Source organism: Pseudomonas sp. LB3P81 (genome assembly GCF_054897965.1).
Genome location: NZ_JBUBVG010000001.1, coordinates 1,088,388 through 1,200,744, shown reverse-complemented (window position 1 = coordinate 1,200,744; position 112,357 = coordinate 1,088,388). Strand labels below are relative to the sequence as shown.

The 112,357-nt window shown below is 58.9% G+C and carries 107 protein-coding genes and 5 pseudogenes (2 of these 112 only partly in view); 60 read left to right on the top strand and 52 right to left on the bottom strand.

Features of this window, described 5'->3' with window-relative positions:
- Positions 1–1,197 carry the 5' portion of a hypothetical protein gene (locus ACYZTL_RS05440; RefSeq protein ID WP_461950923.1) on the bottom strand. Its footprint begins 150 nt before the window's first position, so only the first 1,197 of its 1,347 coding nucleotides appear in the window; its start codon is at positions 1,195–1,197; its stop codon lies off the left edge, out of view.
- A gap of 270 nt (positions 1,198–1,467) precedes the next feature.
- On the opposite strand from ACYZTL_RS05440, the gene ACYZTL_RS05435 reads away from it, so the two are divergent.
- From ACYZTL_RS05435 to ACYZTL_RS05415, 5 genes are all read left to right on the top strand, one after another.
- The gene (locus tag ACYZTL_RS05435) at positions 1,468–2,913 is read left to right on the top strand and encodes a sensor histidine kinase (protein ID WP_461950922.1); all 1,446 of its coding nucleotides are present in this window, start codon (positions 1,468–1,470) and stop codon (positions 2,911–2,913) included.
- A gap of 184 nt (positions 2,914–3,097) precedes the next feature.
- Positions 3,098–5,905, top strand: coding sequence for a multicopper oxidase domain-containing protein (locus ACYZTL_RS05430; protein ID WP_461950921.1), 2,808 nt, complete (start codon positions 3,098–3,100; stop codon positions 5,903–5,905).
- A 17-nt stretch (positions 5,906–5,922) separates the two neighbouring features.
- A complete protein-coding gene (locus tag ACYZTL_RS05425; protein WP_461950920.1) occupies positions 5,923–6,933 on the top strand; it encodes an SCO family protein in 1,011 nt (336 codons plus the stop codon).
- Positions 6,934–7,035: 102 nt separating this feature from the next.
- Positions 7,036–8,532 (top strand): sensor histidine kinase, encoded by a 1,497-nt coding sequence (locus tag ACYZTL_RS05420; protein WP_461950919.1) that lies wholly within the window; start codon positions 7,036–7,038, stop codon positions 8,530–8,532.
- Positions 8,501–9,931, top strand: coding sequence for a sigma-54-dependent transcriptional regulator (locus tag ACYZTL_RS05415; RefSeq protein WP_461950918.1), 1,431 nt, complete (start codon positions 8,501–8,503; stop codon positions 9,929–9,931). The genes ACYZTL_RS05420 and ACYZTL_RS05415 overlap by 32 nt, the downstream gene beginning before the upstream one ends.
- Here the strand turns inward: ACYZTL_RS05415 and ACYZTL_RS05410 are convergent.
- Complete coding sequence (locus tag ACYZTL_RS05410; RefSeq protein ID WP_461950917.1) at positions 9,922–10,317, bottom strand: hypothetical protein; 396 nt, start codon at positions 10,315–10,317, stop codon at positions 9,922–9,924. The genes ACYZTL_RS05415 and ACYZTL_RS05410 overlap by 10 nt on opposite strands.
- A gap of 171 nt (positions 10,318–10,488) precedes the next feature.
- Between ACYZTL_RS05410 and ACYZTL_RS05405 the strand changes: the two genes are divergently transcribed.
- The 7 genes and pseudogenes from ACYZTL_RS05405 to ACYZTL_RS05375 form a co-directional block, all read left to right on the top strand.
- On the top strand, positions 10,489–11,295 hold the full coding sequence (locus tag ACYZTL_RS05405) for a class I SAM-dependent methyltransferase (RefSeq protein WP_461950916.1): 807 nt from the start codon (positions 10,489–10,491) through the stop codon (positions 11,293–11,295).
- Between the two features lie 393 nt (positions 11,296–11,688).
- A complete protein-coding gene (locus tag ACYZTL_RS05400; RefSeq protein WP_461950915.1) occupies positions 11,689–12,357 on the top strand; it encodes an ABC transporter ATP-binding protein in 669 nt (222 codons plus the stop codon).
- A 1-nt stretch (position 12,358) separates the two neighbouring features.
- Entirely contained in the window at positions 12,359–14,830 is a 2,472-nt protein-coding gene (locus ACYZTL_RS05395; RefSeq protein WP_461954267.1) for an ABC transporter permease, read from the top strand.
- Entirely contained in the window at positions 14,820–15,887 is a 1,068-nt protein-coding gene (locus tag ACYZTL_RS05390; RefSeq protein WP_461950914.1) for a lipocalin-like domain-containing protein, read from the top strand. The genes ACYZTL_RS05395 and ACYZTL_RS05390 overlap by 11 nt, the downstream gene beginning before the upstream one ends.
- 142 nt (positions 15,888–16,029) lie before the next feature.
- Complete coding sequence (locus ACYZTL_RS05385; protein WP_461950913.1) at positions 16,030–16,272, top strand: hypothetical protein; 243 nt, start codon at positions 16,030–16,032, stop codon at positions 16,270–16,272.
- Positions 16,273–16,382: 110 nt separating this feature from the next.
- Positions 16,383–16,967, top strand: coding sequence for a hypothetical protein (locus tag ACYZTL_RS05380; RefSeq protein ID WP_461950912.1), 585 nt, complete (start codon positions 16,383–16,385; stop codon positions 16,965–16,967).
- A 323-nt stretch (positions 16,968–17,290) separates the two neighbouring features.
- Positions 17,291–17,552, top strand: a pseudogene (locus ACYZTL_RS05375) (VanW family protein); the annotation flags it as partial.
- A gap of 351 nt (positions 17,553–17,903) precedes the next feature.
- On the opposite strand, the gene ACYZTL_RS05370 reads toward ACYZTL_RS05375, so the two are convergent.
- From ACYZTL_RS05370 to ACYZTL_RS05355, 4 genes are all read right to left on the bottom strand, one after another.
- Positions 17,904–18,491, bottom strand: coding sequence for a toxin VasX (locus ACYZTL_RS05370; protein ID WP_461950911.1), 588 nt, complete (start codon positions 18,489–18,491; stop codon positions 17,904–17,906).
- Positions 18,488–19,387 carry a DUF4123 domain-containing protein gene (locus ACYZTL_RS05365; RefSeq protein ID WP_461950910.1) on the bottom strand — a complete coding sequence of 300 codons (900 nt, stop codon included), beginning with the start codon at positions 19,385–19,387 and terminating at the stop codon, positions 18,488–18,490. The genes ACYZTL_RS05370 and ACYZTL_RS05365 overlap by 4 nt, the downstream gene beginning before the upstream one ends.
- A complete protein-coding gene (locus ACYZTL_RS05360; protein ID WP_461950909.1) occupies positions 19,380–21,422 on the bottom strand; it encodes a type VI secretion system Vgr family protein in 2,043 nt (680 codons plus the stop codon). The genes ACYZTL_RS05365 and ACYZTL_RS05360 overlap by 8 nt, the downstream gene beginning before the upstream one ends.
- A 132-nt stretch (positions 21,423–21,554) precedes the next feature.
- Positions 21,555–22,070, bottom strand: coding sequence for an Hcp family type VI secretion system effector (locus ACYZTL_RS05355; protein ID WP_461950908.1), 516 nt, complete (start codon positions 22,068–22,070; stop codon positions 21,555–21,557).
- Between the two features lie 411 nt (positions 22,071–22,481).
- Here ACYZTL_RS05355 and ACYZTL_RS05350 point away from each other — a divergent pair, with 411 nt between their 5' ends.
- The gene (locus tag ACYZTL_RS05350; RefSeq protein ID WP_461950907.1) at positions 22,482–23,159 is read left to right on the top strand and encodes a type 1 glutamine amidotransferase domain-containing protein; all 678 of its coding nucleotides are present in this window, start codon (positions 22,482–22,484) and stop codon (positions 23,157–23,159) included.
- Between the two features lie 94 nt (positions 23,160–23,253).
- Here ACYZTL_RS05350 and hglS read toward each other — a convergent pair whose 3' ends face one another.
- The 9 genes and pseudogenes from hglS to ACYZTL_RS05305 all read right to left on the bottom strand — a co-directional run bounded on the left by hglS (position 23,254) and on the right by ACYZTL_RS05305 (position 32,610).
- Entirely contained in the window at positions 23,254–24,633 is a 1,380-nt protein-coding gene (hglS, locus tag ACYZTL_RS05345) for a 2-oxoadipate dioxygenase/decarboxylase HglS (protein ID WP_461950906.1), read from the bottom strand.
- Positions 24,634–24,758: 125 nt separating this feature from the next.
- Positions 24,759–25,700 (bottom strand): alpha/beta fold hydrolase, encoded by a 942-nt coding sequence (locus tag ACYZTL_RS05340; protein ID WP_461950905.1) that lies wholly within the window; start codon positions 25,698–25,700, stop codon positions 24,759–24,761.
- A gap of 22 nt (positions 25,701–25,722) precedes the next feature.
- Entirely contained in the window at positions 25,723–27,177 is a 1,455-nt protein-coding gene (locus ACYZTL_RS05335) for a flavin-containing monooxygenase (RefSeq protein WP_461950904.1), read from the bottom strand.
- 230 nt (positions 27,178–27,407) lie between these two features.
- A complete protein-coding gene (locus tag ACYZTL_RS05330; protein WP_461950903.1) occupies positions 27,408–27,884 on the bottom strand; it encodes a transposase in 477 nt (158 codons plus the stop codon).
- On the bottom strand, positions 27,877–28,047 hold the full coding sequence (locus ACYZTL_RS05325) for a hypothetical protein (protein ID WP_461950902.1): 171 nt from the start codon (positions 28,045–28,047) through the stop codon (positions 27,877–27,879). Before ACYZTL_RS05325 ends, ACYZTL_RS05330 begins: the two co-directional genes overlap by 8 nt.
- Positions 28,044–28,823 (bottom strand): hypothetical protein, encoded by a 780-nt coding sequence (locus ACYZTL_RS05320; protein ID WP_461950901.1) that lies wholly within the window; start codon positions 28,821–28,823, stop codon positions 28,044–28,046. Before ACYZTL_RS05320 ends, ACYZTL_RS05325 begins: the two co-directional genes overlap by 4 nt.
- 653 nt (positions 28,824–29,476) lie before the next feature.
- Positions 29,477–30,346 carry an isocitrate lyase/PEP mutase family protein gene (locus ACYZTL_RS05315; RefSeq protein ID WP_461950900.1) on the bottom strand — a complete coding sequence of 290 codons (870 nt, stop codon included), beginning with the start codon at positions 30,344–30,346 and terminating at the stop codon, positions 29,477–29,479.
- Positions 30,347–30,503: 157 nt separating this feature from the next.
- Positions 30,504–31,538, bottom strand: a complete 1,035-nt coding sequence (gene astA / locus ACYZTL_RS05310) for an arginine N-succinyltransferase (protein ID WP_461950899.1) — start codon at positions 31,536–31,538, stop codon at positions 30,504–30,506.
- A gap of 55 nt (positions 31,539–31,593) precedes the next feature.
- Positions 31,594–32,610: pseudogene (locus tag ACYZTL_RS05305) on the bottom strand (arginine N-succinyltransferase).
- 531 nt (positions 32,611–33,141) lie between these two features.
- On the opposite strand from ACYZTL_RS05305, the gene ACYZTL_RS05300 reads away from it, so the two are divergent.
- Positions 33,142–33,711: a histidine phosphatase family protein gene (locus tag ACYZTL_RS05300; RefSeq protein WP_461950898.1), complete on the top strand. Its 570-nt coding sequence runs from the start codon at positions 33,142–33,144 to the stop codon at positions 33,709–33,711.
- Between the two features lie 2 nt (positions 33,712–33,713).
- Positions 33,714–34,469, top strand: a complete 756-nt coding sequence (gene cobF / locus ACYZTL_RS05295) for a precorrin-6A synthase (deacetylating) (RefSeq protein ID WP_461950897.1) — start codon at positions 33,714–33,716, stop codon at positions 34,467–34,469.
- Positions 34,470–34,577: 108 nt separating this feature from the next.
- On the opposite strand, the gene ftrA is transcribed toward cobF, so the two are convergent.
- Positions 34,578–35,552: a transcriptional regulator FtrA gene (gene ftrA / locus ACYZTL_RS05290; protein WP_461950896.1), complete on the bottom strand. Its 975-nt coding sequence runs from the start codon at positions 35,550–35,552 to the stop codon at positions 34,578–34,580.
- A gap of 101 nt (positions 35,553–35,653) precedes the next feature.
- Here ftrA and ACYZTL_RS05285 point away from each other — a divergent pair, with 101 nt between their 5' ends.
- Positions 35,654–36,088 carry a rhodanese-like domain-containing protein gene (locus ACYZTL_RS05285; RefSeq protein ID WP_461950895.1) on the top strand — a complete coding sequence of 145 codons (435 nt, stop codon included), beginning with the start codon at positions 35,654–35,656 and terminating at the stop codon, positions 36,086–36,088.
- A gap of 156 nt (positions 36,089–36,244) precedes the next feature.
- Here ACYZTL_RS05285 and ACYZTL_RS05280 read toward each other — a convergent pair whose 3' ends face one another.
- Positions 36,245–36,886 (bottom strand): type 1 glutamine amidotransferase, encoded by a 642-nt coding sequence (locus ACYZTL_RS05280; RefSeq protein ID WP_461954266.1) that lies wholly within the window; start codon positions 36,884–36,886, stop codon positions 36,245–36,247.
- A 174-nt stretch (positions 36,887–37,060) separates the two neighbouring features.
- On the opposite strand from ACYZTL_RS05280, the gene ACYZTL_RS05275 reads away from it, so the two are divergent.
- The 3 genes from ACYZTL_RS05275 (at position 37,061) to ACYZTL_RS05265 (ending at position 40,114) form a co-directional block, all read left to right on the top strand.
- Positions 37,061–37,840 carry an ABC transporter substrate-binding protein gene (locus ACYZTL_RS05275; RefSeq protein WP_461950894.1) on the top strand — a complete coding sequence of 260 codons (780 nt, stop codon included), beginning with the start codon at positions 37,061–37,063 and terminating at the stop codon, positions 37,838–37,840.
- A gap of 236 nt (positions 37,841–38,076) precedes the next feature.
- A complete protein-coding gene (locus ACYZTL_RS05270) occupies positions 38,077–39,189 on the top strand; it encodes a M14 family metallopeptidase (RefSeq protein ID WP_461950893.1) in 1,113 nt (370 codons plus the stop codon).
- Between the two features lie 208 nt (positions 39,190–39,397).
- Positions 39,398–40,114 carry an alpha/beta hydrolase gene (locus ACYZTL_RS05265; protein ID WP_461950892.1) on the top strand — a complete coding sequence of 239 codons (717 nt, stop codon included), beginning with the start codon at positions 39,398–39,400 and terminating at the stop codon, positions 40,112–40,114.
- Between the two features lie 3 nt (positions 40,115–40,117).
- Here ACYZTL_RS05265 and ACYZTL_RS05260 read toward each other — a convergent pair whose 3' ends face one another.
- The 3 genes from ACYZTL_RS05260 to ACYZTL_RS05250 form a co-directional block, all read right to left on the bottom strand.
- A complete protein-coding gene (locus ACYZTL_RS05260) occupies positions 40,118–40,690 on the bottom strand; it encodes a DcrB/PsbP domain-containing protein (protein ID WP_461950891.1) in 573 nt (190 codons plus the stop codon).
- A gap of 140 nt (positions 40,691–40,830) precedes the next feature.
- The gene (locus ACYZTL_RS05255; RefSeq protein ID WP_461950890.1) at positions 40,831–41,325 is read right to left on the bottom strand and encodes an RES family NAD+ phosphorylase; all 495 of its coding nucleotides are present in this window, start codon (positions 41,323–41,325) and stop codon (positions 40,831–40,833) included.
- Complete coding sequence (locus tag ACYZTL_RS05250; protein ID WP_461950889.1) at positions 41,322–41,780, bottom strand: antitoxin Xre/MbcA/ParS toxin-binding domain-containing protein; 459 nt, start codon at positions 41,778–41,780, stop codon at positions 41,322–41,324. Before ACYZTL_RS05250 ends, ACYZTL_RS05255 begins: the two co-directional genes overlap by 4 nt.
- A gap of 637 nt (positions 41,781–42,417) precedes the next feature.
- Here ACYZTL_RS05250 and ACYZTL_RS05245 point away from each other — a divergent pair.
- Positions 42,418–42,789: a DUF6124 family protein gene (locus ACYZTL_RS05245; protein ID WP_461950888.1), complete on the top strand. Its 372-nt coding sequence runs from the start codon at positions 42,418–42,420 to the stop codon at positions 42,787–42,789.
- Positions 42,790–42,838: 49 nt separating this feature from the next.
- Here ACYZTL_RS05245 and ACYZTL_RS05240 read toward each other — a convergent pair whose 3' ends face one another.
- The 3 genes from ACYZTL_RS05240 to ACYZTL_RS05230 form a co-directional block, all read right to left on the bottom strand.
- Complete coding sequence (locus tag ACYZTL_RS05240) at positions 42,839–43,165, bottom strand: putative quinol monooxygenase (protein ID WP_461950887.1); 327 nt, start codon at positions 43,163–43,165, stop codon at positions 42,839–42,841.
- A gap of 28 nt (positions 43,166–43,193) precedes the next feature.
- A complete protein-coding gene (locus ACYZTL_RS05235; protein WP_461950886.1) occupies positions 43,194–43,868 on the bottom strand; it encodes a glutathione S-transferase family protein in 675 nt (224 codons plus the stop codon).
- Between the two features lie 85 nt (positions 43,869–43,953).
- A complete protein-coding gene (locus ACYZTL_RS05230; protein WP_461950885.1) occupies positions 43,954–44,745 on the bottom strand; it encodes a hypothetical protein in 792 nt (263 codons plus the stop codon).
- 157 nt (positions 44,746–44,902) lie between these two features.
- On the opposite strand from ACYZTL_RS05230, the gene ACYZTL_RS05225 reads away from it, so the two are divergent.
- Positions 44,903–45,436, top strand: a complete 534-nt coding sequence (locus ACYZTL_RS05225) for a chalcone isomerase family protein (protein ID WP_461950884.1) — start codon at positions 44,903–44,905, stop codon at positions 45,434–45,436.
- A 46-nt stretch (positions 45,437–45,482) separates the two neighbouring features.
- Here the strand turns inward: ACYZTL_RS05225 and ACYZTL_RS05220 are convergent, their stop codons facing one another.
- On the bottom strand, positions 45,483–46,382 hold the full coding sequence (locus tag ACYZTL_RS05220; RefSeq protein ID WP_461950883.1) for a LysR family transcriptional regulator: 900 nt from the start codon (positions 46,380–46,382) through the stop codon (positions 45,483–45,485).
- 111 nt (positions 46,383–46,493) lie between these two features.
- Here ACYZTL_RS05220 and ACYZTL_RS05215 point away from each other — a divergent pair.
- Both ACYZTL_RS05215 and ACYZTL_RS05210 read left to right on the top strand, forming a co-directional pair.
- A pseudogene (locus ACYZTL_RS05215) lies at positions 46,494–46,634 on the top strand (SDR family NAD(P)-dependent oxidoreductase); the annotation flags it as partial.
- 16 nt (positions 46,635–46,650) lie between these two features.
- Positions 46,651–47,253 (top strand): NADPH-dependent F420 reductase, encoded by a 603-nt coding sequence (locus tag ACYZTL_RS05210; RefSeq protein WP_461950882.1) that lies wholly within the window; start codon positions 46,651–46,653, stop codon positions 47,251–47,253.
- 260 nt (positions 47,254–47,513) lie between these two features.
- Here the strand turns inward: ACYZTL_RS05210 and ACYZTL_RS05205 are convergent, their stop codons facing one another.
- Genes ACYZTL_RS05205 through ACYZTL_RS05195 form a run of 3 tightly spaced genes read right to left on the bottom strand, consistent with a single transcriptional unit; the run spans position 47,514 to position 50,107 of the window.
- Positions 47,514–48,695 carry an acetyl-CoA C-acetyltransferase gene (locus ACYZTL_RS05205; protein ID WP_461950881.1) on the bottom strand — a complete coding sequence of 394 codons (1,182 nt, stop codon included), beginning with the start codon at positions 48,693–48,695 and terminating at the stop codon, positions 47,514–47,516.
- A gap of 11 nt (positions 48,696–48,706) precedes the next feature.
- Complete coding sequence (locus ACYZTL_RS05200) at positions 48,707–49,372, bottom strand: CoA transferase subunit B (RefSeq protein WP_057399619.1); 666 nt, start codon at positions 49,370–49,372, stop codon at positions 48,707–48,709.
- A gap of 36 nt (positions 49,373–49,408) precedes the next feature.
- Positions 49,409–50,107, bottom strand: coding sequence for a CoA transferase subunit A (locus tag ACYZTL_RS05195; RefSeq protein ID WP_415769732.1), 699 nt, complete (start codon positions 50,105–50,107; stop codon positions 49,409–49,411).
- Positions 50,108–50,387: 280 nt separating this feature from the next.
- Between ACYZTL_RS05195 and ACYZTL_RS05190 the strand changes: the two genes are divergently transcribed.
- Positions 50,388–51,290, top strand: a complete 903-nt coding sequence (locus ACYZTL_RS05190) for a LysR substrate-binding domain-containing protein (RefSeq protein ID WP_461950880.1) — start codon at positions 50,388–50,390, stop codon at positions 51,288–51,290.
- Positions 51,291–51,410: 120 nt separating this feature from the next.
- Here ACYZTL_RS05190 and ACYZTL_RS05185 read toward each other — a convergent pair whose 3' ends face one another.
- Both ACYZTL_RS05185 and ACYZTL_RS05180 read right to left on the bottom strand, forming a co-directional pair.
- Complete coding sequence (locus ACYZTL_RS05185) at positions 51,411–52,253, bottom strand: NAD-dependent protein deacetylase (RefSeq protein WP_461950879.1); 843 nt, start codon at positions 52,251–52,253, stop codon at positions 51,411–51,413.
- A 162-nt stretch (positions 52,254–52,415) separates the two neighbouring features.
- A complete protein-coding gene (locus tag ACYZTL_RS05180) occupies positions 52,416–53,462 on the bottom strand; it encodes a class I SAM-dependent methyltransferase (RefSeq protein ID WP_461954265.1) in 1,047 nt (348 codons plus the stop codon).
- A 345-nt stretch (positions 53,463–53,807) separates the two neighbouring features.
- Between ACYZTL_RS05180 and ACYZTL_RS05175 the strand changes: the two genes are divergently transcribed.
- The 3 genes from ACYZTL_RS05175 (at position 53,808) to ACYZTL_RS05165 (ending at position 56,876) form a co-directional block, all read left to right on the top strand.
- A complete protein-coding gene (locus ACYZTL_RS05175; RefSeq protein ID WP_461950878.1) occupies positions 53,808–55,142 on the top strand; it encodes an acetamidase/formamidase family protein in 1,335 nt (444 codons plus the stop codon).
- A gap of 143 nt (positions 55,143–55,285) precedes the next feature.
- A complete protein-coding gene (locus ACYZTL_RS05170; RefSeq protein WP_461950877.1) occupies positions 55,286–56,125 on the top strand; it encodes an HvfB family MNIO-type RiPP peptide maturase in 840 nt (279 codons plus the stop codon).
- On the top strand, positions 56,118–56,876 hold the full coding sequence (locus ACYZTL_RS05165) for an HvfC family RiPP maturation protein (RefSeq protein ID WP_461950876.1): 759 nt from the start codon (positions 56,118–56,120) through the stop codon (positions 56,874–56,876). The genes ACYZTL_RS05170 and ACYZTL_RS05165 overlap by 8 nt, the downstream gene beginning before the upstream one ends.
- A gap of 157 nt (positions 56,877–57,033) precedes the next feature.
- Here ACYZTL_RS05165 and ACYZTL_RS05160 read toward each other — a convergent pair whose 3' ends face one another.
- From ACYZTL_RS05160 to ACYZTL_RS05140, 5 genes are all read right to left on the bottom strand, one after another.
- Complete coding sequence (locus tag ACYZTL_RS05160; RefSeq protein WP_461950875.1) at positions 57,034–57,981, bottom strand: phosphatidate cytidylyltransferase; 948 nt, start codon at positions 57,979–57,981, stop codon at positions 57,034–57,036.
- On the bottom strand, positions 57,978–58,577 hold the full coding sequence (locus tag ACYZTL_RS05155; RefSeq protein ID WP_461950874.1) for a lysophospholipid acyltransferase family protein: 600 nt from the start codon (positions 58,575–58,577) through the stop codon (positions 57,978–57,980). The genes ACYZTL_RS05160 and ACYZTL_RS05155 overlap by 4 nt, the downstream gene beginning before the upstream one ends.
- Positions 58,564–59,196, bottom strand: a complete 633-nt coding sequence (locus ACYZTL_RS05150) for a CDP-alcohol phosphatidyltransferase family protein (RefSeq protein ID WP_461950873.1) — start codon at positions 59,194–59,196, stop codon at positions 58,564–58,566. The genes ACYZTL_RS05155 and ACYZTL_RS05150 overlap by 14 nt, the downstream gene beginning before the upstream one ends.
- Before the next feature lie 145 nt (positions 59,197–59,341).
- Positions 59,342–60,649, bottom strand: a complete 1,308-nt coding sequence (locus tag ACYZTL_RS05145) for an ATP-binding protein (RefSeq protein WP_461950872.1) — start codon at positions 60,647–60,649, stop codon at positions 59,342–59,344.
- Entirely contained in the window at positions 60,646–61,386 is a 741-nt protein-coding gene (locus tag ACYZTL_RS05140; protein ID WP_407012909.1) for a response regulator, read from the bottom strand. Before ACYZTL_RS05140 ends, ACYZTL_RS05145 begins: the two co-directional genes overlap by 4 nt.
- A gap of 306 nt (positions 61,387–61,692) precedes the next feature.
- Here ACYZTL_RS05140 and ACYZTL_RS05135 point away from each other — a divergent pair, with 306 nt between their 5' ends.
- The 3 genes from ACYZTL_RS05135 to ACYZTL_RS05125 all read left to right on the top strand — a co-directional run bounded on the left by ACYZTL_RS05135 (position 61,693) and on the right by ACYZTL_RS05125 (position 63,631).
- A complete protein-coding gene (locus ACYZTL_RS05135; RefSeq protein ID WP_461950871.1) occupies positions 61,693–61,953 on the top strand; it encodes a DUF2790 domain-containing protein in 261 nt (86 codons plus the stop codon).
- 48 nt (positions 61,954–62,001) lie between these two features.
- On the top strand, positions 62,002–62,214 hold the full coding sequence (locus tag ACYZTL_RS05130; protein WP_461950870.1) for a hypothetical protein: 213 nt from the start codon (positions 62,002–62,004) through the stop codon (positions 62,212–62,214).
- A 187-nt stretch (positions 62,215–62,401) separates the two neighbouring features.
- Positions 62,402–63,631, top strand: coding sequence for a cytochrome c biogenesis protein DipZ (locus tag ACYZTL_RS05125; protein WP_461950869.1), 1,230 nt, complete (start codon positions 62,402–62,404; stop codon positions 63,629–63,631).
- A gap of 9 nt (positions 63,632–63,640) precedes the next feature.
- On the opposite strand, the gene ACYZTL_RS05120 is transcribed toward ACYZTL_RS05125, so the two are convergent.
- A complete protein-coding gene (locus ACYZTL_RS05120) occupies positions 63,641–64,633 on the bottom strand; it encodes an AraC family transcriptional regulator (RefSeq protein ID WP_461950868.1) in 993 nt (330 codons plus the stop codon).
- Between the two features lie 182 nt (positions 64,634–64,815).
- Here ACYZTL_RS05120 and ACYZTL_RS05115 point away from each other — a divergent pair, with 182 nt between their 5' ends.
- Positions 64,816–65,085: a DUF4242 domain-containing protein gene (locus tag ACYZTL_RS05115; protein WP_461950867.1), complete on the top strand. Its 270-nt coding sequence runs from the start codon at positions 64,816–64,818 to the stop codon at positions 65,083–65,085.
- A 33-nt stretch (positions 65,086–65,118) separates the two neighbouring features.
- Positions 65,119–65,931 carry a class I SAM-dependent methyltransferase gene (locus tag ACYZTL_RS05110; RefSeq protein ID WP_461950866.1) on the top strand — a complete coding sequence of 271 codons (813 nt, stop codon included), beginning with the start codon at positions 65,119–65,121 and terminating at the stop codon, positions 65,929–65,931.
- Between the two features lie 77 nt (positions 65,932–66,008).
- On the opposite strand, the gene ACYZTL_RS05105 is transcribed toward ACYZTL_RS05110, so the two are convergent.
- The 3 genes from ACYZTL_RS05105 to pcsA all read right to left on the bottom strand — a co-directional run bounded on the left by ACYZTL_RS05105 (position 66,009) and on the right by pcsA (position 68,318).
- On the bottom strand, positions 66,009–66,935 hold the full coding sequence (locus ACYZTL_RS05105; RefSeq protein ID WP_461950865.1) for a universal stress protein: 927 nt from the start codon (positions 66,933–66,935) through the stop codon (positions 66,009–66,011).
- Positions 66,936–67,202: 267 nt separating this feature from the next.
- Entirely contained in the window at positions 67,203–67,589 is a 387-nt protein-coding gene (locus ACYZTL_RS05100; protein WP_461950864.1) for a DUF488 domain-containing protein, read from the bottom strand.
- A 6-nt stretch (positions 67,590–67,595) separates the two neighbouring features.
- Positions 67,596–68,318: a phosphatidylcholine synthase gene (gene pcsA / locus ACYZTL_RS05095; protein WP_461950863.1), complete on the bottom strand. Its 723-nt coding sequence runs from the start codon at positions 68,316–68,318 to the stop codon at positions 67,596–67,598.
- Between the two features lie 459 nt (positions 68,319–68,777).
- Between pcsA and ACYZTL_RS05090 the strand changes: the two genes are divergently transcribed.
- On the top strand, positions 68,778–69,035 hold the full coding sequence (locus ACYZTL_RS05090; protein WP_461954264.1) for a DUF533 domain-containing protein: 258 nt from the start codon (positions 68,778–68,780) through the stop codon (positions 69,033–69,035).
- A gap of 9 nt (positions 69,036–69,044) precedes the next feature.
- On the opposite strand, the gene ACYZTL_RS05085 is transcribed toward ACYZTL_RS05090, so the two are convergent.
- Positions 69,045–69,476, bottom strand: coding sequence for a cupin domain-containing protein (locus ACYZTL_RS05085; RefSeq protein ID WP_461950862.1), 432 nt, complete (start codon positions 69,474–69,476; stop codon positions 69,045–69,047).
- Positions 69,477–69,671: 195 nt separating this feature from the next.
- Here ACYZTL_RS05085 and ACYZTL_RS05080 point away from each other — a divergent pair, with 195 nt between their 5' ends.
- Genes ACYZTL_RS05080 through ligD form a run of 3 tightly spaced genes read left to right on the top strand, consistent with a single transcriptional unit; the run spans position 69,672 to position 74,645 of the window.
- Positions 69,672–71,057 (top strand): iron-containing redox enzyme family protein, encoded by a 1,386-nt coding sequence (locus tag ACYZTL_RS05080; protein WP_461950861.1) that lies wholly within the window; start codon positions 69,672–69,674, stop codon positions 71,055–71,057.
- A gap of 9 nt (positions 71,058–71,066) precedes the next feature.
- Positions 71,067–72,059 (top strand): methyltransferase, encoded by a 993-nt coding sequence (locus ACYZTL_RS05075; RefSeq protein ID WP_461950860.1) that lies wholly within the window; start codon positions 71,067–71,069, stop codon positions 72,057–72,059.
- 3 nt (positions 72,060–72,062) lie between these two features.
- The gene (gene ligD / locus ACYZTL_RS05070; protein WP_461950859.1) at positions 72,063–74,645 is read left to right on the top strand and encodes a DNA ligase D; all 2,583 of its coding nucleotides are present in this window, start codon (positions 72,063–72,065) and stop codon (positions 74,643–74,645) included.
- Positions 74,646–74,838: 193 nt separating this feature from the next.
- On the opposite strand, the gene ACYZTL_RS05065 is transcribed toward ligD, so the two are convergent.
- The 3 genes and pseudogenes from ACYZTL_RS05065 to ACYZTL_RS05055 all read right to left on the bottom strand — a co-directional run.
- Positions 74,839–75,120, bottom strand: a complete 282-nt coding sequence (locus ACYZTL_RS05065; protein WP_461950858.1) for a DUF3303 domain-containing protein — start codon at positions 75,118–75,120, stop codon at positions 74,839–74,841.
- Between the two features lie 203 nt (positions 75,121–75,323).
- Positions 75,324–75,725, bottom strand: coding sequence for a hypothetical protein (locus ACYZTL_RS05060; protein WP_461950857.1), 402 nt, complete (start codon positions 75,723–75,725; stop codon positions 75,324–75,326).
- A gap of 229 nt (positions 75,726–75,954) precedes the next feature.
- Positions 75,955–76,041, bottom strand: a pseudogene (locus ACYZTL_RS05055) (AraC family transcriptional regulator); the annotation flags it as partial.
- 363 nt (positions 76,042–76,404) lie between these two features.
- Between ACYZTL_RS05055 and ACYZTL_RS05050 the strand changes: the two are divergent.
- The 6 genes from ACYZTL_RS05050 to ACYZTL_RS05025 all read left to right on the top strand — a co-directional run bounded on the left by ACYZTL_RS05050 (position 76,405) and on the right by ACYZTL_RS05025 (position 81,351).
- On the top strand, positions 76,405–76,899 hold the full coding sequence (locus ACYZTL_RS05050; protein WP_461950856.1) for a hypothetical protein: 495 nt from the start codon (positions 76,405–76,407) through the stop codon (positions 76,897–76,899).
- 153 nt (positions 76,900–77,052) lie between these two features.
- Positions 77,053–77,250 carry a hypothetical protein gene (locus ACYZTL_RS05045; RefSeq protein WP_461950855.1) on the top strand — a complete coding sequence of 66 codons (198 nt, stop codon included), beginning with the start codon at positions 77,053–77,055 and terminating at the stop codon, positions 77,248–77,250.
- Between the two features lie 18 nt (positions 77,251–77,268).
- A complete protein-coding gene (locus tag ACYZTL_RS05040; protein ID WP_461950854.1) occupies positions 77,269–77,826 on the top strand; it encodes a polysaccharide biosynthesis/export family protein in 558 nt (185 codons plus the stop codon).
- 26 nt (positions 77,827–77,852) lie between these two features.
- Complete coding sequence (locus ACYZTL_RS05035; protein ID WP_461954263.1) at positions 77,853–78,968, top strand: hypothetical protein; 1,116 nt, start codon at positions 77,853–77,855, stop codon at positions 78,966–78,968.
- A 23-nt stretch (positions 78,969–78,991) separates the two neighbouring features.
- Positions 78,992–80,557, top strand: a complete 1,566-nt coding sequence (locus ACYZTL_RS05030) for a GumC family protein (RefSeq protein ID WP_461950853.1) — start codon at positions 78,992–78,994, stop codon at positions 80,555–80,557.
- Between the two features lie 62 nt (positions 80,558–80,619).
- Complete coding sequence (locus tag ACYZTL_RS05025) at positions 80,620–81,351, top strand: CpsD/CapB family tyrosine-protein kinase (protein WP_461954262.1); 732 nt, start codon at positions 80,620–80,622, stop codon at positions 81,349–81,351.
- A gap of 43 nt (positions 81,352–81,394) precedes the next feature.
- Here the strand turns inward: ACYZTL_RS05025 and galE are convergent, their stop codons facing one another.
- From galE to ACYZTL_RS05010, 3 genes are read right to left on the bottom strand one after another with little or no spacing between them, the layout of a single operon-like run.
- Positions 81,395–82,372 carry a UDP-glucose 4-epimerase GalE gene (galE, locus tag ACYZTL_RS05020; RefSeq protein WP_461950852.1) on the bottom strand — a complete coding sequence of 326 codons (978 nt, stop codon included), beginning with the start codon at positions 82,370–82,372 and terminating at the stop codon, positions 81,395–81,397.
- A 45-nt stretch (positions 82,373–82,417) separates the two neighbouring features.
- Positions 82,418–85,006 (bottom strand): glycosyl hydrolase family 5, encoded by a 2,589-nt coding sequence (locus tag ACYZTL_RS05015; RefSeq protein WP_461954261.1) that lies wholly within the window; start codon positions 85,004–85,006, stop codon positions 82,418–82,420.
- 32 nt (positions 85,007–85,038) lie between these two features.
- Positions 85,039–86,565, bottom strand: a complete 1,527-nt coding sequence (locus ACYZTL_RS05010; protein ID WP_461950851.1) for an O-antigen ligase family protein — start codon at positions 86,563–86,565, stop codon at positions 85,039–85,041.
- A gap of 96 nt (positions 86,566–86,661) precedes the next feature.
- Here ACYZTL_RS05010 and ACYZTL_RS05005 point away from each other — a divergent pair, with 96 nt between their 5' ends.
- From ACYZTL_RS05005 to ACYZTL_RS04945, 13 genes are all read left to right on the top strand, one after another.
- A complete protein-coding gene (locus tag ACYZTL_RS05005) occupies positions 86,662–88,038 on the top strand; it encodes an oligosaccharide flippase family protein (protein WP_461950850.1) in 1,377 nt (458 codons plus the stop codon).
- A 99-nt stretch (positions 88,039–88,137) separates the two neighbouring features.
- A complete protein-coding gene (locus ACYZTL_RS05000) occupies positions 88,138–88,332 on the top strand; it encodes a hypothetical protein (protein WP_461950849.1) in 195 nt (64 codons plus the stop codon).
- Positions 88,329–89,792, top strand: a complete 1,464-nt coding sequence (locus ACYZTL_RS04995; protein ID WP_461950848.1) for a GMC oxidoreductase — start codon at positions 88,329–88,331, stop codon at positions 89,790–89,792. Before ACYZTL_RS05000 ends, ACYZTL_RS04995 begins: the two co-directional genes overlap by 4 nt.
- A 75-nt stretch (positions 89,793–89,867) precedes the next feature.
- Positions 89,868–90,479 carry an acyltransferase gene (locus ACYZTL_RS04990; RefSeq protein WP_461950847.1) on the top strand — a complete coding sequence of 204 codons (612 nt, stop codon included), beginning with the start codon at positions 89,868–89,870 and terminating at the stop codon, positions 90,477–90,479.
- Positions 90,476–91,432, top strand: a complete 957-nt coding sequence (locus tag ACYZTL_RS04985; protein ID WP_461950846.1) for a glycosyltransferase family 2 protein — start codon at positions 90,476–90,478, stop codon at positions 91,430–91,432. The genes ACYZTL_RS04990 and ACYZTL_RS04985 overlap by 4 nt, the downstream gene beginning before the upstream one ends.
- Before the next feature lie 8 nt (positions 91,433–91,440).
- Positions 91,441–91,992: a serine O-acetyltransferase gene (locus ACYZTL_RS04980; RefSeq protein WP_461950845.1), complete on the top strand. Its 552-nt coding sequence runs from the start codon at positions 91,441–91,443 to the stop codon at positions 91,990–91,992.
- Positions 91,993–91,997: 5 nt separating this feature from the next.
- Entirely contained in the window at positions 91,998–92,975 is a 978-nt protein-coding gene (locus tag ACYZTL_RS04975) for a glycosyltransferase family 2 protein (protein WP_461950844.1), read from the top strand.
- A 7-nt stretch (positions 92,976–92,982) separates the two neighbouring features.
- A complete protein-coding gene (locus ACYZTL_RS04970; RefSeq protein ID WP_461950843.1) occupies positions 92,983–93,972 on the top strand; it encodes a DUF535 family protein in 990 nt (329 codons plus the stop codon).
- Between the two features lie 12 nt (positions 93,973–93,984).
- Positions 93,985–95,187 carry a glycosyltransferase gene (locus ACYZTL_RS04965; RefSeq protein ID WP_461950842.1) on the top strand — a complete coding sequence of 401 codons (1,203 nt, stop codon included), beginning with the start codon at positions 93,985–93,987 and terminating at the stop codon, positions 95,185–95,187.
- On the top strand, positions 95,184–96,371 hold the full coding sequence (locus ACYZTL_RS04960) for a glycosyltransferase family 2 protein (RefSeq protein ID WP_461950841.1): 1,188 nt from the start codon (positions 95,184–95,186) through the stop codon (positions 96,369–96,371). The genes ACYZTL_RS04965 and ACYZTL_RS04960 overlap by 4 nt, the downstream gene beginning before the upstream one ends.
- A complete protein-coding gene (locus ACYZTL_RS04955; protein ID WP_461950840.1) occupies positions 96,371–97,105 on the top strand; it encodes a WecB/TagA/CpsF family glycosyltransferase in 735 nt (244 codons plus the stop codon). Before ACYZTL_RS04960 ends, ACYZTL_RS04955 begins: the two co-directional genes overlap by 1 nt.
- 158 nt (positions 97,106–97,263) lie before the next feature.
- Complete coding sequence (locus ACYZTL_RS04950) at positions 97,264–98,406, top strand: hypothetical protein (RefSeq protein WP_461954260.1); 1,143 nt, start codon at positions 97,264–97,266, stop codon at positions 98,404–98,406.
- A gap of 78 nt (positions 98,407–98,484) precedes the next feature.
- The gene (locus ACYZTL_RS04945; protein WP_461954389.1) at positions 98,485–98,820 is read left to right on the top strand and encodes a hypothetical protein; all 336 of its coding nucleotides are present in this window, start codon (positions 98,485–98,487) and stop codon (positions 98,818–98,820) included.
- Between the two features lie 150 nt (positions 98,821–98,970).
- Here the strand turns inward: ACYZTL_RS04945 and ACYZTL_RS04940 are convergent, their stop codons facing one another.
- The 3 genes from ACYZTL_RS04940 to ACYZTL_RS04930 form a co-directional block, all read right to left on the bottom strand.
- Positions 98,971–100,395, bottom strand: coding sequence for an undecaprenyl-phosphate glucose phosphotransferase (locus ACYZTL_RS04940; RefSeq protein ID WP_461950839.1), 1,425 nt, complete (start codon positions 100,393–100,395; stop codon positions 98,971–98,973).
- A gap of 233 nt (positions 100,396–100,628) precedes the next feature.
- Positions 100,629–103,016 carry a DUF3772 domain-containing protein gene (locus tag ACYZTL_RS04935; protein ID WP_461950838.1) on the bottom strand — a complete coding sequence of 796 codons (2,388 nt, stop codon included), beginning with the start codon at positions 103,014–103,016 and terminating at the stop codon, positions 100,629–100,631.
- A gap of 129 nt (positions 103,017–103,145) precedes the next feature.
- Positions 103,146–104,330, bottom strand: a complete 1,185-nt coding sequence (locus ACYZTL_RS04930; protein WP_461950837.1) for an acetyl-CoA C-acyltransferase family protein — start codon at positions 104,328–104,330, stop codon at positions 103,146–103,148.
- 781 nt (positions 104,331–105,111) lie between these two features.
- Here ACYZTL_RS04930 and ACYZTL_RS04925 point away from each other — a divergent pair.
- Positions 105,112–105,330: a hypothetical protein gene (locus ACYZTL_RS04925; protein WP_461950836.1), complete on the top strand. Its 219-nt coding sequence runs from the start codon at positions 105,112–105,114 to the stop codon at positions 105,328–105,330.
- A gap of 7 nt (positions 105,331–105,337) precedes the next feature.
- Here the strand turns inward: ACYZTL_RS04925 and ACYZTL_RS04920 are convergent, their stop codons facing one another.
- Positions 105,338–106,240 (bottom strand): LysR substrate-binding domain-containing protein, encoded by a 903-nt coding sequence (locus tag ACYZTL_RS04920; RefSeq protein WP_461950835.1) that lies wholly within the window; start codon positions 106,238–106,240, stop codon positions 105,338–105,340.
- Between the two features lie 144 nt (positions 106,241–106,384).
- Between ACYZTL_RS04920 and ACYZTL_RS04915 the strand changes: the two genes are divergently transcribed.
- Together ACYZTL_RS04915 and ACYZTL_RS04910 are read left to right on the top strand one after the other, a co-directional pair.
- Entirely contained in the window at positions 106,385–107,686 is a 1,302-nt protein-coding gene (locus ACYZTL_RS04915; protein ID WP_461950834.1) for an NAD(P)/FAD-dependent oxidoreductase, read from the top strand.
- A 51-nt stretch (positions 107,687–107,737) separates the two neighbouring features.
- Positions 107,738–108,826, top strand: coding sequence for a polyamine ABC transporter substrate-binding protein (locus ACYZTL_RS04910; protein WP_461950833.1), 1,089 nt, complete (start codon positions 107,738–107,740; stop codon positions 108,824–108,826).
- A gap of 3 nt (positions 108,827–108,829) precedes the next feature.
- Here ACYZTL_RS04910 and ACYZTL_RS04905 read toward each other — a convergent pair whose 3' ends face one another.
- From ACYZTL_RS04905 to chrA, 3 genes and pseudogenes are all read right to left on the bottom strand, one after another.
- Positions 108,830–109,342 (bottom strand): DUF6644 family protein, encoded by a 513-nt coding sequence (locus ACYZTL_RS04905; protein WP_461950832.1) that lies wholly within the window; start codon positions 109,340–109,342, stop codon positions 108,830–108,832.
- On the bottom strand, positions 109,342–109,692 hold the full coding sequence (locus ACYZTL_RS04900) for a DUF6152 family protein (RefSeq protein WP_461950831.1): 351 nt from the start codon (positions 109,690–109,692) through the stop codon (positions 109,342–109,344). The genes ACYZTL_RS04905 and ACYZTL_RS04900 overlap by 1 nt, the downstream gene beginning before the upstream one ends.
- Before the next feature lie 161 nt (positions 109,693–109,853).
- Positions 109,854–111,060: pseudogene (gene chrA, locus ACYZTL_RS04895) on the bottom strand (chromate efflux transporter).
- 158 nt (positions 111,061–111,218) lie between these two features.
- Between chrA and ACYZTL_RS04890 the strand changes: the two are divergent.
- On the top strand, positions 111,219–112,190 hold the full coding sequence (locus ACYZTL_RS04890; protein ID WP_461950830.1) for a tripartite tricarboxylate transporter substrate binding protein: 972 nt from the start codon (positions 111,219–111,221) through the stop codon (positions 112,188–112,190).
- Positions 112,187–112,357, top strand: the beginning of a protein-coding gene (locus tag ACYZTL_RS04885) for a tripartite tricarboxylate transporter TctB family protein (RefSeq protein ID WP_461950829.1). 324 nt of this gene lie beyond the right edge of the window; 171 of the gene's 495 nt are visible here — the first part of the coding sequence; it begins with the start codon at positions 112,187–112,189; its stop codon lies off the right edge, out of view. Before ACYZTL_RS04890 ends, ACYZTL_RS04885 begins: the two co-directional genes overlap by 4 nt.

Sequence of the window (112,357 nt, the reverse complement as noted above, 5' to 3'; positions counted from 1 at the left end):
GGTGGCGGTCAGCACCGGCGGCGAAGTTTCGTCGCTGGTCGAGGCCACCACTGTTATTTGCCCGCTGCTCAAGCTGTACTCGGCGCGCTGGATCACCACCAGGTCGGTCAGCGGCATCGGTAAGGTGGTCGGTGTGCTGCTGGGGATGGCCAAGTGGTTGTCAGCCGTCATTTGCAAGGTGCTCGGCAAGCTCGGGTTGGTCGAAGACTGTACGTACCAGTTGCCGGTCGTGTTGGCCTCCCGCAGCTTCAGTACCGGGTTGTTGCTGTCCAGGGTGACGGTGGCGGATGGCGGCGGAGCCAAGACGAACACGTCCTGTTGCGCCACCGGTGCGCTGGCGCCGGCACGTCGCGAGTAGGTGCTGCGCTGGGTGATCATCGGGGTCGGCCGGATCACCTTGGACAACTTGCCGGACACGGCGAACACCGTCGTGCGCAGATCCAGTCCGTTGGGGCCTTCGATGCGGATGAAGTTGGTGTTGAACGGACTGCCGGTGACGGCTTCTTCGAGGTTCGGATCGCCGATGAAGGTTTCCGCCTGGCCAGTCACCGGATTGGTTTCGGTGTAGGGGCCGTTGAGGCTGCGCAGGAAGGGTCCGACGTCACCCTTGAGGGCCCCGTCGTAAGTCTTCGGCGTACCGATGCCGATGTCCCGGGTCATGTTGATTGCGCGCCGTCCGGGTGTGTCGATGTTGAACACATCGACGCCGTAGGGGTGGGTGATGACGTAGGTGCCGGCGGTGGGCACGTCGACACGAATGCGCACCCGGGCGAAGCTGACCTGGTCGCCTTCAATCGGCTCTTCGGCGGCGAAGGCGGCTTCGATCGCCGAACCATAGGCCAGGTCGATGCCCCTGGCCGCGTCTACGATCGTGCCATCGACGGTGAACCAGAACGCTTCATCCGGGAAGTTGGTCGGGAAGTCGATCGGTTGCGCATCGTCGAACACTCCCGGCGTCGGTAGCAGGTTGCACATATAGGTCGGTGCGCCCGGCGCACTGGGCACCCGTGAACTGACGGCCTTGGACAGGCAAAGATCGAGGGTACGACCGTGGGTGTCCTGATACCAGGCAGCGAACGAACCGTTGGCGGGAACATAAGGCCCCGGGTCGACAGCGAACAGCGCTGCCTGGGCGACGCCTTGGGCCAGAGTGGACACGACCAGGGCGATCGCGGTTTTGGACAGTAAAGGGTGCATGAGTATTCCCTCTATCAGAGACCTGCCCCGTGGGGATGGGTCAGTTGAGCGGGAGTTCGGCAACTTCCATACCAATCGCAGGAAACGGCCGTCAGAGGCCAGGAATCAAGGCTTGTCAGGCTCAAGCCGGGTTTGAATACCGGCCGGTAATCAGGGCCGCTGCCCCCAACATTGGGGGTAGATGGAAGTTGGGGAAATGCGGACTCCGGATCGGGCAAACAACCATGAGTGGGCTATAACCAATGGGGGGAATCGCCGAGAAGTACACCCATGAACTTGCCTACGCAAACGCTCCAGTCCGAGGAGGGCGCTCGCCTGAACCCGCGCAAGCAGCCGTTCAACCTGCTGCGCTGGTTTTCGCTCATCAGCATGGCGGTGATCGGCACGGTGGCGGTGGCGTTGGGCGCAGTGTCCACGCGATTCGTGATTACCGAGAGCGTGCAGCGCGATGCGTTGCTGACCTCGCAGTTCATTCAGGCGATCGCCGCGGCCGAGCTGCGTCATGTGTCGATCCCGAATGTGCGGACCCTGGGCGAGCTGCTGGACCCGCGCACGGACAGGGATTTCCCGGACGTCGACCCGATGGCCCGCGCCAATGTCCGGGGCGAATTTCTCGACCATGTCGAGCACCTGCCGGACGTGATCCTGGTCAACATCTATGCGCCCGATCGCATGGTGATCTGGTCGACAAACCCGGCTTTGATGGGGACCACGATTCACTCCAACGAAGACCTGGACCAGGCGTTTGCCTCCAAGACACCTGTGTCGACCAGCTACCACAATGTCGACAAGACACGCATGGAACAGAAGTTCGTGTCGCCACCGGATTTCATCTTCATCGAAAACTACATTCCGCTGTTCGATGCCGATGGCAAGAACGTCACCGCGATGGTGGAGATCTACAAGGAACCGAAGGATTTGATCGAGCGCATGGAACGCGGCCTGGTGCTCATCTGGCTGGCCACCGCGCTGGGCGGCGGGCTGATTTATCTGGGGCTGTACTGGATCGTGCGCCGGGCGGCGATTCTGCTGGAGGCGCAGCAAAAACAACTGATCACCAACGAGACTTTCGTGGTCCTGGGCGAGATGTCGTCGGCGGTGGCCCACAGCTTGCGTAACCCGTTGGCGACCATTCGCTCAAGCGCCGAGCTGGCGCTGGAGTTCGACAGCAGCCCGGCGCACAAAAACATCACCGACATCATCGGTCAGGTGGATCGCATGTCGACTTGGGTCCGGGAATTGCTCCAGTCCTTGCGCCCACTGCATGACGAGCCCGAGCCGGTGAATCTGGTGGCGGCGTTGCACGACAGCCTCATGGCCTTCGAACAGCAGATCGCCAAGGCCGGGGTTCACGTGGTGTTCGAACCGAAGGACACGTCGATGGTCCTGAGCCAGCAAATACAGGTGTCGCAGATCCTCAACAGTTTGCTGGCCAATGCGCTGGAAGCCATGGACAAGGGCGGCACGCTGACCATCACCCTGGAGCCCACTGATGCCCGAGGCGTCAGTATGGTGGTGAGCGACACCGGCAAAGGTATGAACGAGGAACAATGCAGCCTGGCCTTCCGGCCTTTTTTCACCACCAAGCAAGGCGGGCTGGGTGTCGGGCTGGTGCTGGTCAAACGAATCATGGAGCGCTACGGCGGTGCCGTGAGCCTGGAGAGTCGCGAGGGCGAGGGCACGTGTGTCCGCCTGTCGTTCCAGCAGATTCCCTGAAACGGGGATGAACTTTCCCCGGTAGCGGGTGTCATTCCCCAGTCGTTTTTTCTGGCATGGCACATTGATGTTGATAAGCCATTGTTTCGCTAGGTATTAGTGCATTTGCGTAAGGTTGTTACAGATCTGGCGAGCTCCTTGCAAAACCCCCATTACCCCCTTCACGACTTCGAGGCGGCTGGTGATGGACAGAAAAGCGCGGCACCCCTGCAAGTGGTTTGGTCTCCTGACGCCCCTGAGCGTCCTTCTGACAATGACGCTCGGTACAACGAGCCTGCAGGCCGGCCCGATCGACGACGAAGGACAGCCCGGACCGTCCGACCCTTCGGCGTACCACGACGAACCGGCTGACAGACAAGGCGCCTTGAACGCTATTTTGACCATGCCCCCGGCTAACCTGGATTCCTTTGATTTGCCGGGTGGCGTCAAAGGCAGCAAAGACACCACGCGCCAGGAAAACATCCTGCCGCCGGCATTGCAGACCAGCTTCGATTACCCCACCAATGGAAAACCCAGTCCGCTGTACGGTGCTCTGCCGTTCACTCAGCCACTGGCGCTGTTCGAAGAATTCGGCACGGAAAAACTTGATCCCAGCACCCCGGCGGGGCCGTTGCCGTTTCCACCGCCCGCCATTGGCCCGCTGCCGCAACAAGATCCCACCAGCGCCGCTCGCAGCGCTCCGCCGAGTGCGGCGCTCGACGCGTTCTTGCGTCAACCAGGCTTGACTCCGTTCCCCAGCCAGTATTCCAACGTGGTCGACCGCAACCCTTGGCAGAAGCAGATTGAATTTTTCCTTAACCGACGTATCGGCTCGTCGGCTGAAGGCCGTCCGCCAGGAAAAGGCTGGTCGCACCAGCGCTGGAACGAGTTTTACCCGCAGACGGCCTACAAGACTGTGCAAGCCGGCGCACGGTTGAATACCGGTTTGCGTGACAGTCGTCAGATGCATCGCTATGCCATGGGCGAGTTTGGGCCCGGTGGCCTCTATTACAATGTGGCTGGCGTGCCGGCGACCGCAGGCACCGCCAAAGGCGTTGAACCGCGTTTGCACCCGAAAATGCCGGTGCAGAAACACAACTCGGTATGGACCTTCGACGGCACCTTTCCGCCCAAATTGCTCATGGTTCGGTACGGACAACCGGTGTTGATGCGCCATTACAACGGCTTGCCGATCGACCCGTCAGCAAACATGGGGTTTGGTCTGCACACCCTCACCACCCACGAACACAACGGTCACCAACCGGCAGAAAGCGACGGTTATGCCAACGCATTTTTCTTCCCCGGGCAATTCTACGACTATCGCTGGCCGATCCAGTTGGCCGGTTACGACAGCATCAACACTAAGGCTGAGGACCCGCGTGCAGCTTTTCCGTGCGCGCCGGGCGAAACCCTGTGGACCAACGATCTCACTCCCAGCCGCAAGACCTGCGAAAACGGCACGATCAAGATCCGCGGCGACTGGCGCGAAACCATGAGTACCCATTGGTTTCACGACCACATGCTCGATTTCACCGCGCAGAACGTCTACAAGGGCAACGTGGCAATGATGAACTACTACAGCGCCCTGGACCGTGGCAATGAATCGGTGAATGACGGCGTCAACCTGCGTTTTCCCAGTGGCAGCGCCTTGCCTTGGGGTAACCGAGACTACGACGTCAACCTGCAGTTTTCCGACAAGGCGTGGGACAAGAACGGTCAACTGTGGTTCAACCCGTTCAATACCGACGGCTTCCTCGGTGATCAGGTGCTGGTCAACTGGAAGTGGAAACCGGTCCTGGATGTGCGCGCCCGCAGCTATCGGTTCCGCATGCTCAATAGCTCAGTGTCGCGCTACTTCAAATTCGCGCTGGTACGCGAGATCAAGGGCGCCAGCGGCGAGTTCCAAGGGCCTGCCGGGTCGGGCGTGTCGTATGCCCGGGTGCCGTTCCACATGATTGCCAACGATGGCAATGTCATGGAACACAGCGTGCCGTTCGACGGCAGCATGGACCTGGATGCCGACGGTGATAAACAGAACCACAACGCGATCCTGCCAACCCTGGGCATCGCCGAGCGTTTCGACATCATCGTTAACTTCTCGAAAAACGGGGTCAAAGCGGGCGACAAGCTGTTCTTCGTCAACCTGCTGGTGCACGAAGACGGCAAGGGCCCGGAATTACCCGCCTCCCTGGCTGACGTGCTGTCCGAGAAGTACAAGGCCGTCATCAAGCAAACCAGCAAGGGGCCGAAGTGGGAGGACGGTGATCCGGGGGTAGGCAAGGTGTTGCAATTCAACGTCAAGGCTTACACCGGTCAGGACCTGGCCATGGACCCGGCCGCTTATGAACCGGCCAAGCCGGGCAAGGCTGAAGGCCTGGTGATGATCCCGCTGAAAATTCACCGTGATAATGCGGCCGACAAGGCGCTGCTGGCCAAGGCCCGTCACCGCACCTTCACCTTCGGTCGCTCCGACGGCACCGATCTGGCGCCGTGGACAATCAAGACCGACGGCGGTTTCGGTTTCAGCATGGACCCCCGTCGGCTGAGCGTCGGGACCAAACTGGCCTCCGGCCCGACCGATGCCGGCGCCACGGGCTTTGGTACGCTGGAAGTCTGGCACATCAAGTCCGGCGGCCTGGGCTGGAGCCACCCGGTGCACGTGCATTTCGAGGAAGGGATCATCCTCAGCCGTGGCGGCAAGCTACCACCGGAATGGGAAAAATGGGCACGCAAGGACGTATATCGCGTCGGAACGGAAACGGATGCTACGGACAACGTCGAGATTGCGATCAACTTCCGCGAATTTGCCGGGACGTACATGGAGCACTGCCACAACACTCAACATGAGGACAACTCCATGTTGTTGCGTTGGGACGTTGAAAAACCGGGGCAACTGCAGTTGATGCCGACTCCGTTGCCGAGCTGGGATGGTGTGCGCTACGTGAACTCCGCCGCACTGCCAACCTTCCGCACCGGCGATGGCTACGGCCCCCAAGTGGTGGTCAAACCATGATCCGCAGGGGAGCCGACATGACACTGCACACGCCGCGCTCCCGCGCCCTGGGCATGCACCTGATTCTGGTACTGGCGACGTTTCTGCTGGCCAGTCAGGTGCTGCTCGCTCATGACGGTGCACTGTCGCCGACGGAATCGGCGACACCCTGGGGCGGTGATTACTTCCCCAACACCTTGCTGACCGATCAGGACGGTCGGCAGGTGCGTTTTTTCGATGACCTGATCAAGGGCAAAGTGGTGGTGATCAACTTCATTTTCACCACGTGCAGCGACTCCTGTCCGCTGGAAACCGCGCGCCTGCGCCAGGTGCAACAGTTGCTGGGGCCCCGGGTCGGCGAGGACATCTTTTTCTACTCGATCAGCATCGACCCGTTGAGCGATACACCCGAAGTGCTCAAGGCTTACGCGCAGCGCTTCAAGGTCGGGCCAGGCTGGCAGTTTCTCACCGGCGAATTCGACGCCGTTACCGACCTGCGTAAAAAGCTCGGGCTGTTCATCGAAGGCGTCGACAACGGCCGCAACAAGGACCACAACCTGAGCCTGATCGTGGGTAACCAAAGCACCGGTCGCTGGATGAAAGCCTCACCGTTCGAGAATCCGTGGATCCTCGCCGATCAGTTGGCCAATACCTTGCATAACTGGAAGCAACCCAGCGTTGAACAAAGTTATGCCGATGCGCCCGAGATCCGCCCGCCGAGCAACGGCGAAGAGTTGTTTCGCACCCGTTGTGCGTCGTGTCACAGCCTCGGGCCGCAAGACGGGCAGGGCATTGGCATGCGCAACATCGGTCCGGACCTGATCGGCGTGACCCGTCTACGGGATCCCGCCTGGCTCAATCGCTGGATCCGCGAACCGGATCGCATGCTTGCCGAAAAGGACCCGATTGCGCTGGAACTGTTTCAACGCTTTGACAAAGTGCCGATGCCAAACCTGCGTCTGGATGTGAACGCGGCGCAGTCCATCGTCGATTTTCTGGAGGAGGAAACCGATCGTCAGCAACCGTTGCAGGCCGCACAGGCGCCATAGCGGCTAATTACTAGCGTTGAGCCGCCGGGCTCGAACAATGCCACCTACACTGATCCGAAACGCCACTGAAAAGGCTTCATGTCAGTACCCAGGATTCGCCCCATGCAGATACTCGAACAACAAAAAGTACCTGCGCCGCCGAATACGCCGGCAGCAGAAAGCACGGGATGGCGTGGACAGTTCAATCTGCTGCGCTGGTTCTCCTTTGGGAGCTTTTTCATTATTGCCGCCGTGGCGTTGGGGCTGGGCTACATTTCCACGCGTTTCGTGGTCGAGGAGAGCATCGAGCGCGATTCCATGCTGACCGCGCAATTTGTTCAGGCCATCGGTGATGCCGAAATCCGCCACGCCTCGATCAACCCGAACAGAACCATGGGCGAAATGCTCGACCCGCGTCAGGACAACGCCTACCCCGATGTCGATCCGGGTGCCCGTGCCGCCTCGCGCACCGAGTTTCTCGAACATGTGGAGCTTCTGCCGGACATTCTGCTGGCCACGGTGTACGCGCTGGATCGCACCGTGGTCTGGTCGACCAACCCGGAGTTGATCGGCGTGCGAATTGAAGATGATGAGGAACTGGACGAATCTTTCGAGATGAAGGAAGCCGTGTCCACCAGCTACCACGAGATTGATGAGGAACGTCCCGAGCAGAGACTGTTGCGCGAGCCGGAGTATCTGTTCATCGAAAACTACATTCCGATGTTCAATGCCGACAAGAGCAAGGTCATCGCCATGGTCGAGGTCTACAAGGAGCCGGCTGATCTGGTTGCGCGCATCCAGCGCGGTTTCAAGGCGATATGGTTGGCGACCTTGATCGGCGGTGCCGTCATCTACCTTGGACTGTTCTGGATTGTGTGGCGTGCGGCCAAGCTGCTCGAGAGCCAGCAGAAACAGCTGATCGCCAACGAAACGTTCGTTGCCTTGGGTGAAATGTCCTCGGCCGTGGCCCACAGCTTGCGCAATCCGTTGGCGAACATTCGCTCCAGTGCCGAACTGGCTCAAGAGATTGCCAGCCAGAATGCGCAGAAAAACATCGGCGACATCATCAATCAGGTCGATCGCATGTCGCGCTGGGTTCGCGAGCTGCTGGTGTCGTTGCGGCCGATGAATGACGAGTACGAAACGGTGGATCTGGTGCTGGCCATCGACGACACCCTCAGTGCCTTCGACGCACTGATCGACCGCTCCAGTGTCGAGGTTCGTTTCACCCCCAATACCTGCCCACCGGTCGTCAGCCAACAAGTGCTGCTGACGCAAATTCTCAATAGCCTGTTTGCCAACGCCCTGGAAGCCATGCCCAAGGGCGGCGTGCTGACTATCGACATTGAATCGACTCAGCCCGGCCACATGCGCATGACCCTGAGCGATACCGGCGCGGGCATGACCAAACAGCAGCAGCAAATGGTCTTCAAGCCGTTTTTCACCACCAAACAAGGCGGGTTGGGCGTGGGCCTGGCCCTGGTCAAACGAATAATGGAACGCTTCGAGGGCTCGGTCGAACTGACCAGTCAGGAGCAGCAAGGGACCCGCGTCAGCCTTAACTTTAAAGTGGCAACGGGAGGGGAATATGGAGCACAGCATTCTGCTGGTCGAGGATGATGAACTCCTCGCCAGGAATATTCAGACTTTCCTTGAGCTCAAGGACTTCGACGTGACGGTCTGCCACTCGGCTGAAGAGGCGCTGGAGCAAATGCGCACGTTCGCCCCGGACGTGGTACTGACCGACAACTCGCTGCCTGGCATGAGCGGTCACGATCTGATCCAGAAGCTGCGCATCAGCGCGCCGGACCTGAAAGTGATCATGATGACCGGCTACGGCAATGTCGAAGACGCCGTGGTGGCGATGAAAGAGGGAGCGTTCCATTACGTCACCAAACCGGTGGCGCTGCCGGAACTCAAGCTGTTGCTGGACAAGGCCCTGGCCACCGACCGGATGGAGCGCACGCTGTCGTTCTATCAGGAACGCGAAGCGCAGAAGTCGGGGGTGCAGGCCTTGATCGGCGTATCGGGGCCGATGCTCTATCTGAAAAACACGATTGGTCAGTTGCTCGACGCCGAGCGCCGGATGGCCAACACCGATCTGCCGCCCGTGCTGGTGGAAGGCGAGACCGGCACCGGAAAGGAACTGGTGGCCCGCGCGCTGCATTTTGACGGTCCGCGCGCCAAGGGGCCGTTCATTGAGTTCAACTGCGCATCGATTCCTTCCAACCTGGTGGAGTCGGAATTGTTCGGCCATGAGAAGGGCGCGTTCACCGACGCCAAGGACCGTCGCGTTGGCCTGGTAGAAGCGGCCGATGGCGGAACGTTGTTCCTTGATGAAGTGGGTGAAATGGACCTGCTGCTGCAGGTCAAACTGCTGAAGCTGATCGAAGATCGGACCATTCGCCGGGTCGGTTCGGTGAAAGAGCGCAAGGTCAATTTGCGAGTGATCAGCGCCACCAACTGCAACCTCGAACAAATGGTCCAGCAGGGCAAGTTCCGCCGCGATCTGTTCTTCCGCTTGCGCATCATTTCGATCAAGGTGCCGCGCCTGTATGCCCGTGGCGAAGACATCCTGTTGCTGGCCCGGCACTTCCTGGCGATCCACGGCAAGCGTTATGGCAAACCGAACCTGCATTTCAGCGCCCATGCCGAAGAATTACTGCTCAATTACAGCTGGCCGGGCAACGTGCGCGAATTGCGCAACATGCTCGAACAAACCGTGCTGCTGGCCCAGAACGACACTATCGCCGCCCACCAGTTGAACGTCTGCCTGAGTCTGGTGGATGAGCCCCAGGTGATGCCGGAAGCGCAACACCACAGCGAGTCACGTCCGGTCTACAACGGCAACGAGTCGATGAACCTGCCGGAAGTGGAGCGCGACATGGTGCGCAAGATGCTCGACAAGACCGACTGGAACGTTACCAAATCCGCACGTCTGTTGGGCCTGAGCCGCGACATGCTGCGCTACCGGATCGAAAAACTCGGCCTCGCGCGCCCGGACAAACGTCAGTGGTAAACGGGCGTCGCCTGACCCTGACGACTGAGGCAGGCCAGCAGGCAAGTGGGGTCGATGACTTCTTCGTTCACGTAGATGCCGCGTTCCGGATCGTAGGAGCGGATGAACACCCGGACGGTGGCGTCCGCGATCGTCGGCAACCGTGAGTCGGAGAACTCGTGCTGGCTGGCGATCGGGATGAACTCCAGAGGTGGTGTCGGGATGTACGAGCGCGGCGGCACTGTGCTCAGGGTCGGCGGAACGGGGTGGGCGAAGGGCTGGTTTTCCCCGTAATAGTTGAACTCGCTGCTGTACTCGGACGTGGGTGTCAGGCTGTCTTGCGCGTGAACGCCGGTGGCGGCGGTCAGGCAGAGGGCGAACAGCAGCGGCAGATCGGTGTGTTTCATGGCAGCACCTGCGAAATCGGTTTTCCCGCATTTCCCCAAGGTCATTAACTATAGCTGCCGGACGTGGGCGATGCCTGGCTTACAACATTCCAACAAACGCCACATGGGGTTTTCACAAACGCTGATCTAGACTCGGGCCGGTCTGATAAAAACCGAGTTCTGGAGTGTGCAATGGAAATGCCGACAAAAGAAAAGGCCATCGCCAGCAACCGCGATGCCTGGAATGACTCCGCCCGACACCACAAAGATAACCCTGAATGGCAGACTTTATTGGAGGCTGTGACACAGGGCGATTTTTGCTGCATCGACGACACTTTGCGCGGTGTGCTGGAACAGGTCGGCGTCGACGGTAAAGACGTCGTGCAACTGGGCTGCAACAATGGTCGCGAAAGTCTTTCCCTGTTTGCGTTGGGTGCCCGCAGCGTCGTGGGTGTGGACCAGTCCGAGGCTTTTCTTGAGCAGGCGGGGGAACTGGCATCCCGCTCGCCGCACGTGCCTGAATTCATCGAAGCTGACATCCATCAACTGCCGAATGAGTTGCACACCCGGTTCGATGTGGCGCTGATCACCATCGGCGTCTTGAACTGGATGCCGGACATCGGCGAATTCTTCCGCCACGTCGCACAAACCCTGAAGCCCGGTGGCGGGCTGGTGGTGTACGAAACCCACCCGTTTCTAGAGATGCTCGACCCCGAAGCCGATGACCCTGATCGCTTGGCCAGTTCGTACTTTCGCAGCGAGCCGTTCGTGCAGGACCAGCCAATCGTCTACGAAGGCAAGGTCGAGCAGCAGGCCGCGACGTCATACTGGTTCGTCCACACGTTGGGCGCGATCTTCACCGGCGCCATCGAGGCGGGATTGCAGATCAGCCACTTCAAGGAGTACCCGCATTCCAATCGTGAGGAACTCTATGACCGCTATGAGAAGCAAGCGGCGCAGTTGCCGTTGTGTTTTACGTGGGTGGGGGTGAAGCGCTGAGACCGGGTCGGCTCCTACAAAAATCAAGAACACCGCTATACCTGTGGGAGCGTGGCTTGCCCGCGAATAGGCCGGTCCATTCACTGCACATGCAAAGGAGTGTTGGGTGATATTTGTTTGCTCGAAATAGCGACGTTTCGGTTTTACGACATTTCAAACCGGATGACATATTGAGTTGCGGGTGTTTTTTCCCAGACGTTTGTGGGAAGTGTGTCGTAATCGCCGGATGCTAGCCCGGCTTCGCGTCCAAATTGGTTCAACGGCGTACGTAAAATCCTTGTAGCAGCAAGTTGCTTGCGATTAGGTCCTGACCTTCAGCGCAAGTCTGAAATCCGCCCCAACTCAGTTCCGCTACCGCTATTCTTGTCTCACCCTCCACAATCAGGTTCACCCATGCTTCAGGTCCAAGGCGTCTTCAAAAGCTACGCCACGCCGCAAGGTCCGCTGCCGGTGTTGCAAGGTGTCGACCTGACGCTGAAACCCGGCAGCAGCCTGGCGCTGATGGGCGAGTCGGGCAGCGGCAAAAGCACCTTGCTGCACCTGATCGCCGGGCTGGACAAGGTCGATCGCGGCAGCATCCGCAGTGGCGAGCATCAGCTTGAACGGATGAGTGAAGGGCAACTGGCGAACTGGCGGCGGACTGAAATCGGTCTGGTGTTCCAGCAGTTCAACCTGATCGGCAGTTTGCGCGTGGAGGACAATCTGGCGTTTCAGGCGCGACTGGCCGGGCGCCACGATCCGCGCTGGCAGGCGCATCTGGTGCAGCGTCTGGGGTTGGGGGATTTGCTGCGGCGTTATCCGGAACAGCTTTCCGGCGGTCAACAGCAACGGGTCGCTCTGGGTCGGGCGCTGGCGTCGCAACCCAAACTGTTGCTGGCCGACGAACCCACCGGCAGCCTCGATGAAGCCACCAGCGATGACGTGCTGAAGTTGTTGCTGGAGTTGCTCGACGACAGTCCCACGACGTTGTTGATGGTCACCCACAGCCCAAAGGTGGCGGCGCGACTGGCGGAGAAAGTGGTGTTGCACCATGGTCGTCTGGCTGGCGCGGACGATCGCTGAGGTGCGGGTTTTTCGTGAAACATTGCGGGCGCTGCTCAGCCATTGGCGGCAGCACCCGGTGCAGTTTTTCAGTGTGTTGACCGGGCTCTGGCTCGCCACCAGCCTGCTGACTGGCGTGCAGGCGCTGAACAGCCAGGCACGGGAAAGTTACGCGCGGGCCAGTCAGTTGATCGGCGGCGAACCCCAGGCCAGCCTCAGCGCGCCCGGTGGCGGGGCGTTTTCCCAGGCCTTGTTTGTCGAGCTGCGCCGTGCGGGTTGGCCGGTGTCGCCGGTGCTGCAGGGGCGAATAACGCTCAAGGGCCATGAAGACCAGCGTTTGCAGTTGATGGGCATCGAGCCGGTGTCGCTGCCGGCCGGTTCGGCGGTGGCCGGGCGGGCGCTGGCGATCGAGCAGATTGTCGGGTTTTTCAGCCCGCCGGGCAGCACCTGGATTTCGCCGCAGACGTTGCAGGCGTTGGGGTTGCGCGAAGGCGAGCGGCCTTCCAGTTTGAACGGTGTGGCGTTGCCGCCACTGCAGGTGCAAACCGAGATGGCCCCCGGTGTGTTGCTGGTGGACATTGGTTTCGCTCAGCAGATTCTGGGACTGCCGGAGCAACTGTCGCGGCTGCTGTTGCCCAAGGATTTCACCGCGACCTTGCCGGATCGGTTCAAGGGACAACTGCAACTCAAGACCAGCGGCGAAGAAAACAATCTCGCGCGCCTGACCGAAAGCTTTCACCTGAACCTCGATGCCTTGGGTTTTCTCTCCTTTGTCGTTGGTCTGTTCATCGTTCACGCTGCGATCGGGTTGGCACTGGAACAGCGTCGTGGCTTGCTCAGAACCCTGCGCGCCTGTGGTGTTAGCGCACGTATGCTGATCGCCGGTCTCGCGATTGAATTGGGTGCGCTGGCGCTGATCGGTGGTCTCTTCGGCGTCGCCAGCGGCTACCTGCTGGCCAGTGTGCTGCTGCCAGACGTCGCCGCCAGTCTGCGCGGGTTGTACGGCGCCGAAGTGGCGGGGCAATTGAGCCTCAGCCCATGGTGGTGGCTCAGCGGTGTTGGCCTGAGTCTGCTGGGTGCGCTGCTGGCCGGTGCCAACAGCCTGTTGCGGGCGGCGCGTTTGCCGTTGCTGGCCCTGGCCGATCCGCAAGCCTGGCATCAGGCCCACGCGCGCTGGTTGCGGCGTCAGGGTTGGGTTGCGGCGATGGCCGGCCTGATCGCGCTGCTGGCGTTGATCTTTGGCGACAGCCTCGCCAGTGGCTTCGTGCTGATGGCCACGCTGCTGATCGGCGCCGCGCTGGCGCTACCGGTGGTGCTCGATTCGCTGCTGAATCTGGTGCTGCATCGCAGCCGTTCGGTGCTCGGTCAATGGTTTCTTGCCGATTGCCGTCAGCAATTACCGGCCCTGAGCCTGGCGTTGATGGCGCTGTTGTTGGCACTGGCGGCGAACATTGGCGCCGGCAGCATGACCGCCGGTTTTCGCCAGACCTTCAGCAACTGGCTCGAACAACGGCTGACCGCCGAGCTGTACGTGAACCCGCAAAATCCGGCCCAGGCCAGAGAACTGCAGAGCTGGCTCAAACAGCAACCATCACTCACCGCGGTGCTGCCCAATTGGCAGGTGTCGATCCAGTTGCAGGGCTGGCCGGCGGACGTGTTTGGCGTGATCGACCACCCGACTTATCGTCAGCACTGGCCGTTACTGGAATCCTTGGGCGATAACCCGTGGGACCGACTGGCCAAGGACGACGCGCTGATGCTCAGCGAGCAACTGGCGCGGCGACTGAAGGTGCGTCTCGGCGACCACCTCACGCTGCCCACGCCGACCGGCCCGTGGTCGCCGCGAATCGTCGGGATCTACGCCGACTACGGCAATCCCAAAGGCCACATCCTGGTCAACGTCGACCACCTGCTGCGCGGCTGGCCGCAACTGACGCCGAACCGCTTCAACCTGCGCATCGAGCCGCCGTTGATCCCGGCGTTCCTGAAATCGTTGCAAACACGCTTTGCCCTGGACGACAGCCGCATCGTCGATCAGGCCCGGCTCAAAGGCTGGTCCACCCAAGTGTTCGAACGCACTTTCGCCGCCACCGCCGCGCTGAACAGCCTGACCCTTGGCGTCGCGGGCGTGGCGTTGTTCATCAGCCTGCTGACCCAGAGCCAGAGCCGCCTCGGGCAACTCGCGCCACTGTGGGCATTGGGCGTGACGCGCCGGCAATTGATGCTGCTCAACCTCGGACAAACCTGGTTGCTGGCGGTGCTGACGCTGGTGCTGGCGTTGCCGCTGGGCATCGCACTGGCGTGGTGCCTGGACACGGTGATCAACGTTCAGGCGTTCGGCTGGCGTCTGCCGTTGCGGTTGTTCCCGTTGCAACTGGCGCAGTTGATGGGGCTGGCGTTGCTGGCTACCTTGCTGGCGTCGGCGTGGCCGCTGTACTCGCTGTATCGCTCGCAACCGGCGGATCTGTTGAGGACGTTTGCTCATGAGGATTAAGCTCGGCGTGCTGTTGTTGGCGCTTCTTTTGAGCGGCTGCGATGACTCGGCGCCGGTTGAAAAAGGCTTCGCCGGTCTCGGTGGTGAGGCCGCTGCATTTACGCCGGTAGTGCCTGGTCGGGTGTTCAGCTTTCCGGCAGATCACGGACCTCACGACGGTTTTCGCATCGAGTGGTGGTACGTCACCGCCAACCTCAAGGACGATCAGGGTCGTGAGTTCGGTGTGCAATGGACGCTGTTTCGCAGTGCGTTGAAAGCCACGCCCGAGGTGGCGGGTTGGGGTAATCAAACGATCTGGCTGGGCCATGCGGCCGTGACATCGGCGACGGTGCATCACGCGGCTGAACGCTATGCCCGTGGCGGCGTCGGGCAGGCCGGGGTGAGCGTGCAGCCCTTCAATGCATGGATCGACGATTGGCGGTTCAGCGGTCAGGGGGCCGATGCGTTGGCGGATCTTCAACTCAGCGCCCGTGACAAGCTTTTCAGCTACCAACTGCGGCTCACGTCCACGCGTCCGCCGGTGCTGCAAGGCGACAAGGGCTTCAGCCAGAAATCCGAACAGGGCCAGGCCTCGTACTACTACAGTCAGCCGTTTTTTCAGGCCAGCGGTACGTTGGATATCGACGGCAAGACTTATCAGGTCAACGGCCCGGCGTGGCTCGACCGCGAGTGGAGCAGCCAGCCGCTGACCGCCAACCAGAGCGGTTGGGACTGGTTCTCCCTGCACCTGGACAGCGGCGAACAGGTCATGCTGTACCGCATGCGGCAGAAGAACGGCGAACCGTATCTCACCGGCACCTGGATCGACGCCCAGGGTCAGACTCAGTTGCTGCACGCCGCCGATATCCGCCTCACACCGCAAGACACTGCAACCGTCGCCGGGAGCTCAATGCCCGTGAGCTGGTCGATCAACATCCCCCCCAAACACCTCGACATCACCATCAACGCGCTCAACCCCAATGCCTGGATGGATTTGCGCATTCCGTATTGGGAAGGCCCCGTGCGCCTGAGCGGCAGTCACGCGGGGCAGGGCTATCTGGAAATGACCGGTTATTAAGATCAAAGGATCGCAGGCTTCGCGTAGGAGCTGGCGAAGCCTGCGATCTTCTGATCTTGCTCTTGACCTTATGTGTCCAATCCACAGGAACTACGACCGTCGCCCGGCTCTCTACCGTACGAACGCCCAACCGGAGCCCGCCATGAGCGACGACCTCAAACCACCCGACCTTGCCGCGTGGCAGCGCCTGTTCGAAGACAAGGCCTACTGGCAGCAATCCCCCGACGCCCATTACGCCGAGCTGCTGCGAGTGGCCGACGATTTGTTGGGGCAGGGCGCCATCGACCTCGACCAGTGGCAGGCCCTGAAGGCCAAGGCCGCTCAATCCCACAAGGACTCACCTGGCGTGAACGTCGCCCATGAGGTCGATGATCCTGACGTCTGAGGAGAACCATCGTGGCGAATCCACCGAACGTCTATGCTCAGTGGCACGGACGGCGCTGAGCCTTGATTCAGAGCTGTCCGCTGCCAACCATCACAGGGAACGTACCGTTTATGAAACTTCACGCACTGACCAAAGCCATCACCCTCGCCACCGTGCTGTCCGCTGCCAGTTTCAGCGCCGTGGCGGTGGATATCCCGCTGTCCGCCGTCGTGGAAGCCGATCAGGTCACGACCAAAGTCCTGGCCGTTGACGCTGCCAAACATCAAGTTGTCCTTGAAGGTGCCGAAGGCCGTCAGGTTCATGTTCAGCTAAGCGACAAGGCAAAAGACCTGGGCAACCTCAAGGTCGGCGATCAAGTCACCGTCGAAGTGACTCACTCGGTCGCGGCGTTCCTCGACACTGATGTCGACAAAGGGCTGCCTGGCTATACCGAGCGCACCGGCGAAATCCGCGCGACCAAAGACAATCCCAACCCGGGCGGTGAAGCGTTCCGTCAGGTACAGGTGCAGCTGAAAATCACTGGCATCGACCTGAAGAAAAGCCAGGTGACTTTCGAAAACCCGGCAGGCCAGTCGAAAACCGTCAACGTCGAGAAACCTGAAGTTCAGAAAAAACTGAAGGACTTGAAAGTAGGGCAAAGCGTTGTCGTGACTTACACCGATATATTGAAAGTGACCAGTCAACACGAAAGTTGAGTATTAACTCTATATGATGATTATTCTTGTATGATTTTTGTACAAGAATAATCGGCTTTATGGTCGAGCTGGTGAGTTTGGTTGGTGTATGTAAGTCATATTTAGGCTGACATCTAATCATTACTCGATAAATTTCATGTTATATGCGCGGACATATTCAAAGAGTTCTACTAAAATACCTCCCGTTCGCCCAGTGGCAGGGCTCTTTACCAGTGCATGGATTGCCGAGGCCATTACACTGGGCGAACACCTTCTCCGGGTGCGATACGTACTGCAGTCATCCGTTAAGAGGCGCAGCATTTCAGCATCAAAGATGCTACTGGCTGTGCGTATGGCAAAAAGACTGTTCCGCCAACTGGCCTGGCGCTTCTCCCGCAAACGTTACGCCCGCCCGAAAGACGCCTTCGAGCGTTTGCCGTTCCGCTACTTCAAACTGATCCGCAGACTCGTCGACTCCGACCTTGCACTGCAGCGCAACAAAGTCGTGTATCTGAAATTGGCGGTGGCTTCGGTAGACGGTGTCGTTAAAGGTCCGGCGAATACTTTTCCTTTTGCCGCCTGACCGGTCGGCCGACGCGAAAACGCCGGGTTTGTTGGAGTTGTTGGGAAAAAAACAGACTTCTCGGCGTTGACGGTTGAAGCGGATGGGGCGGGCGCGGGATTTGCTTCTGGTGGTGCTGATAATCGCGTATAGGCCAATCAGCGCTGCTCCGGCTCCACACCAGAGCACTAGCGCTAGTCCAAACTCAAAAAAATTGTTGAAGTAAAACCAAAAGCTTCTCCCGAATGAATTTATGAATGATGCGAAGCCCATCAAGGTCGGTAGAACAAAAAGGCAGACGATAACTACGACTGTAGGAAGCGATACAGCTAAATCGTACTTGGAAAGACTTGGTGAGATTGCTGCTACCCAAGTCCAGATAGGTGTCGTTGACTTCAACAAAGCTTCCGCCGAGATCTATTGGAATCTGCCCGGTGGGAACCGGCAGTGGAGAGAGAAACAATGCTTCGCCAGTGGGAAAACGACGAGTTTCCCCAGCGACAGGGTGCTGCTGTCGAATATTCACGCTCGGACTTGTGTTTGATGACCTGCGCGCATTTGGCGGCGGTCCATTGCGCTTCGGAGTAGTTGACGTAGAGCTTGCTCAAACGCGGGAAGACCAGCACGGCTTCGCCCACGTTGCTTTCGCGTTTGTTGGCAGTGATTTCGCCTTTTTCCCACAGCAGTTGGGTCACGATGCCGTTCTGGATTCGGTATTCGTGCATGACGGCTTGAGGTTTCTTGTCGACGATGACGTAGAGCCAGCCGTCGCGGATCAAGCGAATGCCCAGTGGGCGGGAAGTGGTTTTGTACGGCATGGCAAGCGCGCTGGACGGGTCGAGTCGTTCGACCAGGCCGAAGCGCAGAGGGATGAGCTGGATTTTGGCCTTCATCAGGGGGCAGCCGCCCAGGGAGCACTTGCCGTCGTCTTGGCTTTTTGCAACGTTGTTCGGGCTTTTGCCGGCCGATGTTGGCGTGGTCATCCTTGGCTCCTGTGCAGGGTTTCAGCCCGTTCCTGGGCAATATCAGCGACCCGTTCGAGTCGCTGAGCGGGCGTTTGTTCCGACGGGGTCTTGAGTATTGCATCCAGGTCCGGATGCTCCTCCAGCGCTCGCTCGCCGAGGAACCCGTGAATGTTGGCGTAGAGAGTGATGTCGAGTTCGGTGTTGAAGCCGCGATCGTATGAGGTCGATGCCAATGTGTGCAGGTGTTCCCAGCGCTGCAACGGCATCGTTTGTGCCTGATAGGACGGAAAGTACTCGCGCATGTGTTGGTCGAGGCGCAGGACGATGCTGCGGAAATTCACTTCATCCAGTTGGCTGAGTTGCTCGTCGCTCAAGCGGTAGCGTTTGCGGTGGTTGGGCTCGGTTGCTCTGCCCGGCCGCTGGTTGATGTGCCAGCAATCCAATGCCGCGTCTGCGGCGACGATCTGCGAGCAAGGGCCGAACAGAGTAGGGTCTTTGATGCTCTCGGCATGACCGAGCAATACGTGGGCCACGGCAGGGTCGGCGACGCGCAGCAGGACTTCTTCACCCTGAGGGTGCATGACGCTGGTCAGCCAGCGGAAGTGCTCGACCATTTGCGCCCAGGTTTGATCGCTGAACACCAGGTAGCCCCACTCCTGGTGGGGTTCAGCCAGAAACTTCGCGAGGATGGGATTGTTCTGGGTTTTTATCTGGACAAGGCACGGCGAGACGTCGCCCAATTCGGCCCACTGGGTGCCGAGGTAGAGTGGCTCGAAAACCGGATCATCCGACCATTGATAAAGGTGCTGGGGCAGTTTTTCGAGGCTGACGCCATCCAGCAGCAAACCGACGGTGCCATTCCACGGCAGGCCTTGAGGCAACCCGTTTTCCAGTGGCCAGTCTGACTTAAGCATTTTGCGCCTCCAGCTTGGCCTTCTCGCAGATCGCGCAGATCGGCTTCTTCTGCATCAATGCTTGCCGCTGCGCGGGCACCAACAATTGCCCGGCCTTGTCCGCATCCGCCTGCTTCAACGGGCCCGGCAACAACGGCGCCGCCCCCGTCCCGCTACCCGGCCCGCCACCGGAATTCATATTGATCATCGGCCCGCTCAGGGTCACGCCACCCGCATCGATCTTGATGAAGCTGCCGCCACCGATCAGGGTCAATTCACTGCCGGCTTCAAGCACTACTTTCATGCCGCTGCTCAGGTGGATTTCCTGGCCCGCATCGATGAATTGCCCGGTGCCGATCTTGATGTGCTGGTTCACGCCCACGGTCAGGTGGTCGTTGGCGCGCGCTTCGACTTTGCGGTCTTCATAAACGGTGTGGTGTTCTTCCGCCTTGAATTCGCTGTAGCTGTTTTTCTCCACGGTGTCGTGGCGTTCGTTGCCGACGCGGACTTTCTGGTCGTGTTCGACGTTTTCGTCCCAGTCGCGCTGGGCGTGGAGGAAGATTTGTTCCTGGCCTTTCTTGTCTTCGATGCGCAGTTCGTTGAAGCCTGCGCCACCGGGCGAGCTGAGGGTTTTGAAGGTGGTGCGGGTCTTGTTCGCCGGCAGGGCGTAGGGGACGACGTTTTCCTTGTGGTACAGGCAGCCGCTGATCAATGGTTGGTCGAGGTCGCCTTCGAGGAAGGTGACGAGCACTTCCATGCCGATCCGCGGGATGGCGATGCCGCCGTAGTGGGCGCCGGCCCAGGCGGAGGAGACGCGCAGCCAGCAACTGGTCTTGTCGTCGGCCTGACCTTCGCGGTCCCAGTGGAATTGCACTTTGACGCGGCCGTACTGGTCGCAGTGGATCTCTTCACCTTTGGGGCCGGTGACCACGGCGCTCTGGCTGCCGAGGATGCGCGGTTTTTTCTGTGTCAGCGGCGGACGGTTCGGCACGTCCCACGGCGTGGCCTGGAAGCGGTTGCGATAACCCTGATGGAAATCGTCTTTCAGGTGGGTGGTGCTGCTGGTGACCGACTCCTCCAGCACTTGCGGCTGTTTGCCTTCGTGCAGGACTTCGGTCAGTAGCCACAGGTCGTTCCATTTGGCTTTCGGGTGTTGGGTCAGGGCCAGGAAGTGGCCGCTGACCAGCAACGGCTGATCGCTTTTGCCTTCGGCCAGCTGGAAGTCGCTGCGGTGACGTTCGAGGGCGCGTTTGGCCAGGTGCTTGCCGCGTTCGCGGTCGATAAAGCGACCGGGGTAGTCGTAGTCTTCGAGGTCGGGCAGGGCGTCGCCGCGGTTTTCACTTTCGAGGTTGATGCGCGGTTTTTCGAAGTCGTAGTCACGGCGGGTGATGCGGCTGGTGCGGGTTTCCAGGCGCAGGTCAAAGCGCTTGATCACCGGGTCGTTGGCGACCATGCCGGAGTCTTGCTGATAGGCCACTGGCGCGAGTTTCGGGAACACCGTCTGGTCATCGCCGAACACCAGTTTGTGGGCCGTGGCGCTGTGCTGGAAGTGGTAGTGGATACCTTCTTCCTCGCACAGGCGCTGGACGAATTGCAGGTCCGATTCATCGTACTGAACGCAGTAGATGCGCTCGGGATAAATTGCCCCGACCTTGAATTCGTAGGCATTGCTCTGGATGCCGTGTTCTTCGAGGACCAGGCCGATGATTTTCGGCACCGTGAGGTTCTGGAAGATGCGCTGGTTGATGCGGTGCGCCAGGTAGGACAGTTGCGGGCGCAGGGTCACCGCGTAGCGGGTCAGGCGTTTGCCGGAATCACCCTGGGCGGCGCGATAGATCTGGCCATGAATGCCGCTGCCGTCGGGCGAGAGCTGCAAAAAGGCCGGTTTGTGCAGCAGGCTTTCGAGGTCCAGGGACGGCTTTTCGCTGACCAGCTCCACCTCGAACACAAACGGCTGGCTGATGGCTTCCCGACCTTGCAGGGACAGGACCTGGAAGTCGTTGGAAAGACCTTCGATGGTCAGGGCAAAGTGAGTCTGATTGGCCGGCGCGAACATCCCTTGTTCCTCGTGCAGTGCTGCGGCGTTCGCCGGCACCCGGGCGGGGCGCTTGCGGACGCGAAAATTCTGGAAGGGCGTAAACAACATCGACCAGCAGAGCTGGCCGATGCTTTAGACGGTCGACCTGGATCAGGCGACCGGTACGCGCCAGTCATCGGAACCCGAAGTACCGGATACTTCGTGGGTCCAGGTGATTTTGCGGTAGGTGAATTGCACTTCTTCCAGGTGCGTGAAGTGCGAGTTCGACGGATCCTGGCAGTTGTGCATTTTGTTGTTGATGGCGACGATGATCGCGTCTTCCAGTTTGGTGGTGTAGTAGTGCTCCTGGGTACCTTTAGCCGAGGTGCGGTACCACTGGATAACGATTTCGCTCATGCGCTCGCCGGAGGTCAGAGCTGCCTGCAGCAGTGGCGAAGACTTGTCGTAGACCTTGGTGATCACGACTGGCTTGTGCACGCGCTGACCGGTCGGTTGGCCGGACTGCGGGTCACGCGGGATGATCACGTCGTGGCTGAAAGCCTGAACCATGACCTGGTCTTCGTGACCTTCCTGGTAGGTGTTGCCAACCGAGTCGGCGGTGAAGGCGCCGGCGGTGATCAGACCTTGTTTTTCGCCAGTGACGGACATGTACGCTGGTGTTGCCATGGATGCTCTCCTTGCTGAATAAGTGAGGGGGCCCGGGAGGCGATATCGCCCGGTGGGTACATGACTGTTATCAAGGTCTGTGCCAGAAACGCTGAAATCCATATAAATCAGGGCTTTGCAGTGAATTTTTGATCACTGGAAAGATGCCCGGCAACGTTCATCCCGAAATGTGCGCAAGAACTTGCGCAGCACTGCGCAACTTCTTGCGCACTGGGCTGGAAGGCCTGAAAAGTCGGGTGCTCAGCGCAGAAGCAGCGTGTTTCGCCGGATCGATTGCGCAACTTCTTGCGCATCAAGGCAGTTGGCCATCCCGAGAGAGCCCAATTGTTCGAGGTGCAACGAACTGCGCAGCCTGATGGTCAAACTCAGCGCCGAGATGACCGAACATTTTCCGAATTCAAGGAGCGCGACATGAAAATCCTGATGGTTCTGACGTCCCACGATCAATTGGGTGATACAGGTAAGAAAACCGGCTTCTGGCTGGAAGAATTCGCCGCACCGTATTTTGCTTTCAAAGACGCCGGCGCTCAGCTGACGCTGGTTTCGCCCAAGGGCGGACAACCCCCATTGGACCCGAAGAGCGACGAGCCGGACGCGCAAACCGCGGCCACTGATCGCTTCCGCAAAGACTCCGCGGCCCAGTCGGCATTGGCGTCGACCGCGCTGCTGAGCAGTGTGAGGGCCGAAGATTACGATGCGGTTTTTTACCCGGGCGGCCATGGCCCGCTGTGGGACCTGGCCGAAGACAAGAATTCGATCGCGTTGATCGAAGCGCTGCACAAGGCAGGCAAACCGGTTGCGGCGGTCTGTCACGCGCCGGGTGTGTTGCGTCACGTCAAGAGGGCGGACGGTCAGCCGCTGGTCAAGGGCAAGCGGGTGACGGGGTTCACCAACTCCGAGGAAGAGGCGGTGCAACTGACCGACGTTGTGCCGTTTCTGGTGGAGGACATGCTGAAGGAGAAGGGCGGGATTTATTCCAAGGGCGATGATTGGGCAAGTTATGTGGTGACGGATGGATTGCTGCTGACAGGGCAGAATCCGGCGTCATCCGAGGCCACGGCTGAAGCGCTGTTGGCGAAGTTGAAATAAGATCAAAAGATCGCAGCCTGCGGCAGCTCCTACAGGAATCCGCATTCCCATGTAGGAGCTGCCGCAGGCTGCGATCTTTTTGCGGTGTGAACGTTTAATCGCCTAGCGTGGCGAAGCAATCCTCGATCGAACGCCGCTGAGTCTCGGCATACAACCCCAACTCATCAATGGTCGGGCGTCCCAGCGCTTTCTCGAACGCCTGCTGGTTCGAATGCTCGCCATAGTGGGTTTGCGCCGCATCCCCAAGGTTTGACTGAAAAATCCCCGCCGCACTGACCGGCAGGAAATCTTCGTACACCAGCGGCTCAACCCGCAAATAACCACCGCTGAGCAGATCTTCCAGCGACGAAGATTTAAGCGCTTCCGCCCCCTGGCCTTTTTCCGTCACGAAATAGCGAAAGTACGCCAGTTCCTGTCGGCGCATGCCTTCAAGGGTGTCAGGGAATTCGCCAAAGTGCTGCGTCATCAGCGCGTTGTAGCGTGCGGCGTTGGCTTCGTTGGGAAAGTCCTTGAGTTCGTCACGGGCAGCGTTGAGCAAACGGTCATAAAGCGCCCGACCTTTGGGAGTGAGCGCGGCGCCACGCTGCTCGATTTCACCAAAACGGGCGCTGTGGCTGCCGTGACTTTCAGCTTGATCAGTGAAAGCGACAGGTTCGTCCAGCGCCTTGAAACTGGTTTGGCGCAACAGGATCGGACACTGACGGCGGGGCGGGCCTTCGATCACCGCTTTGGGGGTGATGCCGTGGACCGGCATTTGCGCCTGCACAATGTCGATGTCCAGGGTGCGCGGCGTCAGGTGGTTGATGTGCGGGCCCTTGAACGCCACGACATCGGCGATCAGGCGATGCTGGGCGCTGAGTTTCTGGTATTGCTCAGCGGTGACGGTTGCGCTGTGATGCCAGCGGAAAGTTTCCAGCGCCTGCAGAACGAAGTCCTGCGCCTCTTGTTCGGTAAGGCCTCCCTCGGATTCAGCGCGTTCGATGAGGGTCAGCGCAGTCGGCGTGAAGATCGAGCGTTTATCCAGCACCGATTGCGCAAAGGCGCGCAGTTCCGGGTCTTCGATCAGTTCCAGACGCAACAGCGAGGTGAACACGCGAAACGGGCTGACCTGCAACGCGGCCTCATGCACTGCGCGGAATGCCGTGGAATGCACCGGGACGCCGGCCGGGGTCAGGTCGTAATAGCCGACGGGCTGCATGCCCATCACCGCGAACAGCCGGGCGAGGGTCGCCAGTTCAGCTGCAGTGCCGACGCGGATGGCGCCATGGCGTTCCAGATCCAGACGCTGGATTTCGCCCGTGCTGTTCAACTGCCGGGCGATCTGCGGTTCACTGTCCAGCACATGGCGGTTGGTCTGTTCCACCAGTTCCATCAGCGCGCCGTACAGCGGCACTTCTTCGCGGTACATGTCGGACATCGCTTTGGAGAAGCGTTGGCGGATCAGGTCGGGGCTGACAAAGCTTGGGTGGCTCATGAAAAAATTCCAGGCGCGGTGACGTGAAGGATGGGGAGAAAAGATCGCAGCCTTCAGCGGCGCCGACAAACGAAGAATCTTACGGACTTCATTCTGCAAAGGACTGCTGTAGCAGCAGCCATGCGCTACACATGTAGTTGAGTGCGCTGGGATGCCAAAAACTCACGATACAGCCGCGCCGTGCCCGCCGGTGCTTCGACCATCGGCATATGGCCGACACCTTCCCAGATCTCTACCCGCAGGTCTTCGATGCCTTTGCTCCAGATCGCTACGCTGCTGACGTCGATCAAGCGGTCCTTGCGCCCCCACAGCAATAGCGCCGGGCACTTGATGTCGGGCAGTTTCGGCTCCATCGGCGGGCTGGCACGGAAGTCACTGAAGATTTCTTCCAGCTCATCCCGGGACTGTTCGTAACGCTGGGCGATGGCGTCCAGCACCACGCCGGGTACCCACGGTGGCTCGGCCATGGTCATGGCGTAGAAGCGCCGGAATTCTTCACGGGAGTTAATCAGGAACGGGTTGTGGCCTTTAGCCAAGTGGCGCTCCAGGTCACTGACTTCGGGCGCGGTGACACCGGCCGGGTCGATCAGGGCAAGCGACGCAATACGATCCGGGTAAGTCGCCGCGAGCCACGCCGCCATGTAGCCGCCCATCGAGTTGCCGATTACATGCACCTTCTCGACGCCGCAGACATCGAGCAACTGGATCATCCGCTTCGCCTGCAAAGGAATGTCGTAACCGCCGCCGGCCTTGAAGCCGGTTTCGCCATGCCCGGCGATGTCGGGGATGATCACCCGGTACGTGCCGACAAAATGCCGGGCGAAGCGCAGCCAGATGTTCTTGTCGGCGCTGTAGCCGTGAAGCATCAGCACGCTGCTCGACGCTTCGTACGGCCCGCCTTGCCAGGTCGAAACGGTCATTTCGGCAATCGGCACGACAATCTTGTGCAGCCGATACAGCTTGGCTTCGACCGCCATGTTCAAGTCATAGAGCCAGTGACCGATGGCCGGGTAGCTCAACCAGCTCCAGGCCACGAAAACCGCGATTGCGACAACCAACAAAAGCATCAGGCGTCTCCCTTCTCTCTGATCAGGACAAGATGTGATCGGCGGGTTTCAGCGTCCGGGTCAATCGGTGGTAACTGAAACTGAACCCGGGAAACATGGCAATCACATGACCACTCTTGCTTTGATACCAACTATGGCAGCCTCCGGATTTCCACACCGTGCGCTCCATTTCCCGGTGGATCATTTCAGTGTAGGTACGTTCTGCCTCGGGGCGAACTTCGATGCTGCGCAAACCCTGTTCTTTGAGCGTGCGAATGCAATCGAGAATGTAGTTCATCTGGGATTCGATGATGAACAGCGCCGAAGTGTGGCCGATGCCGGTGTTAGGCCCGGTGACGATAAACAGGTTGGGGAAGTCCGGCAGACTGGTGCCGAGGTAGGCGCGTGGGTAGGTCGCCCAGAATTCCCTGAGTTGCTTGCCGTTTTTTCCGCTGACCGGGTAGGAAATCACCCCGTCGGTGGCGTCGTAACCGGTGGACCAGACGATCAGGTCCAGGTCGATGTGCTGCCCGTCCCGCGTGACGATGCCGGTTTCATCAATGGACGCGATGCCCTGTTCGCGGCTGTGCAACGTCACATTGCTGCGACAGAGTGCCGGATACAGGGTGCTCGAAACGATGACCCGTTTGCAGCCGATGGCGTAGTCCGGTGTCAGTTTTCGTCTGAGTTCCGGGTCGGGGACTTGCCGTTTGATGAAGCGCAGGGCGTGTTGCTGGACCATGCGGATCGCCGGTTTAGAGTATTTGAAGGCAATCACCCGGGTTTCGAATTGCCAGTAAATCATCCAGCGCAGCAGTTTGTAGGCCGGTTTGAGGCCGAGCAACCAACGCTGGAAGGGGCCGAAGGCGCGATCGGCCCGTGGCAACACCCAATGGGGCGTGCGCTGGAACACGTGCAAATGCTCGACGTCCGGCGCAATGGCCGGAATCACCTGGGCCGCGCTGGCGCCACTGCCGACGATGGCGACGCGTTTTTGCCGATAGTCGTAGGCGTGATCCCAGTTGTTGGTGTGAAAAGTCTTGCCCTGAAAGCGCTCCTGGCCCTCGAAATGCGGGATGACGGGTTGGCTCAGCGGCCCCGTGGCATTGATCAGGAACCGGGCGTAAAACGTGCCTTTGCTCGCGGTGTGCACCGCCCAGCGTTTGCCATCGTCATCCCATTCGATGCGTTCGACGTTCGCTTCCAGTTCCACTCGGTCGCGCAGGCCGAATTGCTCCACCACGTATTGTGTGTAGCGGTGCAGTTCGGCCTGTTCGGCGTACATTTGTGTCCAGCGGTAGGGGGCGAAGGACAGCGAATAAAGCGGCGAGGGCACATCGACGGCCGCACCGGGGTAAGTGTTCTGGCACCAGGTGCCACCAAAGAAGTCCCGCCGTTCCAGCAGCCGAAAATCATCGATGCCGGCCTTGAGCAAATTGAACGCCGCGCACTGTCCGCCAAAACCGCTGCCGATGATCAACACCTGAAAAGTCTGCATGGGCCTAATGCCTGTCTGTTAAGAGAATTTGTAGGAGCGAGCTTGCTCCGGGCGGCGTTCCGACGATGGACTTCAGGACGATGCGTGCATTCAGAGAATACGCGTTATCGTTGGCGTCCATCGTCGGAACTCCGCCCGGAGCAAGCTCGCTCCTACAAGAGTCACTTTTGCTTAACTGATCGGCATTACTGCACTATGCGAAAATCACCTTTCTACTCGACGCCAGCAGGCTACTCGGCCCCCAGCAATGACAACGTGTGTTCGTAGAACGCTGTTTCTTGCGTCGCGATGCCGGGATACGTGGGCAAGTAGTCCTCGTCAAAACACCAGGCCTGAGCACTGGTCGTTGGCGGCGCATGAATGATCAGGCTTAGTGAAGAAGACATGTCCTGGGGTGGCAGTTGTCGATGCACTTCGTAATAAGGTTGCATGTGCAGCACTTCGCCTTGAACGAGTTTAAAAGTTGTTTCTTCGCCCAGAGGAGGGCGAATGCCGACACGTAATGGCGTCTGATCAAGGATGTTGCGCTTGACGGTGGTGTAGCCGTCGCCGCTGTAGCCCACCGCATAAATTTCGAAATCGTGGGTGTGGTTCAAGTGGTAGATGAACGTTTCGCTTTCGTCCTGGCTCGACACCGGAGCCCAGAAACCGAGGCGGACGGTGTAGGCATCCGAGTAATGCAGCACAAAGGCGTAGGCGTTATACAAACTGTTTTTTGGTGTTGTATCCGTCACGTTGAAGGGTGTTGTAAAGATGCTCGCTCAGCAATGTTCTGTTGGTGGCGAGTTTGCGCAGGTCAGCGATGATGTGTGATTTGTCTTGATGGAGGTCGTACGTGTCCATGCGTTCAACAAAGGTGGCCAATTTCATGCCATCTCACCCACGTGTTGATCCAGTAAGTCATTGAGTCGAGTGTTTTGCAGTTTTCTTAAAAGAGGCACATAACCCAGCGCTGTAGCGGGATTGACCAGATGAATCATCTGGAACGCCTTCCAGGCGACGGCGGGGTGATAGTGATAAATCAGTTCTTCGGCCACTTTGCCGGTTCCGGGATCGTGGGCTGCCTCTAACAATTCCAGGCTGACCAGGTAGCGGGCGGCGCTATCGTGATGGGGGAACCAGGCAATTTTTTGCAATGACGCGCGATCGAATACGTGAATGTCGGCACTCTTGTCAGGAAAGTTGAAACTACCGATAAATGCGGAATGTCCAGTGCCGTTCGGATTGCTGTCAAACAGGGTCTTCGTACCGTCGATGAACAACGGGTTGCTGGCATCTACGATGATCTGCTCCCCGAGAATCAGATGTTCATCTTCAACTTCGTAAAGTTGAATGGAAAAAGCTTCTGTATTGATCGCAAACAAAACACTGTTGCCGGGTACGGAATAGAGTAGTTCAGGCGCCGGTGCGTTGTCAGGAACCTTTAGGCTGATATTGCCATTTTGGTTGTAGTGTAATGTCAATGTTCCAGTGTGGGTGTTTGTAAGCTTCATGATTGCGGCGCGGTAAGATGCTTCGGAAGTGCTGGCTGTTTGTTTGGATAATTGGTCCGCCAGATTTTTTACTTCGGCACTCATATTCAGTGTCTTGATGCTTGTGATAATTTCTGAAGGCGTCAAGTCAGAGTTGAGCAGGGTTTTTATCATATAAGTACGCCTTTGTTTTTTATGGTTTTTTTGATGAGGCGCGGCGGAGGTGGTTGTAAGCAGACGTCAGAGGCTGTTGTTGTGACCGCTAATGTCTGCCATTACGTCTGGAAGACAGTGTTGCTGAGCGCATTCAGCTATCTCGATAAACTGCCAGTATTGCTTGATTGCCTGGAGATTGCCGACATTGAGGCGAGGTGTGTTTAACCAGCAGTTCATGTCCTGAAGCCTTCTGGTTGACGCGGAAATTACGTTTTTTTCCGCGTGAAACAGCGGTGTCCTCGACCAGTTTGTGGTTGTTTTTTGCATCGTGGTCTCATTCTGTCTAATTGAAAGTCCACCGGGCGGTATCCGGGCTTAATCCTTGGTGGGTACGTTCCTCTCGCTCAGGGTGCAAGTAGTAACATTGCTTTAAGGTTGTTGTTTTCAGGGTTAAATATTTTTGTTGTTTAACGGTTTCGAGATTAAAGGGGGCGATATTTAATATCAACTCTTGAGTTGTTATTAAATATTGGTGTTTGTTTTGGGGTGTGTATTTTTTTTGCAGAAACAGATAACAGCCAAACGGCTCAATATCCCTTGCAACCCTGCCGGTGACATTGCGTCTACCGGCCGAATCACACGTCGCTTCAGGAGCAGAAGTCAGAGAGCACTCATTCCTTGACGCTCATGAACTCTTCCGCCCAACGAATATATTCCTCAGGCTGGGTGTAGGTATGCGTCAGTTCAGTCGCGTTCAGATCCGACGCCTGAGTGAAGATCTGCCGCTGTTCCCGCAGGCTGTCGTAAGTCGCCTTGATCGCCGCGAAGTACGCGCCATGCCCGTCGATGGTGACGCGCACGCCCAGTTCGGCCAGGCGATTGTCGTCGCGCAGCAGTGGGTTGCCGTAGGTGACCAGCATCAGCGGCACGCTCAGGTGTTCGGCAATCTGTTCCAGGTGATCGAAGTCACGCACACCCACCATGCAAATCCCGTCAGCACCGGCTTTCTGGTACTGCTGGGTGCGGCTGATGACTTCCTGCACCGGCAGAATCCCTGCGTTGGTGCGAGCAACGATTGCCATCTCCGTATCGACCCGGGCTTCCAGCGCCGCGCGAATCTTGCCGACGCCTTCGGCGACGCCGATCAGGTCGGTGGACTTGCGGCCGAATTGCGCGGGCAACAGCGTGTCTTCGATGGTCAGGGCGGCCACGCCGGCGCGCTCAAGCTCGACGATGGTGCGCATGACGTTGAGCGCGTTGCCGTAGCCGTGATCGGCGTCGGCGATGACCGGCAACTGGGCAACGCGACCGATACGGGTGGCCTGCTCGGCGAACTCGCTGAGGGTGATCAGGGCGAAGTCGGGGGCGCCCAGTACCTGCAACGAGGCAACCGAACCACCCAGAATCCCCACTTCAAAACCCAGGTCCGCCGCGATGCGTGCCGACATCGGGTCGAAGACCGATGCCGTGTGATAGCACTTGTTGGAAGCGAACAGTTCACGGAAGTTGCGGCGCAAATCCTGATGGGAAAGCCTGGACATATGAGTTCCACCAATACAAAGGAATGGAAGGGGCTTGAGCAAGAGTGTCAACGCCGAAGATATAAAAGGCTATCACGCAACAGGGGGGAGAATGATGACGAATTTGCAGGACTGTCCTGATCGAAACCAATCCGGTAGGCCGGGGGGGCAAGTTTTTTCAGGCCGCCACAGCCTGCTGCTGTTGATTGAGCAGTGGCACTGCGCGTACCGAGTTGCCGGGTTGCAGTTGCAGACGTTTGGCGGTGAGCCGGTCGATAATCAGGCTGTTGCCCACCCGCCTGGCCGGGGCGGCGGTGATGCGGCAGTTTTCCAGTCGGCGGTTGTGGATCAGCCAGACCGGAGCCTGATCGTCCGGGGTGCCGATGGCCAGCACCAGCGCCTGGCTGTCGCGCACGGTACGAATTTTCGACAGCGGTGCCTCGATGACCGGGCCGGCGTCGAAGATGTCGATGTAGCCTTTATGGGTGAAACCTTCGGTCGTGAGAATTTTCATCGCCGGCTCGGTGTTGGGGTGAGCCTTGCCGATCACTGCCTGGGCCTGTTCGGTGAGCAGGCAGGTGTAGAGCGGTTGGCGTGGCATCAGTTCGGCGATGAATGCTTTGCTGCCCAGCCCCGACAAATGATCGGCGTGGCTGAAGTCCATTTTGAAAAAGTGCCGGCCCAGGCTGTCCCAGAACGGTGAACAGCCTTGCTCATCGGCGCTGCCACGCAGTTCGGCAATGAGCTTCTCGCCGAACAAGTGGGCAAATTCGGCCACAAACAACAAGCGTCCCAGCGACAGCAATCGGCCATTGCTGCCCTGGCGTTGATCGTGTCGCAGGAACAATGAGCAGATCTCCGATTGCCCGGTCATTTCATTGTTCAGAAACAGCGTTGGAATCTGTCGCTGGATGCCCAGGTCCGGTGACGAACTGACCGTCAGCCCGACCCGATAGTTGTACCAGGGCTCGCGCAGCCCGACGGCCCCCGTCAGGGCACTGACCCCCACCACTTGCTGGTCGTCGTCTTCGAGCACGAAAAGATAGTCGGCGTCGGCCCGCTCGACCTGTTCGGCGAAGGTCCGTTGTGCCCAGCGCAGCCGGTGGGCCAGGCGTTCCTCGTTGGCGGGCAGGGTGGTAAACCCCGGGCCTGCCTGCCGCACCAGTGCCAGCAGGGCGGGCAGGTCGGTGACGTGAACCGGACGGACAATCATGATGCAGTTCCTTCTACGGGCTGGCGCGGTCGTTGGGCCTGGGGCCGGAGGGTGCTCACAGGTCGATCACCCGAACCTGGCTGCCATCGGTCACTTTCAGCGCAGTGCACATCTCGGCGCTCAGGGTCACGGGATGTCCGGCGGTGTAGTCCAGATCGGCGACGATGGCGCGATAGTCCTTCAACGAATCGTTACTCACCAGGTAGCGACCGCAAGCATCGATGACGTCGCCCGGTGTTGCCGTGCCGGTCTGGCTTTGCGCAATGGAGCGGATGCCAGCGAGTCGCGCATGTAAAGTCGGGCCGCCGTCGAACAGGTCGATGTAGCTGTTGGTCTCGAAACCCTCGCGTTCAAGGATATCGAAGGCCTCCTGGCCGTCGGGGTGGATGCGGCCGATGCAGTCCTGCGCCACCTGGGGCAGCATCGGCACTTAGATCGGGTATTGCGGCATCAGTTCGGCCAGGAACGTCCTGCTCTCCAGGCCGCAAAGGCGCTCGGCCTCGGCATAGGGCAGGTCGAAGAAGTGCTTGCCCAGCGCATCCCAGAAGGGTGACCCACCTTCATCGTCGCTGTAGCCGACGATCTCGGTGATCACCGCTTCCGCAAAGCGCTGCGCATGAGCGGCAATGAACATCAGTCGCGCCCGTGACAGCAGTTCGGAGGACGGCGTGCGCACCAGCGCCGCATCGATGTGAAAACCGCGCAGCAAGGTATGGCCGCTGAGGTCATGACACAACGACAGCGCCGGCACGCCGTGCTCGATGTTCAGTTCCCGCGAGGCGCTGGTGAAATGGCGGTTGCGCAGGCTGTAGAACGGTTCGTCGAAACCGGCCGTGGCGAGGATTTCCGAGCAACCCGCCAGGCGCTTGTCCGTCAGATCCTCCAGCACAAAGAAGTAGTTTTCCGGGCCATGACCCAGGACGTCTTTATCGAATGAGGCGCAGGAGTCGAGAATCCGCTCGCGCAAGCGTTCGGTATCGTCCGGCAAGGACGTGACGCCGACCAGGCTTTCGCGCGCCAGTCGCTGCAACTGGGGCAGGTCGGTTAACTCCACTGGGCGTAAGACCAGCATGGATGCACTCCTGTATCAAAGGGTTCGGCGATTGGCACGAACCTGACTATCACTGTCGGTTTCCACGCGTTTAATCGGCGGTCGCTTGATGGCTTGCCAGCGCCGCTCTTTATCTAGTCAGCCGTTATTCGGGACAGCACTGTTTCGGCGTCCCATGTATCGAGAGACCGGTCGGGGTTTTGGTAACGAAGGCGGTGGTTTATGTCGCTGGGAGAGGGCATCCGGGCTCCTGCTGGATGGGGCGTTTTGTTTACATTTCATAATCCGTTACAGCAGTATTTATTTAACCCGAGCCACATGTCTAGTGAATTTTTGCGCGGTCTTGTCCAGCCCCAAAATGGGGGCGAAGTGCCCGTAGGTCGGGGGCTACACGGATGTCGATCAGCTCTGTAGGCCCTCGCTGACAGTGTTGTCAGAGATAGCTGTTTTTTACGGAGGATCGGCGTAATGAAACGCCCTCGATCGCATTTCTTACGGCACAATTGCGCATGGATGCCGTTTTCTCTTCCTTCTTCAACCGAGTGATCTTCTGTGCAGGCAACCCGTTTGACCCTGATGTGCCACGCTCGAACCGTCGCACAGAAATTGGCGCGCTTTCCTACGGATGAGCCTGTGGAGATGGATTGGCAATCGGCACAGGGTTCCCTTCGTTCCCGGTTCAAGGGGACGCCGCTTCTGTTCAGCGGTCCGGAACTGCGAACCCGGCAGACCGCCGGGTTGTTCGGCAGCGATGTGGCGATTGTCGAGGCACTGAGGGATTGCGATTTTGGACGCTGGAGCGGCGCGCATATCGATGATCTGCAGAAATCCGAACCGCAGACGCTGCAGGCCTGGCTCGATGATCCGCATTCGGCGCCTCACGGTGGCGAGTCGGTGGCGCAACTCGGTGTGCGGGTGGCTGCATGGCTCGCGACACTGGAAGCAACGCCGGGGCACATCGTTGCCATCACCCATCCATTTGTCATTCGTGCGGCGTTGACCCAAGTGTTGCAAAGCCCGTCGTTTAATCGGGTCGACGTCGAACCGCTGTCAGCCATCGAGCTGCGGTTCAACGGGTGCTGGCGCTTGCGTCTGTCGGGCACTGGCGTTGAGGGAGCCTGATAATGAAAAAACTGATGGTCATCGGCATCGGTGCCGGCAACCCCGACTACATCACGATGCAGGCCGTGAAGGCGCTGAACCGGGTTGATGTGTTTTTCCTGATGGACAAAGGCCAGAGCAAGGACAAGCTGATCGACCTGCGTCGCGAGATTTGTGAACGCTACATCAGCGGCCACGATTACCGTTTCGTTGAAGCGCACAGCCCGGAGCGTGAGCGCGGTGATGTGGACTACAAGGCCAGTGTGGAAGATCTGAACCTTGCCAAGCAGCTGACCTTCGAGCGGCTGATAAATGAGGAAATGTCCGACGGCCAGTGCGGCGGATTCCTGGTGTGGGGCGATCCGGCGTTGTACGACAGCACCATTCGGATCCTGCAGGCGATTCTCGCGTCGGGCCGATGTACCTTCGAGTTTCACGTGATCCCGGGCATTACCAGCGTTCAGGCGTTGGCGGCGCAGCACAAGGTGCCGCTGAATCGTATTGGTCGTTCGATTGAAATCACCACCGGGCGGCGGTTGGCGGCCGGGCAGGTGAGTGATGCCGACAGCCTGGTGGTGATGCTCGACGCGGAAGATTCCTACCATCAGGTGGAGGATCAGGAGACAGAGATCTACTGGGGCGCTTACCTGGGGACGCCGGATGAAATCCTCATCAGCGGCAAGCTCAAGGACGTGGCGGATGAGATCGAGCGGGTGCGCAAGGCGGCGCGGTTGGCCAATGGGTGGATTATGGATACCTACTTGTTGCGAAAGTCTTGAGTGCATCGGTGTCTGGGCTGACGCCTTCGCGAGCAAGCCCGCTCCCACAGGGGAATGCATTTCAACTGTGGGAGCGGGCTTGCTCGCGAAGGGGCCATCAAATACACCTCAAGAATTCGCTTTGAGCCCCCGCCCAAACCGCTCCCGATACACCGACGGCGGCACGCCAACCACGTTGCGAAACGCCACCCGAAAACTTTCCACCGAGCGATAACCGCAATGTTCGGCAATCCGGTCGGTGTTCTGGCCCGTGCTTTCCAGCAACTCCCGAGCCCGCGCCAGGCGTTCATGCTGCAACCACGCCTTGGGCGGCATGCCAGTGGCTTCCGTAAACCGGCGCAGAAAGGTCCGTTCACTCATGGCCGCCTCGCTGGCCAGGTCGCGAACCTCCAGGGGTTCATGCAAGCGCTCCCGAGCCCACTGCATCACGCGTGAAAGATCGCTGCGCGGCGTAGGACTGACCGGTGTCGGAATGAACTGCGCCTGGCCGCCGGTGCGTTGCGGTGACATCACCAGCCGCCGCGCCACGGAATTGGCGACTTGCGTGCCGAAATCCCGCGCCACCAGGTGCAGGCAGGCGTCGATACCGGCAGCGCTGCCCGCCGAAGTAATCAACTGGCCCGAATCGACGTAAAGCACGTCCGGGTCCACCAGAATGTTCGGGAATCGCTCGGCCAGTTCCGTGGTGTAGCGCCAGTGCGTGGTGGCACCGTGACCGTCGAGCAAACCGGTCGCCGCCAGCACGAACACGCCCGAGCAGATCGACAGCAACCGCGCGCCCCGCGCATGGGCCTGGCGCAGGGCCGCGATCAACACTTCAGGCACCGGGGCGCTGCGATCGCGCCAGCCGGGAATGATGATGGTTCGGGCGTCGCCGAGCAGTTCCATGCCGCCATCGGCCAGCACCTGAATGCCGCCCATGGCACGCATCGGACCCTGATCGACAGCGGCGATCCGGTGTTCGTACCAAGGGAAATCGAACTCCGGTCGCGCGAGGCCAAAGATCTCCACGGCGATGCCGAACTCGAAAGTGCACAGGCCGTCGTAGGCCAGAATCGCGACCAATCCAGGGGTGGGCTGCATTTGGCGGAAAGTTCCCGGTGAGTGTCTTGTGCGCCACTTTAGCCGCTGGCGACTGGCGAATAAAGTCTTCTCACACCCACCGAGACTCTGGAGTACGACCCATGACCAGCCTGGTCCGCAATGTTCCCGCCGCACCATCGGCCATTGCCCTGATGCATTTCAGCAATCGCCTGACCTTTGAAACCGACTGTTCCGACGTCTATGGCAGCCAGCAGGCGGGGGACGTGGATTTTGTCCTGGTGGACGTGCGTGGTCCGCTGGCGTTCGAGCGCGGCCATGTGCCGGGCGCAATCAATTTGCCGGGGCGACTGCTGACCGCTGAAGGGTTGGCGGGTTATGGGAAATCCACGCTGTTCGTGGTCTATTGCGCCGGGCCACACTGCAACGGTGCCAACAAGGCTGCGGTGAAGTTGGCGGCGCTGGGTTACCCGGTCAAGGAAATGATCGGCGGGGTGATCGGGTGGCTGGATGAAGGGCTTGAGTTGAGCACGCAGGTGCAACGGCCTGCCGCGACCGCAATCGGCTGCGAATGCTGAACTTCAGGGAGCGCTGATGACATGTGGCGAGGGCGCTTGCTCCCGCTCGGCTGCGAAGCAGTCGCAATACCTGCAAGAATCGGGTGACAGGTTTTGGGGCCGCTTCGCGACCCAGCGGGAGCAAGCTCCCTCGCCACAAAAGCACCTGCCACAGAGTCAGCGGACGCATGATGCCGTCCACCACTCGTCCAGCGTCACCTGCAACCATTCAAAAACGGCTGCATGGGCGGCGCTGTCCGGTTCACCTCGCGGTAACGGCGACTCATCGGCAAAGTGCGCATTGAGCGTTGCCACCGATTCTGCATTCCACTCCGGATGAAACTGCAAACCCACCCGCGCAGGGCCGACGCTATACATCTGCTGCTCGCACTGATCGCTGCTGGCCAGCAACTGCGCATCGGGCGGCAAGTCGATCGCGTCTTCGTGCCACTCCAGCACCTTGAGTGTCTGCCCATTGGCAAAGCTCACTGCGGTCCAGCCGGTTTCGGTCCGGTCCATCCTCCGCACATTTCCACCCAGCCCCAGCGCCAACAACTGCGCCCCCAGACAGATCGCAAACACCGCCGCGCCCTGATCCAGGCTGCCCGCGAGCCACTGCCGTTCGACCTCCAGCCATGCCGGCCCGGCGTTGGACTCATAAGGCCCGCCCAACAAAATCAGCGGTTGCGCACTCACTGGCGGTAACTGGCCAAGGTCGGCGCGAAAGACATTCAACGCCAATCCCCGCGACTCAGCCCACTCGGCAATCGCGCCCGGACCTTCGGCAGGGTGGTGTTGGATTAGGTTCAACCCGCGCATCTGATCGTTCATTCAGCTCGCCTTTTTTATAAGTATTTGTCGCATATGCACAATTTGCACGCCTGAAGCCGCTCTAGACTGCCCGCCACTTCGGTCGTCTCCAATAAAAAAGCTCTGACCGAAAGCTACCAATCGAACGCTGCCAATAAAAGCCTCCGCACACAGGAGTTATAAATGAAGAAGCTAGTGATGTTCGGTGCCCTGGCACTGTCGATGTTGTCCCTGACCGCTGTGGCCGATGACGCCAAGCCGATCCGCATCGGTATCGAAGCCGGTTACCCGCCATTCTCGATGAAAACCCCTGACGGCAAACTCACCGGTTTCGACGTCGATATCGGCGACGCGCTGTGCGAGCAGATGAAAGTGAAATGTACTTGGGTCGAGCAAGAGTTCGACGGCCTGATCCCGGCCCTGAAGGTCAAGAAAATCGACGCGATCCTGTCGTCCATGACCATCACCGACGACCGTAAGAAAAACGTCGATTTCACCGTCAAGTACTACCACACCCCGGCGCGCTTCGTGATGAAGGAAGGCAGCGACGTGAAAGATCCGCTGACCGAGCTCAAGGGCAAGAAAGTCGGTGTGCTGCGCGCCAGTACCCATGACCGCTTCGCCACTGAAGTGCTGCAACCGGCCGGCATTATTCTGGTGCGTTACGGCTCGCAGCAGGAAGCCAACCTGGACATGGTCTCCGGCCGCCTCGACGCGATGCTGGCGGACTCGGTCAACCTCGATGACGGTTTCCTGAAAACCGACGCCGGTAAAGGCTTCGCGTTTGTCGGCCCGACCTACGAAGACGCCAAGTACTTCGGCGGCGGCGCCGGTATTGCTGTGCGCAAGGGTGATAACGAGCTGGCGGACAAATTCAACACCGCCATCACTGAAATCCGCGCCAACGGCAAGTACAAGCAAGTGCAGGACAAGTACTTCAATTTTGACGTTTACGGCGAGTAATCGAGCCGTACAAAAAAGTGGCAACCGTTGATTCGGTTGCCATTTTTTTATGTGCCGATGATTTAACCTGCCAACACATTTCCCTGTAGGAGCTGCCGCAGGCTGCGATCTTTTGACCTTGATTTTCGTGGGTTTCAGGATCGCCAAGATCAAAAGATCGCAGCCTGCGGCAGCTCCTACATTGGAGCTGTGCGGCCCGAGCGCCGCGCTAGATCCATGTGCCTTCTGGAGATCCCATGCAACGCATCGACCACCCATTGCCCTGGAGCCACCTGGGTACCGAACGCACCCTCAGTGTGTTTCGTTATGGCACGGGCTCGCGCAAGGTCTATATCCAGGCCAGCCTGCACGCTGACGAATTGCCGGGAATGCGCACGGCCTGGGAACTGAAAAAACGCCTGACGGAACTCGAAACCCAGGGCCAGTTGCAAGGCGTGATCGAACTGGTGCCGGTGGCCAATCCCATCGGTCTGGATCAGCACCTGCAAGGCAGCCACATGGGTCGTTTCGAACTCGGCAGCGGCAAGAATTTCAACCGCTCGTTCGTTGAGCTGAGCGCGCCGGTCGGTGAGCTGATCGGCGATCAGTTGGGCGCCGATGCCCAGGCCAACATTGCGTTGATTCGTCAGACCATGGGCCAGGTGCTCGACGATTTACCTGCACCCAAGTCGCAACTGGAAGCCATGCACCGCTTGCTGCTGCGCCATGCTTGTGACGCCGACATCACCCTCGACCTGCATTGCGATTTCGAGGCGGCCATTCATATTTATGCCTTGCCGCAACACTGGCCGCAGTGGCAGCCCCTGGCGGCGCGCTTGAAGGCGGGTGTCGCGCTCTTGTGTGAAGATTCTGGCGGCAGTTCATTCGATGAATCCTGTTCTTCGCCGTGGTTGCGTCTGGCCAGGGTTTTCCCCGGGGCGGCGATTCCACCGGCCAACCTGGCGACAACGCTGGAATTGGGCAGCATGGGGGACACCCGCGTCGATCAGGCCCAGGCCAATTGCGAGGCCATTCTCGGGTTCCTCGCCGAGCAGGGTTTCATCAAAGGCACCTGGCCAGCGGCACCGAGTGAATGTTGTGAAGGCATGCCGTTCGAAGGCACGGAGTATCTGTTTGCGCCGCATCATGGGGTGGTCAGTTTCCTGCGCGAGGCCGGTGAATGGGTGGAGCAGGGTGATGCGTTGTTTGAAGTGGTTGATCCGTTGAATGACCAGGTGACTACGGTGCGTGCCGGGACCAGTGGGGTGTTGTTTGCGATTGATCGTGGGCGTTATACGCAACCGGGGACGTGGCAGGCGAAGGTCGCCGGGCGGGAGCCGATTCGGGTCGGGAAGCTCATCAACGATTAACGTCGGATTGTTCGGTGCCTCATAAGGCCTCATCGCGGGCAAGCCCGCTCCCACAAGGATTTTTGTTGGCCGCAGATCTTGTACACGACGCAAAAACCTGTGGGAGCGGGCTTGCCCGCGATGACGGCATCAGCAGCACCGAAAATCCCCCGGCTGGTTTCACAGTGTTAGGCTCTGCCCCGAATCCTGCACTTGTGAAGGAAGGTTTATGTTGAAGGTTCTCGCTCTGCTGACACTCCTGGCGTCCGCCGTCGTCCACGCTCAAACCCCGCTGCACACCGATCTGCCGCTCAAGTACCTGGAGCAGGTCAACCCCGACTCCGTGAATCAGCCTTTGGTGATTTTTCTTCACGGCTACGGCAGTAACGAACAGGACCTGTTCGGCATCAAAGATGAATTGCCGGCCCAATACAACTACCTGTCGGTGCGCGCACCGATGGTGATGGAAGAGGGCAGTTATCAGTGGTTTCGCAAAAAGGGAGAGGGTGCCTACAACGGCGAGACGGATGATCTGAAGGCCAGCGGCCAGGTGTTGCTGGACTTCGTCGCACAGGCTGCGAAGAAATATCACACAGAACCGAACAAGGTTTTCCTGGTGGGCTTCAGCCAGGGCGCGATCATGTCCTACGAGGTTGCACTGCGTCATCCCGAAGCCGTGGGCGGGATTGCCGCGTTGAGCGGGCGGATTCTGCCGGTGCTCAAATCCGAACTCAAACCGGATGAAAAGCGTCAGCCACTGGCGATTTTCATCGGGCATGGCACGGTGGACAAACGCCTTCCCTTCAATGACGGCACCGAGGCTGACAGCCTGTTGCAGAGCCTGTCACTCAAGCCTGAGTTCCATGCCTACCCAGGCGTCGGTCACAGCATCAGTGCCACCGAAATGCAGGACTTGAGCGCCTGGTTGCAGCGGCTCAACCCCTGAGCCTTACTTGCCGCTGACGATCTGTTTAACCAACGCTTCGTGGCCGGCATTGTCGCTGAGACGGGAAATCACCTGAACCAGCGCCATGCGCGTGCCCGAGGCGGCCATCAGCGTGGTGTCGAGGGTTTTGCCGCCGCCCTGGGTGGCGATGCTGTCGATCTGCCGTAGTCCCAGGCCGGTGCCTTTCTGAGTGATGCTTTTTTCACTGAGCTTGGTGAAATCCGGCAGTGCCTTGGCTTGCTCGGTGGCGAAGTCGGACGCCGTGGCGTCGAGGAACTCACCGTCGTTGTCCTTGGCGTTAACGCCGCCGGGAATGGTGTTTTCAGCAGCGATCACCACGGTTTTGGTAGTTTCGTTGGTGTACATGGTGCCACTCGCGCCGGTCGAGCTCGGTGGTAAAGGGTTGGCGATGAATCCCTTGGGCAGGGTGAAGGTGAATTTGTTGCCCAGCATCGAGACTTTCTGCGTCGACGCCGCCTCCTTGGCCACGACCTTGGCAGCCTGCGCGTTCAAAGCCCCCAGGCTGGCAACCGCAACCAGCAGCAGGACAACGGCTTTTTTACTCAACAGTGACATTCAAAATCTCCAGGGTTCTCGCGGTGGGGGGCGATCATCCCATGGAGGTCGTGACGCATTCCAGCGTGGGCTAACGGACGGTCGGGTTCCGGTGGGCAAACCGGGGATGTACCGTTCTGGTCAAAGATGACAGACGACGCTCACACTAACTTGATTAACCGGGTATCCAGCCCAAAGCGCTCCTGAGAAACAAGCTGGAACATATCCGTCGCCAAGTCACAGCTCACCAGCAGATTCCATGAATGACCGCTCACCGCAGAAGGGATGAGCACGAAGGGATGCTCGGCCAGTAGCTCATCAGCAAACTGCTGTTGATTGGGCGAGGGTTGAGACGGATTGAGCCAATTCGGGTTCGGCACATCTTCAGGCTGAACAATCTTGATAAGGTCCGAATCCAGTACTTCGAAACGCGTCAGTACGTGCGGCACCCTATCGAGCATGTCAAAGCCGGCGTGGGCCGCAACTTCCAGAATGGCAGTGGATGGATCGGCCGAAGCGTAGATAACCCGGCGCCCGGGAGGATTCCATCGGCCACCGGACTGCTGCGCACCGACGCCACTGTCCCATGTGCTTTTAAAGACCTCGCGGTCTAGGCGCCATGCGTGCCATTTCCCATCCCAGGGCAAAGGATTCATTGATAAACCCCGTGTTCAATCCGGGTCAAATAATCCTCGACTACCTGGAAGCCAAGCGAGTTGTCGATCAGTGCCAGCGGGATATTTCCCTCCAGATATTTGCAGGGCTTCTTCAGCCAGTCCTCAGCCAACTGTTGATCGCCAAACACGTTGATGGCGTGCTCCAGGGCATGCGCATACTGGAAGGCGACCGTACTTTGCTGCTGATTCAACCGCACCGGCTTGGTCTCCTTCGCCAAGCGCTGGACCGTTCTGACGGATTTCCCCGTTATGCGCTGAACAAGGCCGTACTCCATGTACAGATTTGACGTGGAAAGCATGTCCCTGACATCGCTCAGGTCGAAGCCTTCCTGTGTGTATCGGATGATCAACATACGCGTATCACCTTTGCGGCCACGTAACAGCACCTCTGTCGGCTTTCTGGCGACGCTCTTTGTCTCGGTCACTGCGGGCATACCGAATACCTCCTTACGACATTTGACGTAATCATAGCGTCAAATGTCGCGTACTGGGCGGTGGAGTTATCGACTAGCGTGTTGCTCCCGCAATGGATCCGTCCTTAAAGCATGAAGCCATGCCTGCCGGGTGCCAGTTGGACCAATCTCACTTGCCTGATTTGGAGCAACCACGCTAACCCTCAAACTTCCGACGGCCAACCCTAAAAACTTGTGGGACAAATCCTCGAATTTTTGATTTTCGTGATCACTTGTGGGACCCCCCGTTTACGGTAAATCCACGCTGTTTCGAAGGCTTGTTTAATAGCGCTTGGTGTTACTTCATGAAAGCTACAACACCTTGCGTCGTTGCCTACAGGTACGTAAGAATCCGCCGGCTTGTGCGCTTTGGGGGTGGGCTCTATCGTTTCCCGGTCGCTGAAAAACAGTGATCGGGTTTGGTAGCCCGTCGCCCACATAACGCATAGCGTCACCTGATGCTGATCCTTTTCCGGGATTTTTTATGGTGGCCATGCGCAGGGCGCCTTCGGGCGCGCCGGGTTTTCCATGTGGGCCGGTCTACCAACCTTCGTATGGCCGCCACCCTTCGTTTGGTAGCGAGGGTGATGGCTCCTGTAACCCATATGGAGTTTCATCTATGCCCAAACCAACACCCAATCCCCCAAACCCGGATCCGTCCTCTCAAGTCCAAAGCACCGATCAAGAGAAACTCGACGAGACCGTCAAACTCGCCCTCGATTTTTACGCCAACCCTGCCGCACACATCGCCCTGATCAACGCGACTCCAAGGCAACTCGACACTATGTTCACCGTTAACCCGGAAATCGACGTCGAGACCCTGCTCGGCCATGCGTGCGAGTCGCTGGCATCGGCCAATGTCATGGTCATGGATCTGGCGGATCATATGGATGGGACCAGTCGTAATTCGCTGTTGGGCATTGCGCAAGTCATCATGCTTGGCGAACTGGCGGTGAACCGGGCGCTGGATCAACTCGACCCCGCCGAGTAACCGGAGTACCCGTGGTGAGAGGCTGGCCCTCACCACGGTATTTGTGCAGTTACACCTCTCGGCGCACCGGATAGCTTGCGATCACATCCAGAAACTCGATCCGGCGTTCGCTGGCCAACAGCTCCGGCAGGCGCTTTTCATACTCCTGGCGATACGGCTTGCTCAGGTGTCGCGTGATGAAATCTTCCTTGCTGCAATTCCAGGTTTCGTAGAGCACCAAGGTGTTTGGATCGTCCTGCAATTGGTGGACCCAGGTGTTGACGAAGTCCGGCTCGGCTGACATCTGGTGCACCACGTCCAGCAGCCGTTCTTTGGTTTCGGCGAAACGTTCCGGTTTGGCCGGCAGATAAACGATAAACGCGACTTGATCACTCATTTCATCACCTTCGCATGCTGGGAATGGATTACTGCGCCTGGTTTTGCGGAAACAGATTGCGGCGGGTTTCTTCGTCGAACTCGGCCTTCAGCACCAGTTTCTCTTTAAGACCCTGGGCGCGCCGGGCGGCCGGGCGGGCGCTGATTTCATCGAACAGACGCTTGATGTTCGGGTACGCCGCCAGGCCGTTTTCGCCAAGAATGTACGGCGCGTAATTGGCCCAACCCCAGAGCGCCATGTCGGCGATGCTGTAGGTGTCGCCGGCCAGATAAGGATGATCGGCCAGACGCTGGTCGAGCACGCGGTAGTGACGTTCGACTTCCTTGAGGTAGCGGTTTTTCGCGTAAGCCAAGTCTTCCGGCGCGTGGTGCAGGAAATGCACAGCCTGGCCGGAAAACGGCGACAGACCGGTGGCGATGAACATCAGCCACGACAGCAATTCGGCTTGCCCGGTGACCGAGGTCGGCAGGAAGCGCTGATGTTTTTGCGCCAGGTGCAGCAGGATTGCCTGAGAGTCGAAGACGGTGGCGTCGCCATCGACCAAGGCTGGCACCTTGGCGTTCGGGTTGATCGCCAGAAAGGCTGGCTGGTGTTGCTCGCCCTTGAAGGTGTCGACGCCGATCAATTCGTACGGCGTTTGCAGTTCTTCAAGCAGCAGGGCGACTTTCATCGGGTTTGGCGAAGGGTGGAAAAAGAACTTCATGGTGTAGGCCTCAGTCAGTGGTGGGGTGAGTAACTGAGGCTGATGGTGGGCGAAACCCGTTCGATTGACGTACGAGGTTATTGTTCTACTCGTTCGAAGCAGTCGAACGTGTTGCTGCGCTAACCCCCGGTTTGGCGAGCAGGCGTTTGGTGACGCCGAGCATGGCCACGGACACTGCGACGCCAACGCCGAACCCGCTCAGTCCCATGACGGGTAACGTCAATGCCAGCACCAGGCAAAACGCTGCAAACGAATACATGCCGGTCGCTGTGGCTCGCAACAATGCCGCGGTAAACGCCGGCCCGCGGGTTTGCTGGGAGAACACCGCCATCACGCTGCCCAACACCGGGAACACCGCGAGCAGGCCGCTCCAGCGTTCGCCGACGGTGCTCGCCAGCAAGGTCACGGCGAGGGTGAGCAGGGCGCCAGCGATCATGCGCAGCAACAATTTATCGGACTTCGGTGCCGGGCCAGAAACGATGGGTTGCACGGCCGGGAACAGATACGGCGCTGCCAGCAGCGCAGTCGCGGCGGCGATGACGGAAATCACCAGGGACGGCGGGATCACCGACAGCACAACGGCTGCCGTCGCCCAGACCAGCAGCGAAACCGACAGTGCCCATGGCCATCCCGCCCGTTGTGCGACCTGGGCGTAGGTGACGCAGAAGGCAATCATCGCAAACATCGCGGACAACGCCGCGGTCGCCGATTGCGCGGCAAACACCTCACCTTGCTCGATGGCGAGGAAAAACAGAATCGGCCCGACTACCACCGGCAACCCCGACAGCCACCCGGCGACGTTCGGGCCCCAGCGTTTGCCTGCCAGGGAAATCAGCAAGAGAAACCCGGGAATGACCAACAATTTGAGCAGCAGCACGCCTGCACCTCCGACCTGTGTGAGTCGGCAACGTTAGCATTGCCACAGGTGGATTGATGCATGGATTGTTGATTTTTGTATACAAAGTTGAAAGGTTGTACCGCAACACATTTTGCGTATAAGTATCAGCATCCATTCGCGCTGAATCGAACCGATCATGAACCGTCCCCTATCACCTTTGCGTCATGGCCTGTGGTTGTTGGTATTGCTTGGCAGCCAAGCGTTGGCCAATTGGCAGGACGCACTTCCCGGCGCCCGGATCATTGGCACGGGCGAATTTCGGATGTTCGGGTTCGATGTTTACAACGCCCGTCTCTGGAGCGCCGCGCAACCGTTCGCGAGCGACCAGCCATTTGCCCTGGAGCTGATTTATCAGCGCAGGATTTCCCGGGAGGATTTGGTCGAGGCCAGCGTCGATGAAATCAAGCGTTTGTCGGGAGCGTCGGTCAGTGCCGGACAACTCGCGGCATGGCAGGCGCAGATGCAGCAGGCGCTTGTCGATGTGCAGGCCGGGACCCGGCTCACCGGGGTTTACTTGCCGGGGCAGGGCGCACGTTTTTTTGTCGGCCAGCAGTTGCAGTACGAGGTGAAGGACCCGGCGTTCGCCCGGGTGTTTTTTGATATCTGGCTCGACCCGCGCACGAGCAATCCCGAGTTGCGGCAGCAGTTGCTGGGCATTGTAAAACCCTGAAGATCGCAGGTGGTGGTTGTTGTAGTAGCGAGCTCGCGAAGGGCGATTACGCGGTCTTCCTTTGAAACGCCTCAACCACAAAATCAATAAACACCCGGGTCTTGGCCGGCATCAGTGTCCGGCTCGGGTAATACAGCGAAATCGGCCCCGCATCGGCGTGCCAGTCCGGCAGCAGTCTCACCAGCTCCCCGCGCTGGATACTCGCCGCCACATCCGGCAGCACCAGCAACGTCACCCCCAAACCCAGTATTGCCGCCTCGCGCATGGCGGCGGGGTCATTGAGCACGATGTTGTCGTTCAGGCTGGCCGCCACTTCATGACCCGCGCCATCCTGCATGACCCACTGCCGAATCCGCCCGGTGCGTACCCCGCGCATCACGATGCCGTTGAACCGGTGCAAGTCCGCCGGGCTGTCGGGCAGTGGGCGTCCCGCCAGATAGGCCGGGGAGGCCACCGCCACCACATACGCCGCCAATGTCCGTGACACCACCCCCGGCGTAAGCTCGAATCCACCACCAATGGCCGCGTCAAAGCCTTCTGCAATCAGGTCTACGGGACGATTTTCGAAGTGCCATTCCGGGCGAATCAACGGGTAGCGCGCCAGAAACGCCGGCAGCAGCGGCAGGATATGACCGATGCCGAAGGTCGGCGCCAGGCTCACCTTGAGCACGCCTGCCGGTTCGCCGCGGTCGGTGGTCACCGTGCTGATCGCCGTCTGCAACGCTTCCAGATTGCCGCCGATGCTGGCCAAAAAACGTTCACCGGCCTCGGTCAGGGACAACTTGCGGGTCGAGCGCTGGAACAGCCTCACGCCGATGTTGCGTTCGAGCATCGCCACGTTGCGACTGACCGCCGCCGGCGTCAAAGCGAGCAAGCGTGCCGCCGCCGAGAAGCTTCCGGTTTCAGCGCTGCGCACGAAGGATTCGAGGTTGGCGAGGGTTTCCACGGTTGGAACCTGCTATCAATGCTTGAAGATCATTCAAGTCATTACCCGCTAATCAGACGCTAATGGCAAGCGCAGTATTCACTCCATCCCCATCCACGGAGTGAGTGATCAATGACAACTTCCCACCTTCCTCTCACAGGCCAAACCGCTCTGGTCACTGGCGGCTCCCGCTCGATAGGCGCAGCGATTGCCAAGCGCCTGGCCGCCGACGGCGCCAACGTCGTGCTGACGTTCAGCGCATCCCCGGCCAAATTTTGAGGAAGACATCATGAGCACTATTGGAATCATCGGCGCCGGCGCCATCGGCGCAGCGTTTGCCCGAGCACTGTCGCGCCAAGGCATTGAAGTGATCATCGCCAACAGCCGTGGACCAGAAACGCTGGCCTCGCTGGTGGCAGAACTCGGCCCGACGGCGCGTGCCGGAACCCGTGGAGAAGCGGCCGCCCAGCCCATCGTTCTGGTGGCGGTCAATTGGTCGAGATTGCCGACTGCATTGGCCGGTTTGCCGGACTTTGGCGGGCGGATCGTGATCGACGCCAACAACTCGATCGAGGCGCCGTCGTTCAAGGCTGTGGATTTGCAGGGCCGCATGTCCACCGACGTGTTTGCCGAATGGGTGCCGGGGGCGCGGGTGGTGAAGGCGTTCAATCACTTGGTGGCGCGCTTGCTGGAGAGTGATCCGGAAGCGGAGGGCGGCAAGCGAGTGTTGTTTCTGTCGGGCGATGATGCCGAGGCGAAAACTCAAGTGGCGTCACTGATCGAGCGCCTGGGTTTCTTCGGTGTCGACCTTGGGGAGCTGAGTATCGGTGCGCGGCTGGTGCAGTTTCCGGGTGGTCCGCTGCCGGCTCTGAACCTGGTGAAATTTGCCTGAAGGCTAGACGAGAAAACCCGGTGTATCTGATGACAGTCAGTTCATATAGACACTGACTAATTGTGGCGAGGGAGCTTGCTCCCGCTCGAGTGCGAAGCGCTCGTAAAATCTTCGACAGTTGCCGAGATTTTGGGGCTGCTTCGCAACCCAGCGGGAGCAAGCTCCCTCGCCACAAAAGCTTGCAAGCCCCTACAGAAACACCGGGGGTGTTGCCAGACGGCGGCGGATCTTCGTGGGTCCCCGCGCCGTCTGTTGAACGCTTACGCTCGTTCGATCGCCAGCGCCACGCCCTGACCACCACCGATGCACAGGGTGGCGAGGCCTTTCTTGGCGTCACGCTTGATCATTTCGTGCAGCAGGGTCACCAGCACCCGGCAACCCGACGCACCAATCGGGTGGCCCAGTGCAATGGCACCGCCGTTGACGTTGACCTTGTTCAAGTCCCATTCCAGGTCCTTGGCCACCGCCAGGGATTGCGCGGCGAAGGCTTCGTTGGCTTCGATCAGGTCCAGTTGGTCGATGGACCAGCCGGCCTTGTCCAGGCAACGACGAGTGGCCGATACCGGACCGATGCCCATGATCGCCGGGTCCACGCCCGCGTTGGCATAGGCTGCGATTTTCGCCAGCACCGGCAAACCCAGGGCCTTGGCTTTTTCCGCGCTCATCAGGATCACGGCGGCGGCACCGTCATTCAGGGACGACGCGTTACCGGCGGTCACCGAACCGTCCTTCTTGAAGGCGGCTTTCAGTTTGCCCAGGGATTCGGCCGTGGTGCCGGCCCGTGGCTGCTCGTCAGTGGCGAAGGACAGCGGATCGCCCTTACGCTGTGGAATCAGGATCGGCGTGATCTCATCGGCAAAACGCCCGGCTTCGATGGCGGCCGTGGCTTTCTGCTGCGAGGCCGCAGCGAAGGCGTCCTGTTGCTCGCGGGTCAGACTGTACTTCTCAGCCAGGTTCTCGGCGGTGATGCCCATGTGGTAATCGTTGAATGCATCCCACAAACCGTCGCTGATCATGGTGTCGACGATTTGCGCGTTACCCATACGCAGACCGGTACGGGCGCCGGGCATGACGTAATTGGACAGGCTCATGTTTTCCTGGCCGCCGGCAATGATTACCTCGGCATCGCCGCAACGAATTGCCTGAGTGGCCAGATGCAGGGCTTTCAGGCCCGAGCCGCAGACCTTGTTCAGGGTCATCGCCGGCACGGTAAACGGCAGGCCGGCCTTAATTGCCGACTGGCGCGCAGGGTTTTGCCCGGCGCCGGCGGTCAACACCTGGCCCATGATGACTTCATCAACCTGCGCAGGGTCCAGACCGGTTTGCGCCAACAACTGACGGATCACCGCGGCGCCGAGGTCAACGGCGGACACATTGGCCAGCGAGCCCTGGAAACTGCCGATGGCGGTACGCGTGGCGGCGACAATGACGACTTCTTGCATGGAATGATTCCTCACTGGGCAGCGAACTGCATTTCCGGAACGTGATCTGGCACGATCAGTTTACCGGCAGTCTTGGCGACGATCTCCTCGACGCTGACGCCCGGTGCACGTTCCTTGAGAATGAACGCGCCGTTTTCGATTTCCAGGTAGGCCAGGTCAGTCAGCACACGCTTGATGCAACCGGCGCCGGTCAGCGGCAGGCTGCACTGGGACAAGAGCTTGGACTCACCGTCCTTGGACGCGTGGGTCATGATGACAATGATGTTGTCCGCGCCGGCCACCAGGTCCATGGCGCCACCCATGCCCTTGACCAGCTTGCCGGGAATCATCCACGAGGCGATGTTGCCTTGTACGTCTACTTCAAAAGCGCCCAGCACGGTCAGGTCGACATGACCACCGCGAATCATCGCGAAGGACTCGGCCGAGGAAAAGATCGAAGCGCCGATACGCGCGGTCACGGTTTGTTTGCCGGCGTTGATCATGTCGGCATCGATGGTTTCTTCAGTAGGAAAAGGACCCATGCCGAGCAGGCCGTTCTCCGACTGCAGCATGACTTCCATGCCTTCAGGGATGTAGTTGGCGACCAGGGTCGGAATGCCGATGCCCAGGTTCACGTAGAAGCCGTCCTGCATTTCGCGGGCGACGCGTTGAGCCATTTGTTCGCGGGAGAGTGCCATTGTTGTTATTCCTTCATTCGGTCCGGGGGCAGGGGATCACTTACGCACGGTGCGCTGTTCGATGCGCTTCTCGAACGTGCCGCAAATGACCCGATCGACGTAGATGCCAGGGGTGTGGATCTGCGCCGGGTCCAGCTCGCCGGGCTCGACGATTTCTTCGACTTCGACCACGGTGATCTTGCCGGCGGTGGCGGCCAGCGGGTTGAAGTTCTGGGCGGTGTGGCGGTAGATGACGTTACCGAAATGGTCGGCTTTCCAGCCTTTGACGATGGCGAAGTCACCGGTGATGGACTCTTCCATCAGGTACTTGCGACCGTGGAATTCGCGCACTTCCTTGCCGTCGGCAACCGGGGTGCCAACGCCGGTGGCGGTGAAGAAGGCCGGGATGCCGGCGCCGCCCGCACGCATTTTTTCGGCGAGGGTGCCTTGAGGGGTCAGGACGACTTCGATTTCGCCTTTCAGCAGTTGGTCTTCGAACAGTTTGTTCTCGCCGACGTAGGAGGCCACTACTTTGCTGATCTGCCGGTCTACCAGCAGCACGCCGAGGCCGAAACCGTCGACGCCGCAATTGTTGGAAACCACGGTGAGGTCACGGGTGCCTTTGCGCTTGATCTCGGCGATCAGGTTTTCCGGGATGCCGCAGAGGCCGAAGCCACCGGCGATCACGGTCATGCCGTCTTCAAGACCTGCCAGAGCTTCCTCGTAGGAACTCACGCGCTTGTCGAAACCTGCCATATGCACCTCTTTTATTCTTTGTGGGCGGCTGGCTAGCCGTATGGGATGAAGTGTCTCGCCGGCGTATTTATTTGTTAAGTTGATTTTTAAGGTTTATTGATAGATAAAACTCACCAATCCGTAGGAGCTGCCGAAGGCTGCGATCTTTTGATTTTTGGACGGCCATCAGATCGCACAAGATCAAGATCAAGATCAAGATCAAGATCAAGATCAAGATCAAGATCAAGATCAAAAGATCGCAGCCTTCGGCAGCTCCTACAATACCTCGGAGATACCGCAGATGACCGTCAAGCAGATCCGCGCCTTTCTGGCAGTAGCCCAGAGTTTGAGCTTTGCCGTGGCGTGCGAGCGGTTGCACCTGTCGCAATCGGCGCTGAGCCTGACCATCAAGGCGCTGGAGGAGGGGCTGGGCGGGCGGCTGTTTACGCGCAACACGCGCAATGTGGCTTTGACCGCTGAAGGTGAGGCGCTGGTTCCGTTGGCCCGCCGACTGATCGCGGACTGGGACAATGCTGAAGATGAACTGCGCCAGCGTTTTACCCTGCAACGCGGGCGGGTGACGCTGGCGGCGATGCCGTCGTTTGCCGGCAACCTGCTGCCGCCGATCCTCAAGACGTTTCGTGCGCGCTACCCGAAAGTCAACGTCACGGTGAATGACGTGATCAACGAACAGGTGCTGGAAATGGTGCGTGATCGGCAGGTCGAGCTGGGGGTTGCGTTTGAGCCGACGCAGAGTTCGTCGTTGCAATTCACGCCGTTGTATATGGACCGGTTTGTGGCCGTCGTGCCGCAGGACTCTCCGTTTGCGGAACGGGCTGACATCGACTGGCAGACCTTGCTTGAGGAACCGTTCATTACCTTGCAGCGACCGTCGACGGTGCGGGTGATGCTGGAAGAGCACTTGCAGGCGCGGGGGATGAAGTTGCCGGTGGAGTTTGAAAGCCATCAGTTGGCGACGGTCGGAAGGATGGTGGCCAGCGGATTGGGGGTGAGCGCGGTGCCAGCGTTGTGCGCCGGGCAGATGCGCGAGCTGGGCGCGCGGTGTATTACCTTGCGCGACCCGGTAGTGGAGCGGGCGATTGGAGTGTTGACCAAACCGGGGGTTGAATTGTCGGCGGCGGCGCAGGCGTTGTTCGATATCCTCAGGGAAGAAAACCTGGGCCAACAGGTTTCCATGGACTGATCACTGTCTACCTAATGTGGGAGCCAGCCTGCTGGCGATAGCGGTGTGTCAGTCACCATGAATGCTGGGTGTGCCGACCCAATCGCCAGCAGGCTGGCTCCCACAGGGATTTGCGGTGGGTCAGGAAGTGAGTCGTTGAGCCAGCAACGGTAACAGCTGTTCGCAGGAGGCTTCTATTTTCATATCCAGCAGGTCATCCGCCCGCGTCTTCCCCAAGTTGATCGCCAGCAACGGCTTGCCCTGATCCGCCACCGCCCGACACAAGCGAAACGCCGAATACGCCATCAACGAAGACCCGACCACCAGCAGCCCCGCGGCTTTTTCGACCGCGGCCATCGCCTTGGCCGCTGTCACCTGCGCCACGTTCTCGCCAAAAAACACCACATCCGGTTTCATCCGTTCACCCGCGCAGTGCGGGCATTGCGGCACTTGAAACCGCGCCTCGAACGCCGAATCGAGCAAGGTATCGCCATCCGGTGCCTGTACCGCGTCGACACCGGCCAGGTAAGGGTTCTGCGCTTCCATCAACTGCTGGATCGAATCGCGCTCGCTGCGTTGCCCGCAGTCCAGGCACAACACCCGGTGCAGGCTGCCATGCAGTTCGATCACATCATGGCTTCCCGCTTGATCATGCAATGTATCGACGTTCTGGGTAATCAATCCCCCGATCCGCCGGGTGCTTTGCAGACTGGCCAGCGCCTCGTGCGCCACATTCGGTTGGGCCAGGCGAACACGCGGCCAGCCGAGCATCGCCCGCGCCCAATAGCGGCGCCGGGATTCCGGGGCGCAGAGAAATTCCTGATACATCATCGGTTGCCGGCCCCGGCGCACGCCTTGATTGTCGCGGTAGTCCGGAATGCCCGACGAGGTGCTGATGCCGGCACCGGTCAGCACCACAAACGGTTGGTCGGCCATGAGCTGCTGGAGCCGGTCGAGTTGTTCGCGGGTGCGGCTGTCGAGCATGTTCAACACTCCGGTGGGCCTGTAGGAGCTGCCGAAGGCTCGGGCCGCGTTCGGACGATCTTTTGATCTTCAGCGATTTCAGCATCGCCAAATCAAGATCAAAAGATCGCAGCCTCCGGCAGCTCCTACAGTAAGCGGTTCGCAGTCAGCGGTCACCGGTGATTATTTACGCGCTTCCAGAATCAGGTTGAACGGCGTTTCCGTGGCCCGTCGGAACGTCTTGAAACCGGCCTCGGTAAACACTTTGCGCAACCGCGCCTCGCCCGCCTGGGCACCGAGCCCGAGACCGACTTCCTGGGACAGGGAGTTCGGCGTACAGATAAAGGTCGAGGCCGCGTAGAACAGCCGGCCAACCGGGGTGACGTTGTCGTCGAGTTTGTCATTGGCGAACGGTTCCACCAGCAGCACTGTGCCGTCCGGTTTCAGCGAGTCATAAGCGTGCTTTGCCGCGCCCACCGGATCGCCCATGTCGTGCAGGCAGTCGAAATAGCAGACCAGATCGTAGTCGTCGCCGGGATAGCTTTTTGCCGTGCCCTGGAAGAACCGCGCCCGGCCGGCTACGCCGCCTTCTTCAGCACGCTGGGTGGCGACGGTGACGGAAGGGGCGTGGTAGTCGAAGCCGACGAACCGTGAATCCGGAAACGCCTGGGCCATGATGACCGTGGAGGCGCCATGGCCGCAGCCGATGTCGGCGACTTTGGCGCCTGCTTCCAGTTTGGCGACGACGCCGTCGAGGGCCGGTAGCCACTCGGCGATCAGGTGCGCTTTGTAGCCGGGGCGAAAGAATCGCTCTGTGCCGCTGAACATGCACGGATGGTGATCGCCCCAAGCCAGGGCGCCGTTGCCGCGCATGGCGTTGACCAGTTTGTCCTTGTCATGGAAAAACGACGCGACCACCCCGATACCCCCGGCGATGTAGACCGGTGAGTCTTCGATGGCCAAGGCCAGGGCTTGTTCTTCGGGCAGGCGGAACTGGCCGTCGGTGTGTTCCATATAGCCGGAGGCGGCGTGTGCGCTGAGCCATTCGCGCAGCAGGCGGGGGTTGCAGCCGGTCTTGTCGGCGAGTGCTTCAGGGGTGATTGGCTGACTGTCGGCCATGGCCCGGTACAGCCCAAGCTCTTCGCCGAGGATGACGTTGGCGAGCATCGCCGCGCCGCCCATGTCGTTCACCAATTTGCCCATGAAATCGTTGAGTCGGGCCTCGTCCATCATGTGTCCTCCTTCAGCAGGATCACGGTCCAGAAGCATTGTTTTCCGAGGCATTCAGCTCTGGGCGGTGGTCGTGGGAATGAACAGGACAATAACCGCGTCCTGGGTGCACTTAGTTTAGTCCGGGGGCTGTGCGCCGCCGTCCGGAGCGACGAAAGCCCGCATTCCCCTGACTCCCACAGGGTTCAGTGGTGACCACAAGGATCGTGTGTATCGCACTGTATCCAACTCCCTGCTCGATACAGTTCCCCGCAACCCCGACCACTGCCGAACACAGTCCAGATACAAACCTGCGATGAACTGCACAGGCCGTTTGGCACCCTATACACCGTGAAGGGGACAACAATGACCACGCTCCTGTCTGAAACCGACCTGAAATCCACACCCGTCAATCGTCTGCGCGTCGACCAATACACCAGCGGCCTCATCGGCCCGAGCCAGCCGATGCTCGGCCCATTGGCCGACGGCGGCACCCTGATCACCGGCACGCCGCCGGGCTGTTGGGGGCCGATGATTACGCCGGCCTTCGAGGGCGGCCATGAAGTCACTCAACCGGTGGCCATCGCCGGTGCCGAAATCGGCGATGCCGTGGCAATCAAGATCAAAAGCATGCGCGTCACTTCGCTGGCCACCTCTTCCGGCGTGATGAGTTTTGTCGAAGGCCGATACAACGGCGACCCGTTCGTCTCCAAGTTCTGCAGCAAATGCGGCACCGAACACCCGGCCAGCCACGTCGAAGGCATCGGCGAGGATTCGATTCGCTGCAACAACTGTGGCGCCGAGGTCAGCGCGTTCCGTTTCAGCCACGGTTATGTGATCGTGTTCGATGCGCAGAACCAGGTCAGCCTGACCGTCAATCAGGACATCGCCAATCAACTGGCTGGCAACGCTTCCGAGATGTCGGCGCTGCCGGAATTCGCCGCCCAGCATTCGATCCTGTCCCTGGCCCGCGCCGACATTCCCGGCGTCGCCGCGCACATGCGACCGTTCCTCGGCAACATCGGCACCACGCCGTCCCGTGATTTGCCGGACTCGCACAACTGCGCCGATTTCGGCCAATACCTGATCGGCGCGCCGCACCGTTTCGGCATGACCCGCGAAGAACTGCACGCGGCCAAGACCGACGGTCACATGGACACCAACTCGATCCGCGAAGGCTGCGTACTGATCTGCCCGGTGAAGGTGCCGGGGGCCGGGGTGTACATGGGCGACATGCATGCCCAGCAGGGCAACGGCGAAATCGCCGGGCACGCCACCGATTGCTCCGGGGAAACCGAAGTGCAAGTGCAAGTCATCAAGCACTTGACCCTGGAAGGCCCGATCCTCCTGCAAAACCTTGATGATCTGCCGCCCATGGCGCGGCCGATGAATGCCGGGCAGCGGCAAAAAGTCCGCGAGCTGGGCGAGCGCTGGGGTCAGCATGAAATCGAAGAAAGCGGCCCGATCACCTTCATCGGCAGTGGTGAAAACCTCAACGTGGCGGTGGAGAACGGTTTGAAGCGCGCCGCCTCGGTCACCGGCCTGCCGTATGACGAAGTGCTCAACCGCGCGACCATCACCGGTTCCATCGACATCAGCCGCTTGCCGGGCACCGTGCGCGTGACGTTCCTTTGCCCGATGAAGGTGCTGGATCGCATCGGCATCGGCCAGTTGGTTCGCGAGAAGTACGACCTGGCGTAACGCCAACCGGCGGGTTTGTACCGAAGTGTGTACAGACCCGCCGACGATACAACCGCTGCGATTTTCTGCCGGAACGGAACACAGGCCCGATACACCGCTTCGGTTAACTGTGATTACGTTCTGACAACCTTGAGATCGACATCATGCAGACTCCCATCACCTCAGCGAAAGCGACCGTCGGACTTGGCCTGCGTCGCGGTTTAATGAAGGATCTTCAGGCCGCCTCGGTGGGCGATTTCGACTTTCTGGAAGTCGCGCCGGAGAACTGGATCGGCATCGGCGGCGCCCTTGGCGCGGCGTTGCGCGCCTTGGCCGAACGGTATCCGTTGTCCTGTCACGGTCTGTCGCTGTCATTGGGCGGACCGGCGCCGCTGGACGTCGGTTTTCTGCAGGAAGTCCGGGTTTTTCTCGATCAATACAACGTACCGCTGTACAGCGAGCACCTGAGCTACTGCAGCGATGACGGTCACCTTTATGACCTGTTGCCGTTGCCCTTTACCGAAGAAGCGGTGCATCACGTCGCCGCGCGCATTCGTCAGTCCCAGGACATTCTTGGCCGGCGTCTGGCGGTGGAAAACGTCTCTTATTACGCGGCGCCACAGCAAGACATGGACGAGTTGACGTTCACCAACGCGGTGCTGCGCGAAGCCGATTGCGACCTGCTGCTGGACGTCAACAATGTGTACGTCAACTCGATCAACCACGGTTTCGATCCGCAGACCTTTCTGGCCGGCATCGACTCGGGCCGGGTGGTGGCGATGCACGTGGCCGGGCATTTCGATGAGTCCGACACCTTGAAAATCGACACCCATGGCGCGTCGGTGAAACCGGTGGTCTGGTCGTTACTGGCCGAGGCTTATGCTCGATTCGGCGCGCAACCGACGCTGCTGGAGCGGGATTTCAATTTCCCTGCGTTCGCTGAACTGGTCGCCGAGCTGCAAACCATCCGCCGCCTGCAAGCCGAGGGGGTGAGCCGTGGATAAATCAGCCTTGTTTCAGCAGCAGAACACCTTTGGTCTTTACCTGCGCGACCCCGATCATTGCGCGCCGCCAGTCGGAATGGATGTGGCGCGGGCACAGGTTTACCGCGACCTGATTTTCAACAACCTGTCGATGTTGCTCAGCGGCACTTTTCCGGTGCTGATCAAGATTCTCGGTGATGAGCACTGGCGTTCGCTGGTGCGAATCTTCCTGCGGGACTACCGCGCGCACACGCCGAAATTCGGTGAGATCGCCCAGGAGTTTGTCGAGTTTCTGGCCGCACAGCCGCCGGCGTTGAATGACGGGCCGTGGCCGCCCTTCATGGTCGAACTGGCGCATTACGAGTGGGTCGAGATGGCGTTGCAGCAGTCCGAGGCCGAGCCGTTGCCGGCGAGCGATGCCGGGGCGCTGCTGGATCGACCGTTGCAGGTTTCGCCGCTGGCCTGGCCGTTGGCGTATGCGTGGCCGGTGCATTTGGTCGGACCGGATTATCGACCCGACGCTGTACCGGCCCAGCCGACGTTGCTGCTGGTGCGTCGGGTTGAAGACTGGAGTGTGAAGTTTTCCGAATTGAGCCCGTTGGCGTGGCGGTTGTTGCAGCGGATTGGAGAGTTTCCCGAGCTGAACGGGCGCCAGCAGCTGGAGGGATTGGCCGTCGAGGCAGGCGCGGCCGGGTCGCAGGATTTCATGGACAGCGGGGCGGCGTTGTTGCGGCAGATGCATGGTGAAGGGGTGGTTGGCGTCGCTGCTTAAGAGCGCGATCTCCAGAACACCTCAGCCCTAATGTGGGAGCGGGCTTGCTCGCGAAAGCGATTTAACATTCAACATTTATGTTGGCTGACACTTCGCTTTCGCGAGCAAGTCGAATCGTCGCACCGCCGCTCCCACAGTAGTTTTGTGTTGCCCTGTCTTATTGGGCGGAGAAAAAGTACCGCGTCAGGTGAAAGAAGATCGGTGCCGCAAAGCAGATCGAGTCCATCCGGTCGAGCATGCCGCCGTGGCCCTTGATCATGGTGCCCCAGTCCTTGGCACTGAGGCTGCGTTTGATCGCCGACATCACCAGCCCGCCCAGGAAGCCCATCACCACGATGACGAACGACATCATCAGCGACTGCCAGAAACTGAACGGCGTCATCCAGAACATGCAGCCGCCAATCAGCGTGGCAGACAAACCGCCACCCACCAGGCCTTCCACGGTCTTCGACGGACTCACCAGCGGCGCAACCTTGTGCTTGCCGAAGAGCTTCCCAAACACGTACTGCAACACATCACTCAACTGGACGACGAACACCAGGTAGAACAGCAGCAGCGCGTTCTGGCCCTGGAAGCCTTGCAGATCCAGCAGCAACAACGCAGGCGCGTGGCTGATGCAATAGATGCAAATCATCACACCCCACTGGATCTTCGCGGTCCTTTCCAGAAAGCCTTCCGTGTCCTGACTCAGCACCGCAATCGCCGGCAGCAGCAGGAAGGCGTACACCGGAATCAGCAGCGTGAACATCGAATACCAGTGGGTTCCGATCAGCACATATTGCAGCGGAATCAGGATGAAAAATGCCGAGAACAGTGCGTTGTGATCGCCCCGGGTGGTGGGAGTCAGGGTGATGAATTCCCGGAGCGCGAACAGCGAAATGAAGCCGAAGAGCACGACCGTTGCATTGCCACCCAACTGATAGGAAACGAAGAAGATGATCACCATCCCCCACCAGGCATTCACGCGCTGGTTGAGGTTTTCGATGGTCGAGATCGAACTTTCCGTTTTGGCGCGCCGGGCCAGCAGTCGACCGGTGAGCGAAGCCACCGCCAGCAGGCAGGCGATTGCAAAAAAGAACCACAGGAACTTTGCTTCAAGACTCATTTCGACAGCCTCACAATGGCGTCACGCGCGCGCTCCAGAAACACCTGTTTTTCCTCGCCGGCCATCCGCTCCAGCGGGTTGCCGATCCGGATCGTGCAGATAATCGGCAGCGGTACGTGCTTGCCTTTGGGCATGGAGCGATGCAGGTTTTCCAGGTAGATGGGCACCAGGTCGACATCGGGGAAAGTCTCGCTTAACCGGTAAAGCCCCGATTTGAACTCACCGGGCAATGCCTGACTGGACCGCGTGCCTTCCGGAAAGATGATGATCGAATGGCCGGCGCGCACCACATCAAAAATGGGCTCCAGCACGTTCACGCCGGGCGCCGGGTTACGTTCGATCAGCACGGCATTCAACCCTTTCTGCGAGATGTACGACAGAAACCGGTTCTTTCCCCAGTAATCGGCAGCGGCCACCGGTTTCACATTCACCCGGGCCTCGGGGGGCAGGGCGGCGATGATTGCGAGGGTGTCCATATGGCTGGTGTGATTGGCGAAATAGATGCGCTGGCGCGTGAGGTCCGGTGGACTTTCCCATCTTGCTGTGACGCCGATGAGGAAGCGAAGAACAGAAATCAGCGCATTACTGATCCACATCGGCGGCACCTTTTAGCTGCTTGGAAATGTCCAGCGTTCGCGTGACACAAGTGGTGACGGAGCCGATGGCGATGATGATCAACGCAATCAACAGCACGTAGTGACTGCCATAAACGCTCGCTTCGACAGCGTTCAGCAAAAGGCCTGCGGTCATCACCGCCATCCGGTGTTGCTTGGCCATCGGGCCGATGAAGCTCTGCTTGAGACCGATCGAACCGCCAAACACCCTGACATACGCCGTCAGTGCCGCGGCCAGCGCCGCAAACCAGCCAAGGTCCGAATAGCCGATGGCATAGCCCAGCCCGACAATCAGCAGGCTGTCGGCAATCCGATCGGGGAATTCGTTGTAGAGGCTGCCGATGTCGGATTTCTTGCCGCCCTCAATTGCCACCATCCCGTCGAAGAGATTGCACAGCAGGCGCAATTGAATGCCGATCGCGCAGAGGATTGATCCGGTAATGCCGTTATCGATATTGAGCGCCACGATGCCGAACAGCGCGAAAGCGATGCTGGCGACGGAGATCTGATTGGGGGAGAGGTCCTTTTTCACCAGGATATCGGTGATGCGTTTGGCCCATCCCGCAGAACGCGTCTTGATGGGTCTTCTGTTTTCATCCATTAGCTAATGTCCATATAAATGATGAGGTCGTGCTTCTGTAGGAGCGAGCTTGCTCGCGATGGAGGATAACGATAACGCGTTCATCCAGACAGCACGCGTTATCGTTAACGTCCATCGCGAGCAATCGAGCGTCGACCGGCTGCTCCTACAGAGGTCGGGCTGGCAACTTCAACTCCGCGCACAACCCACCGCCCTCGCGATTGCTCAACGTCAACGAGCCGCCAATCGCCAGCGCCAATTGCTGGGCAATCGCCAGGCCCAGGCCCGTTCCGCCGGTGCTGCGGTTACGCGAATTCTCCACGCGGTAGAACGGCTCCATCACGTGGGCCAGTTCCTCTTCTGCAATCCCGGGGCCGCGGTCCATTACCTTCACCGACAAACGGCCACCAGGCTTCGATTCCACCTGTAACTCCGCCGCGCCGGCGAATTTGAGCGCGTTGTCCGTCAGGTTCACCAGCACGCGTCGCAATGCGTGCGGCCGGGTGTCGATGACGGCTTCACTTTTACCACTGAGCTGTACGTCCTTGCCCATGTCCTGATAGTCGAACACCAGGCTGTCGAGGAACGAATCCAGATCGGTGCGGCGGCTCTCTTCGGTGGCGCCATGGACGCTGCGGGCGTAGGCCACGCCTTCACGCACCAGGTGCTCCATCTCGCCGAGGTCGTTCCAGAGTTTGTCTTTTTCGCTGGAGTCGTCCATGAATTCAGCGCGCAGTTTCATGCGCGTGATCGGCGTTTGCAGGTCGTGGGAAATCGCCGCCAGCAGTTGCATGCGTTCTTTCAGATAGGCCGCGATGCGCGCCTGCATGGCGTTGAAGGCCATGGCGGCATGGGCGACTTCGGTCGGGCCTTTTTCGTCCAGGTGCACGGCGTGGGTGTTGGGGTCCAGGGTCTCCACTGCCTGCGCGAGGCGGGTGAGGGGGCGGATGGCGATTCTCACGGCCAGCCAGGTGCAGAGAATCATCAGCAACAGTTGGCCCAGCAGAACGATGGGCAACCATGGCGATAACGGCACCATCGACGGGCGCACGTCGATGGTCACCGGGCTGCCATCGGCCAGTTTCAGATGGACCTGAAAGTGTTTTATCGGCCCCGGAATATCGGTCACGGTCATCGGGTAATCCTTGCCAATTGCATCCTTGATCGACGTCATCGCAATCGGCGTGTCGCTCATGGCCGTGCCCGGCGAACCTTCATCCAGCAAGTAGCGGTAATTGCGCCGTTCCAGTTGTTGTAACCAACTCATGCGTTCTGCGGCCGGCAAGCGGTCGAGGATGGCGATGGAGGTCGAAACGTCGGTCTCCAGATTGCCGAGCATGGTGTTTTTCGCACTTTCGTAACGCTCGTAATACTGCGCGCCGAAGGACAGCGCCTGCGCCAGAATCAGGCCGATCAGAAAGATCAGCGAAAGCCGTGAGGCGAGGGTGCGAGGCCAGCGCAACGAGCGTTTCATGAGGGCGCACCGAGGACTTCCACCGGCAGCGAAAACACATAGCCTTCGCTGCGCACGGTTTTGATGTACGCCGGTTCCCGCGCATCGTCGAGCAAGCGCTGACGCAGGCGGCTGACCAGCAAGTCGATGGAGCGGTCGAACAGGTCGGCGTCGCGGCCCTGAGTCAGGTTCAGCAACTGGTCGCGATTGAGCACGCGTTGAGGATGATCGAGGAATACCCGCAGCAACCGATACTCCGCGCCGCTGAGCGCAACCATGGTGCCGTCGTCATCGAGCAAGTGGCGGGCCGACGTGTCAAGGCGCCAGCGCCCGAAGGCCAGCAGGCGTCCGCTTTCGGTGACCACCAGGTTCGGCGGCAGCATCCGCGTGCGGCGCAGCACCGCGTTGATCCGCGCCAGCAGTTCACGGGCGGCGAACGGCTTGACCAGGTAATCGTCGGCGCCCATTTCCAGGCCGATGATGCGGTCGGTTTCATCGTTGCGGGCGGTGAGCATCAATACCGGCGTGGCTTTGTGTTTGCCGGCGCGGATCTCGCGGCACAGCATCAGGCCATCGTCGCCCGGCATCATGATGTCGAGCACGATCAGGTCCACCGGTGTGGTCTCCAGGAACGCGCGCATCTGCCGGCCGTCAGCGACGACGGTGGTGCGCAGGCCATTCTTCTTCAGGTAGTTGCCTACCAGCTCTCGAATCTCGCGGTCATCGTCCACGATGAGAATGTGATCGACGTGTTCCATGGGGCCAGGCCTCTGAAAATGGGGGATGACGCACAGTCTATCGAGCCTTTGCCTGCTCGCCCGCCACCCTTTGTATTGCAGTGTATCTGGTGTGTCGGCGGATACACACGGAGGCAAAAACGCCGGATTTCAGGGGGTTTGTATCGCTGTGTATCCGCAGGCGGTTTTGATACGTACCGATTTACACGCGCCTGTTTTCGACACAGACGAGATACCTCGCAGGCTTCTAATGGGTTCCATCGAGGCAAACCCAACCGCCTCGGCTCAATTGAACGACCTACCCATTGAAGCCTTGAGGAAACCACCATGAACACCAAAGCCGTCTACGCCGCTTGCCTGTTTGCCGCACTGAACATCTGCACCTTGTCAGCCCGCGCCGAGGCAGACGTCACCCCGAAAACCTACACCTATGGCACGCACCTGGACATCAAGAAAGTGGTGTCGATGAAACAGGACGCCACGACTTCCTGCGGGATTGTGGGTGCCCAGATGACCTACCTGGATTCCCAAGGCAAAACCCAGGTCCTGGACTACCGCAAATTTGCTGACTGCAACTCAGACAACTGAGTCCTTCGCTGACCGATTGCCAATCCCCTTTGATACAGGAAGAACACCATGAACAACGTCACCCGCTACCTGACCGCCGCTGCCTTCGCCCTTGCCGGTGCCGCCGCCCACGCCAACGCCGCCGTTGAACAAAGCACCTGCGGCAGCAGCACCTGCTTCCAGCTGACCCCGGTGAACGAGCAGGGTGCCAATGACTTGCTGGTACAGGATGGTTCCAGCCGCACACCGCAGGGGCATGTGCTGGATAACGAGACGGCCTGAAGCCGTACACAGTCTCTGTAATCACCACCGATCCAGTGTGGGAGCGGGCTTGCTCGCGAAGGCGGAGTGTCAGTCGCCATCAATGTTGAATGTACTGGCCCCTTCGCGAGCAAGTCGAATCGTCGCACCGCCGCTCCCACATTGGATCTGTGTGAATCAACACCCTCATTTGCATTAGGTGATCCTCATGTTCCTCATCGCTTTCCTGGGCGGCATATTGACCGTCCTCAGCCCCTGCATCCTCCCGGTCGTGCCGTTTCTGTTCGCCGGCGTTGACCGCACCCGTTCGTCGATCCTGCTCACCCTCGGCGGCATGGTCCTGACCTTCGCCCTGATTTCCAGCCTGGCCGTGGTCAGCAGCGAATGGGTGGTTCAAGCCAATAACACTGGCCGTCACGTGGCGCTGATCGTGATGGGGCTGTTTGCCCTGTCGCTGATTTCCGCGCGGGTCGGTGACTGGCTGGCACGCCCATTCGTACTGCTGGGCAACCGCCTCGACCCGGACACCCGGAAAATGTCCGGCCCATTGGGTTCGGTCATGATCGGTGTCGCCACCGGACTGCTCTGGGCTCCGTGCGCCGGGCCGATCCTCGGTGTGATCCTCACCGGTGCCATGCTGCAAGGCGCCAACGCGCAAACCAGTCTGTTGCTGGTGGCGTACGGTCTGGGCAGCGCGTTGTCGCTGGGCACTTTGATCTTCGCCGGCCGCGGCCTGGTCAATCGCTTGAAAGCGTCGATTTCGGTCACCGGTTGGTTGCGTCGGGGTGCGGGGTTTGCAGTGCTGGCCGCTGCGGTGGTGATTTCCACCGGCGCCGACAAGACCCTGCTGGCCGGCACCTCGTCCGAAGGCGTCAGCACCCTCGAGAAAAGCGTGTTGGAAAGCGTACCGAAAGTGGTTGATTACCTGGTCAGCAAGGTCAAGGCCGACACGACCCTGGACAATGCCCAAGGCGCGATGCCATCGCTGTCCGGCGCCGTCGAATGGCTCAACTCGCCGGCACTGACCAATGACTCGCTCAAAGGCAAAGTGGCGCTGGTGGACTTCTGGACCTACGACTGCATCAACTGCCAGCACACCCTGCCTTATGTGAAGGACTGGGCACAGAAATACGAGAAGGATGGCCTGGTGGTGATCGGCGTCCACACCCCGGAATATGGCTTCGAACGCATCATTGGCAACGTCAAGGATCAGGTGAAGAAACTCGGCATCACCTACCCGGTGGCCATCGACAACAACTACGCGATCTGGCGCAACTTTGAAAACCAGTACTGGCCCGCTCACTACCTGATCGACGCCAAGGGTCAGGTGCGTTTCACCCACTTTGGTGAAGGTCGCTACGAGACTCAGGAGAAGATGATCCAACAGTTGCTGGAAGAGGCCAAGGCAGACGCCAAAGCTCCCGCACCAGCGGCGTAAACCTGCAAATCAATGGCTCACAGGCTCCGCGCCGTGGGCCATTGTTCTTTTCTCCTGACCGCGCCGCCATGCCGCCGGCGGTGCGCCAAACTCACGACGAAACGCCCGGCTGAACGCCGTGTCGGTCTGATAACCCACCTCTTCGGCAATCCGCAGCAATGAGCTGTTACTGCTGCGTAACAGATTGGCCGCCAGCAGCATCCGCCATTGCGTCAGGTACTGCATCGGCGAAATCCCCACCAGTTGTTGAAAACGTTCCGCCAACACCGACCTTGAAGTGCCGGCGGTGCGCGCCAGTTCATCCAGTGTCCAGGTGTGACAGGGTTTTTTGTGCAGCGCATTGAGAGCGGCGCCAACAATCCGGTCGCCCACACCCGCCAGCCAACCGGTCCGACCTTCGCCCTGTTCGTGCATGTACAGGCGCAGCACCTCGATGAACAGCACCTCGGCCAGTTTGGCCAGAACGCCTTCGCCACCGGGCCTTGGCGATCGGGCTTCGGCCAACGCATAACGAACCGACGACTCCAGCCAGATGCCGGCATTCGAGCCACGCACATTGACCCGGACCACGGCCGGCAACCCGGTCAGCAACATGCCGGCCAATCGTGTGTCGCACGCCAGATAGCCGCACACCAGCCGCGTGACCGCGCCACCACCGCCGTAGCTCAACTGCCGCGGACGACGTGACAGCACCACATCCAACCGCGCACCTGTGGCGGGTTTAAGACCGGGAGCCGAGCCCATGCGGTGCGCGTCGCCCTGAGGGAACACCACCACATCGCCGGCCGTTAGAAGAAGGGGCGGATCATCACCGAGCTCGACATAACACTCGCCTTCGGTGATCAAGTGAAAGATCACCACGCGTTCGGCGCCGGGCTCCAGAAACGGTGCTGCCGTGTCGGCGCTCGGCGACTGGTAGCACCAGGGCGCGGTGAACCTGGCGTTGATGAAAATCGCGCCGACCAGGCGGACGACGCGCAGGGTCTGGGACAGGGCGTCCATGGTGGTTTTCCCCTATGGGCGGGCAGCTTTTGATTGTGAGCCTGTCGCGGCGCAACGCGAAACCTCCGGACGATCGGACAAGGTTGGCCGACGATCGGGCAGGACGCCCCCGGCCAGCAGCGCGATAGTGGTCACGCAGGGTCTGCCGACCCTGTCATCAATAACAAGAATGAGAGGTTGCCATGCCGAAGTTCGTCATTGAACGCGAGATTCCGGGTGCTGGAACACTGTCAGAAAGGGATTTGAAAGCGGCTTCGCAAAAGTCCTGCCGGGCGTTGCGCGACTTGCCGGAGGTGCAGTGGCAGCAGAGTTATGTCACCGGCGACAAGCTCTACTGCGTGTACATCTCGCCCAGCGAAGAGTTGATCAGGGAACACGCCAGGCAGAGCGGTTTCCCGGCCAACAGCATTTCCCGGGTCACGACCATCATCGATCCCACCACGGCAGAATAAGCCGGGGATGTAGCCCGTAACGGAGCGGATTTAATGAGTACACCCATTGATCTTACTGCCTTGAAAAACCGTCAGATGGCCTCTTGGGCCAGTGGCGACTACGCCGTGATCGGCACCACCTTGCAGATTGTCGGCGAGCAGCTCGCCGAAGCCTGCGACCTGCTCTGCGATGAACGCGTGCTGGACGTCGCCGCCGGTAACGGCAATGCGACGCTGGCGGCCGCACGCCGTGGCGCTCACGTCACCTCAACCGACTATGTGGCTGCACTGCTTGAGCGTGGCGAAGACCGGACCCGGGCGGAACGCCTGGAGGTCATCTTTCAAGTGGCCGACGCCGAGGCACTGCCTTTCGAGGACGCCAGCTTCGACGCCGTACTTTCAACTTTCGGTGTGATGTTTACACCGGACCAGGCAAAAGCGGCTGCGGAGCTGGCGCGTGTCTGTCGCCCCGGTGGCCGGATCGGCCTGGCCAACTGGACGCCTGAAGGCTTTGTCGGCCAGATGTTCAAAACCCTGGGCCGCCATCTGCCGCCACCGCCGGGGGCTCAACCGCCGTCGAACTGGGGCACCGAGGCCTGGTTGCATTCACACTTCGATGAACGGGATTTTCTGCTCCAGGTGACCCGGCGGTTCTTCAACTTCCGTTACCGCTCGGCGGTGCACTTCATCGACACGTTCCGCACCTGGTACGGCCCGGTCCACAAGGCGTTCGCGGCGCTGCCCCCGGAAGGTGCCAAAGCCTTTGAAGACGACCTGACCGAGCTGATAAACCGCATGAACCGGGCGGGAGACAAGTCGCTGGTGGTGCCGAGTGAATACCTTGAAGTGGTGATCACCCGACGTTGACTTGCCTACACAAAACCCCTTGTGGGAGCGGCGGTGCGACGATTCGACAGGGGGATGGGTGGTGTCTGGGCGATTGATTATTCATCCAGCCGCTCGGTGTACACCACCCAGACACTGCACGGCATTTTGTACAGCAAATGCTCCACCGTGCTGCCGATCAGCCGCCCCAGGCCGCGATGGCCGATCCGGCCCATGACGAGCACATCGACGTCAAAGGCATCGGCATAGCGTGTCAGCACCTTGGCCGGGTGGCCCATGATCATGTGCCGCTGCTCCGGCGCGATGCCGTTGCGTTCGACCAGTTCGTGGAAGGCTTCCTCCTGATAGTCGAACAGGGTTCTGGCCTTGGCCGAAGAGAAAAACGCAGAACCATTGTCGAAGCCGAATTCGTCGGCGCTGATGGATGACAGGTCGTAGGCGTAGACCACATCCAGTTCGGCATTGCAGGCGCTCGCCAGTTTCAACGCTTCGTGGAGGATCCGGTCATTGAAGCTTTTGTACTGATCATCCCGATGAAACGGGTCGACCGCCGCGACAATCCTGCGGGGCAGGGCATGCACGGCATGGCTGACGAAATGCAGCGGCACCGGGCATTCACGCAGCAGATGCACGTCGAGCGGGGTGAACATCAGCCGTGAGAGCATCGAGTGCGGCTCCAGCGCCTTGATCAGCACGTCCATCGGCTGTTCTTTGAGGTGAATCAGGATTTCTTCCAGTGGACGTTCGACCCACGTCACCTCGGTGGTGACCTGCACTCCGATCTTGCGCAACGGCCGGGCCTGTTCCTCAAGCCATTGCCGGTGTCGATCGACATAGCCCAGACGCATTTGCTCCATCGCTTTTTCGTTGACCAGGCTGGCGGTCGCCAGACCTTCCAGATAATCGAACGCCACAATGTGCAGCGCCGCGTCTTCGGCCTTGGCCAGCGCCGCGGCCCGGTCGAAGGCGGGGCTGTGTTCCATCAGGGGCGAGGCGACCAGCATGAAACGTGATTGCTCAGACATGACAAACCTCCCGTGGGTGAACGAGCAGGTGACGGTCCCTTTGCAACAGCCTGGACGTTGCCGCCCGATGTGCGGTCATTCGGCAGGCATTCAGTCCTTCAAGTATTGACCATGATCAACGCAGGCGCAGGAGCAACAGGTTGACGCGGTCCAGGTAGGAGCTGGCGAAGCCTGCGATCTTTTGATCCTCGTAGACCCACTGCTGCCGAGATCAAAAGATCGCAGGCTTCGCCAGCTCCTACAGGGGATGTGTGGTGTTTGATTGATTTAAACGACTTTGGCGCCGCGTGCCTCCAGCAACTCGCGCAATACGGAGCGATGGCAGTGCGCTTCATCCTCGCAATAACACCCGACGGCCATCGAGGTGTGGTGAGACAGCGCCGCCAACAAATCGAGCAGTTGGCTGGCGGCAGGGTGATTCATCTCAGCCTTGAACTTGCGCCGAAAGGCCTCCCAGGCTTTCACATCCTCCGCAGCTTTTGCCTCTGCAACCAGTTCCGCGCTGGGCGACAGCAGCGGCTGCCACACATCATAAAAATCGCGACTGGCGAATTCGGCCTTCGGCACGCCGCGAGGTGGGCGGCGCACCGTGCCTAACCGCAGGCCTTCATCGGGCAGGCGGGGTGAACCGAGTCGTACGATATGAATGGGCATGGCGACTTACCGGTGTCGCGACCCGTCAAACCACTCCAGTGCCGTACGCCAGATGCAAATCCCCAAAAAGTAAGCCGACATCAGCAGCCAAAGCCCCATGACCATCGGGTTGATCACCGGGTGGTTGATCACCAGCGACAAGCTGCACAGCAACCAGATGGCGGTCACGGCGATGTTGATCGGCATGAACCTGCGCACGCGGAACGGATGCAGGAACTTCATCCGGGTCACGGTCAGCAGTGCCAGGCCGATGACGGTGAGCAGAGTGATCCACGGCGACGGGGCGATGATGTAAAGGCACAGCGCAACCACGTTCCACGCGGCGGGGAAACCCTGGAAGTAGTTGTCCTTGCTTTTCATGTTGACGTTGCAGAAGCAAAACAGCGACGAGACCAGAATCAGCGACACGGTCAGCAGCAGCGTGTAGTCCGGCAACGGGATGTAGCGATAGATGAACAGCGCCGGGATGAACACATACGTCAGGTAGTCGATCACCAGATCGAGGATCGAACCGTCGAAACTCGGCAGCACCGATTGGACATTGACCTTGCGTGCCAGCGCGCCGTCCAGCCCGTCGACGATCAGGGCGACACCCAGCCACAGCAGGCAATTGGTGGGCTGGTTTTCCAGCAGGGCGAGGGTCGCGAGGAAGGCAGTGACCACGCCCGTGGCGGTAAAACCATGGGCGCCCCATGCTTTGAGCCTGGCGATGTGTAGAGTCGAAATCACGGGGGCGTTCTCCAAAAAGTGAAGCAAGCCAGTCATCACCCTCGTTGATCGAGGGCGGCGGCAAACAGGGTCGGGTTGCAGGTATCGACCGGAAATCCGGGAATAAGGTTCACCGTCTGTAAATCTTAGCTGGGCCGCCAAAAAATACTCCGGATTAATCCAGATGCTGTTCACTTGGAAGATTCTTGAGTGGGGCTGACATCCTGGACGAAGGGGAATGTCCCGTCGGGCTGCGCTGCCGGCCATTTCGGATATGGGGGCTGATGGCTGACCTGGTCTTGCGGATGTACCCGGAACCCTGTGGGAGCGGGCTTGCTCGCGAAGGCTGTGTGTCAGGCGGCGAGTTTTTTGATGGTGTACATATCCGTTGCTGCGGTAACGGCGGCTTAAGGTTTCGCCCTTACGGCAAGTGACTCGCCGTAAGGGCGAAACCGCCAGCCGCCATCACCAAAACAATGGATAAACACCCAAACGCTTGAACACCAAACCCAGCAATGGCTGGACGATGAAGTCGCCCGGCCGCTTGACGCCGCCGATGTGGCGCAGTCGGCGACGGATCCTGCGATAGCCGCGGAAATGTACCTGGCCAGCGTGATGCTGGTGGACGATCAGCAGGGCGCCGAACGCAGCTACCTCGATGAACTGGCGGCGGCATTGCAGATTGATCCGGATTTGCAGGTGCATCTGGAACAGCAGGCCAAGGGTGGCGTGGCCTGACCGATCGGCTTACACCAGAAACGTCACCCCGTGCGCTTCGGCAATCTCCAGTATCCGCGGCAAATCCTCCGGCACCTTGAGCCCGTCCACCGCCGCAAAGAACTGGCCGCCCCGCGGATCAGACACCACGCCGATCATCTTCGCCGTGGCGCTGATGTTCTTGTAAGCATGGATGGACCCACCGGGAATATGCACGTAACCGCCGGCCGAGACGGTGGTGGATTCGCCTTCGACCGTCACTTCCACCTGCCCGTCAATCACGTAGAACGCCTCGTCCCAAGGATGAAAGTGCGGTGGCGGGCCGCCTCCCTGCACGCCTTCCTGGATATGCATCTCAAAGGGTTTGCTCAAATCACCGCCCGCGAGAATCGTGATCGCCTCGCCAACGACATTGACCGGTCGCGGAGTTTTTCCAGACCCGATGACGTGAACCGTTCGCATGATTGATCTCCCGGGGATGAGTCCACACCCGGTTGAGTATATTCACTCGAGCGCGCACCGGGTGGGGCGGCGCAGGCCCGTCTGTCAGGGCAATTTCAACCCCGATTGAATTTTTATCCGGGCAAATCGCTCTGCTGATGTAGAGACGTGTTGATTCAGCGTCCTGCCACTGGCCACAGACCGAGAGATGCGCCCATGACTGCCCTGACACGACTCGAATCCCGGCCTGCCCATGAGCATGCCATCCCGACTGCCGGCAGCCTGAAGCAGTGCTATGAACAGTTGCTGCTGGGCGACGATGCCGAGCAACGCCGCGCACTGGGCCAAACCTTCCTGGAAGCACAACTGCAACAGGCAAAAGACCTGCCCGCAGAGATGCCGGAGGACGTGTCGGCCCTGCAAACCTTCGTCGAACAGCACAGCACCGAAGTGGCACGCCAATACGCTGACTACCTGAGTGCCCGCAAGGACGGCGGGCCGCGACGGTTCTTCAGCAACAAGGCGCACGCGCTGTTCTTCCTGCAAGCCGTCAGCCCGACCAAACGGGTAGACGGTGCCTGGTTGTATGGCCTGTTGCAGCACTGGCGCGATCCGCGTTTCGAAGGGCTGATCTACACTTATCTGGAAGAGTTGGGCGGCGGCAACCCAGTGCAAAATCACGTGGTGATTTACCGCAAGCTACTCGCTGAACAGGGTTTGCAGGACACCGGCGTCATCGCCGACGAGCATTACCTGCAAGGCGCGATTCAACTGGCACTGGGCGAATGCGCCGACGAGTTTTTGCCAGAGGTGATCGGCTACAACCTCGGCTACGAACAACTGCCGCTACACTTACTGATCAGTGCATACGAACTCAGCGAACTGGGCATCGATCCGTATTACTTCACCCTGCACGTGACCATCGACAACGCCAGCACCGGGCACGCGCAAAAAGCCGTGCAATCGGTGCTGCAACTGCTGCCGATCGAAGGCGATCGCGAGGACTTTTTGCGCAGGGTCGCGCTGGGTTATCGGCTCAATGACCTGGGGCAGGGCAGTCGCGCGATCATCGACTCGTTCGACCTTTTCGCTGAAGTGTTGAACATGCTCGAGCGCAAACGCCCGTTCGGCCAGCACATGCATTCCGACTACTGCCGATTCGAGGGCAAGACCGTCAATCAATGGCTGTCTTCGCCGGAGCAATTGCCAGGTTTTCTCGCCGCCATGGAAAACAAGGGCTGGATCAAACGTCATCAGGACCCGCAGCAAAGCCGCTTCTGGCAATTGATCGAGGGTGACGGTGCGGCCATGTTCGGTGTGTTCAGCCCTTATGAAAAACAGCTGTTGCACGACTGGGTCGCGGGTGACTGGAAACCGGAGCGTTCAACGCCAGCGGCTCGCCGCGAAAGCAGTTGCGCGGTCGAACCGGCGTTGCCCGCCAGCGATCCGGATATCCAGAGTCTGCAAGCCGCATTGGACGGAGTGTCCGCCGCCGAGCAGATGCCGGTGTTGATCCCGTGGCTGTCCGCCCACCGACACGCCCATCCTGCCGGCTTGATGGCAACGCGGCGGTTTATCGAACTCAAATCCAGCCTTCGATAGGAGCACGGCATGAATCAAGAAGAACAACTGAGCGCTGCCGATCTGGCCTTGCTGCAATTGGGTCGCCGCTTGCAGGCGGATGGTTACCGCTTTATCACGCCGACGCCGCTGACCCATCAGCGGGTCAATGACCGCGCGTTCGGCCAAAGTGCCCGAACCCTGCGCGAGGTGTTCGGTTGGTCGAGGACGTTTGAGCCCGGCCTGTTATCAGCGGACGAACAGCGTCAGTTGCAACAGGCGGGCGTTCTTGAAGAGTGCAATGGCCGGTTGAAAAGCCACGTACGCTGGTCCAGCCTCGATGACCTGCTGTTCGTGCATTCCGGATTCCCCACGGACGCGGCCGATGCGGTGTTCTTTGGCCCGGACACCTACCGTTTTGCCCAGTTGATTCACACCCATCTGCAACAGAGTTTCGCGCCGGTCAGACGCGCCGTGGACATCGGCTGCGGCGCGGGTGTCGGCGCCATCGTGATTGCTCGCGCACGCCGTGAAGCGCAGGTGCTGGCGGTCGACATCAACCCGGCGGCGCTACGCTTGACGGCTGTGAACGCCGCGCTCGCCGAAGTGGCCAACGTCAGCATCGAGGCCAGTGATGTGCTGCAGGGTGTCGACGGTACTTTCGACCTGATCGTCGCCAATCCGCCCTACATGGCCGACCCGGCCGAGCGTGCCTATCGACACGGTGGCGGGGCGTACGGCGCGCAGTTGTCGGTGCGGATTGTCGAGCAGGCGCTGAACCGACTGACCCCGGGCGGTTCGCTGGTGTTGTACACCGGTGTAGCGATGGTTGACGGCTGCGATCCATTTCTCGCCGCGCTGGCACCGTACCTGGATTCGGCGCGATTCGGCTGGACCTATCACGAAATCGATCCCGACGTGTTCGGCGAAGAACTGTTGACGCCGGGCTACCAGCGGGTGGAGCGGATTGCGGTGGTCGCGCTGATCGTTACGCGGATCGGCCCGAGCCTCGGGGGAGGCGTTGAATCAGCTTTAAGTGAGTGAGCCATGAGCAAGAATCTGGACGACTACAACCGCATGCGCGATTTCTCGGCCACCTCCGAACCGGCCGCCAAACGTTCAAGCAAGAAAGTCGCCAAAGATCACGCCTTGCAGTTCTGCATCCAGAAGCATGACGCCTCGCGCCTGCATTATGACTTTCGCTTGGAACTCGATGGCGCGCTGAAGAGTTGGGCGGTGCCGAAAGGCCCGTCGCTGGACCCCAAAGTCAAGCGTCTGGCGGTGCATGTCGAAGACCATCCGATCGACTACGCCACGTTCGAGGGCAGCATTCCCGAAGGTCATTACGGTGCCGGTGATGTGATCGTCTGGGACCGTGGCGTGTGGATTCCGCAGGAAGACCCGGCCAAGGCCTACGCCAAGGGCAAGCTCAAATTCGAGCTGCAGGGCGAGAAGCTCGGCGGTCTGTGGAACCTGGTGCGCACGCATATGCCGGGCAAGCAGGAGCAGTGGTTCCTGATCAAGCATCAGGACAGCGCGGCCAAACCTGAAAGCGATTACGACGTGGTCGCGGCCGAGCCGGTCAGTGTGCTGAGTGATCGGACCATTGTTCCAAAAAAGTCGAAAGCGGCGGACAAGCCCAAGCCCATCAAGAAACCGGCGCGCAAGGTCGCGGCGAAACAACAGTCGGCGCAACTCACCGGCGCGCACAAAGCAAAATTGCCGGACCTGATCAAACCCGAACTGGCGACGCTGGTGGAAAAAGCCCCGGACGGCGAATGGAGCTATGAGATCAAATTCGACGGCTATCGGATCATGGCTCGCATCGACCATGGCGAGGTCAGACTCTTCACTCGCAATGGTCACGACTGGACCCACAAGTTGCCGAAACAAGCGCAGGCGCTGGTTTCGCTGCAACTTGAATCAGCCTGGTTCGACGGTGAAATGGTGGTCGCAAATGAGCAGGGCGTGCCGGACTTTCAAGCGCTGCAAAACGCCTTCGACTCTGGGCGCAGCGGCAACATTCTTTACTACCTGTTCGACCTGCCTTACCTCAATGGCGTTGACCTGCGCGAGGTGCCGGTCGAAGAACGGCGGGTCGCGCTGGCGACGGTGCTCACGCCGAATGAAGACCCATTGCTGCGGTTCTCCGACGCGTTCGCCGAAGAGCCCGATGCCTTGCTCAACAGCGCCTGCCAGATGCAGATGGAAGGGCTGATCGGCAAACGCCTGGGGTCGCCGTATGTGTCGCGTCGCAGCAGCGACTGGATCAAGCTCAAGTGCAAGCACCTGCAAGAGTTTGTAGTGGTCGGATACACCGATCCGAAAGGTTCGCGCAATGCGTTTGGTGCGTTGTTACTGGGCCTGCATGACCGGGATAGCAGTGAGCTGCGTTATGCCGGCAAGGTCGGCACCGGGTTCAACGAGACAACGCTTAAAAGCATTTACGAACAATTGAAACCGTTGCAGGCGAAGAAGCCGTCGGTGGTCAATCCACCGACCGGTTTTGACGCCAAAGGTGTGCACTGGCTCAAACCCACTCTGCTGGCTGAAATCGCCTTCGCGGAAATGACCAGGGAAGGCTCGGTGCGCCATGCCGTGTTCCATGGCCTGCGCGACGATAAACCGGCCGAAGACATCACCGAGGAGCGTCCCAAAGTGGTGAAGAAAAGCGCTGCAGAAAAACCTGCCGCCAGTAAAAAGGAAGCTTCAGAAAAAGCGCCGGCCCCGTCGCAGCTCGGTCTGGGCGAGGGCAAGGTGCGGATCACTCATCCCGACCGGGTCATCGACGCCAGCAGTGGCACCACCAAAGTGCAACTGGCGGAGTATTACGCCAGCGTTGCCGAATGGATTCTCCCCGAACTGAAAGATCGTCCCGTGGCGCTGGTTCGCGCGCCGGACGGCATTGCCGGTGAACTGTTTTTCCAGAAGAACGCCGAGCGCCTGGCCATTCCGCAGATCACCACCCTCGACAAGGAACTCACCGGCCAGCCGATCATGATCATCAACAGCGCCGAAGCGCTGATCGGCGCCGTGCAGATGAGCACCGTCGAGCTGCACACCTGGAACGCCACCTCGGACAACCTCGACAAGCCCGACCGCTTCGTCCTCGACCTCGACCCGGACCCGGCACTGCCGTGGAAAAGCATGGTCGAGGCGACTCATTTGACGCTGTCTGTGCTGGATGAGCTGGGACTCAAGGCCTTTCTGAAGACCAGCGGCGGCAAAGGCATTCACCTCGTGGTGCCGCTGACCCGCAAGCTCGGATGGGATGAGGTGAAGGACTTCAGCCACGCCATCGTCAGCCACATGGCCAAACTGTTGCCGGAGCGGTTTTCCGCAGTGTCGGGGCCGAAAAACCGGGTCGGGCGGATCTTCATCGATTACCTGCGCAACGGCCTCGGCGCCACCACCATTTGTGCTTACGCCGCGCGCACCCGCGAAGGGCTGCCGGTGTCGGTGCCGATCTTTCGCGAGGAAGTGGCCGGGCTCAAGGGGGGCAATCAGTGGAATGTGCACAATGTGCATGAACGCCTGACCGAGGTGGGCGACGAGCCTTGGGCTGACCTGAAGAAAACAAAGCAGAGCATCACCGCCGAGATGCGGCGGCGGGTGGGGATGAAGAAGTAGCCTTTTCAGCAGGATTTAACGCCTGACGCTGTCCAAAATGTGGGAGCGGGCTTGCTCGCGAAAGCGGTCTGTCTGACGCATAGATGTTAGATGTGCCGCCGCTTTCGCGAGCAAGTCGGATCGCCGCACCGCCGCTCCCACAGTGGTTCTGTGTCGCGCACAAATTTTGTGCCCGTCGCACTTCCTCGAACGACTATTGCTTGCCGACAGCCGCCGCTAGCAGCGGCCCCACCTGCTCATCGGTCAGCGCCGCATGGACCTCCATGCTCATCAGGTCATTCCATTGCAGTACCCACTTCTGAATCTGCACGACATCATCGGTTTCTGCGATGCCAAAACCGGTCGAACCACCGACGGCATGCCAGCGCCCCAGTAACTTGACGCCTGAGGGCGGAGCCCCTTTGGTCTCGAGGAAACGTTTGATCGCGGTGTTACGGTTTTCCGGGCTGATCGACCACCTGACCATGAATAACATTTGCCACCTCCTGCTACGGACTGGCACCTGTTGCTCTTCGCGCGCCTGGCTGGTGCCGGGACCACGGCCACGCCTGTTTCCCGTGTCATCCTGTCGGGTCTGAAACGATTTCTCCCTTGAGAAGGCATAGCAGCGCGCGGCGGTTCGCGTATGACCGCTGATCCTCTTTCATTACATCTGGAATTAATCGAGGCGTCTGACCGTCAAGCATCTCGCAACAGGTCGTTGGCGTTGAGCAGTTCGTAGGCGATTTCCGGACGTTTCTCCAGCCCGCGGCGAATGGCGGTCGGAATCGCCTGGCGGGTTTTGCGGCACAAGCCCGGCAGTTCGGCGATGGTGATGGCGATACCGCGCATGGTGCGGACTTCATTGAAACCGGGAGCGATCTCTACCCGGATGCCCAGTTGCTCGTACATCCGCTGCTGCAGGCGTTCAAGGTCATTCAGGCTCTGGAGATTTTCCAGGCGTTCGATCAGGCGCTTTTCTTCGGACCGGGTCAGAAACAGGATGCGCAGGTCCGCGCCTGGTGTTTCCAGCAGCGGTTCACGCTCGCAGATGCAGGCACCGGGCGGGCAGGGTTGGCGGATCGGCAGCGAGGTCGTCATAGGGCTCAATCATAGAGCGCCCTGCGTTGGTTTGCCCATAGGGATGGCGGGCGTGCTCAAGGGGGGCATCAAGAGCACAATCGGGGTGGTTTGGCCGTACGCCGATCCCTTGTGGGAGCGGGCTTGCTCGCGAAGTTGTTGATCTTGCAGGGGCAAATCCGTTGCTGCGGTAATGGCGGCTATTGGAGGCCGTTACCGCAGCAACGGATATGTACACCATCAAAAAAACTCGAAAGTGCTCGGCGAAACTGGCCCGGGACATGTTGGCCGCCGCGGACAATTGCGCCACGGTCCAGGCTTTGCCGGGGGTGTCGTGTACAAAGCCCCTCGGCGCTGGTCGGGCGTTTCGGCGCAAGACCTGCGCCAGTCCTCGAGAATGGATGCGAGGAGCGCTGCGATAGTTTTTTGTCGCCGGCCTTTCGGCGAGATGCAGCCGGCTTTTTAACTTCAGACAGGGGGCCGATACCCACGCTTGAGCCCTTTCATACGAATAGAAGGAGCAGGATTGAAAGGGTTTTGATGGCGTTATTTTGACGCTGTTTTTCGTAAATTTTTATTTTTATTTATTGTGGTGACGGACCATTGACGTAATGGCGATGTGATTATAGGCTCCAAGTAAGCTGGGTAACGAATCCTTCATCCGATATCAGGAAACCCTATGTGCAGGTAGGCGGTCACTATGCGCTCGTCACTGGTTATCAAATCCGTTTTATTCTGTGCGCTCTTTAATGGTGCAGCCGTTGCCAGCGCACACGCGACCAATTTGGCCCATGAAATTAACCGCATAGGCAATTCTTGCGCAGGGTCTGAGCCAAAATCGGGCACAGCCGCCGAAGAGCAGGGTGATGCCCCTTCAAATGTTGCAAGCAGTCTTGGCGCGGCACCTTCGGTCAGCGATATTTCCTCCGCTGATACTGCAAAAGATCAACTCAAAAGCCTAATTGAATCTGTCGCCAAGGTGGATGCTACCGTCAATAGTTCAACTTGTGACGGATTAATGGCGCAACTTGCCAGTGGAAAGTTAATGGCAGATTCAGGTGCGCAGAATAAAGTTTTGAGTGGCGGGGATGATGCCTTCAATCAACCGAACGCAGTTCCGCTGTCTGCTGCTGCCTGGTTGTTTTCGTCCGCGTTGTTCGGTTTTGTTATGGTCGCCAACCGGCGGAAGATATAACTAGCGGTTTGTTTTTGCTAACGATTGTATGGCGCATTGATACTATTGATTGATATCAGTTTGATGTGGAAGTGGTTGGCGATGTATTGACTGAGTGACGGACTCTATTGAACAGAGTTGCTGTTAATTTGGCGAGTAAACATCGGGGGTCGCATGTTTAACGACAAGTTTTTGTTAAATAGAAAACTTCCTTCACTAGAGGCTGCCCTGCAGGTAATTGAGACGTTGGGTCGACGAAAACTGACCGCCGCCAGCCACAAAAAAATGCTCGTTGAACCCTTTCTGGGCGTGAAAATTTGCGAGCGTGATTTGCCCCCGTTTTTGTGTGAAACTCTTGGCAAGGCTATTTAGTTAGGCGGAGGGATCCCGATGTTGCGTTTCTGGTTACCTGTGGTATGCGCGCTGGCTGTCCTGCCCAGCATTTCCAGTGCCGTCGCAAACGACACGTCTTACCGGCTGAGTCCGGGTGATAACCTTTCCGTTTCTGTTTGGGGCGAAGACAAGCTCAAACAGGATGTGCGCGTACTTCCCGATGGCAGCATTACCTTCCCGCTGGCAGGCCAACTCGATGTAGAGGGGCTTGATGCCACCGCAGTCGCGGAGAAGATCGCGGCCAGGCTTGAAAAATTCATACCCGATCCGCAAGTGAGCGTTGTCGTCACGGGCACCGAAGGCAATGTCGCCTACGTGCAGGGCAAGGTGGTGAAACCCGGCACTGTGCATATGTCCGGTCCAACGTCAGTGCTGCAGGTATTAAGCCTGTCTGGCGGGCTCGATAAATTCGCCGACAAGGATGACATCAAGGTCGTGCGACTCAACGGGACCAAGCAAGAAATCCTGCGCGTCAACTACAGCAAGTTGATGTCCGGGGATGACATGTCCACCAATTTTCTACTTAAGGCCGGCGATACGCTGGTCGTGCCTTAGCCTTGCGCGATGCATCGGGAATCACCTTGCTTGCGCTGCGAATCACCGGGGTTGCCACGGCAGTCCTGATTCTGCCGTGTTCCGGTATGGCCTATGCGGCTACCTGGCAATCAGCAGTCGCGGTGCCTTCGACTGTCGAGTACGACAGCAACCCCCTGTTGCTGACGAGTGGTGAGAAGGGGGTGACCCGCACCATCATCGCCCCCGATTACAGCCTTGTCGGCACGTCCGGACGGGATGAGTTCAAGTTCGGTCTCGGTGTGAATGTCGTGCGTTCGTCCGAGACGGACATCGTGTCGGACCGTGAAGATCCCAGATTGAGGTTTGGGTGGCAGCGCGAGACCGAAACGGGTGGTTTTGGACTCACGGCCCGATATGAAGAGAGCTCTACGCTCTCCTCCGAGGTTCAGGAAACCGGCGTAGTGGCTGCCGACGGCACGCAAAAACTTTATACCGTGGGTGGCAACTGGCGGACTGCGCTCAGCGAGCGGAGCACCCTGGTCAACGAAACTGACTACACTCATGTCACTTACGATGTTCCTACCCTGATCAACTATGACGAGCTGGCGAACCGCTTGAGTTGGAACTATGCATGGAGCGAGCAGGTCGAGCTGTTCACCCGTTTCGGCGTGAGGCGTTATGAGCCGGAGGAGGGATCCGCAGCGTCTTCCTCAAACAGCTACACCCCCACGGTTGGCATGAATTTCCAACTCTCCGAGGAGCTCAAGGGGGCGGTGTACGCGGGGCTCAATCAAGTCTCCGGGTCGGGTAGCGGCCCTACTGGCCAGGGCGGGTTTACGTTGAACTACACCGGTGAACGCTTTGAGACAAGCATCGACGGCGGTCGAAGCACGGTCTCCAGCGGCGACGGCGGTTTTGTCGAGGTTGATAGCCTGAGGGGCACATTGAGTTACCTCATCGACGAGACCCGACGCACCGGTTTTGACGCCTCCTGGCAAGACACCACAGGGCAAACGCCAAATACTTTGCGCAATTACAGTGCCTGGTTCAGTCAGGAACTCTCGCCTTTTTGGATTGCGCGCCTATCCTTCACCTACAAAGAACGCAAGCAAGACAGCTTGCCGGATGCCAGCGCAAATGTCGTCGGGTTGACCTTGACATATAGTTATCCCGGTCTCTGAAAAATTCAGCTGTGTGATCATTTATGACTACTGAATACGAAATGTCGGTCAACGACTACATAGCTATCATCAAGCACCACGCTCTGCTGTTGATCGTGAGCTGCGCGGCGATACTTGGCATCAGCATTGCGGTCGCGATGTCGCTCCCACCTACCTTTGAGTCCTCCGGCACGATTCTGATCGAGTCGCAGCAGATCTCGCCTGACCTGGTTGCGGCGAACAACGGCACCTTTGCCGATGAGCGCATCGAAGTCATTCGCCAGCGTGTGATGACCCGAGAAAATCTGGCAGCGATCATCGACAAATACAGTTTGTTCTCTTCTCAAGGCCGGCACTTGAGCGTTTCCGACAAAATCAATGAAATGCGCAATGCGATTGGAGTCACCCTGGTCAGCGCTGCGATCAAGGGGCGCGGGGAAGTGACGATTGCGTTTCGTCTTTCCTTTGAGCACCGCGAGCCAGAGATTGCCAACAAAGTGGCCAACGAGCTGGTGACGCTGTTCCTGAATGAAAACATCAGGCAGCGCACCGAGCGCGCCAATGAAAACACAGAGTTCGCAAAGCAGGAGGCGGACAAGCTCGAGGTTGCACTGAATGCCCAGGACAGTCGCGTGGCAATATTCAAGGAGCTGCACAGCAAAGCGCTGCCCGAGAATCGGGAATTGCTCACGAACATGTTGACGCGCGCCGAAACCGACCTCAAAGAGGTCGACCGTGACTACAAGGCTGCCCGTGAAGAATTGCGTTTCAACGAGTTGGAGCTTATCGCCGCCAATACCGGCGTAGCGACCAAGCCTGGAGTGGGAGGAGCAGCCGCTGACAAACCGCAGGATCTGGGCAGCCTCAAGGTGGAGTACGCCCGTTTGCGGACGCTGTATACCGAGGCCCACCCCGATGTGCGTGCCGTGAAACGCAAGATTGCGGCACTTGAGGCGAACAAGGCGGGGGCCGGTAGTGCAGCAGTGCCCGTCAATATGGATGCAGCGAAGGCTCAGGCGCGGATCGCCGCCACCGAGGCACGTATCAAGTCACTGGCCGATCAGAAGCAGCAGACGCTCCAGAAAATATCCGAATACGAAGCGCAGATTATTGAAATACCACAAGTCGAGCGCGGCCTGATCACTCTGATGCGCGACCATGACAACGCGAAAAAGAAATATGAGGAGATGCGCGCCAAGGAGATGAATGCGCGAATTTCCGAAAGCCTGGAACAGGAAAACAAGGCGGAGCGTTTTGTTCTCCTGGAATCGCCGCTGATGCCTGAAAAGCCGATTCGGCCGAACCGTAAAAAGGTGGTTGCCATGGGCTTCGTGCTTGCCCCGGTGGGCGCTGGCGCACTGGTGATGCTTCTCGAGATGATGAGTTCTCGCGTGCGCGGGGCTGAAGCCCTGGCCAGTGTGCTCGGCAGACGCGTACTGGTTTCCATTCCCTACATTCACACCATGGCCGAACTGGAACGCCGCAAGAAGTGGCGAACGCGCCTGATCGTGTGTGGAGTCGTGCTTTTCGCGATCCTTCTGGTGCTCGTGCACTTCCTCTACATGCCTCTGGATCAGCTGGCGTTTAAAACGCTGGGCCGGTTTGCATAAGGAATACAGACATGGAAATAATCAAGCCCGATACCGAAAACACCGAGTCCTCTTCAAGAGCCATGACGTCCTCCGCGCAGTCTTCAAGTCTGAATGCGCTCAGTTATGTGCAAACCAAGGTTGTACCTTTGCGGCCGGATCACCTCGAGCGCAATCGGATTGTGGCGTACAACAAAAACTCGAATATGGGTGGGGCGTTCGATCTGCTGCGTACGCAAGTTCTGAAAGTCATGGAAGAAAATGGCTGGCGCACGCTCGCCATCACCTCGCCGACGCCGGAGGCCGGCAAGACGGTAATGGCGATCAACCTGGCAATGAGCATCGCTCATCACACCACCAAGACGGCATTGCTGGTGGATTTCGACTTGCGTCATCCGACAGTGGGTGCCTGCCTGGGGATGTCGATGGAGATATCGCTCAATGAATACCTGGCCGATAAAGCAGAACTGCAAGAGGTTCTGGTTAACCCGACCTTGCCGCGCTTTGTAGTCCTGCCGACCCGTAAGGCGATTCCTCTCTCCACCGAGGTGCTGTCATCGCCCAAAGTGAGCAACTTGATTAGTGATTTGCGCGAGCGCTACAACTCACGAATCGTGATTTTCGATTTGCCGCCCATCTTGAGTTCGGACGATGTGATTACCGTCTTGCCTAAATTTGACTGCGTCCTGCTCGTGGTCGCCAACGGCATGAACAGCAAGAAAGAGATCGAGGAAAGCCTTCATCATCTGGGGACAGCCAATCTGATTGGCACCGTACTGAACAAAGCCGAGCCGCAAAATCGCTCGTACTACTAGCGCGTTATCCTCAAACGATCGGCGCTGCTGGCGAGCGCCGATTTCAGTGCCAGGGATATTTCTTTTCCCAGCTCCAGGCGTGCGTCACGATCTGCTCCAGTGAAGCAAATTGCGGCTGCCAGCCAAGTAATGTGTACGCCCGTTGAGGGTCGGCCACCAGGCGTGGTGGATCACCCGCACGGCGTGGCGCATCACTGACGGAGATCGCCTGGCCAGTGACCTGGCGTGCGGTGTCTATCACTTCCTGTACCGAGAACCCTTGGCCATTACCGAGGTTGAACGCAGTGCTTGCACCACCGGCCAATAGATAATCCACGGCCAGTGCGTGAGCGGCCGCCAGATCGGCAACGTGGACGTAGTCGCGAATACACGTGCCGTCGGGCGTGTCGTAATCGCGGCCATAGACGGTGATGCTCGCGCGCCGGCCAGAGGCTGCTTGCAGGATCAGTGGCAGCAGGTGGGTTTCCGGCTCATGGCGTTCACCCAACTGTCCTTCAGGGTCTGCTCCGGCGGCGTTGAAGTAGCGCAGGCAAACCGACTTCAGCCCGTAGGCGCGGTCGAAATCTTCAAGCATCTGTTCCACCATCCACTTGCTGCGACCATAAGGATTGATCGCCGCCTTGGGATGTTCTTCGTCGATGGGCACATACGCCGGGTCGCCATAGACAGCGGCCGTCGAGGAAAAGATAAAGTGCTTGACGTTCGCGCGAACCATGGCTTGTAGCAGCGTCAGCGTGGCGGCCAGGTTGTTCTGGTAATACTTGGCCGGTTCAGTGACGGATTCGCCGACCTGTATGAACGAGGCGAAGTGGAACACGGCATCGAAGTGCTGTGCGGCAAACAAGGTGTCCAGGGCTTGCGCGTCGGCGATGTCCAGTTCAACCAGTTTTCCGCCCGTCAAGGCGTCGCGATACCCCGTGGAAAAGTTGTCCGCCACCACCAGCTCGTGACCTGCGCGCAGCAGATGCTTGACCATGTGCGAGCCGATGTAACCTGCGCCGCCGACCACCAAAAAATTCATCCTGTCCTCCTGGAAACCATTGCTGTGCAAACGCGGATTGTACCGTCAGTGAGCAGCGTTTTTTCTCAAAAACAACCAATTGAAGGCCTGCACGCCATCGAACTTGATCGTATAGCGCCCATCAAGGTAAGTCGCGGGCAACTTCTTCATTTGCGCCAGCGTGCCTTGGGTAAACAGCGTCAACCCTGGCGGAGCCTGGATGCTGAGCGTGCCTTCGAGAGGCTCGACATAAAAAGGTGTTTTGTCTTCGTCTTTGGGGATGGCGCGAGTGCCCAGCGAAATCAGCAGATCCTGCGATCGACCGACAGGCGCGCCGTCCAGGCTTTGCACCACCACGCTGGCATTGGTGGTCTTCACTTGAACCTGGATGTTGCCGAGGCTGATCGACTCGCCGCCGATCCAGCCGGTGACGGCCTGGGTGCGCGGCGTATTGATGGTGTAGATGCCTTGTTTCCAGTTGCGCTTCAGCTCGCCCGTATCGGTCGTGGACTCGCTGGCATTGGCGTCCAGCAACGACTGGTCAGGGTCATGAAACACCTGTGCATTGCTCGCGATAGTGCCTTGCTGCAACCACGGCAATTGCGGTGTCTGTGGCATGGCGATTTGCAGCTTGCCTTTCTCCATGGCGGTGCGCAGCAAAGCCGAGTTGGCCGGTGAGACGGGTTTGTTGAACAGGGTATCGGGCGTCGGTGCGAAGACATACGTCGTGTTGGCTTCGCTGACGTCGGCGCGGCGATAGAGCAGGGCGGCGGCGGGCAAGGTGGCGAGCATTGCAGGGTCGTTGTAAGCATGCCAGTTGTCGGCCGTTACCCAGCCGCCGTCGAGCGGCTGCTGGCTGTAGGCATATTGCATCAATGCGTCCCAGCCCTGGTGGCTGGCGGTGCCGGCGACATAGAGTGGCAGCGAATGGCGGTCGGGTGTCGGAAACGGTTCGTTGTTCCACTCGGTGACAGTCAGGGGTTTGCCGGTGACCTGGCCGGCGGCAATCCAGTCCACGATGCCTTCGCTGGTGAGCGGATTCTTCTCCAGCTGCCCACCGCCGCCATAGCTGTGAACGTCGATGACGTCGCCGGCAGTCAGGGCCGGCAAGGAGCTCAGCCCGTCGCCTCCCCAACTGCTGGTGGTGGCAATGGGCACCTTCACGCCTGATTCGCGCAGATGCTGAATCATCTCTACGTTGAATTGCTGTTCCAGATCGTTAAGGAACAGCTTGGCGGGGCCATGCTCCCACGAACGCCAGGTGAGTCCTGCCGATAGATTGTGCTGGCTGGCAAAGGCATCGGCCCGGTTCTTGTAGAGCTCCCAGTGCTTGGGGACTCCCTTGTCTCGCAACAGGGCGTTGCCAAAGTGTTGAGTGACGTCGTTTTCGTTGGTGATCAGGACGGCGGCGATTGCCGGATCGTCTTTATAGGCGAGGCCGGTAAAGGGATTTACATGGGTCATGTAGGCTTTGGTGATGCGTTTCATTGCCTGCTGAATGGTGATGTTTACATACGCGTAGCCCTTGAGGCTGGCGTTGTTCTGCTGGTCTTTTGGCAGTTCATCGAAGGCAAAAATGTTGTCCTTCGCCGTCAGGGCTCGCTCGACGTGCATGTCGAGCCATACATAAATGCCCTCGTCTTTCAGGCACTTGATCCACCAGTCGATTTTTTTCAGCGACTGCGCGCTGAGTTGCTGAGTGTCATGCGTGAGGTTGCGGTCGCCAAAAATATTCGGGCTGACCCAGGGCGAGTCATGGTGGTGCAGTCGGACGAGGTTGAAACCGAGTGCCGACAGGCGTTTGGCTTGCTGCTTGATTGCATCGTCGGGCGTTCGGAACAGTGCATAGGCCGTGATGTTGGTGCCCCAGAAACGTGCAGGGGTGTTGTCCGCGAACAGCAGTTGCTCGCCGGACGCTTTGACAAAGCCGCGCTTGCCCGCAGGTTTTTCGTCAGCGTTGAGAAAAGACAGATCGACCGGTGAGGTTTTGATGTCGACTTTGTCACTCGGCCAGGTCTTCGGGTCCGCCAGGCCAAAACGCTCTGTCGTGGTAGGGCCGAGCGCCACGTCGCCAGAAATGCTCAGGGTGGCCTTGAAATGTTGGCGGCCGGGTTTGATCGTATTTTTGTAGAAGAAAGCACGCACCTCGGATTGATTGCCGGGCTCAAAGTACACACTCGCCAGTGCCGGCTCAAAACGCATCTCGATGCGTCGACCTTGTGCACTGCCCCAGGACCAGCCGCGGTTACCGGGCAGCAAATCCGGCTTGCCCATTTCTCCGGCGAAAAGGGCGGGGTCGAAATTGAAGGTGACACCCCCACCCATCACACCCGAATTCACACTGTGTGCATCCAGGTCAAAGTCCCAGGTCAGCTTCCGCTCGTCTTCCTTCTGAATCTGCGCCGTCAGGTCGAAGTCCAGCGTCTTGTTCTGGCCTGCCAGGGTGTATTGCCAGGAGGTATTGACCTTGAACTGGGTGACAAAAGACGTCCAGCCCCAGTTGCTCTCCCAGAATTCAAACTTTGAGGCAACGACAGGATTGCCTCCGTGCACCAGCATGGGCAGCCCACTGCGGTCATCGACGCTGGCGACCCAGTCCGACGCCCGGGTCGTGAACGGCCAGATCGCAACGCACAGGAAAACCGGGAGCAGCATCTGAGTGCGGCGAAACAAAGTGGTCATCGGCATTACCGGAGTTGGAGGTGGGCACTCGCAGTGACTGCAGTCGAAGTGTGCTTGAGATTGCGAGCCATCTGGGCATAGGCAACACCCAACCCGGCCACCGACCAATACACCACGGGGATAAACGTGATGCTGCTGACGGTCACGATGGTCACCATAATCCCGGCCAGTGTCGCCAGGAGCGCGCGTCCGAGCCGGCGCGTCTCATCGTCCTTATCGGGAAATGAACGCATCGCCTTGCGGATGCCCAGCAGAACAGTGACGAAAAAAGCCACGAACAGCGTCAACCCGATCAACCCGACCTGCAGCGCCACGTGGATGTAGGTGTTGACGATATCGATGATGCCCTGGCCCTGAATCATGGACTGCATTTCCGGCGTGCTGCGGAAGTCGAAAGCGCCGAACAATGGGTTGCGCTGGATAACGATCATTGCGTTATCGAACAAACGTTGCCGGTACGTGATGTTCTCTACTTCGATCTTGCCGATGAACGGTAGCAGATCCAGCACTTTTTGCCCGCCAGGCACGATGGCCAGCAAAGGAAGGGCGAGCACGCCGGCGAGCGCCAGCAACATCAGGCGTTTGGCTGCGCCGCGACCCGTGGCGATGAACGCTGTGATCATGACGACGGCCCCGATCCAGGGGCCACGCGACAGTGGCGCGAACAGTCCGCCAGCCAGCAGGAGACCGCCAAGACGTCGCTGGAACTTGCTGCGCACATCTTCCTGCAAAAACAGGTACAGGCCGATGGCCACGCTGACGACAAACCCCAGCGCAATGGCCTGGCCAGTGGTGGCGCTGGCGCGCAATGAACCGCCACGGCTCAAGTAGCCGGACAATTCCCATCGCATGCCCAGAGCGTCCGTCAGCGCGCTGTAGAGCAGCCAGTTCCGGGCAAATTCGAACAGCCCGATAATGGACAACACCATGGCGGCGAGGACAAAGGCCAGCAGGGCATCCCTGAAGTCACTGAGGTCTTTCAGAGCCCGGCTGGCAACGTAGTAAGGCAGAAAAACTTCGATGAACAGGTAGAGCGTTTGGCGCAACGTGTCGGTGAGTGTGGTTTCGCGCAGCAACAGCAGGCTCGTCAGTAGGAGGCTGCCGGCCAGCAGCCGGTCAGGCCAGGTGCGCCCGAAAGGCAGCGTGTCCGCTCGCCTGCGTAGCGCGAAAAACGCCGGAAGCAAGACGCACAGGGACAGCAGACGGATATGGTTGAGATCAAAGAAATAGTTGATCACACCCATGCCGGGAATCTGCGCCGACGCTGGCGGGACGAGAAACAGCAACATGAAAAACAGCGCCAGGGGGTTGCGTTCGCGTTTTCTTGCGAGGGTCAACACCACAGCGGCGACGGCCGCATACACCCAGAAACTGTGCGCGAAAAAAACCAGCAGGGTCAATACGAACCACAGATTGCGGCGACGGGTGAAGTCGTTGTACGGGATCAGGTCCGTTGCTGATCGGCGGGCAAGAGTAAAAACGGTGCCGGCTAGAACCAGAATGACGATTAGCGCGCGAATGTGCTCAGGCATGAGTTCATGAACTTACTTGATTGGTGAGCGAAGGATAGTGCATTGCCTGATTGCGGCTATAGTAACGGTCGTGCCACTGAGTCCGGGATTGATGTTATGCCTTCAATTGATTTATCGCCATCGTTGAGCCTGCGCAAGCGAGCGATATTCGCCGGGGCATGGAATCTCGGGGCACTTGTCACGTCTCAAGCCATACGCCTGGGCGGCAACCTGATCATGGCTCGCCTGCTGATGCCGGAGATGTTCGGCATCATGATCATCGCGACCACCGTTTCGGTGATCCTCCATTTGCTTTCCGATGTGGGCTTGCGCCAGAACATCATCCAGAGCCCGCGTGGCGACGATCCGGTATTTCTCAATACTGTGTGGACCGTGCAGATCGTGCGCGGTTTTGTCCTTTTTGCCTCAACACTTCTGATCGCGGGCTTTGCCTGGTTTGCGCAGGTCATCAATCTGTGGTCGCCCGGATCCACCTATGCTGCACCGGAGTTGCCGCTGGTGTTGGCCCTTACTGCTTTGTCCGCGATCATCTATGGTTTTCAGTCGACAAAAATCGACGTGGCCGTTCGCGCATTCCAGCAAAAGAAAGTCGTGCTTGCCGAGTTTGCGTCCCAGATTTCCGGCCTGCTGGTGATGCTGGTTATCGGTTACTTCACCCGGTCTATCTGGTCGCTGGTGGGGGCGGGTCTGGTCTCCGCCCTGGTCAGTACGCTACTAGGTCATTTCTGGTTTCAGGGCCCGCCTAATCGTTTGCTGTGGGATCGTACTGCGCTCCAGGAGCTAGTCGTCTTCGGGCGCTGGATATTGTTGTCGTCGGCGGTGGGCGTACTGGCCATGAATGGCGATCGCATCTGGTTCGGCGGCAGCATGTCGGCCGCCGAACTGGGCGTCTACTCCATTGCCGTGCTGATTCTGGGGGCTATTACACTCGGCGTGCAGAGGTTGGTCGGCGCCGTGGCGTTGCCAGCCTTCAGCGAGGCGTCAAGAAACAATGACACCGTGCGGCTCCGCGCTTTGTATGACCGCTTCCGACTGATTATCGACATCGCCTTGCTGTTTATCTGCGGACTGATGTGGACCATCAGCCCACTCATCATCCACTGGTTATACGATGAGCGTTATGCCGAGGCCGGCAACATGATGGCCATTCTTTCACTGTCTTTCTTCACATTGCGCTACGGCGTGGCGCATCAAGCCTGGCTTGCCTTGGGACTCACGAAGTACCAGGCCATGGATAACATTGTTCGCGCCGTCTCGTTATGGGTGTTGCTGCCTCTGCTGCTGGCCGTTGGCGGAGTGAAATATGCAATCTGGGGTGTCGCGCTGCATACGTTTCCTACACTTGTGCTAATTGTTTATGTGAACTGTCGTGTGGGGCTGTTCGATCTCAAACGTGAGCTTGTCGTGCTGCCAATGTTGCTGGTTGGGGTGTTGTGCGGGGAGTTGGTGCTGGCCTTTGCCAAATGGCTTTGATTTGATCGAGGCACTTGCTACACCCTTCGGGGGGAGCGATGGGGTTTGATGTGTAGTTAAAAAAACAAACGCAATTTTAATGCCGTGGGGCTTTGAATCATGAGTGAACTTGATTTGAATACCTCTGTGATGGGGCGCAGAGAATTCCTCCAGGCGTTTGCCTTACTGAGTCTTGGGGGGATGACATTTGGATTGTCCTCGCTCCTTGCTCCGCCTTCTTCTAAAAAAAACGGATTTGTCGTAGTCAACGGCTGGGTGTTGCCTGCCCAGTATTTTCGGCAAACGCGAACATGATCAAAGATTACCAATCGCAAAAAGAACTCCGCGACCGCTATGACTTCTGCATCATCGGAGCCGGACCGGCGGGCATCACGCTGGCGTTGCGCCTGGCCGTGAATGGTCGACACGTGCTGCTTCTCGAGGGCGGGGGGCACGAATATTCACATCCCTCGCAAACCCTCTACAACTGCACCTCGACAGGCATGAATGTCTACGCTGAAGAAACACGTCTGCGCTTTCTCGGCGGTACATCCAATCACTGGGCGGGGCGTTGCCGTCCCTTCGAGAAGTCAGACTTTGACGTGGCCCCTCCTGTCAAACTGCCCGGCTGGCCCATAGCGTTTTCCGAGATCGAGCGTTATCTGCCAGCGGCCATGGACATTGTGGATCTCCCGTCGGATGCGGGATTCAAGGCCATTAATGCGTCCATGGATGGCAACGACTTTCAAGCGGATCGTTTCCTGCTAAGCCCGCCGACGCGATTTGCACAAAAATACGCCAAAGATCTTCAAGAGACCGAGGGGCTTGATGTCTTCATCAATTGCAACTGTGTCGATCTTGAGTTCGATAGCAAGGCTGGCCGCATAGCCTCCATCGTTGTGTCGGATTACGACAAGCACCGAGAACGAGTGACGGCCAAACACTTCATTCTGGCAACGGGCGCCATCGAGAATGCCAGGCAACTGATGAACAGTGAGTCCCTGGCATCCGCCGGTGTCGTCAGTAAGGACGGTTTCGTCGGCAGGTGTTTCATGGAGCACCTGAACCTCGACCTGGGGACCTTCATTCTGGGAGAGGGGCAGAGTCCCGAGCCTCGACAGTACTTCACGACCGATGCATTTACAGCGCAATATCAGTCAGGCAAAGGGAATGTGTCCGCATCACTCCTGGCGGAAGTGCACGCCTATGGGCGAACGGCTGCCATCAAGGACTTTTTGGAGAACCTCGCCTGCGATGTCGGGTTGGCGCACAAGATCGATTTTATTACCCACTTCAATTGCCCCGGGGATGGGGTGATTACCACCCTTATCGAACAATTTCCCAATCGAAACAGCCGCCTCACTTTGCTTGAAGATCGGGATGCATTGGGGATGCGCAAGGTCAACATCCATTGGGAACTGGCCCCCGAAGACAGGCATACCATCAAGTCCATAGGGCTGGAGGTGGCGAAGTGTTTTGCCGAGACGGGGCTGGGCTTCGTCAAGCTGGATGAGTATGTGTATGACGTCTCTGTGCCACTGAAAGTAGAGCCCCATGCTCATCATATGGGGACTACACGGATGGCCTCGGCGCCTGAGTCCGGAGTGGTCGACGAGAACTGCAAAGTGTTCGGCATCGACAATCTTTACGTGACAGGCAGCAGTGTCTTTCCTACAGCCGGTGCGAGCAATCCGACCATGCCTCTGATACAGCTTGCCCTGAGGCTGGCAGATCATCTTAATCATCAAGCGGGCCCGGCGAGCAGATATTCCTGATACTACAATCAAAAATACCGGGGTGTATCTGGCTCTGACACGGATGAGAATCTCAGGATTTGTGAGGCTGACAGGATGATAGGGCTGGCAAGGCGTGCTGTAAGTTATTTCGTCAACAAAACGGGGCGGGGGCGCTGGATCTATATACGGTTTTGTAATCCTGACGGGTTTGAGTGGGCTCGATATCTGGCGCGCTGGGGATCGCTTCATTCCGTCGGCAGCAATGTGTGGATCAATGTCGGGTGCAGTATCGCTGACCCTTCGCTGGTGCGCCTCGGCAGCAACATCGCTTTATCGGATTGCACGCTGTTCTGTCACGATGGAGCCGTTTTCTTCTCCACTCTCTACAACGTAAAACTTGATTCTGTCGGACCAGTCGACATCCGTGACAACTGTTTTATCGGGCATGGTGCGATCATCTTGCCGTGCGTGACCATAGGTCCGGGTTCAATTGTCGCCGCAGGTGCTGTTGTCAGGAAAGATGTTCCGCCTGGTGCTGTGGTCGCGGGCAATCCAGCGAGGGTTATTTGTACCGTTGAAGAGCTGATGAAAACATTCGAGTCGCGCTGCAACGACTATCCGTGGATGGACATGATCAGAGAACGCAGCAGTGCCTATGATCCACGCGTGGAGCCGGCGCTGATGGCCATGCGAGTGCAGCACTTTTTCGGCGAGCCACCAAAATGACCCGTACTCCCCTTGATGTGCTGGTCGTCAACTACAACACGGCGAAGCTGTTGCAGCCGATGTTTGATGCATTGCGCCAGTCAAACAATGCGGATCTGATGCGCTATCTGGTCGTGGACAATGCCTCTGCCGATAATTCGCTGGAGCGTCTGGAGAATGTTTGCCCGGAGGCATTGCTGCTGGCCAATGAAAATAATGTTGGCTTTGGCCGCGCCAACAATCAGCTGGTTGAACACCTGCAGGGCAAGTATGCGTTGCTCATCAATACCGATGCCTTCGTTGCCGCCGACACCCTGAAAAAAACCCTCGAATACATGGAGGCTCACCCGGATTGCGGTGTCCTCGGCGTTCGGCTGGTTGGCCGGGAAGGTGATCTGCAACCCTCGTGTCGCTACTTTCCGACGCCGCTGAATGTCTTCCTCTCGCGTACCGGGCTTGAACGGTTTTTCCCCGTGGTGAAGAGGGTGGATGACATGGACTGGGATCACGCCTCGGTCCGCGAGTGCGACTGGGTGCCTGGCTGCTATTACCTGATCCGCCGTGAAGTCATCGACCAGGTGGGCTTGTTCGATCCGCGCTACTTCCTTTATTACGAGGAGGTCGATCACTGCAAGCGCGTCAAGCAGGCCGGCTGGAAGGTGGTCTACTACCCGGACACCACGGTGGTGCATATCGGCGGTGAAAGTGCCAAGACGGTTGTCGAGCTCAATGCGGTCAGTCGACAGATACCCAAAATGCAGATCGAAAGTGAGCTGTTGTATTTCCGCAAGCACCACGGTCTGCCCGGTTTGGTCCTGCATATGTTTCTGGTGTGCCTGGGTGATCTGATTCTGGCGCTCAAGGCATTATTGAAAGGTCGGGGCCGAGCGGCCATCGGCGCGTGCTGGCAGCATGCGCGTGCCACCTGGGCGCTGCTGCGTGAGACCAAATTCGCTAGCCAACCAACACGGTAGAGCCATTCATGTTCGAAAACATACGTGCGGACTTGCGTGCATACGCGGGCGATTGGGGGGCTCAGGGCTTCTGGGTGATGGTAGTTTATCGCTTCGGACGCTGGCGCTACGGCGTGCGTCCGGCGCTGTTGCGCAAGCTGCTCTCCTTTATCTACAAAGTGCTCTACAAACTGGTGCAGATCCTCACGGGCATCGAGCTGCCCTGTGAAGTCGTGGTCGGACGCAACTTTGTCATCGATCATTTCGGCGGCATCATTATCAGTGGTTATGCGCAGTTCGGCGATGATTGCCGGATCCGCAATGGCGTGGTCGTGGGGCTGAAAAACGTCAACGAGCCATTCGCCCCGGTGATCGGCAACAACGTTGATATCGGCACCGGGGCCAAGGTGCTGGGCAATATCCGCATTGGTAACAACGTCGTCATTGGTGCCAATGCCGTGGTGCTGACCGATGTACCGGATGACTCGGTGGCAGTGGGCGTACCCGCAATTATCAAGAGAAGGCAGTCTGCAGAAGCAACAGCATGCTCCGTGGGCACTTCCGACTGCGACGCTGAGTGAGCCCCATGGCGATTGGCATGGGTGTCGTCGTTATCGGTCGCAACGAAGGCCTGCGGCTTGAGCGTTGCCTGGCTTCGCTGGTCGGTGCGGCAGAGCAGGTTGTCTATGTCGACTCCGGATCAACGGACGATTCGGTGCCGATGGCAAAGACGCTTGGGGTCGAGGTGGTCGAGCTGGATATGTCGATCCCGTTTACGGCGGCGCGCGCGCGCAATGAAGGATTTGCCCGTCTGCAATATTTGCTGCCGGCGATGCGTTACGTACAGTTTGTCGACGGTGATTGCGAGGTTGTCGAAGGCTGGTTGTCCCGGGCACAGGCCTTTCTCGAGGCATGGCCTGAAGTGGCGGTGGTCTGTGGACGGCGCCGCGAACGTTTTCCGCAGCGCTCGATTTACAACTTGTTGTGTGACCTCGAATGGGACACGCCGATAGGCGAGGCCAAGGCCTGTGGTGGCGATGCGTTGATGCGGGCCGATGCCTTCGCCGCAGCGTCGGGGTTTCGGGCGGATCTGATTGCCGGGGAAGAGCCCGAATTGTGTGTGCGCCTGCGGGCGAATGGATGGAAAGTCTGGCGTCTGGCTGAGGAAATGACCTTGCACGATGCGGCCATGACCCGCTTCGGCCAGTGGTGGCGGCGTACATTGCGCGGCGGCCATGCCTTTGCCGAAGGCGCGTTTTTGCACGGGGCTGCACCGGAGAAACATTGGCTACGGGAGTCGCGTCGTGCCTGGTTCTGGGGCTTGGGTGTGCCCCTGGCGACGGTGGTCGCGATGTTGATGCTGGGATGGCCCGGGCTGCTTTTGCTTCTGGTCTATCCATTGCAAGTCGTGCGCCTGGCTCGCCGGGGTGGTAGATCAACGCGCGAAAACTGGCTGCTGGCTTTATTTCTCGTACTGGGTAAATTTCCCGAGATGCTCGGACAAGCCAGGTTTCTTTTGAACAGATTCGGCACCGGCAAGTCGGCGCTGATCGAATACAAGTGAGACGTCCATGAATAATTGGCTGCTATTGAAAAGCGTGTTTTCCTTGCACGCGGGCTATTCGTTAAGAGCCTTGAAAAACAAGCTTAAATTATTGGTTTTGATTGGACGAAACTGGTCGGGGCTCAACGTGTTCCTGGGGCGCATGTCGAACGCCCTGGGCAAGTCCGGTGTCGAAAAGTTGGGCGGAGACTGTATCGGTGTTGTTCATTGGCCATACATCAGCAAAAACTGGAGCGCTCAGGACAGATTGGGTGTGCTGGCTTCGCATTACGAAGTCATCACAAAAAGTTGCCCGCAATTATTGCTTTTCGGGCGAAGCGAAAGCCTGGTGTTGAGTGACTTGTCGGAATTCTCCGCGGGTTGCTCCCTGGTGCTGGATCGTCCGACATGGTTCATGCGTGAAGGGGAGTTGGTACTTAATTTGTTTCAGGGTGATTTGCGCATTGCATCTATCGCATTCACCTTGTGCCGCACGGACACTGAGTTATGTATTTTTATCGGCGCCGTTCAAGGGATACACAAAGGCGTGGAGAGTGATCTGTCGTTGAGCATCTACAGGGACCTGACAAAAGATTTTGAAGGTCTACGGCCAAGAAGCTTCCTGATCGAAGTGATCAAATACCTTGCAATCAACCTCGGCGTTGAAAAAATGTATGCGGTAGGGGATGGGTATCGCCACCATCGTCATCCGTATTTTGGTACTGAAAAAGCTCAGGATCTGGCGGCAAATTACGACGTCATCTGGTTGGAGCACGGCGCGACGCCCTCAGAGCGCGAAGACTTTTTTGAGATTCCCATGGAACCGTCGAGAAAACCGCTCGACAGTATTGCTTCAAAAAAACGCGCCATGTACCGCAGACGCTATGAGCTTCTGGATGACACGTTCAGAAAGTTAGACAGCGTGTTGTCAGCCAGTTACAGCAAACGGCGTGACGTTCCTGACAGTCGTACGAGTGTGGAATCACCTGCAGCAATAACCCTCCGCAACGACAACTAAGCCTGGGTTCCTATGCGCATCGCTTATTTCATCAATCAGTACCCCAAGGTCAGCCATAGCTTCATTCGTCGCGAGATTTTGGCGGTGGAACGTCAGGGTTTTGAGGTGCAGCGTATTGCGCTGCGTGGCTGGGACGCCGAGTTGGTGGATGCGGAGGACGTGTCTGAACGCGATAAAACCCGGTATGTATTGCAGGACGGAGTAAAAGGGCTGTTGGGGCCCGCGCTGCAGGTATTGCGCCTCCAGCCGCGACGCTTCTTTTCGGCACTGTGGCTGGCGTTACGCATGGGCTGGCGGGCTGATCGTGCATGGCCGTATCACGTGGTTTATTTGCTCGAAGCCTGCCGCCTGCTGACTTGGCTACAGGCGTTCGGCGCCGAGCATGTGCATGCGCATTTCGGTACTAACTCCACCGAGGTGGTGATGCTGGCCCACGCACTCGGCGGGCCCGCGTACAGTTTTACCGTGCACGGCCCGGAAGAGTTCGACAAACCGCAGTTCATTCATTTGGGCGAGAAAGTACGCCGCGCGGCTTTTGTCGCGGCCATCAGCTCTTATGGCCGCAGCCAGCTGTTTCGCTGGGTGGATCATTCGCACTGGGCCAAGGTAAAAGTGGTGCATTGCGGCCTGGAGCGCACGTTTCACGATGTGCCGCCCGTTGCCGTGCCTTCCGTGCCGCGTCTGGTTTGCGTCGGTCGCTTGTGTGAGCAAAAGGGCCAACTGCTGTTGCTGGAGGCCGCCCGCATCCTGGCCGAGCAAGCTGTGAAGTTCGAGATCGTACTGGCCGGCGATGGGGAAATGCGTGGGCAAATCGAAGCCCTGGTTGCACAGCATGGCTTGCAGTCGCAGGTACGAATTACCGGCTGGATCAGCAGCGACCAGGTGCGCACAGAAATTCTTGCCGCGCGGGCCCTGGTATTGCCCAGCTTTGCCGAGGGTTTGCCGGTGGTCATCATGGAGGCCATGGCGTTGCGCCGACCGGTGTTGACGACCTATGTGGCGGGCATTCCCGAGCTGGTGCGCCATGGCGAGAACGGCTGGTTGTTTTCCGCTGGCGAAGTGGAGGAGCTGGCGGCGGCGATGGCGGACTGCCTCGCGCAACCTGTCGAGGTATTGCAGCGGATGGGCGACTCGGCCTATCAGCGCGTGGTGGAACGACACGATATCGATACCGAAGCAGCCAGATTGGCCAATTTGTTCAGGGCGCAAGCATGATCACATTACTGGGTTGGCTGTTCAGCGCACTGCTGGTACTTATCGTCCTGCCGGTGTTGGTGCTGTTTGCGCAGGTGCTGCTGGCCTGTCTGCCTGTGCGGTCGCGTTCGTCGGCACCAGGGCCGCGGCCGCGGGTGGCGGTGCTGGTGCCGGCGCACAATGAATCCTCGCTCATTGTTTCGACACTGGACAGCATTCGGTCGCAGCTACTGGAAGGCGATCGCCTGTTGGTGGTGGCGGACAACTGTTCTGACGACACGGCGTCGCTGGCCCGCGCGGCGGGTGCCGAGGTGGTGGAACGCAGCAATGATCATCAGCGTGGCAAAGGCTATGCGCTGGACTTTGGGGTACGTCAATTGGCGAGCGACGCGCCGGACGTCATGATCGTCGTCGATGCCGATTCCCGGGTGGGTGAGGGCTCGATCGAGCGTTTGGCAATGTGCTGCATCCACTCAGGGCGGCCGGCGCAGGCACTGTATTTAATGCATGCTCCAGCGGGTTCCGGGCTGAAAGTGCAGCTTGCCGAGTTTGCCTGGTGTGTGAAAAACCGGGTGCGGTCGCAAGGTTGGGCCCGGCTTGGTTTGCCTTGTTCATTAATGGGCTCGGGGATGGCTTTCGTCTGGAAGGATCTGGCTTTGATTGATTTAGCCACTGGCCATATCGTAGAAGATCTGAAGATGGGCCTGGATTTCTGCCGAAACGGCAAGCCGCCGTTGTTTTGCCCAGAAGCCCTGGTGAGCAGTTATTTTCCGCGCAGTGATGAAGGCTTGAGTACCCAGCGTACGCGTTGGGAACACGGTCATCTGGGGATCATTCTGGGTGATGCGCCAAAGTTGATGGTGGAGGCGATCACTCGGGGTAACGGGAGTCTGTTGGCTATGACCTTGGATTTATGGGTCCCGCCGCTGGCCTTGCTGACGTTGGTCTTGGGCGCAGCCTTTGCCCTGTCATGGCTGGTGTTTTTGCTGGGCGCAGCGTGGGCGCCCGCATTGATCGCTTCGGTCGGGATGGTCCTGTTGGGAGGGGCTATCCTGCTGGCGTGGAGCCGGTTCGGTCGCGGGATCATCCCTTTTTCGACTTTGTTGTATGCGCCGTTCTACGCGTTGAAAAAAATCCCCCTGTACATCGGCTTTGTGCTCAAGCGCCAGGTCGAGTGGGTGCGTTCGAAGAGAGATGACAATTAATGCACGCTTCGTCCTGGCAGCACCGCTGGCAAACGATTACCCGCAAACTCAGGGTGGTCAGCGACGTTGATGATGAGCAAAGACTGATTGATGCGTTATCCAGACCTGACGTGACGACAGTGCTCGGATTCGCCAATGCCCATGCCATGAATCTTGTGGCAGCCAATACCGATTACCATCACGCGCTGCTGTCAGCGGACGTGTTACTGCGCGATGGCTCCGGCCTGGCCATCCTGTTTCGTCGCCTCGGTCTGGAGCCGGGGCTGAATATGAATGGCACCGATTTCATCCCCAAACTGCTGGCTGCGTACAAGGGCCGGCGTGTGGCTTTCTGGGGCACTGAAGAACCTTTTCTAACCAATGCGGTGCGGCATGGCGAAGCGGAATTTGCGGTCAATGTTGTCTCTGCTCACCATGGCTTCGCGACAGTGGATACCTACATAAACCTTGCCCGGCAGTTTCAGCCGGAACTGGTTGTGCTCGGGATGGGCATGCCCAAGCAAGAAGCCGTTGCTGCCAGGCTGGCCGACAGCGGCGCCCCCTGTCTTGTCGTGTGCGGCGGGGCAATCCTGGACTTTCTCGGCGGCAAAGTGACTCGCGCTCCGCAATGGGTGCGCCGTCTCGGCTGTGAATGGGTGTTCAGACTCCTCACTGAGCCAAAGCGATTATTCCGTCGCTACGTGATGGGTAATCCACTGTTCCTGTTGCGTACGCTAGTCTTCAGGCAAGCCTGACGTAACAGGCCTTTTGACTCTGGTTTAAGCTTTTCCGGCGCCATAAAAACAGCGCTTGAAATATTTGCAAAACTTCGGCGATGCACCTTTACTTCATGTTGAAGTTGTCGACTGATTTGAAACTCAATGGCCATTTCTTGAATTGTGCTAATAACCAAATGAAAGAATATATAGCAGAATTAATGCGTCAGTTGTTATCTCCTTCAATGCGATTTGAGCTAAGGAAAGCTGTCGCCTGGCTGCGAGATATCCTTGGGCGAGCCTGTTTTTGGCGCTGGGAACTTGTCAGGTTCCGACTGCGGGAAGACAGCCGCTACGACATTCTCTATGTGGGCAGGAAAACACAGCGGGAATTTGTGAAGGTTTTACTGGGAGTTCAATCTCAAGCGGTTGATGGTCAGTTGAAGTTGAGCAAGTCAGACCGGACGGTATGGGTCAGTGAAATGCCGACCCCGGGGGCATTATATGTGCCTCAATACCTGAGTGCTGTCGTGCCGCTGAGTCGGTCAATCGACGAGATCACCGCGAGATACAACACCGAGTTACGCCGGAATCTGCGCAAGAACCGTCTGCGCTACCGCATGAAACAAGCGTTGAACGATGACGAAATTGAAAGTGCAGACCGCGAAATGCTTCAGCCTTATGCCAAGGCCAGGCATGGTTCAGCCGCTTCGCAGATTGAAGCCCGTGAAGTTCAGCGGGTGGCAAAGATTGCCGGGCGACTCGATCTGGTGGTGCTGGAAGACGAGATTGTTGCATGCCATCTTGGCTGCGTAGTCACCCGGGCAGGCAAGCGTTATTGGAGTACCGTGCGCTTCGGTTACCCTGATGTTGTGTTTTCAGATACAAAGAAGTTGCGTGAAGTTAATTCCATTACCACATTCATGGCGCTTGAGTGGGCGATTGAAAATAGTTTTGACTATTACGATATCGGAACGTGCCTGGCACGTCCGGACGACGGACTTCTAGAGTGGAAAAGAAGACGCGGCGGTGATGTTGATACGCTGGGTAATCACGGCTATTTGTTTATTCAACTGCCCAGGACTGGCGCAGCGCAATTTCTCTGGGAGGCGCCTTTATTTGCTGTAGAGGGCAAAAACCTGACACTTCATCTCGGATTGCCGGACGGGCCGAGTGATGAGGAAGTTGCGAACCGATATCGCGAAATGGGTTTTGGTGGCCTGTCCAAAATATATCTCCATTGTTCCAGAGTGCCGGGAGAAGTGCTTCTCGACACTTTGCGCAGTCGTTACGCTCATTTGAATGCACCCCCTGTTCTGGAAAGTATCGTATCCACCTGAACAAGTCGTTGGGTTTGAACAAAGTCAGTTTCGCCAATAACGCTTGTTGCTGTTTGTCCATGTCTGGATGAGGTGGCTATGTCTCAATTTAATGCATTGACCAGTGGCGGCCAATCGAAGTGGAGCCTTGCTGCGTATAAGCACCTTTTCAAAACACGCGTCACACGGACGCCGTCGTTGACCCAGCAGCGCCAGGTCGTGAAAACCTGGGAAATTGCTCCGGGAGAAATCGCGGTGGCTCCGGTTTTGCAGCCGCCTGATCGTTTCGTCTGTTTCTTCAAGTACCTGACCGATCGTGATCAGCAGAACTTTGGTTTTGTGGTGGGTACGCCTGCAGGAAGTGGCTTCACCATCGACCCTGATGAAGTTGAGCGCACGCTGGATCTCTTTCCGTCATCGTGCGGCGAGGTGTAGGAGCGAGCTTGCTCCGGGCGGCGTTCCGACGATGGACGACCGACCACCGCGTTTAACCAGGTAACACGCGCTATCGTTAACGAACATCGCGAGCAATCGAGCGTCGACCGGCTGCTCCTACAGTTTCACCTGGCAGGCATTCACGACGCACTAATAGGCTTGTTTGCCGGAGAAGGCAGATATCGTTCGTACAAGAATGACGAAGTCGAGCCAGAGCGACCAGTTGTTGATGTACTCGATGTCTGAGTCAACCCGCCGAATCATTTGTTCTATAACTTTTGTTTCACCGCGAAGGCCACGTACCTGAGCAAGACCGGTGATGCCCGGTTTAATGTTGTGACGCGCAAAGTAGCCCGAGACATCGGGCGAGTACTGCATGTCGTGTTGAATCGCGTGCGGGCGAGGCCCCACCAGCGACATTTCTCCCATCAACACGTTGAACAACTGCGGTAGCTCATCCAGGCTGGTTCGCCGAATAAAGGCGCCCACCCTGGTCACGCGTGGATCATTCTTTTGTGCCTGCTGGACGGTGCCGTCTGACGGCTGATGGACCACCATGCTTCTGAACTTCCAGATACGGAAAACTTCGCCACTCCATCCCATGCGTTGCTGACGAAAGAACACGGGGCCGGGGTTATCGATCTTGATCGCAAGGGCGACCATCGCCAGCACTGGCGCGACAAAAAGCAGGATGAGAAAAGCCCCGACCTTGTCTTCGAGATTCTTTAGAAACAGTCGCATACCCATCAGCGGAGTTTCAGACAAGGTCAGCACGGGAATGCCGGAAATCTCGCGAACACTGTGGTTGATCAACTTCAAGGCGAAAATGTCAGGTACCCAGTTAACCCTGACGTGTTTATCGAACAGACTTAAATAAACCTTCTGGATAACTTCGGAGCCACCCACAGGGGTCACAAAATAGACGGTACGAATGGCGTGCTTGACAACCAATTCATCAAGATCAGAGATATTGCCCAGTATCGACAGGCGTGGTGCGCCTTCCAGGCCTTCCTTTCCCCGATCATCATCCGCGCCAATCAACACACAGCCGACGATGCGCTCACCCAGCCAGGGGTTATTGCTTATTTTCTTGTAAAGGTAGTTGGCCAGCTCGCCCGAACCAATGATCAGCGAATTTTCCAGTTGCGTCGGATGGGCCAGAAACTTTTTCTGCATTTCGCGCGTGGCAAGGTGCAGCAGCAACTGGGCAAAATAGCCAAGAACAAACAACTCCCCAACCAACAGCCGCGAATACTGTTCGCTGGTTTTGGTTAGAAAAGCCATGGCCACGAGAAAGCCAAAGGTCGCGGTCCACGCCTTTAGAAGCTTGAAGGCTTTGACGGTAAAGCCGACATTGCTGCGATAAATAGCGTAGTGGTCGTACACGACGGCCAATGCCCCAAGCAGCAGCAGGAGCAGGATGACGTAGTCTTGGGAAATGAAGCCGATATGATAATTGATCAAAAACCACGCGACACCGGTTACCGCAACGCAATCGAGACCGGCCTGAACGACGATACTGGTGCTGCTTCTACGCTGGAGAACGGAACGGGTACTGTTGGGCTCAAATATCATATTTAGACCTCATTTGCTTTCCCTTGCGCTCGATAATGACGGGATTCAGGTCAAAACAGCCCTCGCTTGAGAGCCTCAGCGTCACACACAAGCTGCTCATACTTGTGACAGGTCTCCACCCTCAAATGTGTAAATCTGGCGAGACGAAGACGGGTGCTATCACTTTAGCACCAGTGTGGATCATTCACTGGATCGCGGCGGTTTCTTACAATATTCAGGCATCGCACACTGAATCACACCGCCGGTGCCGGCTTCGCCAGTTCGATACCCGCGGCACCCAGGCGCTTGAGAATTTCAAACAACAGGTCGCTTTTGGTGATGCTGACAATTCTCGGGCTGCTGACATAACCGGTGATGGTCAGCGTGATGCCTTCGGGCGTCAGTTTGCTGAAGCGCACCACCGGCGCCGGTTTGTCGAGAATGGTTTCGTGCTCGCAGTACGTGTCGTAAAGCAGGTTTTTTACCTGTTCGGGGTCGATGTCCAGGGGAAAGGTCAGTTCAAGTGTCGCCACCCCTTGGGCGCTACCGCCCAGGGTCACGTTGCGCAGGTTCTGCGAGATCAGCTGCGAGTTCGGGACGATGACAATCGAACGGTCACTGAGCTGGATTTCGGTGGCCCGCACGTTGATCCGCCGGATGTCGCCTTCGACCCCGCTGATGCTGATCAGGTCGCCGACTTTCACCGGGCGCTCGGTCAGCAGGATCAGGCCGGACACGAAATTCTTGACGATCTCCTGCAAGCCAAAACCAATCCCCACCGACAACGCGCTGACGATCCAGGCCAGGTTGGTCCACTGTACGCCCAGTGATGACAGCGTCATCAGGATGACCAGGGCGTAGCCAATGTTGGCAAACAGCGTGGTCAGTGAGGCGCGCATGCCCGGGTCCATCTCGGTTTTCGGCAGGAACTCCTTGTCCAGCCATTGGCCCAGCGTTTTAATCAGATAGATGCCAACCAGCAAGGCCAGGGCGGCATTGAGCAAGTGCCCGGGGATGATGTTCAGTTTGCGCAGCCCGGCGCCACCGAGAATGGAAAAGACGCTGGTGAGCAGTTGCCCCAGCGTCGTGCCGACACCGCCGACGAACAGGGTAACAAGCGCCAACAGCAACAGCCCGGCCCGACCGACTCCCGACAGAATGGTCGAGATCTGCTCCAGGCGCCGGTCTTCAATGCCCAGCAACTGTTTTAGTGCCTTGCCGCTGGGGCTTTTGATCGAAAACAGGTACTCGCAGGCATCCTTGAAGCACTGCATCAAGAGGTAGAAACCGGAAAGAATGATGAATCCCCAGACCAGTTCATAGGTGATGAACCTGGCCAGGGACACGTAGCCGGTCAAGAGAGATAACAGGGAAATCACCATCGAGAGACCGGTGATGGTGTAGAGCAGACCGGCGAACGTCCTGCCAGCTTCATGGGCTTCTCCAGTAGCCACGACGACTCTTCGGACTCTGCCGGTGCGCCACAACAAGTCCACCAGAACAATCGAAACCACCAACGCGGCGATGCCTCGGGCGGCGATCACGATGTCGCTGCTCATGCCGGTGGCGTTGATAATCTGGTTCATCGTCACCAGAACCAACAGCACACCCGCGAGAATTCGGGGATAAGGTTTGAGTGACAGCGCCACCGGATCAGCAAGCGCCGGCAGCCGCCAGGACGGGTGGCGCGTGGACAGCAGGGCACGGCTCAGCGCGGTGATCAGGACGCAGGTATAAGCGACTTTTTCGAATTCCTGGGAAAATGTCGTCAGCAGCGGTGTCAGCGGCGTCTGACGTGTGAAGGTATAAAACAGCAGTAGCAGGGACAGACCGACGGTCAGCACCGTGGCCAAAACGGAGGCCAATGCAAGGGAGCTTCGACGCAGGCGTCCTTCCGGCATCCGGTGAATGCACAGCCAGGTCAGCCCTCGTTCGGCGAGCCAGCGGCCGAGCGTCCAGATGACCAGGGTCAGCAGTAACAGGGCACTGGTGATAAGACGTTGGCCCGGTTGCCAGGCGGCCCTGGCGACTTCTCTCGCCTGATCGAAGAATATTCTGAAGCGCAACCGATCGTCCATCGACGGGGCCATGATCGGGGACCAGAAATCGGGGTTCAGGATGCTTCTGGTGCTCAGGGTCAGTTCGCTTTCCAGCAGATTGCGGCGGATGCCGGCAATCTGAATGATGACCTCGGTGGCGCTCGCTTTCAGGGCGGCCAGGGTTTTCAGGGTGGCGTCGACTTTGTTTTTTTGCTCGGTGAGCGCGACCCTTTGCGCGGCGATATCGGACTGCTCGGCCGCGGTGTCATCAAGCGGGACAGGCCCCAACACACCCAGTTGTGCGCGTAGTTGAGTTTGCAGCGGAAGCAGCGAGGCCGTAAGGCGATCGACATCCAGCATGAACATCTGGACCAGGTCCTGCGGGCCCTCCAGCTGGTTGAAGTTATCGACCAGCGAGATCTGCTGTTTGAGGCCGTCCAGCCGTAGTTGCAACGCCTGGAGATCGCTCTGGGAGACAGCGAGGGCTGCGTTTGCGACCCTTGGCGCTGAAGCGTCTGGAGGGGCCGCCGCCGACAGCATTCCGGGCCCCGCCCCGAAAAGCGTGAAAGCGACGAAGATCATGGCTTTCAGTGCATGACGCATAGGAGTGTCCGACTCTGTTGTTAGTCATTCAGCCTATGAGGTTAGGTCATCACGTAAACCTTCGAAGAATAGTTTGGTCGGCGGCGCTCAACCCGGCCCCCCGCTGAACGGGGGGGCAGGGTGGATAAGTCAGACGCGTTCGAACAACACGGCGATGCCCTGGCCGCCGCCGATGCACATGGTTGCCAAGGCATAACGGCCCTGAACGCGGTGCAGTTCGTGAATGGCCTTGGTCGCGATAATCGCGCCGGTGGCGCCCACCGGGTGACCCAGCGAGATGCCCGAACCGTTGGGGTTGACCTTCTCCGGGTCGAAGCCCAGTTCCTGCGCCACGGCACAGGCTTGTGCGGCGAAGGCTTCGTTCGATTCGATGACATCCAGGTCGGCCACGGTCAGGCCGGCGCGTTTGAGGACCAGTCGGGTGGCAGGGATCGGACCGAGTCCCATCAATTCCGGCTCGACACCGGCGTGGGCGTAGGCGACCAGTCGGGCCATCGGCTTGAGGCCTTGCGCGCGGACCATTTCACCAGTGGCCATGATCAACGCACCGGCGCCGTCATTGAGGCCGGAGGCGTTGCCGGCGGTGACGCTGCCGTCTTTTTTGAAGGCCGGTTTCATCTTGGCCAATTGCTCGGCATTGACCTCGGCACGCACGTGTTCATCTGTCGCAAAGGTCACGGTGCCTTTGCGCGACGCCACTTCGATCGGCACGATCTGACCATTGAACCGGCCTTCGGCAATCGCCCGCGCCGCCCGTTGCTGGCTGATCATGGCCAGTTCGTCCTGGGCCTGGCGAGTGATGCCGTAGCGCTCGGCGATGTTTTCCGCGGTGATGCCCATGTGGAAACCGCCAAACGGGTCTTGCAGCGCGCCGAGCATGTAGTCGACGGCTTGCATGTCGCCCATGCGTGCACCCCAACGCGCTTGCGGCAACAGATAAGCGCCACGGCTCATGGACTCGACGCCGCCGGCCAGCGCCGCCCCGGTATCGCCCAGCATCAGGCTTTGCGCGGCACTGACAATCGCCTGCAAACCGGAACCGCAGAGACGGTTGACGTTGAAGGCCGGCGTCTCTTTCGGCAGCCCGGCGTTCATTGCCACCGCCCGGGAAATGTAGGCGTCACGTGCTTCGGTCGGGATCACGTGACCCATCACCGCATGGCCGATATGCTCCGGAGCCAGCCCCGAGCGCTCGATGGCGGCGCGGCAGACGTCTGTGGCCAGTTGAATCGGCGGCACATCCTTGAGCGAGCCGCCGAAGCTGCCGATGGCGGAACGGACGGCGCTGATAACGAAAATGTCGGATGGGTTCATGAGGGTTTCCCTGGTTCAGTCTGGTGCGCGTTGGCACTGTTATTGGGGGAAAGAGTCTAGGGGCAGCGACGGTGTTGGCCTATGTCGAAAGTGCTCAAGGGGGGTGGTGTTTTTTGCCATTTCAGGTGGGGTTGGGGGCATATCCGTTTCTGCGGTAACGGCGGCTAGCGGTTTCGCTCTTACATCTATGGTTCCCCCCTTTCTGCATTACTGTTTTTGATGTCGTGTTTGGCTTGCTTTCATCTATTTGGCGTCTGAGTGGGGTTGCTAGCCCCGCGCTTCGATGAGAATCGATGCCCAACGATCCTTATTAGCGAGGCGGCCTGCCAGCCGACCTGATATCAGGTATACGCGTTCCCCTGTGGGAGCTGGCTTGCCTGCGATGGTCGTCAACGTTAATGCGTGCAGTCAGAATGAACGCGGTGTCCTGACGTTTTTCGCGAGCAAGCTCGCTTCTACAGTTGATCGGTGTCGTTCCCAAACATCGGGTTAGCCGCGCACGGCCATGGATGGCCGATCGCGGCGGGCCCACGGAGCAGGACCGGAACGAAAGGGGCAAGAGCCCTTGGTTACTTGGGGCTTCTCCAAGTGACTCGCTAATGAAATGGCTACCCCGCCGCCCCGGAAAAACCAGCTCAAAACACGTAACCCCCGTCGTGGGACGTCGCTGGCAAAGTATTTACGGACAAGTTTGTAATGCAAGGTTCGCCGTATGTCGGGCGCCCGGAACGGTCACCCACTCATGTACTTCCAAACGAAGACAATCCTTGGGAGTTCGACCATGACCGATGATCTGAGACGGGACGCCCTGGCGGCCTGGTACAAGCTCCTCGCACAGCCCGAGATCATGGATGTGGAGGAGCAATACGACGAGTTGCTCAAGGCCGCCGATGAGATGGAGCGCGCAGGACTGATCAGCAGCGCGGAATGGCGAACGTTGGTGCGCGAGGCCGGGGTGGCTTTCTCCAATGCGACACAAGGGGTGGGCGGAGGCACCTAGGGCTCAATCAACGCTGACCGGCTTGCTTTTCCGCCTGCTGCGCAAACCATTGCAGGATCAGCGCGCAGGCCGGATGTGCGGCGGCTGAATATTGCAGATTCAACGCGTAAACACCTCGTGTTTCCAGCGGGCGGCCGAACGGGATGACGAGCACGCCCCGTTCGATCGATTCCCCCGCCAGCGTCCTGTCAGTCATCGCCACGCCCAATCCCCGTGCTGCTGCATCGAGCGCCAGTTCGTCGAGGTTGAACGGGATGTGGCGGTAATCCTCCAGCGATTTGCCGCCATTGGCTGACAGCCACTGGACCCAGTCATGCCGGTCCGCCGAGCGATGCAGCAACGGGAAACTCACCAGGTCTTCCACCGCCGCCAGTGGCCGCGTCGAGGTGCCCAGTCCGGGGGCGCACACCGGCACCAACGCTTCCTTGAACAGGGTCAGGCAATCCGGATCAGGGGACGGTTCGGGCAGATAGAGGATGTAGGCATCACTGTCGATGGCCGGCTCCACCACTTCCGTCGCCACGGTTTCGATCGACAGCGAAACCTCGGGATGACTTCGATAGAACTCGCTCAATTTCGGCAGCAACCAGCGAACCGCCAGCGACACGTGCATGCGGATGCGGAAGGGGCGTTCCTGCGGTGCGAGCCGGTCTTCCAGTGCTTTCAGTTGCTCCAGGATATTCCGGGCGGTGCCCAGCACCTGTTCACCTTCCGGTGTCAGCCGGACATTGCGGCTGGTCCTCGCGAACATCGGCACGCCGAAGTGGCTCTCCAAAAGCTGAATTTTTCGGCTGACCGCACTTTGGGTCAGACACAGCCTGGCCGCCGCTTGGGTGAAACTGCCCGAGTTGGAAACTTCCACCAGCGCCTGCAAGGCCTGGAGCGAGGGAACGTGGCGAATTTTATCCATGCGTTTTATGAATGGCTCGATGATTTTATAACGTTGGTTGTATTACTACAGGCCTTATAGATTCTAGCTCTGGCGAGCATCTTCCGGAAACGCTCATGCGATTTCGGCATGTGCTCGCAGAACGACAGTCCAATGAGGTGAGGCATGACCAATGAATGTGGCTGGATTGCGCAGACGGGAAGTTCACCCGCTCGCCGTCCTCTCAAAGGCACGGAAAAGGCCGACTGGCTGATTATCGGTGCCGGCATCACCGGACTGAGTGCCGCGCACTCGCTCGCGCAAATGCACCCTCAGGCGCGGATCGTGATCGTTGACCGGCAGCGCGCGGCGCAAGGCGCCTCGGCGCGTAACTCGGGTTTTGTGGTGGGCCACGAGCACCCGACCAAGGATGAACTGATCGGCAACCACGGCTTTGCCGGTTATGAAGTGGACACCTCGATTTCACGCGCCGCCAGTGACGAAGTACGCCAGCGCATCGCGCGTCACGGCATTGAATGCGATTTCCGGGATTCCGGCTATTTCTTCGCCGTCAGCGACCCAGGCAAGTTGACCGATGTCGAGGCCAAACTGGCGACATTGCGCGCCGTCGGCGCCTCTGCGCAATTTCTGCAAGGTGATCAGCTGAACGAAAAACTCGGCACCCGGCATTACCAGGCGGGGATCTGGTGCGGCCACGGCAACGCGCTGCTGCAACCGGCGAAATACGTGAAGGGCTTGCTGGATGCGCTGCCGGAGAACGTGACCGTCTTCGAGAACACCGACATCACCGGTCTGGAGCGTTCGGGCATTGGGCGTATTCAAGCCAATGGCACCGCCGGCAGCATCGAGGCGAAGCAAGTCATGGTGTGCCTGAACGCGTTCATTCCCCGTTCGGGCATAGAGGATAGCCGAACCTTCCCGATGGAGCTCAGCGCCAGCCTTACCCGGCCCCTCAGCGATGAAGAATTTCAGTCCATCGGTGCTGTCGAGCCATGGGGCGTACTTTCCACCCGGCCGCTCGGCGCCACGGTGCGACTGACCCCGGATCGTCGCGTGATGATCCGCAACACCGCGGAATACCGTTCCCGTGACCTGACCGACAGCGAGCTGCTGCATCGGCGCAAACACCATGTGCTCGGCTTGCAGCGGCGCTTTCCGTTTCTGGGCGAGCAGGACATCCAGTACACCTGGACCGGACATTTGAGCGCTTCGCGCACCGGGCAACCCTATTTCGGCAAAGTCGAAGAGGGCGTGTTTGCGGTGGCCGGCTGCAACGGTTCGGGTGTCGCGCGCGGCACGCTGTGGGGTCGGCTGCTTGCCGAAATGGCCTCGGGCACTTGCTCGCCAATCCTCGAATCGGTCATGCACAGGGCGCAACCGGGCTGGCTGCCGCCGCGTCCTTTGCTCGATATCGGTGCCATGCTTCGAATGCGCGTGGAGGCGGTTAGGGCCAGAACAGAAATCTAAAAACCCCGGCAATCAAAAAACAACAAAAGCTCATCAACAAGGTGATTGAACATGTGCGTGAACACTATTCCCCTGATGGTTGTACTGACCCTGTTGTCGGCCGCCACTTACGCGGACGACGTCGTCAATATTTCCAACTGGAACGGCTACATCGCCGACGACACTCTGCCCAGTTTCACCAAGGCAACCGGGATCAAGGCGACTTACGACATCCATGACAGCAACGAAGTGCTGGAATCGAAGCTGATGACCGGCAATACCGGCTACGACGTGGTCAGCCCTTCGAACCATTTCCTGTCGCGCCTGATCAAGGCCGGGGCCATTCAGAAACTCGACAGGAGCCAGCTCCCCAACTGGAAAAACCTTGACCCGGCGTTGATGAAAAAACTCGAAGTCAATGATCCGGGCAATCAGTACGGCTATCCGTACATGTGGGGCACGGCGGGGATTGGCTACAACGTCGAGAAGATCAAGGCGATCTTCGGCAACACCGATGTCACCCATTCGTGGAAGCTGTTTTTTGATGAAGAAAACATCAAGAAGCTTAGCCAGTGCGGCGTGGCAATTATCGATAACCCGACGCAGATTCTGCCGATCACCCTCAATTACCTGGGCCTGCCGCCCCATAGCCACGAGCCGGCGGATTACAAGAAAGCCGAGCAGGCGCTGCTGAAAATCAGGCCGTACGTGCAGTATTTCCATGCCTCCAAGTACATCAGTGACCTTGCGAACGGCAATGTCTGCGCGGTGATCGGGTTCAACGGCGACATCGTTCAGGCGGCCGCCAGCGCCAAGGAAGCCAACAACGGCATCGATATCGCCTATTCGATTCCTGACGAAGGCTCGACCCTGTGGTTCGACATGGTGGTCATGCCGAAGAGCGCGCCGCACGAGAAAGATGGCTACGCCTACATGAACTACCTGCTGACGCCGCAAGTCATTGCCAACATCAGCAACAGCATCCACTACGCCAACCCCAACCTTGCTGCGGATCAGTATGTGACCCCGGCCGTGAAGCAGGACCTGGCGATCTACCCGCCGAAAAGTGTGCTGGACAAGCTGTTTACCGTCGAGGACCTGCCGGCGGCGATTGCGCGGTTGAGCACGCGTCTGTGGACCAAACTGAAAACCAATACCTGATCATCAGGTGTAGGCCAGCAGCCGACCGCACAACACCACGGTGAGCCATAACGCGATCGACAACAGCGCCTGGCATTTTGCAATGCCGGGCGCACCGACAGCGGTGTTCCATTGATTGACTGAACGATAGACACCGACGTGGAACAGCACTGCGTTGAGGCCCGCCGTCGCAATCAGGCAAAGCTTGAGGATAAAGACACCGTTGGAGGCAAAATCATGTGGGTGGGCTGAAAACATCATCAGCCCGGCAGGCACGATCAACAGCAGGGCAGCGACTGACCAGGTCAGGAGGTGGCGAGCGAGGTCGGTCACGGCAATGTTTTTCGACAGCCCGAGCACGCGCAGGTCAAACATCACTACGGAGCCGACCAACACGGTGAACCCGATGATGTGAACCACCTCCACCATCGGATACAGCCATAAGTCGCCCCGCATGGCAGCGCCCAGTTGCGAGTCACCCACCCAGTCCAGCCAGCTATCCGCACCCGAACCCGCGCTGGGAGTGAAGGTTTGCATCAGCGTAACTCTGTGGTTTTGCCGCCGACGGTAATGCGTTCGGCGCGCAGTTCATCCGGTTTGTTGCGATTCTGATAGCCGACCACGCTGGCCGTACTGCCGACACTCAGCATCTCCCGGGAAAGACCACGGTTTTCCATACGCGAGGGCGGCGCCAACACCACGTTCCAGGTCTTGTCCGGTGTTTTGAGGCGCACGAATCCATGAGGATGGGAATAACCCGATTCTTCGATCGTACCGTTCAATTGCAAGGGAGTGCTGGAGTCGTATTCACTCCAGCCGTGATGAGCGAACGCCGCGGTTGCCGCCAGTATCAATGACAAACCAATGCCGCCGAGCATGCCTTTCATGACCTGTCTCCTGATGCACGCCATCAATAAACTCAAGTCGCGAAGTACAGTTGGTTTTTAGAATAGCTCGCCCATTTTCGGTGTTACGTCGAGGGCACCAGGATTAGTGTTTCTGAAAAAGTAACTGCGTGAAAATCAAACGGTTATTCACCCGTTTTTGATTACCCGGCGCTCAACAGCCATCCCGCAACTCCGCAGCCGAGCACCACCAGCCACGGCGGCAGCTTCCAGAACATCAACGCAACAAGGGCGACCAGCGCCAGACCGAAGTCTTGTGCGGTGAAAATCGCACTCGTCCAGACCGGTTGATACAGCGCGGCCAGCAGCAGGCCGACCACCGCTGCATTCACCCCGGCCAGTGCAGCCTGTGTGCGAACACTACTGCGCAACCGTTCCCAAAAAGGCAAGGCGCCCAGGATCAACAGGAACGACGGCGCGAAGATCGCCAGCAGGCAGATCAACCCGCCGAGCCAGCCCGATGGCGCAAGGCATCATGGATGCACCGAGGAACGCGGCAAACGTGAACAGCGGACCCGGTACGGCCTGCGTGGCGCCATACCCGGCGAGAAACGCTTCATTGCTGACCCAACCGGAAGGCACCACCTCGGCTTGCAGCAGCGGCAGCACGACGTGGCCGCCACCGAAAACCAGTGAGCCGGCCCGGTAGAAGGCATCCACCAGCGCCAGGGTTTGACTCGGCAAGAGTTGATTCAAGATCGGCAGGCCGATCAGCAGTGCCAGAAACAGCGACAACCAGATCGCGCCGGCCCGTCGGCTGAGGGGGATGGGCAGAGGATCGTGCCCGCCACGCTGCGCGGGTTTGAACAACAGCAGGCCGGCGACGCCAGCGGCGACAATCACGCCGACCTGCGCCCAGGCGGACGGTTCAAGCAGAACGACGCAAGCCGCAAACATCATCAGAGTGACACGCAGTCCATCGGTGCACAGGTTGCGCGCCATCCCCCACACTGCTTGCGCAACCACCGCGACGGCCACCACCTTGAGCCCGTGCAGCGCGCCGGGCGCCAACGCCGTGCCGTATCGGGAAATGCCCAGTGCGAACAGGATCAGGGCAACGGCCGAAGGCAGCGTAAAACCGGCCCACGCGGCGAGCGCCCCGCGATATCCCGCCCGAGACATGCCCAGTGCAATGCCGACCTGGCTGCTGGCCGGCCCCGGCAGGAATTGGCACAGCGCCACCAAATCCGCATAACTGCGCTCCGACAGCCAGCGCCGTCGAGTGACGAACTCATCACGGAAGTAGCCCAGGTGGGCGATGGGGCCGCCGAAAGAGGTCAGCCCGAGGCGCAGGAAAATCGGAAACACCGACCAAGCGCTGCGGCGGCTATCGGCACGAGGGTCGTCCATGCAGGCGTCTTCCTGAAATGAAGTGATTCACTGTTATATGCCGCCATTCTAACCATGGCCTACGCTTATCCCGAGATGGATGTTCATTGATCGGGGTATGCGCCCTGATCGACGTTCAACCGACGCCCCATAAAAACAAAAGTCTTGGGAGAAAACGCATGTTTGCATTGTTACGTCGATCCACCCGTTGCCTCGCGGTTGTCGTCACTACCGCTGTGCTCACAACGCCTGCCTTTGCGCTGGATACCGTCAAATTCATGGCCCCGGGTTCGGTGGGCGGCGGTTATGACCAGACCGCACGTGTCCTGGGCAAAGCCTTGATTGAAGCGAAGGCAGCCAAATCCGCCACGTTCGAAAACAAGGGGGGAGCGGGGGGCACGCTGGGGCTGGCGCAGTTTGCCAACAGCACCAAGGGCGATCCGGATGCGCTGCTCGTGATGGGCGCGATCATGGTCGCGGGCATTGAGCAGAACAAACCGCAGATTACCTTGAAAGATGTGACGCCGATTGCCCGGCTGTTTACCGAGTACAACGTGATTGCCGTGCGCAAGGAGTCTCCTTACAAAACGCTGGATGACCTGGTGAAAGAGTTCAAGGCCAACCCGTCGAGTATCCCCTTCGGCGGTGGCTCCAAGGGTTCGATCGATCACATTGGCATCGCCGAACTGGCGAGCAAGATGCAGGTTCCGGTCAACAAGGTGAATTACGTTGCTTATGCCGGCGGCGGTGAAGTCGTCGCAGCGACTCTGGGCGGGCAGATCAAGGTGATCACCGGTGGGTATGCCGAGCTTGGCTCCTACATCAGAAACGGTCAGTTCCGCGTGCTCGCCATCGGCGCACCGGAGCGCGTTGAAGGCATCGATGCCCCGACCCTTAAAGAAAGCGGGTACGACGTGATCATCGGCAACTGGCGCGGTGTTTATGGCGCCGCCGGCCTCACACCCGAGCAGCGCAAAGAGGTGACCGACGCCGTGCTGGCCGCCGCCGATAGCAAGGTCTGGAAGGACAACGTCTCCACCAACAAATGGGCACCCAACATTCTGACCGGTGACGAGTTCGGCAAATTCGTCGACGAGGAGCACGTGCGGCTGCGTGCGATGCTGGTCGAGGTCGGGCTGGTTGCGAAATGACTCAGACTCGCAAAATCGTACCGGTGCAACTGGCGATTGGCGCCGGTGTGCTGGCCATCAGCGCCGTGCTGGCGTACGGCGCCTTTCTGTTTCCTCCCGAGATGGGGTTCGTCATCCTCGGCGCGTATGTTTATCCCTATGCGGTAGCGGTATTCCTGGGGGGCGTG

Bases quoted from the DNA above. Each gene is read 5' to 3' on its own strand.
- ACYZTL_RS05435 (WP_461950922.1), top strand. From the start codon at position 1,468: ATGAACTTGCCTACGCAAACGCTCCAGTCCGAGGAGGGCGCTCGCCTG.
- ACYZTL_RS05430 (WP_461950921.1), top strand. From the start codon at position 3,098: ATGGACAGAAAAGCGCGGCACCCCTGCAAGTGGTTTGGTCTCCTGACG.
- ACYZTL_RS05425 (WP_461950920.1), top strand. From the start codon at position 5,923: ATGACACTGCACACGCCGCGCTCCCGCGCCCTGGGCATGCACCTGATT.
- ACYZTL_RS05420 (WP_461950919.1), top strand. From the start codon at position 7,036: ATGCAGATACTCGAACAACAAAAAGTACCTGCGCCGCCGAATACGCCG.
- ACYZTL_RS05415 (WP_461950918.1), top strand. From the start codon at position 8,501: ATGGAGCACAGCATTCTGCTGGTCGAGGATGATGAACTCCTCGCCAGG.
- ACYZTL_RS05410 (WP_461950917.1), bottom strand. From the start codon at position 10,317: ATGAAACACACCGATCTGCCGCTGCTGTTCGCCCTCTGCCTGACCGCC.
- ACYZTL_RS05405 (WP_461950916.1), top strand. From the start codon at position 10,489: ATGGAAATGCCGACAAAAGAAAAGGCCATCGCCAGCAACCGCGATGCC.
- ACYZTL_RS05400 (WP_461950915.1), top strand. From the start codon at position 11,689: ATGCTTCAGGTCCAAGGCGTCTTCAAAAGCTACGCCACGCCGCAAGGT.
- ACYZTL_RS05390 (WP_461950914.1), top strand. From the start codon at position 14,820: ATGAGGATTAAGCTCGGCGTGCTGTTGTTGGCGCTTCTTTTGAGCGGC.
- ACYZTL_RS05385 (WP_461950913.1), top strand. From the start codon at position 16,030: ATGAGCGACGACCTCAAACCACCCGACCTTGCCGCGTGGCAGCGCCTG.
- ACYZTL_RS05380 (WP_461950912.1), top strand. From the start codon at position 16,383: ATGAAACTTCACGCACTGACCAAAGCCATCACCCTCGCCACCGTGCTG.
- ACYZTL_RS05370 (WP_461950911.1), bottom strand. From the start codon at position 18,491: ATGACCACGCCAACATCGGCCGGCAAAAGCCCGAACAACGTTGCAAAA.
- ACYZTL_RS05365 (WP_461950910.1), bottom strand. From the start codon at position 19,387: ATGCTTAAGTCAGACTGGCCACTGGAAAACGGGTTGCCTCAAGGCCTG.
- ACYZTL_RS05360 (WP_461950909.1), bottom strand. From the start codon at position 21,422: ATGTTCGCGCCGGCCAATCAGACTCACTTTGCCCTGACCATCGAAGGT.
- ACYZTL_RS05355 (WP_461950908.1), bottom strand. From the start codon at position 22,070: ATGGCAACACCAGCGTACATGTCCGTCACTGGCGAAAAACAAGGTCTG.
- ACYZTL_RS05350 (WP_461950907.1), top strand. From the start codon at position 22,482: ATGAAAATCCTGATGGTTCTGACGTCCCACGATCAATTGGGTGATACA.
- hglS (WP_461950906.1), bottom strand. From the start codon at position 24,633: ATGAGCCACCCAAGCTTTGTCAGCCCCGACCTGATCCGCCAACGCTTC.
- ACYZTL_RS05340 (WP_461950905.1), bottom strand. From the start codon at position 25,700: ATGCTTTTGTTGGTTGTCGCAATCGCGGTTTTCGTGGCCTGGAGCTGG.
- ACYZTL_RS05335 (WP_461950904.1), bottom strand. From the start codon at position 27,177: ATGCAGACTTTTCAGGTGTTGATCATCGGCAGCGGTTTTGGCGGACAG.
- ACYZTL_RS05325 (WP_461950902.1), bottom strand. From the start codon at position 28,047: ATGAAATTGGCCACCTTTGTTGAACGCATGGACACGTACGACCTCCAT.
- ACYZTL_RS05320 (WP_461950901.1), bottom strand. From the start codon at position 28,823: ATGATAAAAACCCTGCTCAACTCTGACTTGACGCCTTCAGAAATTATC.
- ACYZTL_RS05315 (WP_461950900.1), bottom strand. From the start codon at position 30,346: ATGTCCAGGCTTTCCCATCAGGATTTGCGCCGCAACTTCCGTGAACTG.
- astA (WP_461950899.1), bottom strand. From the start codon at position 31,538: ATGATTGTCCGTCCGGTTCACGTCACCGACCTGCCCGCCCTGCTGGCA.
- cobF (WP_461950897.1), top strand. From the start codon at position 33,714: ATGAAAAAACTGATGGTCATCGGCATCGGTGCCGGCAACCCCGACTAC.
- ftrA (WP_461950896.1), bottom strand. From the start codon at position 35,552: ATGCAGCCCACCCCTGGATTGGTCGCGATTCTGGCCTACGACGGCCTG.
- ACYZTL_RS05285 (WP_461950895.1), top strand. From the start codon at position 35,654: ATGACCAGCCTGGTCCGCAATGTTCCCGCCGCACCATCGGCCATTGCC.
- ACYZTL_RS05280 (WP_461954266.1), bottom strand. From the start codon at position 36,886: ATGCGCGGGTTGAACCTAATCCAACACCACCCTGCCGAAGGTCCGGGC.
- ACYZTL_RS05275 (WP_461950894.1), top strand. From the start codon at position 37,061: ATGAAGAAGCTAGTGATGTTCGGTGCCCTGGCACTGTCGATGTTGTCC.
- ACYZTL_RS05270 (WP_461950893.1), top strand. From the start codon at position 38,077: ATGCAACGCATCGACCACCCATTGCCCTGGAGCCACCTGGGTACCGAA.
- ACYZTL_RS05265 (WP_461950892.1), top strand. From the start codon at position 39,398: ATGTTGAAGGTTCTCGCTCTGCTGACACTCCTGGCGTCCGCCGTCGTC.
- ACYZTL_RS05260 (WP_461950891.1), bottom strand. From the start codon at position 40,690: ATGTCACTGTTGAGTAAAAAAGCCGTTGTCCTGCTGCTGGTTGCGGTT.
- ACYZTL_RS05255 (WP_461950890.1), bottom strand. From the start codon at position 41,325: ATGAATCCTTTGCCCTGGGATGGGAAATGGCACGCATGGCGCCTAGAC.
- ACYZTL_RS05250 (WP_461950889.1), bottom strand. From the start codon at position 41,780: ATGCCCGCAGTGACCGAGACAAAGAGCGTCGCCAGAAAGCCGACAGAG.
- ACYZTL_RS05245 (WP_461950888.1), top strand. From the start codon at position 42,418: ATGCCCAAACCAACACCCAATCCCCCAAACCCGGATCCGTCCTCTCAA.
- ACYZTL_RS05240 (WP_461950887.1), bottom strand. From the start codon at position 43,165: ATGAGTGATCAAGTCGCGTTTATCGTTTATCTGCCGGCCAAACCGGAA.
- ACYZTL_RS05235 (WP_461950886.1), bottom strand. From the start codon at position 43,868: ATGAAGTTCTTTTTCCACCCTTCGCCAAACCCGATGAAAGTCGCCCTG.
- ACYZTL_RS05225 (WP_461950884.1), top strand. From the start codon at position 44,903: ATGAACCGTCCCCTATCACCTTTGCGTCATGGCCTGTGGTTGTTGGTA.
- ACYZTL_RS05210 (WP_461950882.1), top strand. From the start codon at position 46,651: ATGAGCACTATTGGAATCATCGGCGCCGGCGCCATCGGCGCAGCGTTT.
- ACYZTL_RS05205 (WP_461950881.1), bottom strand. From the start codon at position 48,695: ATGCAAGAAGTCGTCATTGTCGCCGCCACGCGTACCGCCATCGGCAGT.
- ACYZTL_RS05200 (WP_057399619.1), bottom strand. From the start codon at position 49,372: ATGGCACTCTCCCGCGAACAAATGGCTCAACGCGTCGCCCGCGAAATG.
- ACYZTL_RS05195 (WP_415769732.1), bottom strand. From the start codon at position 50,107: ATGGCAGGTTTCGACAAGCGCGTGAGTTCCTACGAGGAAGCTCTGGCA.
- ACYZTL_RS05190 (WP_461950880.1), top strand. From the start codon at position 50,388: ATGACCGTCAAGCAGATCCGCGCCTTTCTGGCAGTAGCCCAGAGTTTG.
- ACYZTL_RS05185 (WP_461950879.1), bottom strand. From the start codon at position 52,253: ATGCTCGACAGCCGCACCCGCGAACAACTCGACCGGCTCCAGCAGCTC.
- ACYZTL_RS05180 (WP_461954265.1), bottom strand. From the start codon at position 53,462: ATGGACGAGGCCCGACTCAACGATTTCATGGGCAAATTGGTGAACGAC.
- ACYZTL_RS05175 (WP_461950878.1), top strand. From the start codon at position 53,808: ATGACCACGCTCCTGTCTGAAACCGACCTGAAATCCACACCCGTCAAT.
- ACYZTL_RS05170 (WP_461950877.1), top strand. From the start codon at position 55,286: ATGCAGACTCCCATCACCTCAGCGAAAGCGACCGTCGGACTTGGCCTG.
- ACYZTL_RS05160 (WP_461950875.1), bottom strand. From the start codon at position 57,981: ATGAGTCTTGAAGCAAAGTTCCTGTGGTTCTTTTTTGCAATCGCCTGC.
- ACYZTL_RS05155 (WP_461950874.1), bottom strand. From the start codon at position 58,577: ATGTGGATCAGTAATGCGCTGATTTCTGTTCTTCGCTTCCTCATCGGC.
- ACYZTL_RS05150 (WP_461950873.1), bottom strand. From the start codon at position 59,196: ATGGATGAAAACAGAAGACCCATCAAGACGCGTTCTGCGGGATGGGCC.
- ACYZTL_RS05145 (WP_461950872.1), bottom strand. From the start codon at position 60,649: ATGAAACGCTCGTTGCGCTGGCCTCGCACCCTCGCCTCACGGCTTTCG.
- ACYZTL_RS05140 (WP_407012909.1), bottom strand. From the start codon at position 61,386: ATGGAACACGTCGATCACATTCTCATCGTGGACGATGACCGCGAGATT.
- ACYZTL_RS05135 (WP_461950871.1), top strand. From the start codon at position 61,693: ATGAACACCAAAGCCGTCTACGCCGCTTGCCTGTTTGCCGCACTGAAC.
- ACYZTL_RS05130 (WP_461950870.1), top strand. From the start codon at position 62,002: ATGAACAACGTCACCCGCTACCTGACCGCCGCTGCCTTCGCCCTTGCC.
- ACYZTL_RS05125 (WP_461950869.1), top strand. From the start codon at position 62,402: ATGTTCCTCATCGCTTTCCTGGGCGGCATATTGACCGTCCTCAGCCCC.
- ACYZTL_RS05120 (WP_461950868.1), bottom strand. From the start codon at position 64,633: ATGGACGCCCTGTCCCAGACCCTGCGCGTCGTCCGCCTGGTCGGCGCG.
- ACYZTL_RS05115 (WP_461950867.1), top strand. From the start codon at position 64,816: ATGCCGAAGTTCGTCATTGAACGCGAGATTCCGGGTGCTGGAACACTG.
- ACYZTL_RS05110 (WP_461950866.1), top strand. From the start codon at position 65,119: ATGAGTACACCCATTGATCTTACTGCCTTGAAAAACCGTCAGATGGCC.
- ACYZTL_RS05105 (WP_461950865.1), bottom strand. From the start codon at position 66,935: ATGTCTGAGCAATCACGTTTCATGCTGGTCGCCTCGCCCCTGATGGAA.
- ACYZTL_RS05100 (WP_461950864.1), bottom strand. From the start codon at position 67,589: ATGCCCATTCATATCGTACGACTCGGTTCACCCCGCCTGCCCGATGAA.
- ACYZTL_RS05085 (WP_461950862.1), bottom strand. From the start codon at position 69,476: ATGCGAACGGTTCACGTCATCGGGTCTGGAAAAACTCCGCGACCGGTC.
- ACYZTL_RS05080 (WP_461950861.1), top strand. From the start codon at position 69,672: ATGACTGCCCTGACACGACTCGAATCCCGGCCTGCCCATGAGCATGCC.
- ACYZTL_RS05075 (WP_461950860.1), top strand. From the start codon at position 71,067: ATGAATCAAGAAGAACAACTGAGCGCTGCCGATCTGGCCTTGCTGCAA.
- ligD (WP_461950859.1), top strand. From the start codon at position 72,063: ATGAGCAAGAATCTGGACGACTACAACCGCATGCGCGATTTCTCGGCC.
- ACYZTL_RS05065 (WP_461950858.1), bottom strand. From the start codon at position 75,120: ATGTTATTCATGGTCAGGTGGTCGATCAGCCCGGAAAACCGTAACACC.
- ACYZTL_RS05060 (WP_461950857.1), bottom strand. From the start codon at position 75,725: ATGACGACCTCGCTGCCGATCCGCCAACCCTGCCCGCCCGGTGCCTGC.
- ACYZTL_RS05050 (WP_461950856.1), top strand. From the start codon at position 76,405: ATGCGCTCGTCACTGGTTATCAAATCCGTTTTATTCTGTGCGCTCTTT.
- ACYZTL_RS05045 (WP_461950855.1), top strand. From the start codon at position 77,053: ATGTTTAACGACAAGTTTTTGTTAAATAGAAAACTTCCTTCACTAGAG.
- ACYZTL_RS05040 (WP_461950854.1), top strand. From the start codon at position 77,269: ATGTTGCGTTTCTGGTTACCTGTGGTATGCGCGCTGGCTGTCCTGCCC.
- ACYZTL_RS05030 (WP_461950853.1), top strand. From the start codon at position 78,992: ATGACTACTGAATACGAAATGTCGGTCAACGACTACATAGCTATCATC.
- ACYZTL_RS05025 (WP_461954262.1), top strand. From the start codon at position 80,620: ATGACGTCCTCCGCGCAGTCTTCAAGTCTGAATGCGCTCAGTTATGTG.
- galE (WP_461950852.1), bottom strand. From the start codon at position 82,372: ATGAATTTTTTGGTGGTCGGCGGCGCAGGTTACATCGGCTCGCACATG.
- ACYZTL_RS05015 (WP_461954261.1), bottom strand. From the start codon at position 85,006: ATGCTGCTCCCGGTTTTCCTGTGCGTTGCGATCTGGCCGTTCACGACC.
- ACYZTL_RS05010 (WP_461950851.1), bottom strand. From the start codon at position 86,565: ATGCCTGAGCACATTCGCGCGCTAATCGTCATTCTGGTTCTAGCCGGC.
- ACYZTL_RS05005 (WP_461950850.1), top strand. From the start codon at position 86,662: ATGCCTTCAATTGATTTATCGCCATCGTTGAGCCTGCGCAAGCGAGCG.
- ACYZTL_RS05000 (WP_461950849.1), top strand. From the start codon at position 88,138: ATGAGTGAACTTGATTTGAATACCTCTGTGATGGGGCGCAGAGAATTC.
- ACYZTL_RS04995 (WP_461950848.1), top strand. From the start codon at position 88,329: ATGATCAAAGATTACCAATCGCAAAAAGAACTCCGCGACCGCTATGAC.
- ACYZTL_RS04990 (WP_461950847.1), top strand. From the start codon at position 89,868: ATGATAGGGCTGGCAAGGCGTGCTGTAAGTTATTTCGTCAACAAAACG.
- ACYZTL_RS04985 (WP_461950846.1), top strand. From the start codon at position 90,476: ATGACCCGTACTCCCCTTGATGTGCTGGTCGTCAACTACAACACGGCG.
- ACYZTL_RS04980 (WP_461950845.1), top strand. From the start codon at position 91,441: ATGTTCGAAAACATACGTGCGGACTTGCGTGCATACGCGGGCGATTGG.
- ACYZTL_RS04975 (WP_461950844.1), top strand. From the start codon at position 91,998: ATGGCGATTGGCATGGGTGTCGTCGTTATCGGTCGCAACGAAGGCCTG.
- ACYZTL_RS04970 (WP_461950843.1), top strand. From the start codon at position 92,983: ATGAATAATTGGCTGCTATTGAAAAGCGTGTTTTCCTTGCACGCGGGC.
- ACYZTL_RS04965 (WP_461950842.1), top strand. From the start codon at position 93,985: ATGCGCATCGCTTATTTCATCAATCAGTACCCCAAGGTCAGCCATAGC.
- ACYZTL_RS04960 (WP_461950841.1), top strand. From the start codon at position 95,184: ATGATCACATTACTGGGTTGGCTGTTCAGCGCACTGCTGGTACTTATC.
- ACYZTL_RS04955 (WP_461950840.1), top strand. From the start codon at position 96,371: ATGCACGCTTCGTCCTGGCAGCACCGCTGGCAAACGATTACCCGCAAA.
- ACYZTL_RS04950 (WP_461954260.1), top strand. From the start codon at position 97,264: ATGAAAGAATATATAGCAGAATTAATGCGTCAGTTGTTATCTCCTTCA.
- ACYZTL_RS04945 (WP_461954389.1), top strand. From the start codon at position 98,485: ATGTCTCAATTTAATGCATTGACCAGTGGCGGCCAATCGAAGTGGAGC.
- ACYZTL_RS04940 (WP_461950839.1), bottom strand. From the start codon at position 100,395: ATGATATTTGAGCCCAACAGTACCCGTTCCGTTCTCCAGCGTAGAAGC.
- ACYZTL_RS04935 (WP_461950838.1), bottom strand. From the start codon at position 103,016: ATGCGTCATGCACTGAAAGCCATGATCTTCGTCGCTTTCACGCTTTTC.
- ACYZTL_RS04930 (WP_461950837.1), bottom strand. From the start codon at position 104,330: ATGAACCCATCCGACATTTTCGTTATCAGCGCCGTCCGTTCCGCCATC.
- ACYZTL_RS04925 (WP_461950836.1), top strand. From the start codon at position 105,112: ATGACCGATGATCTGAGACGGGACGCCCTGGCGGCCTGGTACAAGCTC.
- ACYZTL_RS04920 (WP_461950835.1), bottom strand. From the start codon at position 106,240: ATGGATAAAATTCGCCACGTTCCCTCGCTCCAGGCCTTGCAGGCGCTG.
- ACYZTL_RS04915 (WP_461950834.1), top strand. From the start codon at position 106,385: ATGACCAATGAATGTGGCTGGATTGCGCAGACGGGAAGTTCACCCGCT.
- ACYZTL_RS04910 (WP_461950833.1), top strand. From the start codon at position 107,738: ATGTGCGTGAACACTATTCCCCTGATGGTTGTACTGACCCTGTTGTCG.
- ACYZTL_RS04905 (WP_461950832.1), bottom strand. From the start codon at position 109,342: ATGCAAACCTTCACTCCCAGCGCGGGTTCGGGTGCGGATAGCTGGCTG.
- ACYZTL_RS04900 (WP_461950831.1), bottom strand. From the start codon at position 109,692: ATGAAAGGCATGCTCGGCGGCATTGGTTTGTCATTGATACTGGCGGCA.
- ACYZTL_RS04890 (WP_461950830.1), top strand. From the start codon at position 111,219: ATGTTTGCATTGTTACGTCGATCCACCCGTTGCCTCGCGGTTGTCGTC.